Below are 111,390 nucleotides of genomic sequence, written 5' to 3' on the forward strand. Positions count from 1 at the left end.
GCGTTGCTGAGGTACGACCGGGTCCGGGCGACGACGTCGCGGGCACGGGTCGCCTCGGCGACCACGTCATCGAGCGCTAACGAGGCCTCGGCCACGTCCGGCTCGGGACGCCTGAGCCAGCGCAGGGCCGCCTGGGCGTTGGCGAGTATCGCGGCCAGAGGCGAGTTGACCTCGTGAGCGATGGAGGCGCTGAGCGCCCCGACCGTGGTGATCCGCGAGGTTCGAGCGAGTTCCGTGTCGGCTGCCGCGAGATGGGCCTGGGTCCGCTTGAAGGCGGTGACGTCGAGGGAGGTAACGATCACGTCGGAGAAGCCCGCGCGATCCTGCGGCAGCGTCGCGGTGAACAGCGTATCGCGTTCACGCCCATCGGCGCCCATGATGTGGGCTTCCGAGCGGAAGTAGCGGTCCCCCCGCGCGAACGCGACGAGCCATTGCACGAAAGTCTGGTCGGTGTCGGGCAGCAGCCGGTCAAGGGAGCCGAGATAGGCGTCCTTGCCGGGCGCACCGGTCTCCTCGAGGGTGAAGGCGTTCACATCCGTGATGAGGACCTTGGCGCGCAGTGCACGGAGTTCATCGGGACAATTGGCGAAGTGGCGTTCGATGTCGTCGATGCCGGCCCGCCGCAGGGCGATGATGACCTCGGTCACGGCCGTCCAGTCCTCGCGCCAGATCGAGATGCCGGATCGCTCGTAGATCGCGTCGAAGCTGTCCCGCGCCCGTCGGTTTTCCCGCCGGAGCGCTACGAGTTGGCGGACGGCCGCGACCGCCGCGAGTGCCGCGAGGCCGACGCCGAGGGCCGGGATGGCGCCGCCGCCGGAGGCCATCGCCGATCCCGCCAGGAAGGCCGTGGCGCACGGGACGCCGACCCACAGGCCGGCCGGGGCGAAATCCTCGTTCGGGATCGCGGACGCCCGGGGCGGGATGGCCTGCATCCAGGCTGGCAGGTCGTCCGCCCCGGCGTCCGGGGGCACCGTCTGGACCAAACCCGGCCAGCGAGAGAAAACCTGCCGCATTACACTGATCCAAAACGGTCCGACGAGTCAGGGCGCCGCCCCGTGCTGCCCATCCGCGATACGCTTGTATAATGGCGCAATCAGACCGTGCATTGCATGTTGCGAGCATGGATTTGCACCGTCACGGGATCATCAAGTTCCCCAAGGCCGGACTCCTTGCCTCCTCGCGCGACCGGGGCTGGCGCGGCGTGGCGGCCGAATTCCGCTCCCATCCCGCGGGAGACCTGCCGGCGATCGTGCCGACGCAGATGGAGGTCACCCTGGCGACGCGGCGCAGCGCGGGCGCTCGGGTGAGCCGCAAGGGTGCGGGCGTCCGGCAGCAAACCACAGTGGAGGCGGGGACGATCTGGCTATGCCCCACGGGCGTGGGCGAGGATGACATCAACATCTCCGCGCCCCTCAACGAAATCCTGCACATCTACCTGCCGACCGACCGCTTCGACGCCCTGGCGGACTTCTACGGCGACGCCCGGATCCGGGCCGACGCAGTGCGCTACCTCGCCGATGTCCAGGACCCGCTGATCCGCCAGATCGGCCTGTCGATCCTCGGCGAGCTGGTCCAGGAGACCTCGGCCGGGCGTATGATGGTGGAGAGTGCGGCGCTGACGCTCACGGCGCGGATCGCCCAAGCCTACGGGCATGACCGACCGGATACGGCATATTCAGCGCGGGAGGATGGTGCGTGCCCGGACCGCATCCAGCGCGCCATTAGCTTCATCCGCGACAACCTCGACCGCGACCTATCCATCGTCGAACTCGCCGAAGTGGCGTGCCTAAGCCCATTCCACTTCGCCCGTATGTTCAAGCGCGTCACCGGGCAGACGCCCCACGGCTTCGTCAGCGCGGAGCGGCTGGAATGCGCCTGCCGGCTTTTGGTCGACCGGAGGACCTCGGTCCTCGACGTCGCCCTGAAGTCAGGCTTCTCGAGCCAAGCCGCGTTCGGCACGGCTTTCAAGCGAGCCAAGGGCTGCACACCGTCCGAGTATCGCAAGCTTTTTGGTTAGCCGCCTTATGGTAAGAGCAAGATCAACAAAAATTGCAGCAATCCTAAGAAAGATCTCGGCATTGTGAGGGATTAATGTTTTTCCTGTAGTGACAGGAGAGACCGCGATGCTTGAGGTATCTAGCTCACGTCTTGATACAAGGGGAGTTATCCTACAGCTGGCGGAATCGCGCGCGCGCGCGCGTGGAGCCGTGCCGTCCCGCCGCGCGCCCCGGGCAACCGGCAAAAGCTTGCAGGAGTGGACAGAGACGCGGTCCTGCGCGACTGACATCCTTGTCTTCCCAGCCGAGACATCGGCGGTCACGCTAACGAACGCGCAATGCGAGGTGCTCCTCGTGCAGGTGTTGCCGACCGCTTGTGCCATGGAGCGGCGACGCGGTGGGTCCGCCCTGGACGCCGACCGGTCTCCGCGGGGCGACGTTCTGCTCCTGGACCTACGGAAGGCCCTATCCGTCACGCTGCCGCCCCGAGCAATCCACATCGCCCTCCACAGGGCGTTGCTCGAGGATGTCGCCGCCTGCTTTCGAGCCGGCCCGGCCACTCCCCTCGATGCGCTGGCCGAGGCGTGCGGCAGCCGACTGACCGATGACACCATCCGCGAACTGGCGGTGCGCGCGGCTGCGACCCTCGATCGGGCGGATCGAGGGGCGACGGTGTTTCGAAATCAGCTTGGCCGCGCCATGGCGGCTCATCTCCTCGGAACTCATGCAACCCTTGGGAATGAAGTAGAGCCGGCGCGCGGCGGCCTGGCACCATGGCAACTCAAGCGCGCCCAGGAGCGAATGCGCGCCTCACTCACCCAATCCCTGAGCATACCCGTCGTCGCGACGGCGTGCGGCCTCTCGCCCAGCCACTTCGCCCGCGCCTTCCGTTGCTCCACAGGCGTCTCCCCCCATGCCTGGCTCGTGCAGCAACGCGTCGCCCGGGCCAAGGACCTGATGCAATTGCGTGACTTGTCGTTGGGTGACATCGCGTTCGCCTGCGGCTTCGCCGATCAAAGTCATTTCACCCGTGTCTTTGCTCGTGCGGAGCGGATGAGCCCAGGCCGTTGGCGCCGGTCCATCGAGCCGGATCCTGCCGCTGAAATCCGGCCCTAAGAGCAACCGAGAGGGTGGGCAGGGAAGGGATCGGCCGAGCGATGGTCCTGATGGCTCGTTCGCTTCTCCAGAATGATCCCTGGATGGAGATTGCGCCGCCTTTCCCGCCACCCCGCCCACGGCAGGAAGACGGTCGATCGAAAACCAAGCTGCGCCGACCAGCGTCCCATTCCTGCTGCGCTCCAACTTTCACAGGGTGATGCCGCCAAGCGGGATGGGCCGCGGGAGCAGGGTGAGTTACTCGCGGCGGCTACGTGCCGGGCGGGCGGGCGGCGTGTCGGCCCACCTGCGCCAGGTACTGTTGGAGCGCTTGCATGCGGCGGGCGCAACCGACCGGACCCAGGCCAGCCTGGAAGGCACCTTTGTTCCAGTTAAAAACAGGTTTGCCGCCCGCCCCAAGGAGGCGCGGGCGGCTTGACAGTCGCGGTCGACTTGGGCCGCGCGCTCGGCGCGTTGGCTGCCGCGCTCCAACTCCTCGCCATCTGGCATCGCTGAACCACAAGTGCTCGATCGTCCATGCTTACACCTTGGGTCGATCGACCTGATGCGGTGGTGGCTCAGAATGGATAGTACCGTAGCGAGGTCAGCCCAGTGACCAGGTGGTTCGAGGGCTGGATGCCCTGCGCGCCACGGAAGGCGTCCCGCTCGGTATAGGAAACCTGTGCGCCCGCCACGAGGCGCCCGAAATCGCCCTTGTAGAGGTCGTGCCAGAATCCGCCCGTGATCTGGCGGATGTCGCGAGTCTCCGCCTGGCAAGTCCCGCTCGCGGCACCCTCGACATTGCAGCCTGTCACCACCAGGCTCGGCGATCCGTAGCCCGTGGCGTTCAACGCGCCCGCGCGGGCGGCGTGCTCCCATCCGGCATAGACAAAGACGTCCGTGCCAGGCTGTACGTGGGCCACCGCGCCGGCGAGCAACTGGAAGGCCGGGATCGGAGCGACCGAGCCGTCGGTCTTCAGAGCGAAGTCCGGCAACTGCGCCGAGCCGTAGCGGCCGATGCCCTGGCCGACGAGGCCGCTCACCTGGAGGTCCAGGCGCTTGTCGATCACCGGCAAGGTCGCGGCGCCGCCGATGCCGTAGCCGAGCGTCGTGTCGGTGCGGCCTGGAAGGCGCGTCGAGGAGGTAAGGTTGGCGGCAGTGAGCCTGTCGTCGAAGAAGCGTACCAGTCCCTTGAGCTCGAAGTGGCCGAAACCCGGCTCGATGGCGAGCTTGCCGATGATGTCTGGCACGCTGTTGTTCGAGTAGGTGGTAGTGTTGTTGAGCTGCCCGATGGGGTCGCCGGCGTTGCTGAGATTGATGTTGGCCGGAGCCGCAAAAGGTCCCGGCGGCAGCACGCTCTGAGGCGACTCCGCCGACAGGCCGACCCAGAGGCCGGGGGCGATGTCCTTGACCAAGCGCAACTGAGGGTTCCGGGTCCAGTTGAAGCCCGGCACGTATTGCACGTCGATGGTGAGTGGGATCTGCTCCTTGAGCGGCGTGATCCCGGACAGGTCGGTGGTGAGCAGGCTCCAGGCCTGACCCGCCAGAATGTGCCATCCGGAATCGAGCGCGTCGACGGTGGCGAAAACCTGCCGGATGCGCGGCGTATAGCTGTTGCTCTCGCGCGAGTTGGAATTGACACCAGCACCGAGGAAGTCGAACTCGTAATAGCCCGAGACCTGGAGCGTGGGTTCGACTTTCGCGGTGAACAACCCGCTCAGGCGACTCTGCCGGGCGGAGAAGCGGAACTCGTTCTCGCGCGAGCGGGGGTCGTTGCGGAACGGGATGCCGTTGAAGTCCGTACCGACATCCGAAACGACATTGGGATTGCGGAAGATACCCGCAAGCTCGACGAAGCCTCCTGGCGTGAAGCAAACCGCCGGTCCCAGCGCGTAGCTTCCAGCATTGCAGGCGAGGTCGTTGGCGAGGATGATCGGCGTCTGCGCGCTGACGGCCGGCCGCGCGCCGCCGGGACCGCCGACCTGGGCGATGCGCTGCTGATGTTCGGTCCGGACGGCGAGGCGGGCCTGCTCCCGCGACAGGACGCGGCGCTCGCGAGCCTCGCCGGCGATCGCGGCCCGCTGCGCGCCAGACTGGCGACGTAAGGCGGCCAACTCTTGCTGCATAGCCTGCATCTGACGCTGCATGGCATCCATTCGGGCGGCCATCTCGGCGGCGCCTTGAGCATGAGCCGATAGAGGGGCCACGATCGTGATCGAGGCAGCCAGTGTTGCGAGCCCGGAGGTTGGCCGACGAAGCAGCAGCATAGTTAGCGGTCTCCGAGGTGGGGGATCCGGCGACGAAAGCCGCGAGCCAGCACCGGTTCAATCTCAATGACGGCGGACGCCCGCGCGCCGGCTTAAGTTGACTTGGCGTTTGGCGTCCGCACTCGAATATACGATTTGAGAGTCGCGACTGTGTTGTTGAAACACAGACTCTAAACGATCCTAAACCGATTCGTATGGCAAGAGACTAGTTTTTGCAATACAAAAGCCGTTATTGCAGTCCGCAAAACGTGTGGGTACTAGCCTTGAGGTTATTCGACTTGGTGCTCAAGTGGTCTGCGACACGTTCCCAGCTGTCTGCGAGCCGAGCATCAGGCCGCGGCGACGCGGGGCGCGCCGGCACATCAAGGCAACGATTGCGCGGCACGGCGCGCTTGAACCGTGCGGCACAAGCCGAACAGGGAGCGTGATGGGACGACCGACATAAGACGGAAGGACATCATCCTTATAGCCACGATGTTCGAGCCAGCCAGGTCAAGGCAGTTGTTCAGTGGGCGGAAGCACCGCGGCCACGCCGCCTAGAAGCGTCTGGATCTTTGCCCGTATGATGTCACGCACGTCACCTTCCAAGGGTAGGCGGTATATGAACTGCCGTACGCCAAGATAAAATATCGAAGAATGAATAGACCATACCATCTCTATTTCGAGATTAGTTGCTGGCACCTCATTGATTGTCGGGCGTTGAAAATGGAATCTAAGCTCCTCGACGACGCATTCGAAAACATGATGCCGAAGGAATTTAAGATAGCGCGCATTAAAATCTAGGTTTTTAAGTCCGGCAAACATAAATAATCGAACCCATTCTGGTGTGAGAATGACGCCCGCATAACTTGTATAAAATGCCGTAAGGCGGATCTCGATCGGAATGCTTCGGTCTTTTATGCCGTCCTCCCAGAAAGGATCCCAGCGACCGACGAATACATCTTGATAAACTCGTTCGATCAAAGCCTCCTTGCTTGGAAAATAGCGGTAGAGCAGCGGTTGGGTGATGCCCAATACAGCGGCCAGCTCGCGCGTCTGCCCTTCGAATCCGCGTTCGGCGAAAAAGGTGATGGCCGCTGCGGCGATGCTTTTCTCGCGATCCATGGGTGACAGACGCCGGCGCCCTCCCGTTTGATTGGGTGTCACGGTTCCGTGGGAGCTCCGCGAGGCGGTCAGCGGACCGACGATGCCGGTCCTAGATTTGGGCGAGCGTACCATGAATTTTGGTTATCATAGCGAGCGAGGTGATCAAGCGATAAATGATTTTCAGCTATGTATCCCGCATGGCATGCCCGGAGATTGATGACTGGGCTGCAGGGGCAGAGTTTTTTATCGGATGATAAACAGTGTTGACAAGGCGTTGGGACCCATTCATTGTTGATCGATCGATAAGCAGCGGCCCGATGTTGCGCAAGCGACAGGGGTGACGCGGGGCGCATGACCCCATCGAGGAGGAATCGCGGTGGGTACTACCTGGAACAGTCGCTCCTCCGCACGACCGAGCGCCGTGGTGATCGGCGGATCCATGGCAGGTCTCTTCTCAGCCCTGCTCCTGCAGCGGGCCGGCTGGGAGGTCGACGTCTTCGAGCGCGCTGGAAGCGAGCTGTCTGGGCGCGGCGCCGGCATCGTGACCCACGCCGAGCTGTTCAGCATCCTCCAGGCCGCCGGGATCGATCGGCAGGCCGCCGAAGTCGGCGTGTCGGTGGTCGGGCGGCGGGTGCTGGCGCGGGACGGCTCGATCGTCGGCGCGCTGGCGCTTCCCCAGGTCTTGACCTCCTGGGGGCATCTCTACGGGCTGCTCCGCGATGCGCTCCCCGCCGAGCGCTACCATCACGGCCGCACCCTCGCGCGGATCGAGGAGGGCGTCAGGACCGTCACGGCCCATTTCGAGGACGGCTCCTCGGTCGCGGGGGACCTGCTGATCGGAGCGGACGGGATCTTCTCCGCGGTGCGCGCGCAGTTCTCACCGGAGATTGTCCCGAGCTACGTCGGCTACATCGCCTGGCGCGGCCTCGTGGATGAGGCCGCGGTGTCGCCAGAGACGCGTGAGGCGCTCCTCGACCACTTCGCCTTCGCGTTGCCGGACGGCGAGCAGATGCTGGGCTATCCGGTGGCGGGCGCCGACAATGCGATGGCGCGCGGCCGCCGCCGCTACAACTTCGTCTGGTATCGCCCGGCCGCGGCGGACACCGTCTTGCGCGACCTGCTGACCGATCGCGACGGCGTCGCCCATCCGCTGTCGATACCGCCGGGCCGGATCCGCCCCGAGATCGTCGCGGCGATGCGCTCGGACGCGCGCCGGCTCCTGGCGCCGCAATTCGCCGAGGTCGTCGAGAAGGCCGAGCAACCGTTCATCCAGGCGATCCAAGACCTCGAAACACCCCGGATGCGGCTCGGCCGGCGGGTCGTCATCCTGGGCGATGCCGCCTTCGTCGCCCGGCCGCATGTGGGCATGGGCGTCACCAAGGCCGCCTCGGATGCGCAGAGCCTTGTGGATGCGCTGGCGGCGCATCCGGATGACCGCGACGCGGCGCTGGCGGCCTTCGAGGCGAGCCGCCTCCGCTACGGCGCCGCCGTGATCCGCCGGGCCCGGGAACTCGGCGCCTACATGCAGGCCCAGATCCTCACCCCGGAGGAGCGCGCCATGGCCGAGCGCCATCGCCGGCCGGAGGCCGTGATGGCCGAGACCGCCGTCGCCACCGGCATCGCGGCTTGATCCGAGGCTTCCGCAGAGGAGGACGCAGTGAACAGCGCACGCATCTCAAGCCACCCCACCTTCCGTCGGCTGTGCTTCGAGCGGAACTGCCTCGGCATCTCCCTGGCGGTGGTGATGGCGACAGCCTACTTCGCCTACATCCTCACGATCGCCTTCCGGCCCGACCTCCTCGGCACACCCATCCGGGACGAGGACGGCACGATCCTGACCTGGGGGCTTGTCGTCGGGGTGGCGCTCCTCGGTCTGGGGTTCGTGCTCACGCTCATCTACGTGCTCGTGGCCAACACGCGCCTCGACGGCCTCAGCCGGCGCCTGCGGGAGGATCTCCGATGACCGGCGCGCGCTTCCTGCCCGCCGCGGCGGCGATCCTTCTCGCCGACGTCGCCCACGCGGACGCCTTGGCGGGGCCAGTGACACGCCAGCCGCTGAATTCGATGGCGATCGCGATGTTCCTCGCCTTCGTCGCGATCAGCCTCGCGATCACCGTCCGGGCTGCGCGCAGCGGGACCAAGACGGCGAGCGACTATTACGCGGCCGGCGGTGGGCTGAGCGGTTTCCAGAACGGGTTGGCCATCGCGGGCGACTACACCTCCGCGGCTACCTTCCTGGGTGTGACGGCGCTGATCTACACGTCGGGCTATGACGGGATGATCTACGCGGTCGGCTTCCTCGTCGGCTTTCCGATGATCCTGTTCCTGATCGCCGAGCCGCTGCGCAATCTCGGTCGCTTCACATTCGCCGACGTGGCGGCCTACAGGCTGTCTGAAGTTCCGGTGCGCCTCGTGGCAGGCGTGAATACCCTCGTCATCGTGCTGTTCTACCTGATCGCCCAGATGGTCGGGGCCGGCAAGCTGATCGAGCTGCTCTTCGGGCTGCCCTACATCGCCGCGGTGGTGCTCGTCGGCGTGCTGATGATGGCCTACGTCGTGTTCGGCGGCATGCGCGCGACGACCTGGGTCCAGATCATCAAGGCGGTCCTGCTGCTTTCGGGATCCGTCCTGATGTCGACGCTGATCCTGGCCCGCTTCGGTTTCAGCCTGGAGGCGCTGTTCGCCCGCGCGGTGGCCCTTCATCCGAAGAAGCTGGCCATCATGGCGCCGGGGGGGCTGGTCCGGGATCCGGTCTCGGCGATGTCGCTGGGGCTCGCGCTGATCTTCGGCACGGCCGGCCTGCCGCATATCCTGATGCGCTTCTTCACCGTGGCCGATGCCCGCCAGGCGCGGTTCTCGATCCTCGTCGCCACGGGGTTCATCACGGTCTTCTACACGCTGCTGTTCATCCTCGGCTTCGGCGCCATCGCGCTGGTGCGGGGCGATCCGGCTTACCTGGACGCGGCCGGCGGCGTCATCGGCGGCACCAACATGGTCGCCCTCCACCTGGCGGACAAGCTCGGCGGCTCCCTGCTGCTCGGGTTCATCTCGGCGGTGGCCTTCGCGACGATCCTGGCCGTGGTCTCGGGGCTGACGATCGCCGGGGCCTCGGCGGCAAGCCACGATCTCTACGCCCGCGCCCTGCGCCGGGGCCGCGCCACCGAGCAACGGGAGGTTCAGGTGTCGAAGGCCGCCGCGGTCGCCATCAGCCTGGTCGCGATGGGGCTCGGCATCCTCTTCGAGAATCAGAACATCGCCTTCCTGGTCGGGCTCGTATTCGCCATCGCGGCGAGCGCGAACTTCCCCGTGATCCTCCTCTCCGTGGCGTGGCGGGACCTGACCACCCGCGGGGCGGTCACGGGGTCGCTTGCGGGCCTCGTCAGCTCTCTCGTTCTGGTCGCGCTGAGCCCCGGCGTCTGGACCGCGACGCTGAAGCTCGGCGCCGCCCCGTTCCCGTACGACAACCCCGCCCTGTTCTCGGTCCCGCTGGCCTTCCTGACCTCTTGGGCGGTGTCGCGGCTGGACCGGAGCGAGGCCGCCGCATCGGTCCGCGCGGCCTACGCCGCACAGCACGTGACGGCCCATACCGGCTTCGACCGGGCCGCCCCACCGGCCGCCCACTGAACCGACAAGGAGAACGGCCATGACGCAGCAGACGACGTGGAACTGGCCGACGCCCCCGGGCGACTGGCCGCAGGACCTGCGCGCGGATTTCGCCGCCGGTTCGGGGCGCGGACAGGTCGGGAGCCGCCTCGTCTCGGAGACGGACCGCGTCCGGGTGTGGGCGCTCAGCCTGAAGCCGGGCGAGCGGATCGGCTTCCACACCCATGTGCTCGACTACTTCTGGACTGCCGTCACCGGAGGGCGCGCCCGCTCACACTATCCGGACGGCCGGATCAACGAAGTCGCCTACGAGCCGGGTGACACCCAGCACCACACCTTTCCGGCCGGCGCGTTCATGATCCACGATCTCGAGAATATCGGTCCGACCGAACTCACCTTCACGACCGTCGAGTTCCTCGACAGCGCGAACGCACCGCTACCCTTGTCCGACCACTGACGACAAACCGATCGCGGCGTGCCGTCAGTGGTGGACCGAGAACGCCCACCACCGTCGCCACGATCCGACCCGCCTCTTCCTGATCGGGGCGAGATCGGCGGGACCTCGTCGGCCCGGGCAAGGTTCGCCGCAACTGTCGATATTGCACTGCATCATGTATCCCCCAGGTTCGATTGCCCCATTCCGAGGACGATTAGCGCCGCGAGCGACATGCCGGAACCCACAGTCCACATCGTCGACGACGATCCAGCTCTCCGCTCGGCGCTGTCGCGCCTCTGCAGGTCGGCCGGGCTCGCGGCCGTCGCCCACAGCGATCCGGCGCACCTCTTGGTCCCCCGCGTGCGCGAGGCGCCCGAATGCATCCTCCTTGACCTGCGTCTGCCCGGACAGAGCGGCCTGACGGTGCAGGACGCGCTGCGCGATGCCGGCTGCACCGTGCCGATCATCTTCCTCACCGGCTACGGTACGATCCCGATAACCGTGCGTGCGATGCGTGGGGGAGCCGTTGAGTTCCTGACCAAGCCGGTCAGCGACACGGTCGTGCTCGAGGCGATCCATCGGGCGCTCTCAATCGATGCGGCCGCGTTGGAGGCTGGCCGCGCCCGGGACGATCTCTCGAAACGCCTCGCCTCGCTGACGCCGCGGGAACTCGCATTGTTGCGATGCGCGATCGGCGGCTTGATGAACAAGCAGATCGCCGCCGAACTTGGGATCACGGAGATCACCGCCAAGGTCCACAAGCGGCGCGTCATGGAGAAGATGCGCGCCCGCTCGCTCGCCGAGCTCGTCTGGATGACGCATCAACTCGGGATCGAGCCGACGCGGCAGCGTTGATCGCCCGGGTCGGGCCTTCCACGCACCGTAACCTGTCAGGCGAACCCCGATCGCGGCGAGCGGGACGGCGATCCGCCCTTGCGTTAGCGGCCCCGTCGGGGTCGCTGGATCCGTCGGAGGGGATCCGCCTTGGTGGGCGGTCCCGCTCCCGTGCGTCGCGTGTCTCAATGGGATCGATCCCTCGGCCTGGGGACGGCCATCTCGCGCGAGCAGCCTACCCGCGGCCATCACCGCATGTCGGAGCACCGGCAGCAGTTTTATCGTGCCGTCCTCCTCGATAAGGTCGTGGGCCATCAGCAGAAGGTCGGCGACGCGTTCCAGCGTCGTGCCGGGCGGCGTCGCGTGATGCGTCGGTGGCGGGACGAGGCAAGCGAGCGTGCCGTGGGCGGCCATGGGCTCGGGGCAGCCCGGGCCGATCCCCGTCAATGAGCCGAGCTAGCCAAGAAAGGAGCGGCTTGGCGGCCCGAAGGAAGGACGGCGCCCATCATCACCCAGGCGTAGCCATCGGCGCGGTGCACGCGAACACGGATATGGGCGGCCGCGCGACTTAAGCGCCGTGGCCCGCGGGTCGGTCGTCAGGGCGCGCGGGCCGCTCACCGCTCATCGCTCGTTGGCCCAGCGATCGGTGCGGTAATCGAAGTGCCCGCTCATCGACGGGGAGGGCTCGGCTGTTCGTCGGAATCCGCCCGCCGCGTCAAGGTACGTGCCGGCGGTGCCTCCATAAACCTTGGTATGATTTCAAAGTTCGGCGTTCTGCTCCAGGTCTTATGAGGCTTCCAGCGCCGTCAAGATCTCCGGCCCTGCGTGAGGACTTGACTTGTGTTGCAACGAAAGATCGTAGCAATTGTCGATGATGACGCTGCCGTGCTCTCGGCCCTCTCCAGCCTTGTCCGGTCGATCGGCTTCGTCGCGTTGACCTTCAGCTCGGCCGAGGCGTTCCTCGCGCACCCAGATCTGCCGGGCGTGACCATTCTGATCAGCGACATCCAAATGCCTGGGGGCATAAACGGCTTCGAGCTTCAGGAATGGCTGCGATTGCGGCACCTCAGTATTCCCACGGTTTTGATGACCGGCCTGTCCGACGAGGCGACCCGGGAGCGAGCGCTCGGAAGCGGCGCATGGAAGTTCATGCTGAAACCCGTCGACAGCGATGCCCTCATCGAATGCCTGGAGAGGGTCTGAGGCCGTGACGTCCTCGCATCCCATTCGGCCTTTCCATCACGGCAGCGTACACCCGTGATGGCTTGGCAGGGGGCCGCCTCACATCTCGGCCGCGACTGGCAGGGTAAAGATGAAGGTCGTGCCGCCGGTGGATGAGGGAAGGGCACCGAGCGTTCCGCCATGCGCCTCCATTATCGAGCGGCAGATAGCCAGGCCCATTCCCATGCCGCTGCTCTTCGTCGTGAAGAGAGGCTCGAAGATCCGGCCGATCACGTCCGGCGCGATCCCATCGCCGGTGTCATGGACATGGACCGTGACCTTCTCGTCCCGGCAGGACGATCTGACCGTAAGTCGCCGCCCGGCGGGGGCCATCGAGCCCATGGCCTCGATGGCGTTCGTAATCAGGTTGAAGACGACCTGCTGCAGCTGAGTGCGGTCTCCGACCACGTGGTAATCGTCTCCGGCCAGATGAACGTCGAGCGCCACCTGCATCGCTTCGAGTTCAGTCGAGGTTAGGTTCAGCACCTCCCGGATCACGTCGTCGATCCGAACATTGCCAAGCTTCGGGGGCGCCTGTTTGGCCAAGGATCGCAAGGCCCTCACGATGTCGGCCGCGTGGACCGCGTTCTCCTGGATCGCTTCGAGGTTCGCGAGTGCCTCGCCGATCTCGGGAGCTTCGCGCCTCAGCCATCGCAGGCCGGCCGCCGCGTTGGAGCCCACGCCGGTCAAGGGCTGGTTGATCTCGTGTGCGATGGAGGCGGCGAGGCCGCCGAGGACGGTCATGTGGGCCGTCCTCGACAACTCCGCGCGCGCGCTGCGCAGGGCCCTCTCCGTCTCCCGTCGCCGGGAGTTCTCCTCCAGTAGTTCGGCATAGAGCCGCGCGGCCTCAAGGGAGATGGCCGCTTGGGGAGCGAGCAGCTCAAGGGCCGCGGTACGACCGGGTGTGAACACGCCGGTCGCGAGATCGTTCTCCAAATACAGTATACCGATAAGGCGCCCTTGTTTGAGAAGCGGCAGGCACATGACCGCCCGCAACTGCCGGCCGCCCAGGTCGAGCGCGCCGGCGTGACGGCTCTCGCCATCCGCATCGTCAAGGACGATCGTCTTCTTGGTCCTGATCACCGTATTGACGATGGCTAGGGGAATCGCGTCGGCGGTTGGCTCGGCCTGATATATGTCTACGGCGATCGCGCCATCGATCACACGGCCCGTTGCCTGGACCACGGGCACATCCTCCTCCATCAGGAGCAAGATGCCGTAACGTGCGCCGGCATGGACAATCATACTCTCCATCAGCTTCCTGATCAGCTGATCGAGCGCGATCTCCTCAGAGAAGGCGCGCGCCGCCGCCGCCCAGACCGCGATGTCGAGGGAGGCTTGGCCGCTCCGCGATGGGCCCGGCTCCTCGCGTCGTTCCGCCCCTAGAAAGGGCTGCTCGGTCTCGAGGCGGCGGACCTTCTCCTCCGCCCCCCATCGACGGTAGCACTCAAGCGCCGCTCGAAAATGCTGGCGTGCGGCGGTGCGTAGCTCGTTGGCCTCGCAATGCGCCGCCGCCAACTCATGGGCGAGGGCCTGCTCCTGGACGAAGCCCGCGGCCGCCGCCGCAGAGGCCGAACGCTCGTAGAGTTGCATGGCCTCCAAGTCGACGCCGCGCAGGCGTGCGATCTCGGCGTCGATCATCAGCAGCTTGTTCGAGAAGGATGCGGGGTTGAGTGCGGCCCAGAAAGCCAGCCGCTCCCGGTGCGGACCCAATTTCTCGATCCGTTCGGAGATCCCTATGGGCGAATCCTCGTTGTGCGCGGCGGCCAGGGCCGAGAAGAAATGATAATCAGCAAGGTTGATGTGGGCGGGAATCGCCCATTCGAGTTGCTTCAGGCGCGCGAAATTCAGTGCCGCCTCGCGGTAGTCTTTGAGGTAGACCGCCGACATGCCGGCGTACAGCCATTCCCAGAAGAGAGTAGGCTGAGAGACTGGCGTCGCGCCGATCTCCTCGAAACCAGCCTGTCCGGGATCCGCCAGGGCGGGCTGCGGGGAGCCCTCGCCGCGCCAGAGACGCTCGGCGAAGCGAATCTGCGAACTCAGCAGGCGCTCGATGTCCCTGAAGCCGATCTGGCGCGTCAGGTTGAGGCGGCCATCGGCCTCGTCGATGACGCGCGCCAGATGTTCACCCATGAAGATGAGGTTCGAGACGATGTGGTTGCCGGCATAGCAAGCCATGCCGAGGTCACCGCTCATCACGCCGGCGGATGCGGCTGCACGGGCGTTGGCGAGGGCGAACGGGAGTGGTTGCGTCCAGACACTGACTTGGTCCATCGCCACCAGGGTCGCCGCGCGGCCGTACTCCCAGCCGTGGCGATCGATGAGTTCAACGGCGACATTCGCGAATGCCAGACCGTCAACGTAAGCATCGTAATGATGCGCGATGTAGACCCCGAACCAGGACAGGCCGTACGGAGAGGCCGCCGTCGGGCCATTCTCGAGCGTCAGCTCGACGATCTTTGCCAGGTGAAGGAAGCTGATGCCATCGTCGACGAAGAACGATGCCTGACATGTGACCAGAAGCCCCATCGCGGCCTCCAGCTTCGGATCCGTAGCGACCTGCAGCACCGCTAAGCCAGCGATCTCCCGACCGTGTAACTTGCTCCGGATGGCTTGGTATGTGTGGGACAGGTCTTCCGGGGACGGGTAGCGCTTCAGGTTGATCCCGAGGGCGTCCAGCCCGGTCAGGACCGACGTGATCGCCGATTCGTAGTCCGACCCCAGCGTCTGCAACGCCGCCTTCAACCGGAAGGCGCCGGCGCGGTCGATGGCGGAGCTTGAGTTCTCAAGGAGGTGATCGATTTCCTTCGCGGCCAAAGCCAGCTCGGCCTTAATGATCAGGCACTCGCATCGCAGGGCGGTCGCTTGGTACGTGAGCGAGTATTGGTCGGTCCAGCTCATCTCCGCCAGAAGCCGTTTCGTGGTCTCCAGGTAGCCCAACGCCTGATCGAGGGCCGCCGTGCTCTTGGCGCGGCGGGCCGCAACGAGCAGCAAGTGGGCGAATGAGGTCTTGATACCGATCGGCAGGCCGTCGATCCTGGCCCGCTCGATCTGATTCGCGATTGCGAACGGCGAGTCGTCTGGCGCGGCCTGCCACATCTCGATCATCGTGACCGCGATGCGGGCATGGGCAGCGGTTCGCTCGGCCGGTGCGGATGTTGCGTACGCGGCCTCCAACACGCGATCGTGTGAAAACCCGTAGGTGGTGGCCTCACGGGTGAGCAGGCCCGCAGCAATCAGGCCCTCCGCATGCCGCCGGATCCGCGCCGGCGTAGCTCCCAGGACGCGCGCTAGAAGCACCTCGTCGCAACTTGATCCGACGCATGCTAGGCAGCGGAGGATCTCGCGTCCTTCCACCGGCAACCGGTCGAGGCGTCGGACCATCAGGTCGACCACGTTATCGGTCGGATGGTGCCGGGCGATCGCCGTCAGGTCCCACGACCATCCGCCGCCGTGTTCGTCGAAGCGGAACACGTGCTCGTCGACCAACGTCCGGAGAAGCTGTCCGACGAAGAATGGATTGCCGGCCGTCTTTTCATGAACGGCACGCGCCAGGGGCTCGACGAGTTCCTCAGGGCATTTCGCCGCCACCGCTATGAGCGTTCCGACGTCGCCTATCGTCAGGGGAAGCAGCTTGAGTTCGGAGATTGGGACGGACCTCGCCGACATGTGTGAGCAAAGTGCATGGAGTTCGGCGCTGCGCGCCGTCTCGCCGTCGCGATAGGACCCGATCAGCAGGATGTTCCTGGCGCTTTCCGTGAGCAAGGACGTGAAGAAAGCCCAGGTCGAGTCATCGGCCCAATGAAGATCGTCGAGGAAGACGACCAATGTCTCGTCGTTCTGCGCGAATGCCTGCAACGTGTTCAGGATGGCGGCGTTGACGCGCCGTTGGGCCTGATCTGCTTGAAGATCGGCGATCGGGGGCTGCCGACCGAGGACGAGCTCCAACTCCGGAACGAGTTCAAGTACCAGCTGCCCATGCCCGGCGAGCGTGGCCAGGAGAAGGTCTCGCCTGCGTTGAAGCTCGTCCCGGGTAGCGCTCAGGAGGCGGTCGACCAGGGAGCGCACGATTTGCGCGACGACGGCGTACGGTATGTCGCTCTGATGCTGGCCGCTTTTTCCCAAGGCGAAGATCGTGTCCGCCCATTCGGACTTCGCCTGCGCCGCGCCAACCAGCGCCGACTTGCCGGCGCCTGCGGGGCCGGAAATCAGGATCAACTCCGAGCGGCCGGTCCGCCTCACGCGTTCGACGGCCGCGAGCAGCGCGTTCGTCTCGGCATCCCTTCCGAAGACGCGCTCGGACAGGGCCAGCTTCGGCCGCGTCTCCCGCCCCAGCCGAAACGGCTTGATCGTTCCGCTCTCGGCCCATTCGGTCCTGCACCGCACGAGATCGGCAAGAAGCAGGGAGACGCTTTCGTACCGATCGACCGGCCCCTTGGAAACGAGCTTCAGGATGATGTCTTCCAAGGCGATCGGGACGTCGCGCGAATGGCTCGGGCGAGGAGGTTGCACGGCCACATGGACGTGGAGCCATTCGGCCACGGTGCGCGCGGTGAATGGCAGCCGTCCGGTCAGCAGTTCGTAGAACGTGATGCCAAGGGAGTAGAGGTCGCTCCGAGCGTCGGCATAAGGCTCCGCGCGACGTGCCGCCTCGGGTGCGGCATAGGGCAGTGCGTCGTCGGTGACCGGCAACTCGGGCCAACGGTCGCCCGGTTCGTCGAGCGCGATGCCCCTGCCGAATCCAGCGAGCCGGACGACACCGTCGGCCTGGACGAGCAGGTGCGCCGGACGGAGGTCGCGATGGAGGATGCTACGCTCGTGAGCATGCGCGAGGGCGGAGGCCGCGCCGATGGCGATCTCGAGGAAGAGTTCGATCGACATGGCACTGCCCGCCGCAGGCGGGGATGACCCGGCAGTGGTGTCCTCGAACACGAGTACCGGCCCCTCCTGGGCCGGGATGAGGGCCAACGGCGCGACGCTCCAGGAAGGCTCCAGGCGCGAGGAGAGGCGCTGCTGAGTTTCGAACTCGCGGCATAAGCTCGGAGCCTGCCAACGTGTGGTCTCGATCAGCCAGTCCGTATTGCTTCCCGGATCGCGCACGCGGTATCTCGTGCGATCGCCATCTCGACCCAGTAATGTAGCATGAACCCGTTCAAGAAACGCTTGATTGAAATAATCGGCAGACTGTAGCTGGGAGCGGTTTTCGGCGCTCATTGCTCTATTAGCCTCAATCCTAAGCTTTCAAAAAACATAAGCCGCGAGTCGGCATCCAGCGCTGGAGTCTAGCGATCCGTTCCTTATCCAATCACCCGAATGGGATGCGGTGCGAACTTTAAATGCTGCACACATGCCTCTCACGAATTATTTTTCTTGATTGCTTTGATCCGTCGCCATAAAGACTTTCGATTCAGGACTTGCGGATTGCCTGCGGGTGGATGTGCTAACACTCTACCCGACAAAAATTTTGTACGAATCGATCATGTCTTTGCAGGGTCCAGGAATTTTTCGTGACACGACGCTTGAATGCCGGCCGGCGCGTCCGGGCACCCAGGGATTCACCTCGGACCGTGGTCGAACGACCATCGTTCCAGCCGCCCCTCTCTAGTCAATCCCAACTGCCAAGCCGATCCTCAACTGAAAGGCCCGCGCCATGGCCGCGTCGGCTTTTAGCCGCTGCGGCGGCGATCTGCAGGATGACAGCTCGACGGCGGCGGTCAGCCAGCCTCGGGCGCTCGCGACCTGGCCTTCGTGACGGCGGTGCTTGATTAACCGGGTTCGGCGGACGGAAATCCCGCGCGGGCAGGAGCGGGCCGAGGAGCGACATGCCGTCTGCCCGATCGCGGCAGGATTCCAGAGATTGGCCGAAGTGTCTCGCCAGGCGACCGCCGGTTCCCGCGCGTTGGCCGGGGGAGATCGCCGATGCACCACCGATGAAGCTCATCCCTGCGAAATATACGAAGGTTTGATTTCACGACCTTGGGGCTTCTGACAGTCTTCGCGGCATGACCGCTCGGGTGGCGGCGGTCGATGGGCCGATGAAGTCGTGGGAGATTCCTGCATGCCGTTCCCGTCCACGGGGGTTCACTCCGCCTCCGGGTCGCTCGCCCTCATCCCCTTGCTCTGCTTCGGAGACGCGGTCGCGTTCGCCTGCACCGTGGGCCGGCTGCTGTCGGATCGCCTCAAGCCGATGAGGCTCGTCGACGTCCTCGTGCCGCTGACCGGCCACTGGCGCAACCATGCCAAGGGCATCTGCTTCACGGGCGTGTTCCAGTCGAACGGGAACAGCACCGCGATCTCGCCCGCCCAGACCTTTGAACCCGGGCCGCACGACGTCCTCGGACGGTTCAACCTCGGCACGCTGAAGCCGGGCGCGGCGGATGTGAGCGTCCGCATGAGGGGCAGGGGACTGCAGATCTCGACGGGCGGCTGCGAGGTGTGGCGCGCTGCCATGATCAACGCCCCCGCCTTTCCCGTGTCCACGCCTGAAGCTTTCCACGAACTGGTGCGGATCCCGGCCAGCAGGGAGCCGAACGCGATGGCGACCTTCGTCGCCGGGCATCCGGACTTCGCCGCGTTCGGCGCCTGGGCCCAAAGCCCGGACTGGACCGATAGGTGCGCACAGGAGCCCTATAACGGCCTCGACGCCTTCATTTTCGTCATCGGCACCGGGACCGGGCACGCCGTGCGCTGGTCGTTCCGTCCGGAGGCACCGGCCGAGCGGATCATCCCCGAGGAGCTCGGCAAGAGCGGCGAGGACTACCTGGAACAGGGGATCACGGAGCAGGTCGCGGCCGCCCCGCAACGCTGGACCCTGGTTCTGACCCTCGCCGATCCCGGCGACCAGACCGCGGTTTCGAGCCTAGCCTGGCCGGAGGGACGGCGCAGCTTCGAGGCCGGAGCCTTGATCGTCCAGCGCATCGAGGCGGATGGCTCACGCCACGAAATCAACTTCGACCCGACGATCCGTTCCGGGCCGCGCGGTCGGCCGCATACGCCAGATCCTACGATCTCCCCACCGCGGAGGTGAAGGATTACTCCTATCGTACCACGGAGGCGCGGCGATGACGACGCAAGGCAATTACTTCACGTTCGTCCAGCGGCTCCTGCACTGGTCGATAGCGGTTTGCATCGCCGCGATGTTCTTCACCGGCGTCGGCATAGTCTCGACGATCATGCCTCGATATGTGCCGCTGCTCGCGACCGATAAGACGCTCGGCATGGCAACCTTCGTCCTCGCCGTCGTCCGCCTGGCGGTGGGCGAGAGGAGCGGGGCGCCGGCGCTTCCTGCCGACCTGCCGGAGCCGATCAAGCTCGCCGCGCACCTGTCCCACTACGGGCTCTACGCGTTGATGTTCGCTCTGCCGCTGCTCGGATGGGGGATGCTGTCGGCCGGCGCCTACCCGGTCGTACTCTACGGGGGCATCCGGCTGCCGGGTATCCTTCCGCAGAACGACGCCCTCCACACCCTGCTGTGGAACGCGCACTCCTACCTGGCATTCGCGTTCTTTACCCTGATCCTGGCGCACGTCGCGGCTGTCCTCTTCCACGCCCTGGTTCGCAGGGACCGCGTGTTCGAGGCGATGGCACCGCTCCGTTCCCGGGCTGCCGGCACTCCATCGCGCTGGGTGGGCAACCCTGCGGGCCCGGCCTCCTCCGGCAGGGGCTGACTGTCTCCGAACCGAGTAATCGAGAGCGAAGGAACAATCGTGATGAGGCTTCTGGTTGCCGGCACGTCCGTTGCCATCTCCATCGCTTCCGGGGCGCTGGCCCAGGAGCCGGGGGACGTTCCGATCCGGCGCGACCTTAAGCGTGTGGAACGCCTTGAACGGCGTCTCGACCGGGACGGGCCGCCGAGGATCAATCCGAACGTGACGCCCGACAACCCGGATGGCGTCGTCGGTTGGGATGGGCCGCCCTTCGATTACGGCGATCCCGGCGTCGTCGACGGCGGACCCCTTCCGCCCGGCTCGCCGGCGGACATCGACGAGGATTGATCCCGCTCCAAGTCCGCCCGCCCCTTCACTCCAGGCGGGACGACCTGCGCAGGCACGCGCCCAAGCTGCTGCCAAAGCTGTCCTGCGCGCGATGGCGTCCCGGTCCGGCGTGCCGAGACCGGCGATGCACGACTTCAATGCCTGTAGCGTTCGGCCAGGGCCATGAGGGCCTGGGCGAGTTCGGTGAGGTTGGCCGAGGCCGCCTCGACCTCGCGGGTGCCGGCCGCCGTCTGCTGGCTGGCTTGGCGGATGTTCTGCAGCGCGCCCATCACCTGCTCGATCCCGAGCTGCTGCTGGTTGGTCGAGGCCACGATCTGCTGGAACGTCTGCACGTTCTCCTCCACCCGCGCCGTGATCTCCTCGATCGTCCGCTGGGTCGTGTCCGAGCGCGTCTTGCCGGCCGCCGCGCGCTTGACCGCCTCCTCGGTGAGCATCACCGACGTGTTGATGCCCCGCTGGATCTCGCCCAGGATCCCCCGGACCTGACCGGTGGCCGCCTTGGCCTGGTCGGCCAGCAGCTTCATCTCGGAGGCCACCACGGCGAAGCTGCGCCCGCTCTCGCCGGCCGCCGCCGCCTCGATCGCGGCGTTCAGCGCCAGCAGGTGCGTGCGCTCCGAGATGTCGTTGACCGTCTCGATGATGTCGCCGATCGTCTGGGTCTTCTCCGACAGGCTGACGATGTTGCCGGCCACCGCCTCGGCCTGCTCGCGGATCGCGTCCATCGCCTTGGCGGTGTCGGAGACCGCGCGCAGGCCCTGCCGGGAGGTCTGGGCCGTGGCCTGGGCGGTGGCGATCACCTCGGTGGCGCGCTTGCCGATCTGGGCGCCGGAATGGGTGATCTCGTCCACCGTGGCCGCAGTCTCCTGCACGGCGGCGAACTGCTCCTCGACCGACGCCGCCTGCTGCTGCGCCGAGGCGCGGATCTCGGCCGCCGCGGCGTTGAGGTCGGCGGTGGCGGCGCGGTTGGTCCGGGCCAGATCCGACAATCCGTCCACCATCGCGTTCAGGGTCGTGCCGAGACGGCCGACCTCTCCGCCCACGCCCGCCTCAAGCCTGCCCGACAGGTTTCCGGCGCCGATCCGCTGCACGAAGGCCATAACGCGTACGAGAGGGCGGACGACCAGACGGTTGACGGCGATCCATATGCCCGCGCACATCAGGAGCGTGAGCAGGGTCCCGCCCCATAGGGCCACGCCCTCATCCCGTTGTGCCTGCGCAACATGTCCGATCAGTGCCGCGCGGGTCGCTTCCTCAAGGGTCTCGATCGCGGCGAGCTTCTCGCGCAAGGTGTCGAAGAACTGCTTGCCTTTGCCGTCAGCCTCAATGCGGACCGCGTCCGACCGCGTCACCGGATCGGTCGCGCTTCGGATGGCGGCTTCGCCGATATCGGACTGCCAACCCCGCGCGGCCGTCACGGCGTCGGCCAGGAGACGCGTGCGCTCCGCATCGTTGCCGACCATGGCTTTGAGGCGGCTGATGACCTCGTCCAGAACCGAGCGTCCGGCGCGATACGGCTCCAGGCTACCCTCTTGCCCGGTAAGCAGGTATCCCCGCAGCCCGGTCTCTTGGTTGAGCATGGCCGCGCGAAAACCCTCCAGATTGCGGATCACCTGGCTCGACCGGCTCCGGGCGTCGGTCGCATCCCGAAGCTGGTCGCGCGTGATCAGGACCGCCCCGCTGCTCAAAATCGAGACCAAGGCGATGACGCCTATCGCGCCACCCAGCGTGCGGTTGAGACCCAGCGACTTAGGCATGGTCGATCTATCTCCGGCGTGAATTCGCGGTTGGCGCCGGGTGGCCGCCGCGACAAAGGGCGATGTCAGGCAAGGGTGCTCAAGCTAAGCGGATGAGAGTTGTAGAAAGACGATGGCGCTCGTCTTGTAGGTTTCATGCCTTATCGTTCACCGCGCATCATGCGATCGCATCGTCCGGGGAGCCCGCGCGCAGTCGATCGTTGAAGGTGAGCGCATTCCATCACGGGGTCATTCGCGACGGCCTGTCGAAGTCGGGCGCTAGATCGGAACGCGTTCGCTCGCCTCACGCGCGTAGCCGGCAAGCTACCCACGGGGGCCGCGAGGAGCCGGCATCGGGCGCCTGCGCATCGTCATGCCGAATATTGGCCGGTGACCCGTTCGCGGATACGCTTCTTCCAGGATCAGCAACGTGGATTTCATGAAACGATGAACTCGGAGCCGTCCGCGGCATGCCGCTGGGCCGCCGCTTCGTCATGCGGGGTCGCCTGTCGGCGCCAGACCTCTGCAACGGCCGTTCCAAGGGAGCCACGAGGGGATGCGCGCCCGTCGCGCCACCTCCGGCCGCAGCAGGCGAGCGCCGCCCTGGCGGTAGTGTCACGTGGCGGGGATGGCTGGCTTGCAAGCCGCGGATGCGCTCGCGCGGCGCGACGACCAAGATGCGGGGGCTACCTTACGCCACCGACCCAATGGGCTGGCAGCACTTCCGCAACTTATGCGACTCCGCGTTGGGCCGTGCCCCAGCCGCCTTGCGGCGAGCATTGCACAGACAAAGGCTTGAACAGCCGGGCGGCGGCTTGGGCACTCTGCAGACCCCGTAGCCGCTTCACTTCGGCGAGGCCATACATACCTTCGGCATGGAGGCCGTATGGCTTTGACGATCGGCATGCTAAGCTGTTGCGATCAGGCGACATACAGCTCATCTGGTCAGGGAACTCACCTGAAAATGTGACGCCTCGCGTTCGCACCAGGATCTATAATCCGTGAGATCGCTATCGGGCCAAGTGCCCCGGTTGATCGATCCTCGGGGTAGCGTCGGTTCCGGTACATGGAAGGTGCGCCGCCAATTCGCGATCGCCTCCCGATCGGCTGCCGGCGCACTCGTGCTTGTTGGTCGGCGCGGAAGCCTGCCGAGTTGCGCTATCACTTCGGCCGCGCCCAGCAGCGGAAGTTTGGGGATCTCGTAAGTGGGCAGTAGCCCGATCTGCCACAGGGCGAATCGCGGCCAGTAGTTTCCATACGAGCGTGACGCGCCGTTCGGCGCGTGGCCCATGGCCAGCTCAGCGAAATCCTCGCGCATCCCGATCACGCGACCTTGACTTGCGAAGCGGTGCCGCCATGCGTGGTTGGGCGCGATCCGCCGGTCCTGAATGCAGTTTTCCCGAACCCAGGCAGCGAGCCATTCGCCAGCTTTGGTGGCAAGTTTGACTGCATCCGGTTCGCCTCGTGCTCGGGCTGGGTCGTAGAAGAGCGGTCGGTCGCCGCATGCCAGCACATAGTCCAAAAAGCCTTGAGCCAGCAGGTGGGGATGGATGGCGACGTCTCGGTAGCTGCCAGTCTTCTGCCGCCCCGCTTCCGGTGTGATCCGCATCATCGCCGCGTCTCGTCCCGAGCGGTATATGTCGCCGGGACGCATCTGAGCGATTTCTCCGATTCGAGCACCTGTGTAGGCGCAAATCCAGGGTACCCAGCGTAGCGTCGCCGCACGATCCCTGCTCGCGACGGGCGTCTTGGGATGCCAACAACTGTCCAGTAAGAAGAACGCCTCGTCGCGATCGTATCCTTGTTCCCGGGTGCGCGGCTTTTTCCGATACGAGACGCCGATCCGCTCGGCGGGATTGGAATCGATCAGGCCATTTCGGTGTGCATGGCCGAATATCGCCTTTACGGCGGCGAGGTGTACGTCCGCGACCGTTCTCGGATCGAGATCCGTTTCGAGGAGATGCGCCTTCCAGGCGAGGATGTTCCGACGGGAGATACGCGCGAGGTCGTCGGAACCTGCGAAAGCGGCGAACTTTGTGAGGATCGGGAGCCAGCGCTTCTGCGTCGAAGCTCCGATCCCCCGTTCGTTCACGTATTCGCGCCACACTTTCAATAGCGGAGCGCCGGTTTGCGTCGCTCCTAGGATCGAGAGGGATGGAAACTGTAGTTCATCGGAATTGCCATAGATGCCTCTGGCCGCCTTTTCGAGATATGCGGCCGCCTGTGCGAACGCCTCGGTTGTCACATTGAGAAGTATCAGACGCGTTCTGGGACTCTCGGCGATGCCATTGGTCGCCAGGAACGCATCGATCGCCGATGCGCAGAGCAACCGATCCAGGACTTCCCGAGAGGGCAGGGGAGCCGCCGTCAGCAGGAGCCTTTCGCCGTCGAGCCTGAGAAGCTCCTGCCGCCAAGGGGCCGGATCGTCGACGTGGTCCTCGAACCGCCCGATGCGCTCGCGGCAGAGTTCGCCAGCGATCGCCCGGCATTGCTTGACCGTCAGATCTACGACGCCCGCTTCGAGGCTCCGCCAGCGCGCGAGGCATTTCTGTTTGGCGATGGCATATCGGATTTCGGCTTCCTTCCGATCCCGGGTGCCGAGGCTTTGCTTCTCCTCCAGCTTGCCGACGATCGCACGCAGTCGCTCGGGCACGCGCATGCGGAATTGGTAGATCCCGGTCTTCGGATGTTTCGTCGGCTTCGACACGGGAGCGTCCGGCGGAAGGAACCGGTCTTCTATCCCACCGCTCCTTGAGCCATCGTTGATCCGCGCGATCGGAATTTAGCCTTTGCGACTGGTCCGCTAGAGTGGTACACAGAAACGGCGATCGCGCGCCGTAAGCATCTATGGATTAATGCTTTTACGGAGCAGGGCTTAGAGTCCCCCCCTCTCCACCACTTAAAGCTCTTCTGACTTGATCAACTAGACCCTCTGACAGAGGGAGACCGCGCTGAGCCGACGCCCAATAGAGGCGTCATTTTCGTGCGTGTATCAACAAATGTACCAGCCGGTTCGCGGTGTCCCAGGTCGCTTCGATACCTAACGGCATCTGGTTCAGGTTGGTGCTTTCAGATGCGCGTCCCGGCCTTCTTTCGCACCGATTTTGGCTTTGCGAGACCGCTTCCTATTCTCCGTCCCTCTCCCGGTCCGCTTGCGAGACGCGACGCTGAGCGATTGGCCTGTCGGCTCGTGGCGCCCTGCCTCTATCGCCTAACGTGCGCTTGCGGGCGGTCGGTCAATATCCGCATCTCACCCCGAGCCGAAGTCGCCGGCCGTTTGACGAACGACCGCTTTGGGGGGAGCGGCCGCAGAGCTCCCGACGGCTGGGTTGGGTCCGGTAGCAGACCCTTCCTACAGGTGCCGAGCGTCAGATCTCGCCCCTAGTAGGCACCCTCGTCGGGGATGTTGAGGAGGGTGCCGCAGGCCTTGCAGTGCACGGCGTCCGGCTCATGGCGCTGCAGCCCGCATGCGTTGCAGGGGAAGCGAACCTTGTAGGGGCGGAACACCACCTGCGCGAGGCGGAAGAACAGCGTCACGCCGCAGATCATCACGAAGACCGACAACAGCCGGCCGGTCGGCCCCGGCAGGGTAATGTCGCCGTAGCCCGTCGTCGTCAGCGAGGTCACCGTGAAGTACAGCGCGTCGACCGGCGTCTGGATGGCCGGGTTGGAGCCGTGCTGCGTGGCGTAGACGATGCCGGTCATCGTGAACACGAAGACCACCAGGTTGGTCGCGGCCAGGATCGCGTCCTCGTTGCGGCGGAACAGGTCGCTGTCCTGCCGCAGCCGCTCCAAGAGGTGGTAGGTCCGCAGCAGGCGCAAGGTCCGCAGGATGCGCAGGAAGCCGACGCCCTCGACCAGCACGGGGGCGAGGAACGAGGCCACCGCCACCACGTCCGTCCAGGTGCTGAGGTGCCGGAACTCGCGCAGCGGCGCTGGGCTGATGAACAGACGGGCCGCGAAGTCCAGCAGTACGCACAGGCCAAGCGCCACGTCGCTGGCAACGATCCAGGGGCTTAGCGGCAGGAACGAGGTGACGACCACGAAGACGATGGTCGCGACGTCGAAGACGAGCAGGCCGTAGCGGAAGCGATGTGCGCGTCCGGTGTCCTCCTCGTAGAGCTCGCGCAGCGTCGCGGTGAACGTCGTCATTGGTTGAAGGGCCGTAAGGGGTGGATCTCAGAAATCCCGCGTGATGCCGTACCCGGCCACGGCGCCCGCTTCATCCCCCAAAAGCCACGACAGCACCATCACGGCACCCATCCCGAGGAGTAGAACCCCCGTTGGGGCGAGGATGATATCGGACAGACGGCCGTCGATGGCGCCGGGACGGCGCCCTGGGAACTGAGGCGGCACGATGCTTCATGCAGTTCTGGGAGGTCGAGGAAGGCTGATGCGGCCGGGTGCAGCGGCTGGGCGCTGGCTGAGGTCCGGGCCGGGCCGGCCGGGGCGAACCGCAGCACCAGCGCCCCGGGGGCCATGCAGGCCAGCAAGCCGATCAGCACGCCGACCTGGGTCTCGGCCTCAAGCCCGGGCGCCTTTGCGCAGGCGCGCAGACCGATGAACAGGCTCACGGTGAAGCCGACGCCGCAGAGGAGCGTAACGCCGTAGACCCCCCACCATCCGGTATGGGCGGGGCGCTGCGCCAGCCCGAGCCTCACGGCAGCGGGGGCGAGCCCGCCCCCCGGCCTGCTTGCCCACAAACAGGCCGAGCGCAACGCCGAGCCGTTCGTCTTCAACTCCGGTCGCCGGGTCGAGGAGCACCCGCGGCGTGTTTCCCGCCAGCGATACGCCCGCGTCGGCGCAGCCGAAGGCCGGCAGGATCAGGTCAGCTGACCCGGGATGGACCGCGTGCTCCAGGATGTGCAGTGGCGAATTCGGATCGTCCGCCGACCGGCATACCCTCTGGCCCTGTCGGCGAAGGCTTGCAGGCCAATCGGTGACGGGAGGGCGATGTCGGTTCTCACGGCTGGGTTTCCTCGACGAGCGGCTCGCCTTCGTCGAGCGCCGTGACGATCCGGGTCCGCACGAGCTTCAATGCGGCTTGTACCGGATCGGCCCAGTCAGGCCGTTGGGCCTTCTGGATGGCCTCAGACGGCACGACGACGAAGAACCGCGTCCGACCCCGTGAACGGGCATGCCAGAAGCCGCGAACCTCGATGCCGTCCGCGACCGGCCGCGCCTTGACGATGAAGTCCTGCCCGGCGTGTGAGAATGAGAGGCGAGGAGGCGTTGATGGCATGTAGTCTTCTGAGGTCCTAAAATGGATTTTTATCGGAAAGTAGACCGTCGCGCAGGAGGTGACAACGTTATCGCGCTGCCACGTTGTAACGTGGTCACGTGGCGACGGGATCTCGACGATATCATGTGGCGCGCACCAGCCGCGGACGCGCTGGGAGCGTGCGCGCGGGCCGGGCGAGCCGTGATGTTATGGCCGCCCGGCCGACGTAGTCGCTGTTCAGGTGTTCGTCGGGGGCTTGCTGGGTTTGAAGCTTCTACCCCTTGGCTCAGCCTTCTGCGGGTCGGGCTTGTTTGCGAGCAGGCGCTTCACCCGCTCGTTGAAGTCCTCTGCCGTGACGCTCTGCGCTTTGCCGGTCTTGAGTTCGAGCGCCATCTCGGCCTCCGTGTCGTGGCCCAGGGCACGGGATTGCGCTGAGGGATGAGACCCTATGCGCCCTATCGGGGCTGAAACCTAATACGGCCAAGCTGGCGTCGAGTGGCGGCCTGATGGACGCCCCGGGCAGGGCGCTGTAGCTCTACCGCATGGCCAAAGAAATCCCCAGCGTCGGCGACCTGCGCCGCAAGTCCGAGGTGACGGACGACGAGATCGCAGCGGCTACGACCGCCTACCTGACGGATGCCAACGCCGAGCCGTTCGTCTTCAAGTCCGGTCACCGGGTCGACGTAGCCAAGGCGATCGAGATGCACCCCCAGGCCAAGAAACTGCTGGCGGAAGAGGCCACCACCCCGGGGCTGAGGCGCACGATGGTGATGACCGCTGTCCTCATGGGCTTTCCGGTCCAGGGATGAGCGATGAGCCGTCCCCGCCCGATCGGACTGCAACGCAGCATATGATGCGCCGCCTCGATGGGTTCGCCCGCGGCCTTGGGTTGGACGAGGCGATGACGCGCGAGATCGTCGAGAAGGTCGCGGCCGACATGCCCGATGTAGCGGACGACGAGCGCCTTGCTGAAGCGCGCCGCCGGATGACCGTGGCGTCGGCATAGCGCATGCTCGAGGATTCGGACCCGATCGCCGAGGCCGTGGCCGTCATCACGTCCCGCGGCCACACCGTCGAGGCCGATGACGATTTCGAACATTGGCGCGTGGATGGCGGTGTGTGGCTCACCGCCGGCGATCTGCTCGCGCTGGCCATCTGCCTGGGCCTGAACGCCGGGACCGGGAGGTTGCAGTAGCGGCGTGCGTGGAACGCACCGGCACGCGGCTGCGCAAGAACACACGCGCCAGGATCCTGGTGTTGCTGACGTGCGAGCCTCCGATTGCCGCCCAGATCGCGAGCGCGCCGGCATGCCGGCCGGGAACGGGGATGCGAGGCCAGCCTGGCCCTTGCTCGCGCCGGCGTGCTTGGGCGTGCAGGCAGGAAGAGGTGTCTGCGGGTTATTCGGTCAGCATTCGGCAATCTCCCCAGCTTTCGTTCTGAGGGCACGCATCGCTTTCTGGTTCTCGTGCGTTTCTGATTGGCAATCGCTGAGAACCGAGCGAGTTGGACGAACGAGCGGAGGCGGACATGCTACGCGGTGGGTTGCTATGGCTGATCGGAATACCGTTGCCGATCATTTTATTGCTATGGTTTTTTGGTGTTTTTCACTGAACCAGGGGGCGTACGGGCATGTCTTACACGATCGAAGTCACGATTGCCGAGCCTGCCTCATCCGATGAGGAGGTAGAGACGCGCATGTATCAACTGCCGGATCCCTACGAGACGGTAGCGAGCGCTAGAGAGGCCGCTGTCGCACATATCGCCAGCCTCGACGTCGCGCCGGCGGTGGTGATCTACACTGTATTCGATCGTGAAGGCTTCACCGTCGCCTCCAGTGTCGATGAATTGGCCGAGGCCGGGTGACGACGACGCTCTAAATCCCGGCGACCGCCTCGACCACGCTTAGATACGAAAAGGCCACGCCCGAAGGGGCGGCCCGAAGACTTGAGAGGAAACGCCCTTGGGAGGAAACGCCCTTGGGAGGAAACGCCCTTGGGAGGGCTGCAGGACAGCGACGCCATCGCGATCCGACGTGATCGACGTATGCCGACCGACCTCAGCAAACAATCGCCGGCAGGCTCCGTTTTACGCAGCCGTGAAGCTGACGTCCTTCCCAGGCTGCATTCACACCATCGCTTCGGGCCATAGTCAGGTGTGGGCTATCGGCAGGTCGCCCACCTGGGTGGTGTAGCGCTGGGTGCGCATCTCGAACGTCGCGTTCCCTTCCCGCTTGGCCACCAGTCCCGCACGGGCCGGCACCATTGAGCCACGCCCCCAGCGTGCATTGCAGGCGTCCATGGCTGCCATCAGCGGCTCGGATCGCCGTGGGCGTCGGCGCCGAAGCAAAAGTCGAGCGCCGATTCGCGCACCGTCGCCCATCGCGCCGGGGTCCGGTGGCGGCACGGCGAGGCACGTTCGGAGATGTTCTCGCTGGCCCCGTGCCACATCGCGGCGGGGTTCGGGATCAACGTGGAGGCGAGACCGGATGACATCCGGTCGAGCTACGCCGAGGCAGCCACTGAGCCATGCGACCAGAAGCGGGGTTGCCCAGCAAGGGGTTGCCGCGGTCAGGCGCCCCCTTTGTAGCCGCCCCGCCTGGCCTCCTGCCGAGCTATCTCCAAGACACAAGCACGGCCTCGGCTTGCGAGGATGCAACCTGATGGCTCCGGCTGACCGCGGCATGGTCGAGGCGTCGAGAGCCGGATACCGCTTCCGCTACCGGGAGCCCTGCTCGTTGCCGGTTCACGAGATCATCACCTTCTGGCGTCGTACTCATGCAATGGAATGGGCCAGGGACTGTCACCGGATGACGCTCTGGTTCATGCGTCGCGTCGATACAGGGTTCGAGGTATAGCGGCATGCTGTTTTGGGCCTGGTTCGACTCCCTGTCGCTGTTCGACCAGATCGTGATCGGGACCTGCATCGCCGCGATCCTGTCTGGCATCTACAAGGTCGGCTACAAGCATGGGTTTGCGGCCGGTGAAGCCTCGACCAGGACCCGATGGAAGATCCCATGGCCCTGATTCGACTCCGACGAGTTCCGGTTCCGCATAACGCGACCAACACGTCCGCGATTGGGGCCGCGCCGATGGTCTTGGTGCGGGTGGGCGCCGGCCGCTGGTGGACGCTCAGATAGCCCGGAAGCGAGCAAGGGCTGCCCATCCGGAACGCTGACCGATTGAGGTAGGCCAGGAACGTCGAAGACGCCGCTACGCTTGACCGCTCGACATGCGTGGGAGGTGTGGTGATGAAGGTGTTTCAGATCCGTCAGGGCGCGACCGGCACGATCCTCTGGACCGGCTCGGCCGCCGACCCGATCGCCGCGTTGGACGCCATGGCCCACGAGGCCGGATACTACGATCACGCCGACATCCCCGATCACCTGCGGGCTGGTGGCCTGCATGCTGAAGAGATCCGGGTCTGACGACATCGAGCCTCACGCCGGCGATCGATCGGCTGACATCCGAGGTGGAGGTCGATGGCGTGGGGAGCGCTGTCAGCCTGCTGGACGCGCGGCCCGATCCGATCACGGGCTGGCGGGGGAGGTCGTCTATCGCACCGGCGCCCGTGTAGGGTGCCGGGATCCGGTTAGCGCACTGTGAGCTGGGCTGGCACTGGGTCGGAACAGACGGTGCGGGTCTGCGGGAGTCCGGCATGGCGAACGCAGAACGAGCGCTCGGACTTATTCAGCTACGACGTTCTGAACCGGCTCGATGGCGCGAGGTCCAGTTCGAACCAGGGCAGCCATAAGCCTCATCGCGGCTGCTGCGGCATCAGCGAGCTCGACCTCAACCCCCATACGGTCGAGCAGCGCCCCGGCGACAGCGTCCGGCACGAGGTAGGTCATCGCACCGTTGCCAAAGCCCGGCTCCAGCACCGGACCGCACTCGATGACCTTGAGACTGGTATGGCGCAGGTCGCAGCAGATCCGATCGAAGATCGCCTCCACAGCCGCAGGCGACCCCTCCAGGGCCTGTACGAAGAACAGCCCGGTGAACATCAGCGTACCCGTGACGCCGGCCTGGACGTTGCGGCGCTGCGAGGTGGCGACCGCCGCGTCGATGGTTTGCTGCACCGCCTCGGCGTCCCCGGCGATCGTACTGCGGCTCCGATAGACCAAGCGGAACAGGTCGGTATCGTCGGGCGGTGTCATGCAGCCTCGCGCGCATCAACGAACGACAGGAACTCGCCGAGCGGCAGCGGGCGGCTGACGTGGTAGCCCTGCACCTGATCGCAGCCTTCCGCGGTCGTGAAGGCGAACTGCTCTGCCGTTTCGACCCCCTCCACCGTGATGCTCATCCCAAGGCACGTCCCCATGGTGATGATCGCCCGCACGATTGCGGCGCTCTCCGGATCGGACGGGAGCTGGCGCACGAACGACTGGTCGACCTTGATCTTGTCGAACGGGAAGCGGCGGAGATAGCTGAGCGAGGAATAGCCTGTCCCGAAATCGTCCATCGAGATGCTCACGCCGGCTGCCCGCAACCGGGTCAGCGTGGCGAGCGTGCGTTCCTCGTCCGACAGCAGCACGCCCTCGGTGATCTCGAGTTCCAGCCGGTCGGCGCTCAGGCCTCCGGCTGAAAGCGCAGCCTTCACGGTGTCGGCGAGCCGCACGTCCCGGAACTGGGCCGGCGAGAGGTTCACGGCCACGCGGATATGCGTCGGCCAACGCGCCGCCTGGGCACAGGCGGTGCGCAGCACCCATTGCCCCAACGGTCCGATCAGACCGGTTTCCTCGGCCAGCGGGATAAAGTCGGCCGGCGAGACCAAGCCACGATCCGGATGATGCCAGCGCACCAGCGCCTCGGCGGCGTTGATACGGCCGGTGCGCGCGTCGACGAGCGGTTGGTAGTACAGCTCGAACTCCTGAACGGCGATGGCGCGCCGCAGATCGGCCTCCAACCCGCGGCGGGCCTGCATTCGCGCGTCCAGTGCGGGCTCGAACCTCCGGAACGTACCCTTGCCGTCCGCCTTGGCCTTGTAGAGCGCGAGGTCGGCATTGCGCAGAAGCTGATCGGGATCGATGCCATCCATCGGGGCGAGCGCAGCGCCCACCGATGCGCCGACGTTGACGAGCATGCCGTCGATCAGGAACGGCCGGCCCATCAGATCGATGATGCGAGTCGCCAGCGCGTGCGTGGCCTCGGAGCCCGCAACGTCGACCTGAAGGACCGCGAACTCATCGCCGCCAAGGCGTGCGACGATGTCATGCGCGCCGAGCGCTGATTTCAGGCGCTCGGCGGTCTTTCGCAGGAGCGTATCGCCAAGGCCGTGACCGAGCGTGTCGTTGACCAACTTGAACCGGTCGAGGTCGAGCATGAGGATCGCGAAAGCACGCCCGTGCTCATGGTACGACGCCGCGTGCTGCGCGACCAATTCGTGGAAACGGGTCCGGTTGGGCAGATTGGTCAGCGCATCAGAAAAGGCCAGCAGGCGCATCCGGGACTCGGTTTGCAGGCGCTCCCGCTGGTCGCGGACGGCCAGCACGGTCTGCGGCTTGCCGCCCAGTCGGACGTCGCTGCGCAGGACGCGCACCGGGACGCGCTGCCCGTCGGCGCCGATCAGCTCCGCCTCCCGCTCCTCGCGCTCAGGCATCGTGGTGACGTCGAGCCCGGGGAACAGCTCGGACAGGTGGCGGCCGTTCAGCGCGCCTGCGCCCAGGCCCGAAAGACGCTCGAGGCTGCGGTTCGCGGTCGTGATCACCATCCCGTCACAGACCGCTAGCCCCTCGACCGCGAGGCTGGCCAATTCGCGCAAGCGTTCCTGGTCTCGCCGAACCTGGGCGCGGAAATTCAGGGTCAGGCGCAGCCCGACCAAGGCCAGAGCCAGCAAGCCGAGCGATACGCCCGCCACCACGGGCGCCATCAGCTCCGGCGGGACGGCCTCGGGGGGCAGCAGGCGCGCCGGATCGAAGGTGAGCGTCATCGCGGCCATCCCGCAGAAATGCAGGATGGCGATGGCAGCGATCAGGAGTGGCGCCCCAGCGCGTCGGAGGTCGCGGCGCCGCTCGCCCGTAACGACCATGGCGGTGCCGAATACGAGCAGGCTCGTGGGGATGGACAGGGATAATAGGTGAGGATCCCAGGCGACTGTGCCGGCGACGACGTAGGATGCCTCGCCGAGGTAGTGCAGAGCGGCGACGCTGGCGCCGAGGAGGATGCCGATCAGGAAGCGATAGGCACGACTGCGCTGGCCGATCGCCAGGGCGACGCTGATCCCGATCCCCGCTATGGCGACCATCAGCGACAGGGTGGTCAGATAGGGATCGAACGCCGCGGGCATGCCTGGCTGAAAAGCCAGCAGGCCGATCATGTGAGTGGCCCAGGCGGTGCAGCCCGAGGCGATGATGCTAGCGCACGCCCAAACCGCAGCCGCGCGCCCTTCGGAACGCGCCGCATGGGTCGCGACGGAAAACGAGCTGTAGACGCCAACGATGCAGACGCCTGCAGCGAGCAGGATCAGCCCGTGATCGTGCGCCTGGGTGAGACACGTATAAACTGATCGCATACCAAGCTCCGGGGCCTAAAACCTAAGCTTGGTCAGTTAATAAATGCTGCAGAATTCGAGGTGCTAGAAGATGCATCACAGTTATTGGGCGACGTGGACCATGACTTCGAGTCGCCAATAACATAAGTTACAATGCCACTGGTCCTTGGCTGGCTGTGCGGGAGGCGGTCGCGACATTGGCCTGCCCTCATTCGGTGGCCCAACCTCGACGTTAGTGCATCGTCGGGGCGCGACAATTGCGGGGTGAGCGATCGGCCCTGAACTGCTCGGTTCCGTTGGCCAAATGACGACCTCCGGGGGAGGCGGGTGGTAGCCGAGCGACGCGTGCAATCGGATGCCGTTGTAGTGCCTCCGCCATTGCTCGATCACGACGCTGGCCTCCTTGAGGATGTCGAACATCTCGCCGTTGAGGAGTCCATCCCGCAGCTTCGCGTTGAAGCTCTCGTAGTACCCGTTCTCCCATGGACTGCTCGGCTCGATGTAGGCGGTCGTCGATCCGACCGTTGCGATCCAGTCCTGAACGGCTTTGGCGATGAACTCCGTTGGCCTGCCCCCTGAAAAGTGGTCCTCCCTGAGGTATGGCTTTGCGCCATGTTGGAGTTGACCCCGTTTGTGGTCCACGGCCTATGCAGGTTCTCGGGCTGTGACAGCTTGGTTGGCGAAGGCTCGGGGCGTCAAGCCGCCCAGGGCCGTATGGGGGCGATCTTCGTTGTAGTGGCACCTCCAGTCCTCGATGCGTTCGCGGGCATCGGCCAGTGACAGGAACCACGAGGCGTTCAGGCACTCCACTCGGAGGCGGCCGTTGAACGACTCGATGTAGGCGTTGTCGGTCGGCTTGCCCGGTCGGGAGAACTCGATCTCGACCCCGTTCAGGTAGGCCCACTGGTCGAGCATGCGCCCGGCGAACTCCGGCCCATTGTCGACCCGCAAGCTCTTGGGCCGTCCCCTCACCTTGACCAAGGCGTCCAGAGCCTCGGTCACCTGGAAGGCGCGGAAGTTGGCTCTCGGCGTGAGTGAGAGCGCCTCTCGCGTGTGGCAATCGACGACCGTCAGGATCCGGAACGGACGCCCGTCGAACAGGCGGTCGGACATGAAGTCTATCGCCCAGACCTCGTTGGGTCCACCGATTGCCAGTCGCCCCTGGCGATAGCGCCAGGTACGTTTGCGCTTGGGCAGTTTGGACCGGATCGACAGCCCCTCGTCGCGGTGGATCCGGTAGGTGCGCTTGTGGTTCACCTTCCAGCCCTCCCGTCGCAGTAGGATATGCAGCCGTCGGTAGCCGTAGCGCACCCGCGCGGCGGCCAACTCCTTCAGCCGCATGCGCAGCGCTACTTGAGGGTCCGAGCGCTTCCTGTAGCGCTGCGACGAGCGACTGAGTCCGGTGGCCTGGCAGGCCCGACGCTCGCTGATGTCGTAGGCCACCTGCAGGTGGCCGGCGACCTCACGGCGAGCGGCGGGCCTCACCACTTTCGCTTGAGCACATCCTGCAACATGGAGCGGTCCAGCGTCAGATCGGCGACCAGCCTCTTCAGCTTACTGTTCTCGTCCTCTAATTGCTTGAGCCGGCGGATCTCCGGCACGCCCATGCCGACGAACTGCTTCTTCCAGCGGTAAAACGTCGGCTCGGACACGCCCATCTTCCGGGAGACCTCATCCACCGTCGCACCATTCTCCGCCTGCCGCAGGGCGAAGGCGATCTGTTCGTTCGTGAAGCGTTTGCGAGGCATGGCATCCACCCTCCTTCAGGGTTCAGGATGCCCGAAAAACTTGCGCTCAGCGCGGACCAGTTTGGTGGGTCAGGGTCAAGAACCGTCCCCAAAGAGTTAACGATCCGCCGGGGCTCTTCGGCCGATGTTCCTGACCGTCACCAACGATAGCGCAGCGTCGCGAGGATCGTCTGCCTATTACCGTAGAAACACCCGGTGGCAGCGATGCACGTCGTCACGTAGGTTTTGTCGAAGAGATTCGTCGCGTTGAGCGCGAGATCGATGCCCTTCAGGGCGGGGTAGCGATACCCGAAATCATACCGCAAGGCCGCGTCGACGAGCGTGACGACCGGTGTCCGATAGAGATTGGCGTTGTCGCCCACCGAAACACCGATGTAGCGAACGCCCGCTCCCAGGCCGAGGCCCGCCCAGTCGCCCGTCCGGATCGTATAGTCGAGCCAGACGGACGCCTGATGGCGCGGAACGAACGGCAGTTCGTTCCCGACGATGCTGGCTCCCGTCGCATCGGCGTTCGCCTTGGTGAATCGACTGGTCATGGCCGCATAGGAGGCGACGAGGTCGAGACTGTCGGTCAGGCTCGCCTTGGCCTCGAGTTCCAGCCCGCGGACCCGTGCCGCGCCGGCCTGGGTATTGAAGCGGAAGTCGATGGCATCCGGCGTCAGCACGTTCTGCTGCCTCAGGTCGAAGACCGCCCCGGTCAGCAGGAGGTTCGTTCCTGTCGGCTGCACCTTGATGCCGCCCTCGATCTGATCCCCGGTGGTGGGCGCGAACGGTGAGCCGTGCCGGTTCGTGCCGGAGGTCGGCTGGAACGAGGTCGCGTAGCTCACATAGGGGGCGAAGCCGCCGTCGAAGAGATAGCTCAGTCCGACCCGACCGGTGAAGGCGGCATCGTCCTGCTTCACCCGCGCCAATGCACCGGTCGCTGCCGTCCGGGTGCGGGTGACGGCGTCGGCCCAGTCCTGCCGCCCGCTCAGCGTGAGGCTGAAGCCGCCGAAGCGGATCTCGTCCTGCGTGTAGAGGCCGACTTGGTTGCGGCCTTGCGTGATCCGCGTGCCCAGCGGCGGCCGGGTGACCGTACCCGCGTAGACCGGCGCGAAGATGTTGACCGAGGGGACGACCCGCAATTGCGATTCGTCGTAGCGCGCATCTTCGCGCAGGTAATCGGCGCCGAGGAGCAGGGTATGGTCGAAGGGCCCGGTGGAGAAGCGCGCCTCCGCCTGATTGTCGACGTTGAACAGGTTCGAGTGCTCTGGGAAGGCCCAGGCGTAGCGGGAGAGCGTGCGGCCGTCGGCCCCGAGCCCGATGGCCTGAACCCGCTGGGTGTCGGCTTCGACATGGGCGAAGCGCAGGTTCTGGCGCACGGTCCAGACGTCGTTGGACCGATGTTCGAAGGCGTAGCCGATGAAGCCCTGGTCGAGCTTGAAGCGATCGTAGTTCGGCTCACCGATGAACCGGCTGGTGGGAATGCGCCCGCGCGGGTTCGTGTACAGGGTGCCGAGCGTCGGCAGGCCTTGTGGCGCGCCGCCTCCGGGCGAATCGATGTGCAGGTATTGCGAGAGAATCGTGAGCGACGTGTCGGAATCCGGCCGGAACGTGACGCTCGGTGCGATGAAGACCCGGTCCTCCTCCAGATCGTCGACCTGGGTGCCGGTGGTGCGCGCGAGGCCGGTGAGCCGGTACAGGATTCTGCCGTCCGGATCGATCGGACCCGACAGATCGAATGCGGCCTGTGCGCGTCCGAAGCTGCCGGTCTGGAGCTGGATCTCACGCACGGGAACCGCGCTCGGCCGCTTGCTGACGAGGTTGAGCAGACCGCCCGGCGAGTTCTGCCCGTAGAGCCCCGAGGCCGGGCCCTTCAGCAATTCGATGCGCTCCAGGCCGTAGGATTCGATGCGCGGCTGCGAGTATCCGCGAGCACCGAACGGCAGGCGCAACCCGTCGAGGTAGCGCCCGGGCACGAAGCCGCGGACGTAGAGCCAATCGTAGCGCACGTCCGTGCCGTACTGGGTGAGAACCCCCGGCGTGTAGAGAAGCGCTTGGCTGACGCTCTGCGCCTGCCGATCCTCGATCTCCTTTCGGCCGATGACGTTGACCGCCTGGGGCGTTTCGAGAAGCGACGTGCCGGTCTTGGTCGCGGTCGTGCTGCCGCGGGCGACGTAGCCATGTGTGGGTCCGACGGCGGTTTCGCTGGTCACCTCCAGCGCATCCAAGACGACGCCGCCGTCCTGGATGCCGGCGGGCTCGACCTCGGCGACGATGCCCACGAGGGTCGCCGAGCGCTGCGCCGTGAATTGCGGCACCAGCCCCGTACCCGCGAGCAATCGGCGGAGCGCTTCCACCCGGTCGTAGCGTCCGGTGATCGGTGTCGCGCGGAGCCGGCGAGTCGCGTGACTGTCGTAGATCAACTGGACGCCGCTGATCGCTCCGTAGGCCGCCAGGGCCTCGTCCAGGGGCTGAGCCGCGATGGCGAAATCCAGGGTCTCGTCCGCGTCCGGGTCCGCGACGATCGCGGCAATGCGGGTGATCCGCGCGCCGATGGCCGTCCCGTCCCGCGCCGCATGGTCGATGGCTGCCGAGGTCGGCGTCGGAATGGCGAGCACCAACGCCGCGACACCACTCAATCCGATGACCATGCGACAGCCATTCCCCGTCCGGTTCGCCCCGCGTTCTTGAACCGTCATTCGCCCCACCGTCCCCGCGCGGTTTGCAACCGCGGCCCGGCGGGTCATGATCGCCCGCCTGACTCTTCAGACGTGCCCCGGGTGACGAGCCCGCAAAAAAACCCAATGGCTCCCGCGCCGGCCTCGCCGACCTCAGCGGAGAATGACGAGCCGGTCGCCGAGCCGCACCTCCGAGAGGGCGAGCGCGGTGCGGATGCTGCTGAGGGCCTCTTCCGGACGTGCCAGATGAAAAATTCCTGTCACGCGTCTCGCGGCGGCCGCCGAACCGGCCAGGACGATCCGACCGGGGCGGTATCGGTTGAGATCGTCCACGACCTCCGACAGGGGCGTGTCGCGGAAGACGAGAAGGCCACGCCGCCATGCCGCCACATGGGCGACGTCGATGGGGTGAACGCCGCGCGCATCCGGCCCGATCCTGATCTCCTGTCCCGCCATGAGGCGCGTCGTCGGCGCTCCCGCGGCGGGAACGACCGTGACGGCGCCGGACAGGCAGGACATGTCGGCGTCCAGGCCGCCGACCCAACCGGAGAGGCCTTCGCTCGGCCTGCAGCGCACGATGAACTCCGCGGGCCGACCCAGCTCGGTGACGAGGCGCCCCCGGCCTGCGCCCAGGATGAGCGCCGTACCGCTGGCCGGGACCGTGACAGCGACCGAGCCCGCCTGCAGGGCCATGTCGTGTCCCTCGTCGTCGAGGCGGGCGTCCAGGGCGGTTTCGGCATCCAGCTCGATGCGGATGCCGCCCGACAGGACCACCGTTCGGATCTCACCGGTTCCTGTCCGATAGGCCGCATTCAGCACCGGCCATCGCAACGCGAGCGTCGCGCCGGCGGCGATCGAGGCCGATGCGATGCCTCCCGCGGCCACCCGGCGGAGCATGCGGCGCCGGGTCATCGCCAGCAGGTCACCGCGGCTGGCAGGCGCGCGCGCTGGGCCGGCAAGGGCGTGGCCCGCCTGCTTCCAGAGTCCTGCTGCAGCCCGGAAGGCGGCGTCCTGCTCCGGATCGGAGCGCCAGGCGGCAAGCGCCTGTGCGTCGTCCTGCGTCGCGGTGCCTGACGTCAGGCGAACCACCCAGGCGCGCGCGTCCTGCGCGATGCATCGGTCCCTGTCGGCGGACGGTCCGCCATGATCATCCGGCGCGCTCATTCGTCTCTCGCCGTTTGCCGCGAGCGTTTCAAGCGATCTCCTGAAGGGCATTCCATGCCGGGGACCATTGTCATCAGGAGGATGCCGCGATCAATCCGGCGATCGTCCGGATCGCAGACGGTCGGCACAATGATCGAGAGCCATCCTGACCTCTGCCTCCACGGTGCGGAGCGATACGCCAAGACGGGCGGCGATGGATGCGTGACTTAGACCTTCGATCCGGCTGAGCCGGAAGGCCTCGGCGCGCCGGAGAGGCAATTCGTGCAGTGCCGCGTCGAGAGCCTGCACCTCACCACGCGACTGAGCGAACTGCTCCGGGCCCGGCGTCTCGTCGGCAACCATCAAGAGCTCGTCTATCTCAATGGCCGTGAGGATGCGAGAATGGCGCAACTGCGCACGCTTGTGGTCGAGGACCAGGTTCGCTGCGATCTGAAACAGGAAGGCGCGCTCGTTGTGGAGACGTGTCTGGCTATGTCCCGAATGTGCGATCCGGAGGAATGCCTCGTGCGCCAAATCCGACGCATCGTTTTGGCCGACCTTCCGATCCAGAAAGCGCAGCAAGGCTTTACAATGGGTACGATAAAGTCTCGCTAAATGACTTGCGCGCGCCTCGCGCGAAGGAGTGACGACAGCCATCGACCTCTGCCAGCGACAAATCGCCGGAGCAATTAAGCAACGTCATCGCGTATCCTGGAGACACGCCATTTGGCAAGAACATAAAAGCTACACGCTAGAGCGTAGCATCAGTTTATATTTATTCTACGTTCAAGTTGATCAATCGGCGGCGGTACTTCGATCGCGAAGAAGCTTTCATGTGAGGTCGCCAGTGAGCGTGATCGGCCCCCACAGGGTGCTCCAAGGTTCAAGTTAGTGCGCGGTAGGCCGCTCCACCACGGGTAGTTTGGCCGGCGGAGCGGGTCGGGCGAGCGCGGCCGGCCAAGCGGAGAAGGCTGGACATGAACACTTCCGGTGCAGGCGGCTGGTATCCCAGTGAGGCGTGGGGGTGCACGGTGTTGTAATGACATCTCCAATTTTCGATGACGATCCGCGCCTCCCTGAGTGTGTATAAGATCTCGCCGTTGAGCAGTTCATCGCGAAGCCGCACGTTGAAGCTTTCGACGTAGCCATTCTCCCGCGGTGAGCCCGGAGTGATGTAGGCGGTTTTGCTGCCGACGCCGGTGATCCAAGATTGTACGATCTTCGCAACGAACTCCGGGACGTTATCCGAACGGATATGGCTAGGTACGCCACGGAGGATGAACAGGTCCGAGAGCACGTCGATGATATCGGTTGCCTTCAGCTTGCGGGCGACTCGGATCGCCAGGCATTCATGCGTGAACTCGTCGACGACGTCGAGCATCCGGATCTTGCGTCCATCATGTGCGCGCGCCCCGTCGGGACTGTCAGGAATTTCGTGTGCGGGCGGCCATAGTGGATCCGATGGAGGTTCCCGATGGCACGACGCAAAGCACCCCGTATTCCTGACACGCTCCTGGATCAGCTTCTGGCCGGGGCCGATCCGAAGACGGCCTTCGAGGCCGACGGCCTGTTGAACGAGCTGAAGAAAGCCCTGGCCGAGCGAGCGCTCAACGCCGAGATGGACCACCATCTGGCGGGCGAGGATGCTGGCAACACGCGCAACGGCTATGGCGGCAAGACAGTCACGACCGAGACTGGCCGGATCGAGCTGGCGATCCCGCGCGACCGGCAGGCGACGTTCGATCCGCAACTGATCGCCCGGTATCAGCGCCGCTTTCCCGGCTTCGACGACAAGATCGTGTCGATGTACGCCCGCGGCATGAGCACCCGGGAGATCGTCTCCCACCTGCGCGAGCTCTACGGCATCGAGGTCTCGCCCGACCTGATCAGCGCGGTGACCGACGCGGTCCTGGAGGAGGTCGCCGCCTGGCAGGCCCGGCCGCTGGAGCCGGTCTACCCGATCGTGTTCTTCGACGCCCTGCGGATCAAGGTGCGCGATGAGGGTGTGGTCCGGAACAAGGCGGTCCACATCGCGCTGGGCGTGCGCGCCGACGGCTCCAAGGAGATCCTCGGCCTGTGGCTGGAGCAGAACGAGGGCGCCAAGTTCTGGCTACGGGTCATGAACGAGCTCAGGAACCGCGGCGTCGAGGACGTGCTCCTGGCCGTGGTCGATGGCCTGAAGGGCTTCCCCGATGCGATCCGGGCGGTGTTCCCCGAGGCGCTGGTCCAGACCTGCATCGTTCACCTGCTGCGCCACAGCCTCGACTTCGTCTCCTACAAGGACCGCAAGCTCGTGGCGGCCGCGCTGAAGGACATCTACCGCGCGCTCGATGCCACAGCTGGCGAGGCGGCCTTGGCGGCCTTCGAGGCGGGCGAGTGGGGCAAGCGCTACCCGGCCATCGCCCAGAGCTGGCGACGGGCCTGGGGCGAGGTGATCCCGTTCTACGCGTTCCCGGGCGAGGTTCGCCGGATCCTGTACACGACGAACGCCATCGAGGCTCTGAACGCCACCCTGCGCCGGGCCGTGCGCGCCCGCGGTCACTTCCCGACCGACGAGGCCGCGCTGAAGCTGCTCTACCTGGTCTTGAACCGCTTCGAGAAGGCGTGGAAGATGGGCCCGCGTGAGTGGGTCATGGCCAAGGCGCAGTTCGCCGTCATCTTCGGCGAGCGCTTCACCCGGGCCATGGCGGCCTGATGTTCAACACGCCGCCCGCACACGAAATTCCTGACAGTCCCCGGCAGCGCCACGACGACGGAGCGGCTGTGTTGAAGGTCAAGCGGTGATCGACCGCCAGGGCGTGCGGTCGCGAACGATGGCGTTGAGCGTCACCAGGAGCTTTCGCATCACGGCGACGAGGGCGACCTTCTTCGGCCGACCTCGCTGGGTCAGCTGCTCGTAGAAGGACCGAAAAGGAGAGCCTCGCCGGATCGCGGTCAGAGCGGCCATGTAGAGCACGCCCCGCACCGAGGTTCGTCCACCCGCGATGGATCTTCGACCTCGCATCAGACCGGAGTCGCGGTTGATGGGAGCGATGCCGACGAGGGCCGCAATTTGGTGGCGCCCGATGGTGCCGAGCTCGGGCAACTGGGCCAGAAGCGTGCGTGCGGTCACGTCACCGATCCCGGGCACGGACTTGAGCAGCGCCTCGGTCTCGCACCAGACCGGACAGGCCTTGATGGCTTGTCCAATGTCGCTGTCGAGTTCTACGAGTTCTTTCTCCAGGAAGCCGATGTGTCGGTCGAGCCGCCGGGTCAGCTGCTTGTCCACGGCTTGATCGCGACGGTTGGTCTCCATGCAGATCATCCCGATGATCTGCCGCCGCCGGCTCACGAACTCGGCGAAGTGCCGTCTCTCCGGCTCCGGCAAGGGCCTGGCCGGTGGTCTGATGCGTTCGGCGAAGAGGGCAATGACCTCGGCGTCGAGCGTGTCGGTCTTCGCCAACCGGCCCATCGCTCTGGCGAAGTCGCGGATCTGACGCGGGTTGACGATACAAAGCGGCAGCCCGACAGCGGCCAGTGCTGCAGCGACGCTCGCCTCGAAGCCACCGGTAGCCTCCAGGACGATGAGGGCCACAGGTAAGCCACTGAGCCGACGCGCGAGAGCATCCAGCTCTTTGGTGTTACGCGGGACATGGAATGCCTCGTCCGACGGTCTGAGGTGAACGTCGAGACGATCCTTCGACACGTCGATGCCGACGAAGATGGTGGGTTGTTCGTCCATGACCCTACCTTGCAAATGCGGGCTCTGGCCCGAGCGGCTGTCCGGGTTCGGGACTGTGGCGGTGAGGGCCGCACCTTGCTCTGTCGCGGGCTTAGAAAACCCTAGGCAAACACGGGCTGACCCTCACCTTGTAGCCTCACTGGCTTCACTCCAGCGGGCAACTCAAAGATACAAGGCAGTCCGTCGCGCGATCCAGCATAGTCAAGCGAGCCTGAGGGCGCTCTCGAAGCGCTACGGGATCAACCCAAAGACGGTCGCTAAGTGGAGGCAGCGAACCTCGGTCGCCGACCAGCGCACGGGGCCGAAGGATCCGCGTTCGACGGTGCTGTCACCCGAGGACGAAGCGGTCGTTGTCGCCTTTCCCCGTCACACGCTTCTGCCGCTCGAAGACTGCCTCTACGCGCTGAAGGCCACGATCCCGCACCTGACCCGCTCGTCCCTGTACCGCTGCCTGCAACGCCACGGTATCAGCCGATTGCTGGAGGTCGACGGCGACAAGCCCAAGCGGTCGCGCTTCAAGGCCTACCCTCTCGGCTACTTCCACATCGATCTGGCTGAAATACACACGGCCGAGGGTCGGCTCTACCTATTCGTCGCCATCGATCGCACGACCAAGTTCGCCTTCGTCGAACTCCATGAGAAGGCAACGCGGCGGGTCGCAGGCGACTTTCTCCGCCATCTTATTGAGGCCGTGCCTTACAAGGCGCACACGGTGCTCGCCGACAACGGCGCCCACTTCACCACGCCCGGCAACATCGCCTCGGCCGCTTCCATCATCAAGGAGGCGATGGCAGCCGGCGAGACATTCCGAGCCGGCAGCTTCGAGTCCGCCTGCGCCCGAAACGATATCGACCATCGTCTAACCAAGCCGCGTCACCCCTGGACCAACGGTCAGGTCGAGCGAATGAACCGCACGATCAAGGACCTGACGGTCAAGCGCTACCACTCCGACAGCCACGCGCAACTCCGCACTCACCTGGCCGACTTCGTCAGCGCCTACAACTTCGCACGCCGCCTCAAGACCTTCCGTGGGCTCACCCTCTATGAGGCCATCTGCAAAGCATGGTCCGCCGAGCCCAGCCGCTTCAGGTCAAGCCCGATCCACCAAATGCCGGGACCAAACACCTAGATCCAGCGTTGGCCCTGATCCATCGCGGCGAGAGAATGTCGCCGTTCTCCGTGATGATCCAGGGCTGCGCGTCTTCTGCGTCTATGGCTCTAGCGGCTGCCGCGAGAGCCTGGCGCAGCGTTGGGAACTCGTGACCCTGCGCGACGTGCGCTGGGCCATGGCCAGGCCACACGGTCAGCGTGGTGCGCTTGTCGAGGTCGGCGCGCGTCATGCTCTGCTCTCGGCCGTTGCGGGAGCGAGAGTGCCTACCGCCGACATGCGGCGAGCGAGGGACAATCTGGTTAACGGTCGGTGTCTACAGGACCGTATCGCGACCAGGCGGATGCGACCGCACGCTCCATTGGAAGCGCTAAGCCGTGAATGGGGAGGCGGTGAGGCCGCCCCATTCGAGGGACGTTCAGCGGTTGCCAGGCGTTCCGCTGGTCCCGCTTGGCTTCGAGCCTGACCCAGCGTCGTTGGCCCCCGTGCTGTTCGTCGTGCCGGAGCGGCTCATCCCGCCAGTTGAAGGGCCGCTGCCGGCCGCACCCGGGGATGAGCCTGAGCCCGCATCGTTCGGGCCGGTACTGTTCGCGGTTCCTGAACGGCTTGAGCCGCCAGCTCCACTTTCAGCAGCGAAGGCTGTGCTTCCGAGGGCGAGAATGGCTGCAACAACAAGCAGTGATGCCTTCATTAGCGTTCTCCCGTTGACCCGCCTCCCGAGTGCTTCGGGACCCTTGGGCGGTACTAGGGTAATCGTGCTCCCGTGAAGCTGTTCCTCGACGGGATGGTAGCTGCCGGAAGGCTTCGTCAACCCTTCGTGGCTCCCGACGAGAAGCCTTCGTGAAAGCTCGGATCGTTCCCGCCGCCGGGCTGAACGGCATCCGTAAAGTCACGGTTAGCTATCCCGGGAGAGCAAGCGGAACGGCAAGCTTGGCCGTCGGTTCCACCGACATGGAACACTACAGATCCACCCTCGCCACCACCGCGATTGCTGCCTTTGGGCTGCTCGCCGCCGCCCATGTCCTACATCCGGGCAACGACGAGAGGCCGGAGCGCACGGTGCGGGTTGTCATGGTCGCCAATGAAACGGCGGCCGGGCCGACGATCTGGGCCGATCCTCCGCGTAGGCTACACGGCAGTGAGCCTGCTGCGTTGATGGCGGACAGCGGCGCGCTGTTGGCCCGTCGCCCAACGATGCCCCTGCCGCCGGGGGTGGGGACATTGCCCAGGCTTTCGAGCACCTTGATACATCCAGCTGCCCAAAGCGGGACCGCCGACGGCGATCCGATCGGTGACCTGATCCGCAATCTCGACCGCGATCAGGATAGCTGACGGCTTTCTCGACCGTATCTCGGGCGTAGGGTCCACCGAATGGATCCCCCATCGCCTTCCGCTGGAACAGCGTGCGTCGGCGTCGGCGTTGGTGCTCCGGTCTGTCGCGGATCATGTGGCCGCGATGGCAGGAGGCTGCGCGGTTGGCGTCCGCGTTGTCGGCCGTGTCGTGATCCCGGTGGGCGGCTGCCGGGACGACACGGGTTCGGCGGTCGCGGCCGAGGATACCAGCGCCAGACCTGACCCGGATCCTACGGCTCCAGTCATCGCGCCGGCGGTCGGGTCTAGCATCCCGCCGACGCCCATCGCCGAGGTGGTAGACTATCTGCCCGTGCGGTCGCCCGCAGCGCTCACAGCGGCCCTGCGCCCGACCAAAGCGGATTGCCATCGACAGCTCGCGCCAGTCGAGCGGGTAGAGTGAGCGGTGCTCGGGCCGGATCGGCCTGGTGGCGGCATTGTGCCACCAGGTGTGAAGGAAGCGTCGCGGTAGGAAAGCCCCTACCTACCGCTCATGAACCTGTCCGACGTCGAAGTCTGGGCGTTCCTCACCATCGCCATCCTCGGCCTGTTCGTGCCGGTGATCATCGTGTGGTGGAAGGACCGCCCGATCCTGCCGGTCGCGGTGCTGAGCCTCGCGTTTTGGCCCGGCGCTCTGATCCTGGCGCTGCGGTTGCGACGGCGTCAGGATCTGTAACGTCAATCAGCGTCGGTGCCTGAACGATACCGACCGCGGGGATGTTTGCTCCTGGGCTGATCGAACCGATCGGTCTGGAGGAACGTCCATGTCGATCAAGACAATCGCTCTCGCTGCCGCGCTCACCGTCGCGATGGCAGGAGCAGCGATGGCGCAGACACCCGCCGGGGGCGGTAGCGCCGAAGGCAACATGAATAACCCGGGCAGCGTGAAGAGCTCGTCCCAGAAGCGGATGGGTGGCCAGACCGGCATGATGGGGCGGCGACACATGACCCGTCACCGGCATCATCACATGCGCCGCGCCCGCATGTAATTCCATGGTTCAGCCCCGCGGCTGCAAAACTGCGGGGCTCCTTCCCATCAGACGGGGCGACCGGCCACCTTCGCGGCTGACCCGTCTGCGATCTGTGCCTCGAGCTGTGCCCGGAAGTCGGCGATCCCCAGCACCTGCATCGTGCGCCCGTCCTTGTCGAGGAACTCGTAGAGCGCGTCTTCGATGTTGCGGTTGCTGAAGAAGACGATCGCATCCCGATCTCCGCCGCCCTCCTCGTGAGGTTCGCCATGGGCGGGCCCGGAGACGAAGCTGCCGCTGGGGCGGATCTCCTTCAGCGCACCGTTCGGGCGGTAGAACCGCAGTTCGCCCTGCATGACCAGCGTGACGTAAGGGCAGTGATGCCGGTGCAGCATCACCCGCTGGTTGGCGGCAAACTTGAAGAGCACGTCGACGATCCGGTTCTCCTCGTCGACCTTGTAGACGAAGAAGGCGATGTGATCGAGCCAATCCAGGGTGCGCCACGTGATGTTGGTTTGGTCGAAGCTGTGCCGATCCACGTATTTTCCTCCGTATTGTTTTATACGGAGCGATAAACGTAGCTATATCGCTTATGAGCCCCGCTAAATGCGGAGACTGGGACTTCCGTATCGCTGGGTCAAACTCGTCCGGTGCAGGTCTGCTACCCAGGGCGATACTCGCCACCGACCGGATCCACGAAAGCCTTCCTCAGGAACAGCAGCGGCCGCATCTGGAGGCGAGGACCGGAATTGTTGGCCGTATCATGCTCCCGAGGTGCAGCGGCCGGCATGACATGTGTCCGGCGGGCGCGGCCGGATCGGCATGGTGTGGCGTGAAGCCCCCGAGAGAAGTGCCACCTTGCAGTGAGCCTCACACTCCAAGCTGTGACTTGCGGGTCACAGTTCGCGGGCGCCGCCGCTGCATGATGCAACCAAATCGCAACCTAGTAGTTACGACGCATGACGCAGTACATTGCGAAATACTTAGCGCGCACAAAGCCGCTTCATAAATGGTTTACTACGCCGTCTTGCTTCATCGGCGACAGGTGTGTCCGTAAAACTACAGCTATTTGGCCCATGGGCCGGTAGCCTTACCGTCAGATAGAAATCCCGGACCCAGCACGATGACCAAGCTTCTCGCCTCCCTGGCCGCCTTCACCGCCCTGACCGGCGCCGCTGCCGCCGCCGACCTGCCGCGTCGCGCCGCCCCGCCGCCCGTGTTCACCCCGGTGCCGGTGTTCACCTGGACCGGCTTCTACGCGGGTTTCAACGCCGGCTACGCCTTCGACGCCAGCAGCCGCTCGAACAACTCCACCTTCGGCGTCCCGGCCCCGTTCGCCGTTCCCGGCACCACCGCCACCTTCCGCAACCGCAGCCAGGACGGCTTCTCCGGCGGCGCGCAGATCGGCTACAACGTCCAGTTCACCCCGGGTTCGGGCGTGGTCGTCGGCATCGAGGCCGACGCCCAGTACCTCGACTTCGGCCGTAGCCGGAACAACGCCTTCGTGAACGGCGCCGTCGCCCCGGGCTACTACGTCACCGACCCGCGCGGCCTGTCGAGCCTCGACTACTTCGGCACCGTGCGCGGCCGCCTCGGCTACGCCTTCGACCGCACCCTCGTGTACGGCACCGGCGGCTTCGCCTACGGCTCGGGCAGCGCCGACCGCTCGTTCGGCGGCTACGCCGGCAACGACAGCTTCCGCACCGGCTACGCCGTCGGCGGCGGTGTCGAGTTCGCCCTCCCCACCGAGTCGTTCCTGAACTTCTTCCGCTCCTCGGCCGTGACGTTCAAGATCGAAGGTCTGTACGTCAACCTGGAGCGCGGCAACCGCAACCAGGGCGCCCTGGTCGTCAACGCCGCCAACCTCGTCCCGGTGGCCTACAGCGCCATCGGTCGTCGCGACGACGAGTTCGCCGTCGTCCGCGCCGGCCTGAACTACAAGTTCGGCTCGTACTAGTATCGGATCGCGCTCCTCCCGGCCTCAACGCCGGGAGATGTGGCCGGCGGGCGAGAGGTGTTGGTCCTCCTCCTCGCTCCCCGCCGCGGAAGGCGCCGGCAACTTGTCGGCCTCCGGATCCCCAGCCCGATCAATCTGGCCGTGAGGTCGGCAACACCCTGGGAGCACCCGCTCCCGGGGTGTTTTTCATTTCTGTTTCGGCCTGGCGCGCTGATCCCGACGCTGCGTTTGCAACGCTGTCACGATCCGTCACTTCAATCCGTGTGGGAGCCTGAACCGCGATGGGGACGGGCCCCCGGGCTGACTGGATCAGACGTCTTCACAGTGTGGTCATGCTCACGCCTTTCCCGGGCTCATCGCCGGTCACGATTTCGGCTCCTGGGTCGCGGGCTTCTGCTCCCTGGCCCGGCCCGACGTGTTCGGATCGGTCGTCCTGATGAGCGCGCCGTTTGCGAGGGCGCCCACCCGCGACGCCCTCGCGGACAGTCCGCGACCGCCCGCGCAGGATCCGATCCACGCCGCTTTGACCGGTCTGCCGCGCCCGCGCGAGCACCATCACCGGGACTTCGCCTCCCCCGCCGCGGCGCCCGACATGGCCGGCAGCCCGACACAGGGCGCCGCGTTCCTGCGCGCCGACTTCCATCACAAGAGCGCCGACCGGCCGGGCAACCCGCCGCATCGGTGCGCTGCGTGGCCCCATGGGTCTGGGCATCGCTGCGATTCCCCCGCATGTCTCGCGCCCGAGAGGTTCGTCGCGCGCCTCCTCCTAACCCGCAGTCACCAACACAACAGGATTTCCCATGGCTGGCCTCAAGGACAAGCGTGGCTTCATCGATAAGGACCGGCTCGATCTGTCGGAACGCAAGGCCGTCGAGTTCTGGATGAAGCGCTGGGGCGTCACCCAGGACCAGCTGACGGCGGCGCATCGGAAGGTCGGCCGGATGACGAAGGACATCGCCGCGGAGCTGGGCAAGAAGCGGTAGGCGCATCTGCGCCCCGACGGGGCAGCGCGTCAGGTCGGGGCGCCGATCGTGAGTTGGAGGCAGCATCCGGCGTCGTAAGCGCGATCCCGCGGGACAAGCGCGACGGCGGCCTACAGGTTCGGGTGCAGCCCACGCACCGGGCTCGCCGCCTCCAGCAGCGCGGCGACGTGCAGGATCGTCGATTCGGCCTGCCAGCTGGCAACGACCTGGACGTTGATCGGCAGTCCCTCGCCGCTCGTCCCGAACCGCATCGACAGGCCGGGCAGGCCGGTGACGTTCAGCGGCACGGTCGCGCCCTGGAGGTAGGTGGCGTCGACGGTCTGCCCGTTGATGACGAAGTGCGTGACGCCGTGCTTGTGGGCCGGGATCGGCAGGACCGGGGTGATCAGCGCGTCGTAGCGCCGGAAGTAGTCGGCGTAGCCGTCCCGCAGCCGCTCCGCCGCCTGCTCGGCCGCGATGTAGTCGTCCATCGACGAGTCCGGGAGCGCCAGCATGGTCCTGGCCATGGTGTAGATCTCGTCCCGGCTCCGGCCCTCCGTCGCCTCCCTGAAGGCCGGCTTCATCTCCATGACGTGCAGCGTGTTGAAGACGTCGAGGGCGAAGTCACGCTCCAGCGCCGGGATGCGCACGGCCTCCACGACGCAGCCCGCGGCCTTGAGGGCCTCGGCCGCCGCCCGGACGGTGGCGGCGACCTCGGGATCGATCGGGCCGAAGCCCGGCTCGACCAGCCAGCCCACCCGGAGCGGACGGCCGGGCGCGGAGCCCAGGCCGGCATCGGCGGCGACGGTGCGGGACGCGTAGCCGTCCTCGCCGTCGGGACCGGACAGGAGCGAGAAGGCCAGCGCGAGGTCCCGGATGGAGCGGGCCATCGGGCCGACATGCCAGAAGCGCCGCGGCGCGCGCGGCCAGATCCCCGTCATCGGCACCCGCCCGTGGGTCGGCTTCAGCGAGACGATCCCGGTCTGCGCGGCCGGGCCCCGGACCGAGATGGCGAGGTCGGTGCCGAGGCCCAGCGGCGACATACCCGCCGCGATGGCCGCCGACTCGCCCCCGCTCGACCCGCCGGGCGTCCGCTCGAGGTCCCAGGGGTTGTTCGAGCGACCGGAGAGCAGGTTGTCGCTCTCGATCCAGTAGGAGAATTCCGGCAGGTTGGTCTTGGCCAGCAGGATCGCCCCGGCGGCCTTGAGGCGGGCGACGCTCGTGGCGTCCGCGGTGGGGATGCGGCCCCGGAAGATCGGCGACCCGCGCTGGGTCGGGACGCCGGCGGTGTCGATCGAATCCTTGACGGTGAACGGCACCCCGTGCAGGGGCCCGATCTCGCCCCCGGCTAGGATCGCGGCTTCGGCCGCGCGGGCGCCGTCGAGCGCCCGCTCCGCCACGGTGACGATGGCGTTGACCTTGGGATCGACGGCCGCGATGCGGTCGAGGTGGGCCTGCATGACCTCCACCGGCGAGACCTGGCGGGTGCGGATCAGCGCGGCGAGCTGGGTCGCGTCCGAGAAGACGATATCGTTTGTCATGGGCCGGTGTCCTTCGCGATGGATGTCGAGGGGGGAGGCTTCTGCCGACGTGCGGGCCTCTGTCGGGCCGGCGGCGTCGCCCCGGGGCCGGTCGCCGCCCGCGCGGATGCGCGGGCGGACGGTGTCCGGGGACGGAGGGCGGTGTCGTCAGCCGTTCGCGAGATGCGCGAGGAGACGCTCGGCGGCCGGCCCGGACGAGGCCGGGTTCTGGCCGGTGATGAGCAGGCCGTCGGCCACCACGTACGGCGCCCAGTCGCCGGCCTTGGAGAACCGGCCGCCGTTCCGGCGCAGCGCGTCCTCGACCAGGAAGGGAACGACCTCGGTGAGGCCGACCGCCTCCTCCTCGGTGTTCGTGAACCCGGTGACGGCCTTGCCCTGGACGAGCGGCGTCCCGTCGAGGGCCTTCGCGTGGCGCAGGACGCCGGGGGCATGGCAGACGAGGGTGACGGGCTTGCCGGCCGCCAGCGTCGTCTCGATCAGCCTGATCGAGACCGGGTCCTCGGCGAGGTCCCAAAGCGGACCGTGGCCGCCCGGATAGAACACGGCGTCGAACCCGTCATGGGAGACGGCATCGAGCCGGGTCGTGGTCTCGAGCGCCGCCAGCGCTTCCTCGTCCGCCTCGAACCGGCGCGTCGCGTCGGTCTGGAACCCGGCTCGCTGCTCTTCGGGTCCAGCGGCGGCCGTCCGCCCCGGGGCGAAGCCAGCACGATCTCGGCGCCGGCATCCTTGAACACGTAGTAGGGCGCGGCGAGCTCTTCCAGCCAGAAACCGGTTTTGCGGCCGGTGTCGCCGAGCTGATCGTGGGAGGTCAGCACCATCAGGATCTTCATTGTCGTTCTCCGTGATCGTTCAGGTCGAAGGGAAGCTTCCGGCAGCCGATCGATCGATCGGCCGGGATTTCACATGGCATGGGGGACGCCGAGGCGGCGTCAGTGCGCCTTCGACGGATCGTCCGCGCGCTGCTCTTGCGCGGATCCCGTCTCCGCCGGCCGAACCTGCGGGTTCACGCGGCGGCCGTCGTCGAGCCTGCTGCCGGCCATGCGGACTGCGCCGATGGTCTCCAGGGTGATCCGCTCCTGCGCCGTGGCCGCGGAGGTGCCGAGCAGGGCGGCGCTCATCAACCCGGCGGTGACGAGGGCGGGGACGGCTGCAGTCTTCGTTCCGTGGGGCATGAGCTCGCTCCTTGCGTGGTGTCCTCGCCTCCGCCAGTTCGGGGAGGCTTCATTGCTCGTTTGAGTAGACCAGTCGTCTAATAGTTTGGCACGAGCAGGCACGGTTCGGCCGCCCGCGCCGTACCTCGGGCTCGCGTCAGGCGAGTCCGAGGATCTGTCGCGTCGTCGTCATCGCGGCCTCGAACGGCGCGTCGGTCCGCACGATCTTCGCCATCAGGCTCGCGCCGAGCCACACGTGATAGAGCGCCTCGGCGGTGGCGTGGGGCGTGCCCTTCACCTTCAAGGAGCCCTCCGCGGCCCCCGCCTCGATCGCCCGCGCCAGCCGTTCGATGATCCCGGCGGTCCCGCCCTTGAGGGCGAGCCGCATGGCCTCGGACAGGTCCGAGACTTCCGCGGCGAGCTTCACCGCCAGGCACTTGCGCTGATAATCGACGCTGCCCTGCGTCGCCTGCCATTTGCGCCAGTAGTTCATCAGGCGCTCGGCGTGGTCCAAGCCGGGCTCGGCGAGCGTCGCATCCAGAGCGGCGAGATACCCCTCGAAGTAATCGGCCAGGAGCGCCTCGCCGAAAGCCTCCTTCGAGCCGAAGTAGTGGTAGAACGATCCCTTCGGGACTCCGGCCGAAGCCAGGATCTCGTTGAGCCCGACCCCGGAAAACCCCTTCGCGCCCACCAGGCCGTAGGCGGTGTCGAGAATCTCCTGCCGGGTGTCGGTATGCGTGTTGAGGCGTGCCATGACGCTGAGATAGCCCTGATTAGACCGGTCGTCTAGTACCTGGGCCCTACTTTTTTAGCCGAGGCTTCGAAAGCCTCCCGGCGAAGCGAATCCGTGGCGGGGCCGCGCTGGCGCAGCACCACGGACATCCGGTCGGCGCTGGTCCGTCTGCACGAGCCGGCCTCAACCTGTGCGACCAAGGCCGCCGGGCAAGGGGGAGGCGGGTCGAAAGACGTGCGCCTCACGCGCCGCGACGGCCCGCCTAGCGGCTCCCGCCCCGTACCCGGCGACCCACGACGATCGCCGCGGTCGCGATGCCGACGAGCAGGAGCATCGGGTGGAGCCCGGTTCGTGCCGAGGCCCGGTTCAAAGCAACTTCCACACCGCCGGCGATATTGACGACGGCCGGCACCACGCGCGTATCCAGGAACATCTTCGGGGCACTGGGTCCCGAAGGTTTCCTCAGCATGTAGTCGTATCCAACGGTCATATTAACCTCTGTTATAAACATAAGATATGGGTGGGTATTATTCGCAAGTGTGTGCGGTTTTCGGGAAACACGGATCGACGGCAGGTGTTTCCTTGTCATTCAGGTTCGGAGTGCGCCTCTTGGAAAAGCCGACGTTCAAGCCCTACCGACGTCCCTCCGGCGGATGGGGATCGGCGTTCTCGGTCGGCAACATCCTGAGGCGTGAGGGCGTCCTGGCGAGTGTCCCGGTCGCGTTGACGCGTCACAACAAGGTCGACGGCTACCAGTGCAACAGCTGCGCCTGGGTGAAGCCGGCAAGCCCGCTCCCGTTCGAGTTCTGTGAGAACGGGGTCAAGGCCGTCGCCTGGGAGCTGACATCCCACCGGTGCACGCCGGACTTCTTCGCCGCCCACACGGTGACCGAACTCCGCGACTGGGACGATTACCATCTCGAACAGACCGGCCGCCTGACGCATCCGCTGCGCTACGATGCGACCAGCGACACCTACGTGCCGGTGTCATGGGGCCATGCGGTCGAGGAGATCGCCCGCGAATTGCGCGCGGTCGAGGACCGCAAGAAGGGAACGGTGTTCTACAGCTCCGGCCGCCTGTCCAACGAGGGAAGCTACCTCTACCAGCTCTTCGCCCGGATCTACGGCAACAACAACCTGCCGGACAGTTCCAACATGTGCCACGAGACGACCTCGGTCGCCTTGCCGGCGAGCATCGGGCAGGCCATCGGCACCGTGGCGCTCGACGACTTCGCCAAGGCCGACTGCCTGCTCTTCTTCGGCCAGAACCCGGGCAGCAACTCGCCGCGCATGCTCCACCCGTTGCAGGAGGCGAGTCGGCGCGGCGTGCCGATCATCACATACAACCCCCTGCGCGAACGCGGGCTCGAGCGCTTCCTGAACCCGCAATCGCCGACGGAAATGCTGACCCGCAAGGACACCCGGATCAGCTCGCAATACCATCAGGTCAAGGCGGGCGGCGACCTCGCGGCGCTCACCGGGATCTGCAAGGCGGTGGTGGCCCTGCACGACGAGGCGCTGACGGCCGGCGGGGCGGCGGTGCTCGATGAAGCCTTCATCAAGGACCACACGCACGGCTTCGAGACCTTCGTGGCCTGGTTGCGGGCACAAGACTGGGACGTGCTCGAGCGCCGCTCGGGGCTGCACCGGGCGGACATGGAATCGACCGCGATGGTCTACAGCCGGTCGCGGACCGTGATCGGCGTCTACGGCATGGGGCTGACCCAGCACCGGGCCGGGGTCGAAACCGTGCAGATGCTGGTGAACCTCTTGATGCTGCGCGGCAATATGGGTCGCGATGGCGCCGGGATCTGCCCGGTGCGCGGGCATTCCAACGTCCAGGGGCAGCGCACGGTCGGGATCACCGAGAAGCCCGAGCTGTTCCCGCTCACGCGGCTCGGCGAGCAGTTCGATTTCGAGCCGCCCCGCGAGCCCGGATACAACACGGTCGAGGCCTGCGAGGCCGTCCTCAAAGGCGATGTCCGGGCCTTCGTGATGCTCGGCGGCAACTTCGTGCGCGCCATCCCCGATCACGGTCAGATGGAGCCGGCCTGGCGCCGGTTGCGCCTGACCGTCAACGTGATCACCAAGCTCAACCGAAGCGCGCTGCTTCCGGGGGAGATCAGCTACATCCTGCCGGTGATCGGGCGACTGGAGATCGATGAGACCGCGGCCGGCCAGCAGGTCCTCTCCATGGAGGACACCTCGGCCTGCGTCCACGGCAACCGCGGCCTGCGCAAGCCCGCCTCGCCGCACCTGATCAGCGAGATCCGCCTGATCTGCGAACTCGCCCTCAAGGTGCTCGATCCGAACCCGCGGGTGCGGTGGACGGATTACATGACCGACTACGCCGAGATCCGCCGGGAGATCAGCGCGACGCTGCCGGATTCGTTCTGGGACTACGAGCGGCGCATGTGGGAGCCCGGCGGCTTCCAGCGCGACCTGCCGGTGAAGCGGCGCGAGTGGCGCACCGATACGGGCCGGGCCAATTTCGTCACGCCGGGCGGGCTAGACGAGGATGCGGACATGCCCGATGTCGGGCACGACGTGCTGCGCCTGATGACGCTGCGCAGCAACGACCAGTTCAACACCACGGTCTACGGCTACGATGACCGGTTCCGCGGCATCAACAACACCCGCAAGGTGGTGCTGATGAACCGCTCGGACATCGACCGCCTGGGTTTGAAGGTCGGGCAGGCCGTGACGCTGAAGACATGCGCCGACGACGGCGTCGACCGTCGGCTCGCCGGCATGCTCGTCGTCGCCTACGACGTCCCGATCGGGTGCATCGGCGGGTACTACCCGGAATGCAACGTCCTGATGCCGATCTGGCACTATGCCGTCGGCAGCAAGACGCCCGCGGCCAAGACCGTCCCGGTCACCGTGCACCCGGAAGGCGACCGCGTGCTGGAACCGCAGCTGGCGGACGCCGCAGGCTAGCGCATCGTCCCGAAAGGTGGCCACCGGCTTTCGGAAAGAGACGATGCGGATCGGGAAGGTCGCGCATCGTCCTGGACGACAGGAACCGCGCCCCGGCGGCCTCACCCACGCTCTCATGGCGAGATCCGACCGGCGCGCCCGGCCCGATCCCGCCCGGCGCGGGTCGCACTCAGACGACTTGAAGGCCGAGCCGTCCGCAGATCCAGTCCTGCGCCGCCTCAATGTCGGCGAATGTCGGCGGGCACGGATCGTCCACCACGCCGAACCCGGCCTCGAGGAACCACTTGCCGGCATCGGCCTCGTGCAGGTCCGAGAGCCGCACGAGGACCGCGACGAGGAAGCCTTCGTGAAAGACGAGCTGGCTCTCCTGATCCTCGCTCCCGGTGCCGACCTGCACGGGTTGAAGGCGTAGGCTCATGCCGCGTCCCTCCCCCCGAGATGCAGATAGTTCGGCTTGAACTCGGCGAACGCCTCCAGGCCCGCGAGATCCGAGATCGTCACCTGCTGCCCCGAGAACGCGATCAGGCCGCGCCGCTGCAGGTTGATCAGGACGCGGTTGACGTGCACGGCGGCCAGCCCGGTGGTGTCGGCCAGGTCATCCTGGGTGACCGGAAGCGCGTAGCTCTGGCCCTGGCCGGCCGTGCGGCCGACGGCGCGCAGCCGCAACAGCAATTCGCAGAGCAGATGCGCGATGCGCTCGTCCGCGGAGCGGCGGCCGATGTTGACCAGCCATTCGCGCAGGGTCGCCTCGTCCACCAGGGTCGCCAGCCGCAGGGCGTGAGTGATGCCGGGATGGCGTTCGAGCAGGGCCTGGATGGTGAGGAGGTCGATCCGCACCACGTGACACGTGGAGAGCGTGCCGATCGCATGGTCCATGGCCTTCAGCAGCGCCACGTCGAGGTCGCAGTAATCGCCCGGAACCAGGTAGGCCATGATCTGGCGCGCGCCGCTCGCCCGGAGCTTGTAGCGGCAGGCGATGCCGTCGAGGATCAGGTAGACGCCGTCCGGTTTGTCGCCCTCCCGGATCAGGGCGGTCCCGGGCTCGATGACCTGCGGGTTCGCGCTGATCCGCTGCAGCACGTCCTTGTCCTCCGCCGAGAGCTTGGCCAGGCTCTCGAGCTTCGCGATCAGAGGATTGTTCGTTGCCCCGGCGGGAGGCTTCGCACCGCCACCGGTATTCGTCCTATCGTCGTCCTGCATCGCCTCTCACCTGGGTCACGCACGGGGAATACGATCCCGTATTCGCCATCCGGCGGGGGCTGTTTAGATCAGCGCTTCGTGCATCGATACCCTGTCCAACGGTCGCAATACAAAGCGTCGGATATCGCACACGGGGTGCGGGCCGAGCGGCCCTGTCCGCCGCAGATCGCCTGATCCGCGACGGATGCATGCGGGCATGCGCCCGCTCGACTCTGCGACCCCTTGCACGGCCATTCCACCCCTGCATCGCCTGCTTCAGCGCCACGGGCGGACATGTCGGCGCCACGGAGCCGATGTGCAGAATAGGCGCCAATTCGCCGGCCGAATCTAAACCAGGATATTTTTCGGTTCGATTTTCAGAGGTAAGTTGAACAAATCGAAGGCTCTTTCAGCAGCATAGCGCCTGCTGTGTCAGGTTGTCGACTGCAGCCGATTGCCGGTCCCGCGGGTGTGGGGCGCGATCTACTGTAACCGGGGCTTCTTCTGCGAAGCTTCGATCCACCGAATTGGACCTGTGCCGGACCGCATCCCCGCTTGGGCGTGCGAGCATGGAGGCAGCGCGTTTGAGAGAGACCGTCCTCATCACCGGCGGCGCCGGTTTCATCGGATCCCATCTGGCGCGCGCGCTGCTGACCCGCAACTACAGGGTCCGTGTCCTCGACAGCCTGATCGAGCAGGTTCACGGGACGGAAGCAGAACCGAAACGGTTGCCGCACGAGGTCGAGTTCATCGAGGGCGACGTCCGCGACGCAGCCGCTTTGATACGAGCCCTGGACGGTGTGGGCGCGATCGTACACCTCGCCGCCGAGGTCGGCGTCGGCCAGAGCATGTACGCGGTCGAGCGGTACGTCTCGGTCAACGATTGCGGCACCGCCGCACTGTTCCAGCAGCTCATCGACCGGCCGGTGCGACGCGTGGTCGTCGCCTCCTCGATGAGCATCTACGGCGAGGGTCTCTACCGGGCCGGGGACGGCAGCATCGTCCAGGACGCGGTGCGCGGGCCGAGGCGCCCGGGCGAGCCCTGGGACCCGGTGGATGCGCAAGGGCATCCGCTCGTGCCCGTGCCGACCCCCGAGTGGAAGGCCCCGACCCTGGCGTCGGTCTACGCCCTGACCAAGTACGTGCAGGAGCGCCTGACCCTGACGCTCAGCCCGGTCTACGGCATGGAAGGCGTCGCCCTGCGGCTCTGGAACGTCTACGGGCCGGGGCAGGCGCTCTCGAACCCCTACACGGGCGTCCTCGCGATCTTCGCCGCGCGGCTGCACAACGGGCAGCCGCCGATGATCTTCGAGGACGGCGAGCAGCGCCGCGACTTCGTCCATGTCGAGGACGTGGCCGAGGCCTTCGTGCTGGCGCTCGAGCACCCGCGGGCACCCGGGAACGTCTACAATGTCGGGAGCGGCCGGGACCGGTCGGTCCGCGAGGTCGCCGAGATCCTCGCGCGGGCCATGGGCAAGCCGCATCTCGCGCCGGAGATCATCGCCCAGGCCCGGACGGGCGACATCCGGCACTGCATCGCCGACATCGGTCGAATCCAGCGGGACCTGGGCTTCGCCCCGCAGCGCGATTTCGCCGACGGGGTCGCCGAACTGGCGGCCTGGGTCGCCGAGCAGCAGGCCGTCGACCGCGTGACCGAGGCCCGCCGGGAACTCGAAGCCCGGGGGCTCGTCGCGTGACGGCGGCCCGCCCCCGCCCGCCGGGCGACCCGGCCGGCTGCAGCGTCCTGATCACCGGCGGCGCCGGCTTCATCGGTGCGAACCTCGCCGACAGCCTGGCCTCGGCCGGACACCGCGTCGTCGTCCTCGACACCCTGGCGCGCCCGGGCGTCGCGGCGAACCTGGCCTGGCTGGTAGAGCGCCATCCCGCCGCTCTGACGGCGGTGACCGGCGACGTTCGCGATGCGGACCTGGTCGCGGATTGCGTGGCCGAGGCGGATGTCGTCTTCCACCTCGCGGCCCAGGTCGCCGTGACCACGAGCCTCGTCGCGCCGCGAGAGGATTTCACGGTCAATCTCGGCGGCACGATCACGGTGCTCGAAGCCGCGCGCGCGCGGCGGGTGCCTTTCGTCTTCGCGTCGACCAACAAGGTCTACGGCAACCTGCCCGATCTGCCGCTGACCGCCGCGAACGACGCCTACGTCCCCGCCGATCCCGAGATCAGGCGCTGGGGCATCGCGGAGCGCCAGCCCCTCGATTTCCACACGCCCTACGGCTGCTCGAAGGGTGGCGCCGACCAGTACGTCCTCGACTACGCCCGCAGCTTCGGCATCCCGACCGCGGTCCTGCGGATGAGCTGCATCTATGGCCCGCGCCAGATGGGCACCGAGGACCAGGGCTGGGTCGCACATTTCCTGATCAGCGCCCTCGCGGGCCGGCCCATCAGCATCTACGGGGACGGGCGGCAGGTCCGCGACATCCTGCACGTCTCGGACGCGGTCGCGGCCTACCGGGCGGCCTGGGCGCGGATCGAGAGCATCGCCGGCCAGGCCTTCAACCTCGGCGGCGGTCCGGACAATGCCGTGAGCCTGCGCCAGGTCCTCGCCCATATCGAGACGCTCGTGGGGCGCCCGGTCGATCACCGCTTCTCGGAGTGGCGCGCCGGCGACCAGCGCTACTATGTGTCCGACACGCGCCGCGCCGCCGCGATCCTCGGCCTTCCGGCCCCGATGCCGTGGCGGCAGGGCGTGGCCGATCTCGCTGCCTGGCTCACCCATGAACGGGACGGCGGCGCGACCCACGGCCTGCGCGATCGGGACAGGCCTCTGATGGGAGCGGCCGGATGAAGGTCGCCCTCGTCAATCCCGCCTGGGATTACCGCAACAGCATCTATTTCGGCTGCCGCGAGCCCCATCTCGCGCTCGAACTCGGCTACAGCGCCGCGCTCCTGACCGCCGCGGGCCACGACGTGCTGATGCTCGATGCGCACCTCTGCCGGCTCACGCACGCGCAGGCCGCCGAGAAGGTCGCGGCGTTCGGCGCCGACATGACCGTGGTGACGACCGCGCCGACCTACCTGTTCTGGCGCTGCGCCCCACCGGAATTGCGGGTGCCGCGCGCCTTCCTGGACGCCCTCGCCGGGCGCGGAGGCCGCACGGTCGCGGTCGGACCGCACGGCTCGGCGACCCCGCGCCCGACCCTGGAGAAGCTCGACGTCGACGCGGTCGTGCGCGGAGAGTGCGAGGAGATCGTCCTGCGTCTCGCACAGGCGCAGGAGCTCCGGAGCGTGCCGTCGATCGCCTACCGCGACGACGACGGCGTGCGGATTACCGGGGGCCCGCACGCGGCCCGGTTCAGCGATGCCCCGGCACTGCGCTGGCCGGCGGAGTGGATCGCGCGCCACACCCACCACCACCACCGCTTCGACCGGGAGCCCGACGGTCCCGGCGCCGAGGTCGAGGCCTCGCGAGGCTGCCCGTATACCTGCAGTTTCTGCGCGAAGATCGACTTTCGCGACGCGTATCGCCGGCGCGATCTCGAACCCGTCCTCGCCGAGATCGACGGGCTGATCGCCCAGGGCGTCACCTACGTCTACTTCATCGACGAGATCTTCCTGCCCCAGAAGCCGCTCCTCGAAGCCCTGGTCGCGCGCGACCTGCGCTTCGGCATCCAGACCCGGATCGACCTGTGGAAGCCGGACATGCTGGATCTGCTCGGGGCGGCCGGATGCGTCTCGATCGAGGCCGGCATCGAGAGCCTGACGGTCGAGGGCCGGGCCGCCCTCGACAAGAAGTGCCGCGCCACCACCGACGAACTCGCAGAGCGGCTGATCCACGCCCGCAGGACCGTGCCGTTCGTGCAGGCGAACCTGATCAAGGTCGCGGGCGACGACCCCGCGATGGTGGCGCAGTGGCGCGATCGCCTGCGCGGGCGGGGCGTCTGGGCGAACGATCCCGTGCCGCTCTACCCCTATCCCAGCTCCCCCGATTACCGGCGCCTCTGGGGCGAGCCGGACGATGCGGCCTGGGAGCGGGCGCACGCCCATTACCTCGGCCTCTTCGACGCGTTCAGCGACATCCAGGACGAGCGGCCGCTGACGCTTCGCGAACTGGAGGCGGCATGCGGACGGACCTGACGCGGCAGCGCTTCCACGTCCTGATGACCGCCGACGCCGTCGGCGGCGTCTGGTCCTACGCGGTCGACCTCGCCGGGGGGCTCGTCGAAGCCGGTGTCGGCGTGACGCTCGCCGTGCTCGGTCCGGACCCGTCCGCGGCGCAGGCCGCACGTGCCGAAGCCGCCGGGTGCCGCCTCGTCAGGACCGGGCTGCCCCTCGACTGGATGGCGACGGATCCCGGCGCGGTGACGGGGGCCGGCGAAGCGTTGGCGCGGACGGCCCGCGCGGTCGGGGCCGATCTCGTCCACCTGCACAGCCCCGCCTTCGCGGCGGCTGCGGACTTCCCGGTGCCCGTCGTCGCGGTCTGCCATTCCTGCGTAGCGACCTGGTGGGCGGCGGCCGGGACCGGGCCGCTCCCCGGGGATCTGGCGTGGCGGGCGGAACTCGTCGCTCGCGGGTGCCGCCGCGCCGACGCGCTCCTGGCTCCGAGCCGGGCGTTCGCCGACGCGACGGCCCGCGCCTACGGTCTGTCCCGGCCGCCGAGGGCCGTCCACAACGGTCGGCGGCAGCTGGCCCCTGTCCTGGCTTCCGTCGCTTCCCCCGGCACCGATCCGGTGCCCTTCGCCTTCACGGCCGGCCGGTTGTGGGACCGGGCCAAGAACTGCGCCGGTCTCGACCGCGTCGCGGCCAGGACCGCCCTGCCGGTGCGGGCGGCCGGTCCGGTGACGGGCCCCAACGGCGAGCGCGTCCGGCCGGTCCACCTCACGGTTCTGGGCGAACTCGACGAGGCCGGCATCGCGGCGGAACTCTCCGGGCGACCGATCTTCGTCTCGCTGGCCCGCTACGAGCCGTTCGGCCTCGCCGTCCTGGAGGCGGCCCAGGCCGGCTGTGCCCTCGTGCTGTCGGACCTGCCGACCTTCCGGGAAGTGTGGGCGGATGCCGCCCTGTTCGTCGAGGCCGACGACGCGGACGCGGTCGCCGGCCTGCTGGATGGCCTCGCGGCCGACCCGGACCGGCGTGCGCGCCTCGGGCGGGCGGCGCAGGAACGGGCGGGTCGCTACACGGTCGCCGCCGCGACGGCTTCCGTCCTCGACGTGTTCGAGGCGCTCCGCGCCGGCCCCGGGATTCGCGCCGCCCGACAGGGAGCGGCCGCATGAGGATCGCCTACTTCACCCACTCGCTCGCCGCGTGCTGGAACCACGGCAACGCCCATTTCCTGCGCGGCGTCCTCCGCGAGCTGATCCGGCGCGGGCACGAGGTCCAGTCGTTCGAGCCCCGCGGGGCCTGGAGCCTGGCGAACCTCATGCGCGACCACGGCGAGGCGGGGCTTGCGCCGTTCCGGGCCGCCTACCCGGAGCTGCAGGCCGAGATCTACGACGCGATCGAGCCGGCGGTGGAGCGTGCCGCGCGGGCCGACCTCGTCATCGTGCACGAGTGGAACGCGCCCGCCCTCGTCGCGGCGCTCGGCGCGGCCCGCAAGCGCGGCGCGTTCGACACGCTTCTGTTCCACGACACGCATCACCGGGCGGTCAGCGAGCCGGAGACGATGCGGCGCTTCGATCTGTCGGGCTACGACGGCGTGCTGGCCTTCGGCGAAGCCCTGGCCGCGGTGTATCGCGATTGGGGCTGGGGCGACCGGGTCTTCGTCTGGCACGAGGCCGCCGATATCCGGCTGTTCCATCCGCCGATCGTGGAGGGCCCGCGGCAGGGTCTGGTCTGGATCGGCAACTGGGGCGACGACGAGCGCGGCGCCGAGCTGGAGAGCTTCCTGTTCGGGCCCGCGCAGGCGGTGGGCCTGCCCCTCGACGTCTACGGCGTTCGCTATCCCGAGGCCGCCCTGGCGACTCTCGCCCGCTACGGCGCGCGCTATCACGGCTGGGCCGCCAACGCGGCCGCCCCGGCGCTGTTCGCCCGTCACAGCGCCACCGTGCACGTGCCGCGCCGCTTCTACGTGGAGCGGCTGCCCGGCATTCCGACCATCCGGGTGTTCGAGGCGCTGGCCTGCGGCATCCCCCTGGTCTGTTCGCCCTGGGAGGATGCCGAGCGCCTGTTCCGGCCGGGCATGGATTACCTCGTCGCCCGCAGCGGCGCGGAGATGGAGCGCGCCCTGCGCGCCCTGCGCGACGATGCCGAACTGCGGCGCAGCCTCGTCCAGAACGGGCTCGCGGTGATCCGAGCCCGTCATACCTGCGGCCACCGGGCCGAGGAGCTTCTGCGTGTCGTCCAGCGGCTGCGCGCCCCAACCCTGCAGGAGAGGTGCGCATGAGGATCGCTTTCTACGGATCGAGCCTGCTCTCCTCCTACTGGAACGGCGCGGCCACGTATTACCGCGGCCTGCTGCGGGACCTCGCGGCGCGCGGCCACCGCATCACCTTCTACGAGCCGGACGCCTACGACCGGCAGAAGCACCGCGACATCGACCCGCCGCCCTACGCCGACGTGCGCGTGTATGCCGCGACGCCGGAGGCGATGCGCGCCGTCGTGGCGGAGGCGGCCCAGGCGGACGTGGTCGTGAAGGCGAGCGGCGTCGGCGTGTTCGACGACGCGTTGCTGGCCGGCCTCGTCGCGGCCTCCCGTCCCGACGCGATCCGCATCTTCTGGGATGTCGACGCCCCCGCGACCCTCGCCGAGATCGCGCAGGATCCGGGGCACGCCCTGCGCCGCGCGATGCCGGCGCTGGACCTTGTCCTCACCTATGGCGGCGGTCCGCCGGTGATCGCCGCGTACGAGGGCCTCGGCGCGGCGCGCTGCATCCCGATCTACAACGCGCTCGATCCCGACACCCATCACCCGGTTCCGGCCGATCCGCGCTTCGCGGCCGACCTCGCCTTCCTGGGCAACCGCCTGCCGGACCGGGAGGCGCGCGTGGAGACGTTCTTCCTCGGCGCCGCGGCGCGGCTGCCGGATCGGTCCTTCCTGATCGGCGGCAACGGCTGGGACGGCAAGGCCATGCCGGCCAACGTCCGCGCGCTCGGGCACGTCTACACGCGCGAGCACAACGCCTTCAACACGACGCCGCGCGCGGTGCTCAACATCGCCCGCGACAGCATGGCGGCGGTGGGCTTCTCGCCCGCGACCCGCGTGTTCGAGGCGGCGGGCGCCGGCGCCTGCCTGATCACCGACGCCTGGACCGGGCTCGAGCTGTTCCTCCGGGACGGCGCGGAGGTTCTGGTCGCCCGCGACGGCCAGGACGTCGCCGACCACGTGGCCGGGCTGACCCCCGAGCGCGCGCGTTCGATCGGAGCCGCCGCCCGCGCCCGGATCACCCGCGAACACACCTACGCGCATCGGGGCGCGGAGGTCGACGCGATCCTGCGCGCGGTCTGCGCGCGCAAGCGCGAACGGAGCGTCGCGTGACCGGCGCCCCGCTCCGTCTCGTCGTCCTCGGGCTCAGCCTGTCCTCGTCCTGGGGCAACGGCCACGCCACCACCTACCGGGCGCTCCTGAAGGCCTTCGCCCGGCGCGGGCACGCGATCCTGTTCCTGGAGCGCGAGTTGCCCTGGTACGCCGAGCACCGCGATCTGACGGCCCCGGATTATTGCGACCTCGCCTTCTACCGCGATCTCGCGGATCTCGAACGGTTCCGCGACCGGATCGCCGCCGCCGACGCGGTGATCGTGGGCTCCTACGTGCCGGAGGGCGCCGCGGTCGGCCGGCGCGTCCGCGCCTGGACCCGATCGGTCTGCGCCTTCTACGACATCGACACGCCCGTCACCCTGGCGAAGCTCGAGGCCCGTGACCACGGGTATCTCACGCCCGACCTGATCCGCGCCTACGACCTCTACCTATCCTTCACCGGCGGTCCGACCCTGCGCCGGATCGAGGCGCGCTACGGCTCGCCCGCGGCGCGCCAGCTCTATTGCTCGGTCGATCCCGAAGCATATCCGGCGCTGGCGCGGGACGCGCGCTGGGACCTCTCCTATCTCGGGACCTACAGCCCGGATCGGCAGCCGACCCTGACGCGGCTCCTCGTGGACGCGGCCCGGCAGGCCCCGCACCTGCGCTTCGTGGTGGCGGGCCCGCAATATCCCGACGCCGTGGACTGGCCGCGCAACGTCGAGCGGATCGAACACGTCGCGCCGCAGGATCACCCGGCCTTCTACGCGGCGAGCCGTTACACGCTGAACGTGACCCGGGCCGACATGATCCGAGCCGGTTACAGCCCGAGCGTCCGCCTGTTCGAAGCCGCCGCCTGCGGCACGCCGATCCTCACCGACCGCTGGGACGGCCTGGAGACCGTGCTGGCTCCGGGGCGCGAGATCCTGCCGGTCGAGACCGCCGGGGAGGTCCTGGGCCTGCTCGAAGGGCAGCCCGAGACCGAGCGCCGGAGGCTCGCGGACGCCGCGCGCGCCCGGGTTCTCGCGCGCCACAGCGCCGGGCACCGGGCCGCGGAACTCGAGGCCCACCTGCGCGAAGCCGCCGGCCGCCGCGGGAACATCGCAGCGCGACCAGTACTTGGCGAAATGTCGCCGATGGTCTGATCAATAGAGATTGGTCTCAGAAAAGGATAGCGTCATGCCGGGAGAGAGGGAACTCAAAGTTCTTGTGGCAGGAGGAGCCGGTTTTATCGGCTCTCACCTGACCGATGCTCTGATCGCCGACGGCGCACGCGTGACCTGCCTCGACAACCTTCTGACCGGGCGCCAGGCTAATCTCGATCATCTTCGGCGCGAGCCCCGCTTCGACTTCCTGGAGGCGGACCTCGTCGATCCGCTGCCGCACCTGCCGCGGTTCGACCGGATCTTCAATTTCGCCTGTGCGGCCTCGCCGCCGCACTACCAGGCGAACCCGGTCCACACGATGATGACCAGCGTGCTGGGGACCAACCGCCTGCTGGAACGGGCCCGGGCGGACGGAGCCCGCTTCCTCCAGGCCTCGACCAGCGAGGTCTACGGCGATCCCGATGTCCACCCGCAGCGGGAATCCTACTGGGGCAACGTGAACCCGACCGGCCCACGGGCCTGTTACGACGAAGGCAAGCGGGCGGCGGAGACCCTGGTCTTCGACTTCGAGCGCGGCCACGGCACGGACGTGCGGGTGGCCCGCATCTTCAACACCTACGGGCCGCGCATGCGCGCGGATGACGGGCGCGTCGTCTCGAACGTCATCTGCCAAGCCCTCGCGGGCTCGGACATCACGATCTACGGCGACGGCAGCCAGACCCGTTCGTTCTGCTACGTCAGCGACCTGGTCGACGGCCTGATGCGCCTGATGGCGCGGGACACGGTGCCGGGCGGCCCGGTGAACCTCGGAAACCCGAGCGAGCTGACGATCGGCGACTTGGTCGAGCGCGTCGTCGGCCTGACGGGGACCGCCTCGCGGGTGGTCGAGCGGCCGCTCCCGATCGACGATCCGCGCCGCCGCAAGCCCGATATCACGCGGGCGCGGGACCTGCTCGGCTGGTCCCCCACCGTGGCCCTCCAGGACGGACTCACGGCCACGATCGCCTGGTTCGCGCAGGAGGTCGCGCCCCAGGAGGTCGCGCCGCCGGAGGTCGCAACACCGGCGCAGCCGCCGCGGGACCGCATCCTTGCCGCGGAGTGACGGCGCCCCCGCGGGAGAACATCGATCGCCGTCCGCAACCCGAATGCCAGTGCGCCCGTGGAGGTCGTGATGGGTGGACCGAAAGTACGCGTCGGCCTCGTCGGCGTCGGCAACTGCGCCTCATCGTTCGTGCAGGGCCTGCACTACTACCGTGCCGCGAGCCCCGAAGAGACCGTGCCGGGGCTGATGAACGTCGCGCTCGGCGGCTATCACGTCGCCGATATCGAGGTGGTCTGCGCCTTCGACATCAACGCCGGAAAAGTCGGGCGCGACCTCGCGGATGCGATCCTCGCGCCGCCGAACAACACGCAGCGTTTCGCCGACGTGCCGGCGAGCGGGGTCGTGGTGCGGCGCGGGCCGACGCTTGACGGGCTCGGGACCTACCTGCGGGCCGACGTGCCGGAATCGGACGAGACGCCCATCGACGTCGCGGCGGAACTCGAGCGGACCCGCACCGACGTCCTCGTCTGCTACCTGCCGGTCGGCTCCGAGCGCGCCGCCGAATACTACGCCGACTGCGCCCTGCGGGCGGGCTGCGCACTGGTCAATTGCATCCCGGTCTTCATCGCCTCGAACCCGGCATGGCGGGCGCGGTTCGAGGCGCGCGGGCTGCCGCTGATCGGCGACGACATCAAGAGCCAGGTCGGCGCCACGATCGTGCACCGGATGCTCGCCAACCTCCTGCGCGAGCGCGGCGTCCGCCTCGATCGGACCTACCAGCTCAACTTCGGCGGCAACGCCGATTTCAAGAACATGCTGGAGCGGGAGCGGCTGGAATCGAAGAAGCTCTCGAAGACCCGCGCCGTCACCAGCCAGCTCGACGTGCCCCTCGCCCCTCACGACATCCATGTCGGTCCAAGCGACCACGTGCCGTGGCTCACCGATCGCAAATGGGCGCATATCCGGCTCGAGGGCACGGCCTTCGGCGGAACGCCGCTCAACATCGAGCTGAAGCTCGAAGTCTGGGATTCGCCGAACTCGGCCGGCATCGTGATCGATGCCGTGCGCTGCGCCAAGCTCGCCCGGGACCGTGGCACCGGAGGCGCCCTGATCGGCCCGTCGAGCTACTTCATGAAGGCGCCGCCGCGCCAGTTCACCGATCACGAGGCGCGGGAGCGGGCGCTCCGATTCATCGCCGGCCTGCCCGATCCGGAGCCGTCCGGGTCGCCGGAGCCGACGTGACCCGGGTCTACCTCGTGCGCCACGCGTCGCACGACCGCGTGCACGGGGTCCTGTGCGGGCGGATGCCCGGTGTTGCGCTCGGTGCACGCGGCCACGCCGAGGCGGCGGCGCTGGCCGGCCGGCTCGCGGGCTCCGGCGCCACCGAAATCCTGTCCAGCCCGCAGCGGCGCGCCCTGGAGACCGCCGAGCCCATCGCGGCTCGCCTGGGCCGGCCGATCGCCGTCGCGCCGGAACTCAACGAGATCGCGTTCGGCGACTGGACCGGCCGCAGCTTCGCGGACCTCGCGGACGACCCGCTCTGGCGGTGCTGGAACGAGGCGCGTGCGACGGCCCGTACGCCGGGCGGGGAGAGCATGGCGGAGGCGCAGGGCCGCATCCTCGGGCTCCTCGAGCGGCTCAGCGGGACCTGCGTGCTGGTGAGCCACTGCGACGTGATCCGGGCGGCCCTCGTGACGGTCCTCGGGCTGTCCCTCGACGCCTACGACCGGATCGCGGTCGATCCCGGCTCGCTGAGCCTCGTGGAACTCTGGCCGGGGGGCGGGCGCCTCCTCGGCCTGAACGAGCAACCGGCCATCGCATGAGGCCACGATGAAGCTGATCGTCTTCGGACTCACCGTCAGCTCCGCCTGGGGCAACGGTCATGCGACCCTGTGGCGGGGCCTCTGCCGCGCCATGGCGGAACGCGGGCATCACGTCGTCTTCTTCGAGCGCGACGTGCCGTATTACCGCGCGCATCGCGACCTCGCCGCGCTGCCAGGCGGCCAGCTCGTCCTGTTCGAGGCCTGGAGTGCGGTCGAGGCCCGCGCGGCGCGCGAGCTGGCCGACGCGGATGTCGCCATGGTGACGTCCTATTGCCCGGACGCGGGTGCGGCCACCGATCTCGTGCTCAACGCCTCTCGGGCGAAGCGGGTCTTCTACGACCTCGACACGCCCGTGACGCTGGCGCGCCTGCGGCGCGGCGAGGCGGTCTCGTATATCGGGCCCGACGGTCTGGCCGGCTTCGACCTCGTGCTGAGCTACACCGGCGGCCGCGCCTTGACCGCCCTGCGGGACGAGCTCGGGGCAGGCCGGGTGGCGCCGCTCTACGGGCATGTCGACCCCGCCGTGCACCGCCCCGCGGCCGCCATCGTGCGCTACCGTTCGGACCTCTCCTATCTCGGGACCTACGCGGCCGACCGGCAGGCCGGCGTCGCGGACCTCCTCGTCGAGCCGGCCCGGCGCCGTCCGGAGCGCCGCTTCCTGATCGGCGGGGCGCAATACCCCGCGGACTTCCCCTGGGGGCCGAACATCCACTTCGTGCATCACGTCGTCCCCGAGGAGCACGCCGCCTTCTTCTCCTCCTCGCGGCTCACGCTCAACGTGACGCGGGCCGCCATGGCCGAGACGGGGTGGTGCCCGTCCGGCCGGGTGTTCGAGGCCGCGGCCTGCGGCGCCGCCGTGCTGAGCGACGACTGGGCCGGGCTCGATGCCTTCTACCGGCCCGGCGCGGAGATCCTGATCGCGCGCGACGCGGACGACGTCTGCGCCGCCATGGACCTCACCGATACCGAACTCCGGCGGGTCGCGGAGGCGGGCCGCGACCGGACCCTGACCGATCACACCGCGGCCCGGCGGGTCGATGCCCTCGAGCGGATCCTCGCGGACCTGCCCGGATGCGCATCCGCCGTCGATGCGCGCCAGCCCGAACTCAGCGCGGAGCCTTGAGCATGTGGGGAATCGTGCCGGCGGCGGGCCTGGGCAGCCGCATCCAGCCCCTTGCCTTCTCGAAGGAGCTGCTGCCGGTCGGAAGCCGCCTGCGCGAGGGCGCGGCACGCCCCTGCGCCGTGAGCGAATACCTGGTGGAGCGGATGCTGCGCGCGGGGGTCACGCGGATCTGCTTCGTGATCGCACCGGGCAAGTCCGACATCGTCGAGTATTACGGCGCCGGCTACGGCAGCGTTCCGATCGCCTACGTGGTTCAGCCGCGGGCGAGCGGGCTGTGCGACGCGGTGTTCCGCGCCCTTCCGCTGATCGGCCCCGACGAGCCGGTGATCGTGGGGCTTCCCGACACGATCTGGTTTCCGGAAGACGCCCTGACGACGCTTCCGGACGCGATCCTCTCGTTCCTGCTCTTCCCCGTGGATCGGCCTGAACGCTTCGACGCGGTCGTCCTGGATGCGCAGGACCGGATCACGGAGATCCAGGTGAAGCGCAGCGATGCCACCTCCCGCTGGATCTGGGGGGCCTTCAAGATGCCGGGGCGAACCCTCGGCGCGCTGCACGCGCTCTGGCAGTCGCGGGGCTGCGCCGACGACTATGTCGGCACCCTGGTCAACGCCTACCTGGCCGGGGGCGGGCAGGCGCGGGGGATCCGGGCCGGACGATCCTACGTCGATGCCGGTACCCTCGACGGGTATCGCGCCGCCATCGCGCTCCTCGGCGAGGCCGAGCGGACCGGAGGACCCGGACGCCTCTCCCTCGGCGAGCCCGCCGCGAAAGCCTGCGCGCTGTCCATCCCCTGACGCCCGGAGGAAGCCTGATGATGAGCCTGGCCGAGGAGAACGCCACCCTGCGCCGCGAGATCGACGCGCTGGGGGACTGGTTCCACAACATCGAGCTCGACGGCGTGCCGACCGCGCCGAACCATTTCCTGGGGGATTACCCGCGGGTGAAATGGCGGCGCTTCGCCGACGCGATCCCGGCCGATCTCACCGGCAAGAGCGTGCTGGACATCGGCTGCAACGGCGGCTTCTACGCCATCGAGATGAAGCGCCGCGGCGCCGCGCGGGTGCTCGGTCTGGATTCCGACGCGCGCTACCTGGAACAGGCCCGCTTCGCCGCCGCGCGGACCGGCCAGGACATCGAGTTCCGCAACCTCTCGGTCTACGATGTCGGGGCGCTCGGCGAACGCTTCGACGTCGTGCTGTTCATGGGCGTGCTCTACCACCTGCGCCACCCGCTCCTGGCCCTGGACCTGATCCGCACGCACGCGGCCCGCGACCTGCTCGTGTTCCAGTCCATGCAGCGCGGGGCGCCGGACATCGCTCCGGTCGCCGAGAATTACGATTTCTGGGATGTCGGCCATTTCGCCGAGCCCGGCTACCCGAAGCTGCACTTCATCGAGCATCGCTACGCGAACGACTGGACCAACTGGTGGGTCCCCAACCGGGCCTGCACCGAGGCGATGCTGCGCGCGAGCGGCTTCGCGATCGCCGCCCACCCGGAGGAGGAGGTCTACGTCTGCCGCTGCGCGCCCCTTCCGCCGGGCGCCGGTGCCGTCCACCCGGCGCCGGCACCCGGCCCGCGGCCCGATTTCCCGACAGCCGAGGATTCCCACCTGTGATCGAAGCGGTGATGCTCTGGAACGAGCCGAACAACAAATCGCACTGGGACCCCGAGATCGATCCCGACTGGTTGCGCTTCGGCGCCATGGCGAAGGCGGCCGGCGAGGCGATCCACGCCGTCAATCCGAGCGTGCCGCGGGTCCTCGGCGGCATCTCGCCGATCGACCCGCTCTTCATCCGCCGCATGGAGAGCCAGGGCGTCCTCGATGCGGTGGACGCGGTCGCGGTGCACGGCTTCCCGCTCGACTGGAACCTCTGGCAGATCCACGAATGGCCGCAGAAGATCGCGGAGATCCGCGCCGTCACGCCGCTGCCGATCTGGGTCTCGGAAGTCGGCGTCTCGACCTTCGGAGCCGAGGAGGTGCAGGCCTGGGGGCTCGCCCGCACCGCCGAACTGCTGATCGGGCGCGCGCCGCGCATCCACTGGTACAGCCTCTACGATCTGCCCCGCGAGTGGGAGGCGACCACCCGCCACCGGGAGGCGGAGGGCTCGTCCTACTACCGGCACTTCCACATGGGCCTGCTGCGCCAGGACGGCACGCCGAAGCTCGCGCTCGCGGCTTTCGCCAAGCACACCCCGGCCCTCGGGCTCTGCCAGTGGTTCCACTTCGAGGATCACCGCCTGGACGATGCGGTGGCCTGGATGAAGCGCCTCGGCGTGACCTATCTGCGCACGGGCCTGTCCTGGGCCGACAGCTTCCGGCCGAACGCCCTCGACTGGTTCGACCGGCAGATGGACGCGCTGCGCGATTTCGACGTCACCGTGACCTTCTGCTTCACCCCGGAGCATCGCGGCATCGCACCCCATCACACCAGCGCGCCGCAGGAGCCCGCGGAGTTCGCCGCGTTCTGCGCCGACATGGTGCGCCGCTACGCACCGGCGGGCGCCGGATGAGCGGCAGCCGTGCTGGTCTACGGTAAGGCGAGCCGGACCGGCGATCCCCGCGACCGGCTCGCCACGCTGGCGACCCTGCTGCGCGCCGTGGCGGAGGAGCCGCCCGGCATCCGCCGGCACGGCGCCCGGGTCGCCGCCCTGATCGAGGCAGGGGAACTCGCGCAGGGGATCGCCGACGCGACGTTCCACGATCACGGCCGGGACCTGGCCTGCCCCGCCCGGGACGCCACGACCGCGCTGCTGTTGGACCTTGCCCGATCGGTCTGGGACTCGTGGCGGACGGGGTTCGGAACGCCGCCCGGCACCCCGGACCTGTCCGCCCTGGCCGCGACGCGGCTGCCCGCGCGCATCATCACGCGCTGGGCCGAAGGCTTCGCCTTCTACGCGCTCTATCCGGAGAGCTACGCGATGGCCGCGGCGCGGGCCGCCCTGGCCGCGACCACCCGCGTCGTCGGCATCCGCAGCATCGGGGTCCCCCTCGGCGCCATGGTGGCGGCCGGCCTCGGATCGTCCGACCTGCGGACGGTACGCCCCGTCGGCCACCCGTTCCGGCGTGCGTTGGCCCTGGACGGTGCCTTCGCGGCAGCCTTGACCGCGGGCGACCCGGCGGGATTCGCGATCGTCGACGAGGGACCGGGCCTGTCCGGAAGTTCGTTCGGCGCGGTCATGGACACCCTCGCGCATCTCGGGATCGCCGAGGATCGGCTCACCCTGTTCCCGAGCCACACGGGGACGCCGGGACCGCAAGCGACCGAACGGGACCAGGCACGCTGGCGGCGCGCGACGCGCCACACCGTTCCGTTCGGGGATGTGGTGCTGGCCAATGGCGGGCTCGCGTCCTGGGTGGCCGATCTGGTCGGCCCCGTGCAGGCGCCCCCGATCGAGATCTCGGGCGGGCGCTGGCGCGCGTTCCAGGGCCGCGGCGCGGATGCGTGGCCGCCCGTCAATGCGCAACAGGAGAAGCGGAAATTCCTGCTCCGGGCGGGCGGCACGCTCTGGCACCTCAAGTTCGCCGGTCTCGGCCCCGCCGGCCGCGCGAAGCTCGACCGCGCCCGCGCCCTGCACGCGGCCGGGTTCACGCCGCCGGTCGCAGGGTATCGCCACGGCTTCCTCGTCGAGCGCTGGGTCGCGGATGGCCGGCCCCTCGATCTCGGCCCCGTGGCGCCAGGCGCGCTCATCGACTGGGTCGGTCGCTACCTCGGCTTCCGGGCCCGACATTTCCCGAGCGGGCCGGAACGCGGCGCACGCCTGAGCGAACTCGTCGCGATGGCGCGACACAACGTCGGCGAGGCCCTCGGGCCGGACTGGGCCGAACGGCTCGACGCCTGGGTCGGACCCCGCATGGCCGGATCCCGCATGGCCTTGCTCGCCGACCGCGCGCGTCCGGTCGAGATCGATGGCCGGATGCAACCCTGGGAATTCCTGGTCCGACGCGATGGCGGCCTGCTGAAATGCGACGCCCTCGACCACCATGCCGCCCACGATCTCGTGGGGTGCCAGGACATCGCCTGGGACATCGTCGGAGCGGCCGTCGAACTCCCGCTTCCGGAGGACGCGCAAGGGCACCTCGCCACGATCGTGGAACGCGTGGGCGGGTACCCGGTCGACCCCGAACTCCTTGCCGTCCTGACGCCCTGTTACCTCGCCTTCCAACTCGGCGCCGCGGACATGGCGGGGGAGGGCGCGCACGATCCGCTCGAAGCCGGTCGTCATCGACGATCGTGCGCGCGCTACACGCAGCAGCTGCGGCACGTGCTCGGGGGCTGACGCGGGTGGCCGACAAAAGGGCCACCCGCGATCCCGCTCAGTGCGAGCGGCTCGCGGCCTTGCCGGCGGCGGTGTGGGTATGATGGCTGTCACGCTCCCCGCCGCCCCCGGAGACGTGCGACCGGGAATCGCTGGTCGGGCTGCCCGGGGCGGGGCCGCGATGCGCCTCCGGCTGCGGCTTCGAGGCATCCTGATGGCTGCTGCCGGGGCCGCCGTGGTGGCGGTCGGCCGCGGGCGTCTTCTGCGAGCTGCTCATTAGCGGTCCTGCTGATAGCCCTGGTTCGTGGTGTTGATCTTCGAATTGCCGGACTGACCCACCGAATCGGGATTCTTGGTCTGGCCGGATCCCTTCGGACCGGTGGCCACCGGCGTCTCGGGTGCGCTTCCGGGCCCCTTGTCGGACTGGTTGGCCGGTGGAACGGGCGGTGGCTTCGCCGTCATGCTGGGCTCCTCTCGTCACGAGACCGATACATCGATGGCAATCGCTGTCACGGCGCACCTGTTCCCGTGATCGGCGATGGCGCATGGAAGATCTTTCGTCTTACGCTAAAGCTTGCGGATGTTCTGCGCGATACGCTTCGCCTCCGCCTCGTCGACTTGAACCGGACGGCCGCTGTCGTCGGGAATACCTTCGCCGGTCTGGGCGATCGTGCTCTTGCGCGGTCGCGCGTTGGGCCCCGTGGAATCCGGTTTCCCGGACACCGGCTCACGGGTTTCGCGGGTCATGCCAGCCTCCTGGAATGCGTATCCGGCGCGAGCGCGGACGCTCGACAGGGATGCCCGCGCGCCTCCGGCATCTCCCTCGCGCGCAGGCTCCGCCTGCGGTCGGCAGCCATCGGGATCAGAGGATCGGCTTGCCGCCCGTCACGGCGATGGTCGCGCCCGAGACGTAACTCGATTCCGCGCTCGCCAGCAGGACGTAGACGGGGGCGAGCTCGCACGGCTGGCCGGGGCGCTGCATCGGCACCTGCGAGCCGAAGGTCCGCACCTTCTCGGGCGGCATCGTGGAGGGGATCAGAGGCGTCCAGACGGGCCCGGGCGCGACGCAGTTCACCCGGATCTCCTGCTCGGCCAACATCTGCGCGAGGCCGCCGGTGAAGTTCTGGATGGCGCCCTTGGTGGTCGCGTAGGCGAGCAATTGCGGGCTCGGCGTATCGGCGTTGACCGAGGTTGTGTTGATGATCGCGGCGCCCGCCTTCATGTGCGGCAGCGCCGCCTTCACCAGGTAGAACATCGCGTGGATGTTCGTGGCGAAGGTGATCTCCCATTCCGTATCGGAGATGTCTTCCGGCGACGCGAAGGTCTTCTGGTGCGCCGCGTTGTTGACGAGCACGTCCACCTGCCCGAACTCGGCCACCGCCCGATCGATGATCGCGCGACAATGCGCGGCGTCCTTGACGTCGCCCGGCACCGCCACGGCCTTGCGACCGGCCTCCTCGACGAGGCGGCAGGTCTCCTGCGCGTCATCGTGCTCGTCGTAGTAGCTGACCAGCACATCGGCGCCCTCGCGGGCAAAGGCGAGGGCCACCGCGCGGCCGATGCCGCTGTCGGCGCCGGTGATCACGGTCTTGCGCCCGGTGAGACGTCCCGACCCCCGGTAATGCGCCTCGCCATAATCGGGCCGGGGATCCATGTCGGCGTCGCGGGCCGGGGGCGTCAGCGGGCGTTGCCGCTCGAAGGGGGGTTTTGGGAAATTCGTCATCCGCGGATCTCCATTCTCTGACGCGGGTGGGTCGGGGCGCGGACGCATCCGGTGTCGCGAAGACGGCGCAGCCATCCGGGCACGGCGGCCGGATGCGAGGCGGTCCCGTTGTCGAGCCGTGCGGCGGCCCGAGGTGGACTTAGGTTTTCCAGGTCGCCGTCGCGCACAACGTCGCCGTCCTCTCGGTCGTCCGGCACGAAGCGTGATCCGCGCGCCGGATCGGCCCGCCGCCGACCGTTGGCCGCCCGAGCGACGCGGACGAGCCGTCCCGCTCTCCGCACGCGGAGCACAGTCTTCGTCTCGTCCCGGACGAGCCCGCGCAGCAGCGGCGCGCTGGAAAGGAAACAGAGCGCCCGTCTCGTCCGACATGACAGGCCCAGCGGACGTTCTTGGTAAGACGGTTCAGCTGCATAACGCGACGATGATGCCGGTTCTTGAAGCGATAATCTTCGAGGGAAATATTTGTTTCGATGATTTTCTATTGACGCATGTTAAGTGTTCAAACGATCGGCGCTGCTTCATAGGCGCCTCCTCACCTGCGCGTCGTGCCTTGGCCGTGACCCGGCAAACCGGTTCCCGCCGCCCGCAGGCCATGCCGCGGGGCGGATCGAACCCGTGAGGCCGGCTCGCACATCGGGTTCTCGCGCACGGCTTCCGGCGGCCCGCGACGCGTCGCCCGTCTTCGGCGCCCATTCTCCCCGGCCGGTCGCGCCCCGGCGGATCGGGGCGCTCGCTCCGCGCCTGAACCCGGTGGCTCCTTGACTTATGCGCAATCTGCGTCTTAGTTATGCTCAAGTTGAGCATAGTTGGCGCCATGACCGAACCCGAGTTCCTCGCCGGATACGACCCCGCCGCCTACGAGCGGCCGGCGCTCGCCGTCGATCTCGTCCTGCTCGGCCTGCGTCAGGGGCGCCTGACGGCGCTCCTGACGGAGCGCACGCAGCATCCCCATGCCGGGCGCTGGGCGCTGCCGGGCGGCTTCGTCGGCATCGCCGAGACCCTGGACGCGGCGGCCTGGCGGGTCCTGCGGGAGAAGGCCGGGATCCCGCAAGCGCGCCTCGAACAGCTCTACACCTTCGGCGCCCTGGACCGCGATCCGCGCATGCGCATCGTCTCCGTGGCCTACTTGGCGCTGCTGCCGGAGCGGACCTTCGCGGAAGCGCTCGCGGGTAAACGAGGCCTGACGGCCGCGAGCGTCGCGGTGCCCTGGGAGGGCGAGGCCGGCGGCCCCGTCTCGGCCCTGCCGGAGGACGGGGACCCGCTCGCGCTGGCCTTCGACCATGCCGACATCCTGGCGCTGGCCGTGCTGCGGCTGCGCGGCAAGCTCGACTATTCGGACGTCGCCTTCGCGCTGCTGCCGGAGCACTTCACGCTCCGGCAGCTGCAGGACGTGCACGCGGCGATCCTCGGTACGTCGCTCAACAAGCCCGCCTTCCGCCGCCGCATGCTCGACCGCGGCTGGCTGGAGCCGACCGGCGCGCGCGAGGCCGGCACGGCGTTCCGCCCCGCCGAACTCTACCGGTTCCGACCGTCCCGTTGACCCGCAAGGAGGACATCATGGCTACGATCCGCAACATCGGCCTGATCGCCCAGCTGAGGAGCGAGGCGAGCCGCCACGTCATCCGCTACAGCAGCGGCCGCGTCCGGCAGAGCGGCCGGGGACTGGTCTTCTGGTTCAGGCCCGAGACCGCCAGCATCAGCGAGGTGCCGGTGGACGACCGCGAGATGACGCTGTTCGTGCGCGGCCGCAGCCGGGACTTCCAGACGGTCGCGGTGCAGGGGACGGTCGGCTGGCACGTGGTCGATCCCGAACTGCTGGCACGCCGGGTCGATTTCTCGATCAACCTCGCCACCGGCCGCCTGCAGGGCGAGCCGATCGAGCAGATCGAGGCGCGCCTCAGCGGCATCGCCGGCCAGGCGGTCCTGCAATATCTCGGCGCCGCGCCGATCGGTGCCCTGCTCGATGCAGGCCCCGAGCCGCTGCGGGTGATCCTCGAGGCGGTCCTGGCATCGGCCCCGGCGCTCGCCGAGATCGGGGTCGCGGCGGTGTCGGTGCGGCTCACCAACCTCGCACCCACCAGCGAGCTGGAACGCGCCCTGCAGACGCCGACCTACGAGGCGCTGCAGCAGAAGGCCGACGAGGCGACCTTCGCCCGTCGCGCCCTCGCGGTCGAGAAGGAGCGGGCCATCGCGGAGAACGAACTCGCGACCAAGACCGAGCTGGCCCGGCGCGAGACGCTCCTGATCGTGCAGGAGACGCAGAACGCCCGCGACCGGGCGGCCGGCCTCGCTGAGGCCCAGGGGCTCGAGGCGGCGGCCGAGGCCGAGCGGATCCGGCTCGTCGAGGGCGCCCGCGCCGAGGCCGAGCAGCAGCGCGCCGCTATCTACCGCGACATGCCGCCGGCCGTGCTGCTCGGGCTCGCCGCACGGGAATTCGCCGGCAAGCTCGACACGATCGAGCACCTCAACGTTACGCCCGACCTGCTCGCGGCGGCCCTGGGCGAATTCCGCCGGGCCGTGCCGCTGCCGGCCGCGACGCGCTGAGGGGGGCGGGCCATGGCAGGGGTCACGCCCCGGGTGGTCTTCGTGATCCGCGACACCGATTACGAACTGCTGCTGATCCGGCACGCGACCCGCGGCCAGGTCCGGTTCTTCCTGGAGAGCCGCGGGCAGTCGATCGCGGAGATCGAGGAGCGCCACGCGCGCGCCCACGCGGTCCTCGCGCAGGCCCGCGCTTGCGTGCCGACGGAGTGGCGCCAGGCGCTGGTGCGCCGCCCCGACCTCGATCGCTTCCTGTTCGCCCCCGAGGACGTCGTGGTCGCGGTGGGCCAGGACGGGCTCGTGGCCAACGTCGCGAAGTATCTCGACGGGCAGCCGGTGGTCGGCGTCAATCCGGCGCCCGACCTCTACGACGGCATCCTGGCGCGCGCCCCGGTGGAGCGGCTGGGGGCGCTGCTGCCGGCCAGCGTCGCCGGAGCCGCGCGGATCGAGCGCCGCACCATGGTGCAGGCGGTGCTCGACGGCGGCGAGCGGCTGCTGGCGTTGAACGAGATCTTCGTCGGCCACCGCAGCCACCAATCCGCGCGCTACCGGATCGAGGATCGCGGCCGGGCGGAGGACCAGTCGTCGAGCGGCCTGATCGTGGCGTCCGGGACCGGCCTGACCGGCTGGGCCCGGTCGATCAGCGACGCGACCCACATCGCCCTCGCTGTCGGCGTCGAGGAGGCGGCGGTCGGCTACTGGGTGCGCGAGCCGTTTCCGAGCGTCGCCACCGCGACGGGCCTGCGCGCGGGCAAGCTCGCCGACGCGGCCCTGGCCGTGACCTCCCGGATGAACGAGGGCGGCGTCGTGTTCGCCGACGGGATCGAGCAGGATTTCCTCGCCTTCGACTGGGGGCGGCGCGTGGACATCGCCCCCGCCGCCCGGACCCTCAACCTCGTCGTCGATTGAGACCGCGGGCCGCGTTCGGGGCGGGCGGCGTCACCGGCCCAGTGCACGCGGCCCTCGTCGAGACGCCGGCAACCGGGCGGGGCAACGCGTCGGCGCGCGCCGCCGTCGCGTCATGCGGCGACGGGCCTGACCACCACGTCCTCGGCGTCGACGAGGGTCGCCATGACGCCGGACTGGATCCGCGCGAAGACCGCGTCGGGATCGCCCATGCTCTGCATCAAGACGGCGCACGAGAGGGCGATGACGTGCGGGGTGCGGTCAGGCCCTTCGGCGAGGAACGCGCGGATCGCCTCGACCAGGGAGTCGTTCGGATCCTCCTCCGGCAGCGTGCTCAGGACATGCGCGCAATCCTGCCGCAGCGACGCCAACGCGGTGTCCACCACCGAGACCCAGTGCCGGGCCTGGTCGTGGATGAGCCAGCGCACCGACCCTTCAGCGACCGGGGCCAGTCCCGCGAGATAGCGTCGAGCGGCTGCGTCATCGAACATGGCGTGGGCTTTAGCGCCCGCCCTTCGAAACGCCAACGCGTCGGATGACCGGTTCGGACCGCCGCCCTGTTGCCGGCGCGGGACCCGGCCGGCATGGTGTCGGCCCCGGAACAGGCGAAGCGAGCATTCGAGCCATGGGTCTGCTGGACGGATTGCTGGGCCACGGCGCCGAAGTCGACGCCGCCTCCCTCGAGCGGCGGCTCGCGGGCATCCTGATCGACGGCGAGACGGCGCGCCTGGCGTTCAAGATCATCCGGGACGTGTTCGTGTTCACGGAACGCCGGATCATCCTGATCGACGTGCAGGGCGTCACCGGCAGCAAGGTCGAATTCACCTCGATTCCCTACCGGGCGGTGGTCCGCTTCTCGGTGGAGACGGCCGGCACCTTCGATCTCGATGCCGAGCTCAAGATCTGGGTCTCGGGCACGCCGCAGCCGATCGAGCGCACCCTGAAGAAGGGCGCCGACGTGCGCGGCATCCAGCGCGCCCTGGCCGAGGGCGTGCTGCGCTAGAGCCGTGCCCGAGCGCCGGACGCCGGCTCACCGGGGCGCCGCGCCGCTCCGCGACCCGACCGGGGCCATCGCCTCGAACACGCCGTCCCGGCGGACCAGCGCGTGGAACAGCGCCGCCGCCACATGGGTCAGCACCAGGGCGAAGAACGCGAAGGCGAGGTAGAAATGCGCGTTCCACAGCAGCGTATGGAGCGCGGCGTTCTGCGGTAGAATCGCGGGCAGGCGGATGTCTCCGTAGAGCACGACCGGGTAGGCCCCGGCCGACAGCATCGCCCAGCCCAGAAGCGGCATGGCGAACATCAGCGCGTAGAGCCCGTAATGGGACAGGTGCGCGGCGAGCTTCATCGGCGCCGGCAGGTCGGCCGGCAGGGGCGGGCTCCCGCTTCGCGCCCGCACCGCCAGCCGGATCAGGGCGAGGACGAAGATCGCCACGCCCAGCGTCTTATGGGTCGCCAGCAACGGCACGTATGTGGGCATGATCGTCGAGACCATGCCGACCCCGATGAAGAACATCGCGATGATGCACGCCGCCATCGACCAGTGCAGCAGCCGCTGGCCGCCCGTGAAGCGCGTCCTGTCTGTCGTCATCGCCGCGCCTCCGCCGTGCGCCCAGGATAATCCTTCTCCTCCGCGGTGCGGAGGTCGTAGGATCGCGCGTAGGCCGCCGAGCGCGCCGCCGGGAACGGGTCGTCGGAGACCCGGATGCCGTCCGGCAGGATCGTCGGATCGAAGTTGATGTCGCGGCAGGGGCCGTCCGCCTCGGGTTCGATGCGCCGAACCACCAGGGTGCCCGCCTCCACGCTGCGCCGTCCCTCCGGCCAGGCCCGGCTCGGATCGGCGGTCGGGTCGCCGGGCTCGGCGACGGTGAGGACCAGGGTCCAGCGTTGCGGCGCGGCCGCGACCCGGTCCGCGATCTCCTGCTCCAGGTAGGCGGGGCCGCGCTTGGCCAGATCCTCGGGCGTGATCCGCACCGCCTGCGCTTCGGGACGGAACGACCAGCGCACGGCCCGCTCGGCGCCGGACGCGTCGGTCACCAGGAAGGCGTTGAGGCTGTTGTAGGGCTCCTGCGCGTAGCTCGCGGTCCAGTCGGGGCTCTTGGCCCAGGCGCCGAACGGGGCGAACCCCGGATGCGCGGCGACGAAGGCCGCCATCGCGTTCGGCTCCTTGCTCGCCGGGACCCGCAGCAGGGCGTAGAACGCCTCCGGGGTGGAAACCGGGAAGACCGGCGCGTTGATCATGGCGGTGCGCCACACCGCGCCGTCGTCCGACGTGATCTGCAGCCCGAGGCCCCGCACCCGGACGGTGGCATCCGGCGCGCCCGGATTGGGGGTGCCGAGGTTGAACCGCCCCAGCGCCGGATGGTGCCCGGCCTCAAAGATGCGTGCCCGCGAGAGCGCGCTGCCCTGGCCGTTGGCCTCGAACGTTCCGGTGAAGCAGATGCCCTTGGCGTGGTTGCGGCGATACCCGGGAACCGGGCCGGTCGGCGGCGCGAGCGCGTCGACGAGCTTCGTGGGCGTCAGGCGGTCGGGCGAGAGCCAGCCCGCCGTGTAGGCGAGCGCCCCGGTCGCGCCGACGCAGACGGCCGCGATGACCGCGAGCGAGGTCAGGGTCGAGCGCGGCCCCGATGATGGAAGCGGCATGCGAGGGTCTCCCTTGGACGTCGCGCGGCGCCGGCCGCCGACGGCCCCGGCGCGGCGACGAACGATCCCGGACGCCGGCGGAGACCGGCTCCGCCCGCGTTCGAGGACTCACAAGCTGCCAGAAATTTTGAATGCAGGAAAGCAAAGCTTCGGAGCGGCGACGAATACGGGCGGCGTTCGTGGAAAGACGGGTTTCTGCCCGGGCCGTACTGCTCCACGCCGGTACCGCTCACGCGGCCCGGGGCACCAGGCGCCGGGCGCGCACGGTGCCGTCGATGCTCCGGAGCGCCTGGAGAACCGCATCCGCCTCCGTCCGCTCCACCGACGCATCCACGACCACGTAGCCGAAATCGCCATCGGTCTGCAGATACTGCGCGTCGATGTTGAGCGCGCGGCCCGAGAAGACCGTATTGATCTTGCCCAGGACGCCGGGCACGTTCCGGTGCACGTGGAGGAAGCGTGCGCCGGACAGGCGCGGTGGCAATTGCACCTGCGGGAAGTTGACGGCGCCCAGCGTCGAGCCGGTCTGGGCATACTCCACCAGCTTGCGGGCGACCTCCGCGCCGATGCGGTCCTGCGCTTCTTCCGTCGATCCGCCGATGTGCGGGGTCAGGATCACGTTCGCGAGGCCCTGGAGCGGCGAGACGAAGCGCTCCGCGTTGGAGGTCGGCTCGACCGGGAAGACGTCGATCGCCGCGCCGCCGAGACGGCCCTCCCGCAGCGCCGCGGCCAGGGCCTCCAGGTCCACCACCGTGCCGCGGCTGTTGTTGATCAGGTAGGCGCCGGGCTTCATGGCGCGGATCCGTGCCGCGTTCATGAGCCCGTGCGTCGCCGGGGTCTCGGGAACGTGGAGGCTGACCACGTCGCTCAGGGCGAGCAGGGTCTCCAGGCTGTCCACCGGCTCGGTGTTGCCGTGGCGCAGCTTGTCGGTCAGGTCGTGGAAGATGACGCGCATGCCCATCGCCTCGGCGAGATTGGACAGCTGCGAGCCGATATTGCCGTAGCCGACGATCCCCAGTGTCTTGCCGCGGACCTCGAAGGCGCCCGTCGCGGATTTGTCCCATCCGCCCGCATGCGCGGAGGCCGAGCGCGGCAGGATGCGCCGCAGCAGCATCACGATCTCGCCGATCGTGAGTTCGGCGACGCTGCGCGTGTTCGAGAACGGCGCGTTGAAGACGGGCACGCCCCGCGCCCGGGCGCTCTCGAGATCGACCTGATTGGTCCCGACGCTGAAGCACCCGATGACGGTCAGGTCGGGCAGCGCGTCGAGCAGCTCCGCCGTGACCGTGGTCCGCGAGCGGATCCCGAGCACGTTGGTGTCCGCGAGGCGCGCCGCCTCGGCGAGGCCGAAGGCGTGGGACAGCGGTTGGACCGCGCCGAATCCCGCCTGCGCGAAGATCGCGTGGGCCGTGGCGGCGATGTTCTCGCTCAGGACGATGCGTTCCGTAGGCAAAACCGGCACCTCTGCGGAAGGGATGTTGCAGAGTATCACGATCTGCGCGGCGCTGTTCGTCGTCAATCGTCTTCGATCGGCGAACAGGACAAGACGGAAGAATCGTCGTGGTGTTGTGCAATACGATGGGAAGAATGTATCGTTCGCGGCTGGCGTCCTGCTTCATTGCGATCTTGAGGGATCGGTGCTTCCGATTCGCCCTTCGCTGAGCCCGGCGGGCGTCGAGATTGCGCGGCCGGCCCGAAGGATCCGCGGCGCCTGCGTCGGTCATGCGCTCCGTCCGCCCGGCGGTTGACCCGTATCCGGTGAGAAAACCGCGTCGCGCACGTCGGGATGTGCTTCTACCGTTCGCCCTCTCTCGAAAGGAATGCTACTACAAAAGCCGATACCGGGGTGGAACGGGACGGTTCTTCATGGCAGCGACGCGTCGCATCGGCCTCGTCCTCTGTCCCGATTTCGACTTCATGGGTCTGGCCGTCACCTCGCCGTTCGAGATGGCGAATTGGTATGCGGGCGAGAAGCTCTACGACGTCCGCCTGCATTCCGAGTTGGGCGGCCGGCTCCGGGCCGGCCTGGGCGCCGACGTCGCCACCGAGCCGCTGGCCGAGCCGGACGCCTTCGACACGATCCTGGTCGCGGCCGGCGTCGGCATCCCGACGACTGCGCCGGGGCTCGCCGCCTATATCCGCGCCGCCGCGCAGGGGACACGCAGGCTCGCCGGCCTGTGCCTGGGGGCCTTCACCCTGGCCGATGCAGGGATACTCGACGGGCGGCGCGCGACCACGCACTGGCATTTCGCGCCCCATTTCCGCGCGCGCTACCCCGCCTGCAAGCTCGACGTCGACAAGATCTACATCGCCGACGACAACATCTGGACCTCGGCCGGCATGTCGGCGGCCATCGACCTCGCGGTCGGCATGGTCGAGCGCGACCACGGCCGGGACCTCGCCACCTCGGTCGCCCGGGGGCTGGTGATGGAGCGGCGCCGGTCCGGCGGCCAGGCGCAGCGCTCGGCCCTGCTCGATGTCGATCCCCCCACCGATCGGATCCAGAGGGTCCTGGACTACGCCCGGCGCAACCCGGGCAAGCCGCTGACGGCCGAGGACCTGGCGGCGGTGGCTTGCCTGAGCCCGCGCCAGCTGACGCGCCTGTTCCGCGCCGAGACCGGGACCTCCCCGGCCAAGGCCGTCGAGACGATCCGGGTCGATGCGGCCAAGCTGATGCTGGAGGAGAGCCGGCTGCCGCTGGAGGCCATCGCCCAGGCGGTCGGGTTCGCCAACCGGGAGCGGATGCGCCGGTCGTTCCTCCGGGTCTACGGCGAGGTCCCCCGGCGAATCCGCCAGGCTGCCGGGCCGCTCGCCGTGATGTGACGCGGACCATGTCCGCGGGCGGTGCCGGCGGGCTGCGGCCGTGGGCGATGTCCGAAAACGTGGCCTTTATGGCGTAGGCCGCGGGCAGGGCCACGCTTAAGCATGGTGCAGGCCCTGCTGATATTCGGACGGACACGATCATGGTGAACCTGTCGATCAATGGTCGCCAGCATGCAGTCGATGCCGAGCCCGACACGCCATTACTGTTCGTCCTGCGTGATACGCTGGGCCTGACCGGCACCAAGTACGGGTGCGGTATCGGCCAATGCGGCGCCTGCACGGTGCTGCTGGACGGCCAGGCGACGCGCTCCTGCCAGATCCCGATCGAGAGCGTCGGCACGCAGCCCGTCGCCACGATCGAGGCGGTGGAGCAGGACGCGGTCGGCCAAAAGGTCGTGGCGGCCTGGGTGGCGCTTCAGGTGCCCCAATGCGGCTATTGCCAGTCGGGTCAGGTCATGGCCGCGACCGCCCTGCTCAAGCAGACGCCGCGCCCCACCGACGCCGACATCGCCGACGCGATGACCAACCTGTGCCGCTGCGGAACCTACAACGCCATCGCCGCCGCCGTGCGGCAGGCCTCGGCCTGAGGAGAGCGGCATGGAACAGTTTCTCGCTCCGGCCCCGGCGGACGCCGTGACCGTGGTCGAACCGATGCCGCGCGAGGCATCGCGGCGCGGCTTCCTGACGGCCGCCGGCAGCGCGCTGGTGCTCAGCGTGGCGCTCCCCGGCCGCAGTGCCCGCGCCCAGGCGCAGGGGCCCGCGGAGGGAGCGGGCGCGATCGCGCCCAAGCCCGGCACCCGGGTCGCCGCCTTCCTGGAGATCCACCCGGACGGCACCGTCAAGCTGCTCAGCCCCTTCGTCGAGGGCGGTCAGGGCATCGCCACCGGCATCGCGCAGATCGTCGGCGAGGAGCTCGACGTGCCGCCCGCGCGGTTCGTCGTGGAATGCGCGCCGCCCGGTCCCGACTATGCCGTGGTGAACGGGCTGCGCATGACCGGCGGCAGCTTCTCGACCCGCTCCAGCTACGCGGTGATGCGCCGGCTCGGCGCGACCGCCCGCGACATGCTGATCCGCGCCGCCGCGGCCCGGCTCAAGGTCCCGGAGGCCGAACTCACCACCCGCGACGGGGTCGTGCTGCACGCGGCGACCAACCGGTCGCTGCCCTACGGTGACCTGGCGGCCGACGCCCTGCTGCTGAAGCCGAACGAGGCCGTACAACTGCGCGACCCGGCGACCTTCCGGTATATCCGCCAGCCGGTCCCGCGGCTCGACGTGCACGACAAGGCGACCGGGCGGGCGGTCTACGCGATCGACCAGAAACTCGACGGCATGCTGTACGCGGCCGTGCAGCACGCCCCGCATCTCGGCACCGAGCCGGAGGCGCTCACCAACGAGGCGGACATCCGGGCGATGCCGGGGGTCCATTCGGTGCATCGCCTGCCGGGCGCCGTCGCGGTCGCGGCCGACAGCTGGTGGCGGGCCCGCAAGGCGGTCGAGGCGCTCACCGTGCGCTGGTCGGCGCCCAAGCCCGGCGGGCTCGACACGGTCGCGGCCGACTTCTCGTCCGACGGGATGGTGGCGGCGCTCAAGGCTTCCACCGATCCGGGCCTCGCGGCCGAGGCGGTGGGCGACACCGCCGACGCCTTCGCCAAGGCGGCCAAGGTCATTGAGGCGGAGTACGAGGCACCCTATCTCGCTCATGCCCAGCTCGAGCCGCCCTCGGCGCTCGCGCGCTTTGCCGAGGATGGGACGCTCGACCTCTGGCTGCCCAACCAGATGCCGGAGCTGTTCCAGGCGATCTCCGCCCAGGCCGCGGGCCTGCAGCCGGCGCAGGTGCGGATCCATTCGCCGATGCTCGGCGGCTTCTTCGGCCGCCACTTCGCCTACGGGCCCGGCAACCCGTTCCCGCAGGCGATCCGCCTCGCGCAGGCGACCAAGCGTCCGGTGAAGGTGCTGTGGTCGCGCGAGGAGGAGTTCCGCTCCGACGCCCTGCGCCCGCTCAGCTACAGCCGCTTCCGGGCCGCCCTCGACGCAGAGGGCCGGCCGAGCGCCATCGAGGTCCGCACCGTCGGCGAGGGGCCGATCGGGCGCTATTTCGGGGCGCTGTTCAAGAACCCGATCGATTCCTCCGCCGTGGAGGGGATCGTCGAGAAGCCCTACGCCATCCCGAACCGGCGGATGACCTTCACCAAGCTCGCCCACCCGGTGACCATCGCGTTCTGGCGCTCCGTCGGCCACTCGATGAACGACGCGTTCTACGAGAGCTTCCTCGACGAGATCGCGCAAGGGGGCGGGCAGGACCCGTTCGCGCTGCGCCAGGCGCTCCTGAAGGACAGCCCGCGCCACCTGGCGCTGCTCGCGGCGGTGGCCGAGATGTCCGGCGGCTGGCGGCGCGGGCCCTACGCGGCCGAGGGCGGCATGCGCGCCCGCGGCCTCGCGATGGCCTCGCCGTTCGGGTCGGAGACGGCCACGATCGCCGAGGTGTCGGTCGAGGGCGGCGAGGCGCGGGTCCACACCCTGTGGATCGCGTTCGATCCCGGCAGCGTGGTCAACCCGGCGATCGTGCGGGCCCAGGTCGAGTCGGCCGCGGCCCTGGGCCTCTCGTCGGTGCTGTTCGAGCAGATCGTCTACCGCGACGGCGTGCGCCAGTCGCAGAATTACGACACCTACCCGATCCTGCGCCGGGAGCACATGCCGGCGGTCCACGTGCGCATCGTCGAGAGCGGCGCGCCCATGGGCGGCGTCGGCGAGCCGGGGCTTCCGGGGGTGCCGCCGGCCGTGCTGAACGCGGTCGCGGCCCTCACCGGGCAGCGCATCCGCGCCCTCCCGATCGCCAACACCAGGCTCACCGCGGCCTGACGAGTTTTGGGGACGCGTCCGGCAGGCCGGCGACGGGGGCCGGGCTCGCCGGGGCCATCTTGGAGGCAGCCGATGCTGGATATGGTCGCGCCGGGCGTGCGGATCGCGGATCCGCCCGAGACCGCCCTGACCGCGCACAAGGCCCCCGACACGCCGCCGGCCGCCCTGGCGGGCTGGCGGCAGCTCGCGGCGCTGCCGGTCGGCCTGTTCGCCGCGGTGATGGGCCTGACCGGCCTCAGCGTCGCCTGGAGCCTGGCCCAGGCCCGCTATGCCGCGCCGGCCTGGATCGCGGATGCCCTGGGATTGGCCGCGCTCGCCGCCTTCGTGGCGATCGCGGCGGGCTACGCCGTGAAGGCTGCCATCGCCCCGCAGGCGGTGCGCGCCGAGTTTCTCCATCCGATCGCCGGAAACCTGTTCGGGACGCCGCTGATCAGCCTGCTGCTGCTGCCGATCCCGCTGGCGCGAGCGAACCTGCTCGTCGCGCAGGTCCTGTGGGTTCTGGGCGCCGTGGGCATGACCCTGTTCGCGTGGCTGATCGTGACCCGCTGGCTGAGCGAGCGCCAGCAGGCGGCGCACGCGACGCCGGCCTGGATCGTCCCGGTGGTGGGCCTCCTCGACGTGCCGCTCGCCCTGCCGGGGCTGGGCCTTCCGCCGATGCACGCGGTCATGATGTTCGGGCTCGCGGTCGGCCTGTTCTTCGCGGTGCCGCTGTTCACGCTGATCCTGTCGCGCCTGCTGTTCGAGGCGCCGCTTCCGGTGGCGCTGCAGCCGGCGCTGCTGATCCTGATCGCCCCGTTCGCGGTCGGGTTCTCGACCTACGTGGCGACCACCGGGACGATCGACCTGTTCGCGGAGGCGCTCTACACCGTCGCGCTGTTCCTGCTGGCGGTGCTGCTGCCCAAGCTCGCCCGCCTCGTCCAGGCCTGCCCGTTCCGGGTCGCCTGGTGGGCGGTGAGCTTCCCGCTCGCCGCCGCCGCGGTGGCGTCCCTGCGCGTCGCGACCGCGATGCCGGGCGCGCTCGCCGACGGCACCGCCCTGGCGCTCCTGGCCCTGGCGACGCTGGTGATCCTGTGGCTGCTCGGCCGGACCCTGGTCGGCCTCGCCCGCGGCGAGCTGCGCACCCTGTCCCAGTGATCCGATCGTGGCGGGGATCCGACCGAGGACCGGGTCCGCAACGCCGTGAGGAACGGCGCCGTTACGAAGATCGTCGGCCACCGTTCAGGACGATGGACGGGCACAGGCGCCGCGCGGTAAGAATCGAGCGCTTCTGAAAACCGTCTTCAAGCGCGTTGCCGGCCTGTGATGCAGTCTTCGCGCTATCGAAGATCCGTCAAAACGGAGGCCGCCCATGCAAGCCGCCACGCATCCTGAACATCCCCCCGAGACCATCGACCGGAGCCGCCGCCGGCTCCTCGGCGCCACGGCCGCGGCCCTGGCATTCGCGGAGTTCGGCCGCATCGGCGGCGCGCGGGCCGAGACCGGAGCCCCCGCGGACGGTTCCATCCCTCGCCCCGTCCCTCGCCCCGTCCCTCGCCCCGTCCCTCGCCCCATGCCCGGCACGCTGAAGCAGGTCGAGGCCGGGATGCTCGATGTCGGCTATGCCGAGGCCGGCCCCGCCGACGGTCCGGCGGTCATCCTGCTGCACGGCTGGCCCTACGACATCCACGCCTTCGCGGAGGTCGTCCCGATGCTCGCCGCAGCGGGCCATCGGGTGATCGTTCCGCATCTGCGCGGCTACGGGACGACCCGCTTCCTGGCCACGGACGCGGTCCGCAACGGCGAGCAGGCGGCGCTGGCGGTGGACGTCATCGCCCTCATGGACGCCCTCGGCATCCCCCGCGCCGTGCTCGGCGGCTTCGACTGGGGCGCCCGGACGGCCTGCATCGTCGCGGCGCTCTGGCCGGACAGGTGCCGCGCCCTCGTCTCGGTGAGCGGCTACCTGATCGGCAGCCAGGAGGCCGGCAAGGCGCCGCTGCCGCCGAAGGCCGAGCTGTCCTGGTGGTACCAGTTCTACTTCGCCACCAGCCGGGGGCGGGCCGGCTACGAGGCGTATCGCGACGCCTTCGCCCGGCTGATCTGGCAGAGCGCCTCGCCGCGCTGGGCGTTCGACGACGCGACCTTCGCCCGCAGCGCCCAGTCCTTCGACAACCCCGACCATGTCGGCATCGTCGTCCACAATTACCGCTGGCGGCTCGGGCTCGCCGAGGGCGAGCGGCGCTACGAGGCCCTGGAGGACCGGCTGGCCCGGGCGCCGGAGATCGCCGTGCCGACGATCACGCTCGAGGGCGACGCCAACGGCGCCCCGCATCCGGAGCCTGCGACCTATGCCGGGAAATTCACCGGCCGCTACGCGCACCGGCTGATCACCGGCGGGATCGGCCACAACCTGCCGCAGGAGGCGCCGGGCGCCTTCGCGCAGGCCGTCATCGATGCGGCCTCGGGTTGAGGTCCCGGCGCCCGGATCGTCGCGAGACGGCACAGGAGCTGGCGATGGGCGCCATCACGGTTGCTGCGTCCAGCCTGCTCGCGGCCGCCCTGCTGGGCGCCGCCGCCCTCCGTGCCGGGACCGCGCCCGACGCGTCGCCGCTCTACGGCGTGACCGTTCCGGACGGTTTTCGCGACTGGCCGCTCATCGGGGTCGCGCAGGAGACCGGCGCCCTCGACGAGCTGCGCGCGGTGGTGGGCAACGCCCCGGCGCTGCAGGCCTACCGGGCGGGCACGCTGCCCTTCCCGGACGGGACGATCCTGGTAAAGCGCGCCTGGAAACGCACCCCCTCCCGGGAATTCGAGCCCGCCTTCGTCCCCGGGGCGGCGACCACGATCCAGGTCATGGTCAAGGATTCGAAGCGCTACCCGGAAACCGGCGGCTGGGGGTTCGGCCGCTTCATCGACGGCAAGCCCACGGACGCGGCCCAGCACGAGACCTGCTTCGCCTGCCATCAGGCCAACGTCCGGGACCACGACTACGTGTTCACCCGGCTCGCGCCCTGAGGGACCGCGGGCACGGCGACTTCGACGCGGACCCGCTGGGAGCTACGCCACCACGAAGCCGTGCGCGAACGGATCGCGGTCGTCGATGAAGATGGTGTTAATGCCGGTCTGGCGCGCCCAGCCCGCCACCGAGGGCACGATCGCGGGCTTGCCGGCCACCGTGGTCGCGGCCTCGACCCGGCCGCGGAACAGCGAGCCGATGATCGATTCGTGCACGAAATCGTCGCCGACCCCGAGGCGTCCCTTGGCGGCGAGCTGCGCCATGCGGGCCGAGGTGCCGGTGCCGCAGGGCGAGCGATCAATCGCCTTGTCGCCGTAGAACACGGCGTTGCGGGCCTGGGCCTCGGGGTGGCGCGGCGCGCCGGTCCACAGGATGTGGGACAGGCCCCGGATCTCCGGATGCTCGGGATGGACGAAGTCGTACGTGGCATTGAGCGCCGCGCGCAGCTTCGGCGACCGGGCGATGAGGTCCCCGGCGGTGTGATCGGCCATGTCCCGGAAGTTTTTTTGGGGCTCGACGATCGCATAGAAGTTGCCCCCGTAGGCGACGTCCACCACGATCTCGCCGACCCCATCGAGATGCGCGGTCAGCCCTTCGGCGTGCAGGAAGCCCGGCACGTTGCGCAGCCGCACCTCCTCCACGAAACGGCCCTCCTGCCGGTAGGTGATGTCCACCTTGCCGGCCGGCGCGTCGATCGAGAGCCGCCCCGGCGCGCGCGGCGTGACCAGGCCGTTCTCGATCGCCATGGTGACCGTGCCGATGGTGCCGTGGCCGCACATCGGCAGGCAGCCGCTGGTCTCGATGAACAGCACCGCGACGTCGCAATCGGGCCGCGTCGGCGGATACAGGATCGCGCCCGACATCATGTCGTGGCCGCGCGGCTCGAACATCAGCCCGGTGCGGATCCAGTCGTAGGCGCGCAGGAAATGGGCGCGCTTCTCCAGCATGGTGCCGCCTTCGAGGATCGGGCCCCCGCCCGAGACGAGGCGGACCGGGTTGCCGCAGGTATGGCCGTCGAGGCACGAGAAGGTGTGGTTGGCCATGGTCGAAGCCCTATCGGAAGCGCTGGGGCGAGAACGGCGCGAGGTCGATGGACGGCGGCGCGCCGGTGACGAGGTCGGCGACGAGGCGCGCGGTGCCCGCCGACTGGGTCAGCCCCAGATGACCGTGCCCGAAGGCGTAGACGACCCGGCGGGTGGACGCGGCCCGACCGATGGCGGGCAACGAGTCGGGCAGCGACGGTCGGAAGCCCATCCAGGGCTGGCCGCCCTCGGTTTTGAGGCCCGGCAGGAAGGTCTTGGCCTTGCGCAGCATCGCCTCCGAGCGCCGGAAATCCGGCGGCCGGTCGAGGCCGCCGAGTTCCACCGCGCCGCCGACCCGGATCCCGCAGGAGAGCCGCGTCACCACGAAGCCGTGGCCCCCGAAGGTGACCTGCGTGCGCAGGTCGAGGGCGCCCTCGGGCAGGGTCGTGTTGTAGCCCCGCTCCGTCTCCAGCGGGATCCGCTCGCCCAAGGTGCGGGCAAGGCGGTGCGAGAAGGCCCCGGCCGCGACCACGACCTGCCCGGCCATGCGGGTGCCGGCGGATGTCACCACGGCGACGCCGTCGGCCGTGGGGCGCAGCGCCGTGACCTCGGCCCGCGCGATCGCGCCGCCTTCGTCCCGCAGGCGCTCGGCCAGGGCGAGCACGTAGGTTTTCGGTTCGGCGATCGAGTACCAGCCGGGGGTGAACGTCCCGTGCGTGAAGCGGGGCGCCAGGCCCGGCTGGATCGCCGCCATCGCGGCGGCGTCGAGGTGCTGGAAGGCGATGCCGTGATCGGCGCGGACGTCCCAGCCGGGGAGGGCGGCCTCGAATTCCGGCTTTCCCTCGTAGACCTGGAGGTTGCCGTCCTTGCGCAGCATCCCCCGCGTGCCGGTGGCCTCGAGGAATGGCTCCAGCGTGTCCCGCGACAGGTCCATGAGCGCGGTCTGGGCGGCGGTCGCCCGGCGGACGCGATCCGGCGCGCAGGCTCGCCAGAAGCGCAGCATCCAGGGCAGGATCCGGGGCGCGTAGGCCGGCGGCACCGAGAGCGGCCCGAGCGGATCGAGCAGCCAGCGCGGCGCCCTCCTGAGGATGCCGGGCGAGGCTAGCGGCAGGATGTCGGAGAACGCGAAGGCGCCGGCATTGCCCGCGCTCGCCCCGGCCGCCGGGCCCTCCCGATCGAGCACCGTGACCGACAGGCCGCGCGCGCGCAGGGCCAGGGCGGCGGACAGCCCGATGACGCCCGCTCCGACGACGATGACGTCCGGTGGCTCCGCGGCCGCCATCCTAGCGCGCCACCGCCCGGTGCGGACGCGTCGCGCTCCCGGACGTGACGCCCCTTGGACAGCAAGAAATGGCGTCCTTCATGCCGGTCGACAGGCCTCCGAAGATGAGCGGGCCCGGCATCGGGCCCCGCGCAGACATCCGGAACCGATGCCTCTATCGAGATGCATAGTTCCGGCGTCTGCATCCAAGCACGTTCTGGGCCGGTCGGCAAAATGAGCCCGGACGGACTATCGCGGGCAAGCCTGACGCCCCGGAGATCTCGCCATTGCCGTCTCCGCGATCGCTTCGTCTTGCGCTCCGGTCCCGGTGCTCGCCGGCGTAGGCACCGGTCGTCCCACGTCTGGCGCGCGTGTGCCGCCTCTCCCTACCGGGGCCGATGGTCCCCGATCGCTGCCGGATGCGGGCAAAGGCCCGCTTGCGGCCCATCAGCCCGACCGGGCCATGCCCAAGGTGCGGATGTTCGACACGACAGGCCTCCAACTCCCGGTCAGACGCGCCTCCAGGATCGATCGGACCGTCCGGCGCGGCAGGATTGTGCAGGCCAGCAGGAACAGCACGACGGATACGCGCCTGAGCGGGCTGTACCAGGTCGGGAACGATCGGATCGTGACGACGACGCCCGCCCAGGTGATGCGGCGCATCTCCAGTATATCGCAGTAATTATTGTACCGAGCATGCATGTACATACGGGTCGGCGAGGCGATTTTGCAGGATCCATCCCTGTCGGGCAGTGCGGTTCTAAGATGTTCCAGCCGATCGACGAACCGTTTCTGGTGCTTTCTGATCAGGGCCACCGTCGGTGTCCGGTTGGTGCCGGACTTGTTCTTGTTGTGCAATCTGTAGCGGCCGAGCGGTTCGGACAGGCTCACGACGTCACCGTGGAACGGCGCGGCGAGCAGCATCACGCCGTCGACGGCCGAATCGTAATGGGCGTCCTCCAGGAGCGCGCACAGGTCCCTGCGAAACACGTTGCCCGAGGTCGGTGGCGAGATGTAGGTCCCCGCCCTCTCGATGGCCTTGACGAACGTGGCGCGCGCCCGGCCTTTCGCCAGATTCGGAAAAGACGTGCCGAGCGGCGTGCCGTTGCTGTCGATGCGAAGCAATGGGAACTGTAGCTTCGCAACGTCCGCATCGAGATGCTGGATGATCGTCTGTATCGAGCCCGGAACGAGTTCGTCGTCGGCATCCAAGAACAGGATGAACGGGGCATCCGTTTTCGACACGCCGTATCGGCAGGCGCTGACTTGACCGCCGTTCTCTTTCCTGAACGCGCGAACCTTGAACTGCTCGATTACCTCCCACGAACGATCAGTCGATCCATCATCGACGACGATGACATCGCAGTGGGTCGTGTCCTGAGAGAGTACGCTTGCGATCGCATTTCGAACGTAATCTTCATAATTATGACAATTTATTATGATCGCAAGCTTTAGTTCTCTGTCTTCCATGTTATTTTCCCACGTAGAGATTGCGCAATATTTCTTGAGGGCATCTTGAATAGGTTTTGATGTTGCTATTATCCACGTATTAAGGCTTTCGGTAAATACCCTGATCCATAAATAAGGCCGGGATTAAAATCATCGCTCGGCGATAGGCCGTCCGGATTGCAGAGATCCCTGCGTGGGACGCGATCATCACCCCGCCGCACGTCCGCAACCGGGAAGGGGGCGACTGGCAGCGCCGACGATCGGACGCTTGGCCCTCGCCCGGCACGACCGGCTCACCGATCGGGACACGGAACCCGCACCCATCGACCTGGATCGGCGGCGTCACGCCGGCCGGGGCGCGGACCGGCCGGCCGCGTCCGCCCCACGTGCGAAGGTCTTCGCGTTGAGTCAGCGTTCCGCGGCCGCAGGTCGTACACTTCGCAGTGACTGCGCGGGATCGCGCGGCCACGGCCCGAGTTAACGCGCGGTCTGACCGACGATCGGGCTGTCGGACACCCGGTGTCTTCGCTGGGACTACACCGATGCGCATACCGGTTATCAATCCGTCCCGCGCATACCGTCCCGGGATTGGACGCGGCGCGAGGAGGGACGATCGGTGGGCCTGCCCGGTGTGAAGGACGGGGAGAAATCCCGTCACATCCTCCCGACCGCCAGCACGATGATCGGAATCAGCACCACGCTGATTGGTCTGGTGAAGCTGCTGGAGCACTATTCCGGTCCCAGCCAGGTCGACGTCTACAGCGGCATCGTCGCCGTCCTGTTCCTGCTGAGCGCGATCCTGTCCTACCTGTCGACGCGGCTCGAGGCCCGGCCGCGCATCAGCCGCTTCGCCGAGCAGGTGGCGGACAACTTCTTCCTGCTCGGGCTCATGGGCATCACCGGCGTCGCCTTCCTGTTCGCCTACGAGGTGATCTGAGGCCGGTCCGTATCCCGCTCAGGGTGCGCAGGCGAGGTCGCCGCCCGGGCACTTGATCTGTGCGGTCAGGTCCTGGATGCGCTGGCGGGTCAACTCGGTCTTGCAGGTGCCGTCGAGCAGGGGCGCGATCGTTCCGTTGGAATCGGGCGCGGAGGCGTCGTAGCCGGTGCGCAGGTTGCACTCGAGGTCGCGGAAGGCGATCCAGGCCCGCTGCGCCGCCACCAGGTTGTGCCGCCCGTTGCTGTCGAGCTTGTCGCGCAGGGCGGTGTAGCGCCGGTTCAGTTCCGCATCGGCCTGCGCGAAATTCTGGGCCGCACAGAGATTCGCCGCCGTCTGATCGGGCGCCTGCGTGCAGTCCGCCCCCACGGCGGAGCCGACGGCCGGCAGGGCGATCAGGACTCCGATGAGGACGGTTCGCAGCATGGCAGGCTCCAGGACCGAGGCGGGCTTCAGGGCTCATCATCCGTCTGCCGGGCGCGGAAGGCGTAGAAGCCGCCGTCGGCGTCGTACAGGACGTCGAAGCCGTTGAGCAGGCGCAGGCCGGTATTGACGAAGGGCAGCGGACGCGTGGTGTTGAGGACGATGCGCTCCGGCGCCAGGAGCGAGGCGGTATCGCCGCTCGTGATCGCGTAGCCGGCCGCGTCGCCGAAGCGGAAGCGCAGCCGCGTCCCGGGGGCGAGCGCGCGGTGGCCGGCGCCATCGGTACGGAGGCTCTCAGTGACTTGCTCGGGCGGGAGCGTCAGGAACATGTCGGTCACGCCGGTATCGATCAGCGCGCGACCGCAGGCGCCCGGCTCCCGGGCATTCACCCCGATACACACCGGTACGCCGAGCCAGTCGCCCGAGACCCGCGGATGCGGATCGAGCTTCACGAAGCGGAAGCGTCCCCGGGTGTTGGCGCGTGTCAGCCCGACATGCACCCCCGACTTGGTCACGACGTAGCCGCGATGGACCGGACCGGGACCCGGCGGCTCGGCGTTGAGCAGCGGATTGGTGTCCGGCGTGCTCTGGGTCTGGCTGTCGTCCTCGCGCCCGAAGCCGATCCCCAGCATGGCCACGTGCCCGGGGGCATCCTCCGGGGTGCAGGAGCGGGCCTTCTCTGTGCAGTCGATCCGGTCGACCGCCAGCACGGGAAGCGGCCGCGTCGAGACCCTGGCGCCGTCGCGGCCCGACAGGGTCACCGGCACCGTCACCCAGCGGCCGATCATGATCCGGCCGGAACTCGTGTAGGTCAGGCGACCGGGCCGGCTCGGCAGGGCGTCGACATCCGGGATGCGCCCGGCCGACACGACGATGCCGGTGGAGCCGGTATCGACGAGCACCGGGCGGGCCTCGCCTCCGAAGGACAGGCCGAAACGCGGTGAGCGGGCGATCGCTTCGCCGGGACCGGGTGCGTTGAGGAAGGTCAGGAAGACGCCGCGCCGGTCGCTCTCGTAGTTCGGGCGCTCATCCGCCCTCGCGGCGGCAGCGCGCGCGATCAGCCCGGCTCCGAGCAGCGCCGTCCAGGCAAGCCCGCGCGTTCCGACGTGTAGCGTGTTGATGAGACGCATCGTGGGACCCGGAGATGGGAAGCCCGAGCCTAGCATCCGGTCGAACCGCCGGCACGCTGGAGTCCCTCCCGCCAATGTGGAGACGAAACGGAATCGGCCGGTACGGTGAATCTCGCCGCGCCGGACCTGCCTGACGGCGGCACGACCGGGAGAAGCGCTATCGCCGGGGGGGCGCCCGCTCCTCCAACCCGCCCAGGAGGACCAGGATCCGGCCCAGCAGCACGCGTGTGTGCAGCGCCGCACCGGTGACGGCGCGATCGTCGGCCTGTCTGGCACAGGCCTCGTAGGCAGCCCGCAGAGCGGCAAGCTGGCGCGCACGCAGTTCGGGAACATCGGAGCCCATGGGCCACCCCCGACAGGCTCGTGTCCGCGGTACGTCCCCGCAGACAAGCCTCCTGAACCATCCATAGTCGGGGAGTTGGAAAACCGTGCTCGAACGGTCCCTACGACCTTTAGTGCCGGAACACCTGGACATACGCCGCAGGCTCCCCGACCCACGCGGTCAAGGATTCGGGTGCCATCGCGGCCGGCACCAAACCGTCGAGCAAGAGGTTTCCACGCCCCAGGGCGGCACGTACCGCCCCGGGCAGGCAGGTAACCTATTCTAGGAAGCGAATCCAGACCGATAACGCTTCCGCCCCGATGCGTTTTCGGGATGCCTGGTGGCGCATGCAGGACAGCATTTGGTAGATAAAATGCTCGAATTTGTCTTAAAAAGCATTAACCTTGTTGCTCGGCGATGTTGAACAAATGCCTCGCCTTCGACATCTGCTTCCGTCCAGCAGGTTGTCTCAGGTGTGATGAAGATGAAATCGTATTCCATCTTTCTTCGCGATCGGGCGCAGGCCGACGCGGATCATCCGCGCTTGCTCGCGTACGAGATTTCAGATCGGGATGTGGCGCAGGCGCTCGTCTCGTCGATCGCCGCGTCTCATGAGGATCACGGCTTCAATCCAGCGACGGGCGTGCATTGGTTCAGGTACGGCGGCAGCCTTCACGAGATCTACGCTTGGCCGCAACGCTGAGTGCCGGGTCGGCTCAGGTACCGCAGAACGTGCGGTATCCGACCCCGCCGCCCTCGGGTGGCTCGGCATAAGGGGCGGCCGCGGGCTGGTCCTCGTAGGGGCGCGACAGCACCGCCAGAAAGGCTTCGAAGGGAGCGAAGTCGTCACGCTCCACTGCCGCCTCGATCATCTGCTCGACCCGGTGGTTGCGCGGGATGTAGGCGGGGTTGACCTGCCGCATCGCCGCCGCGACCGCCGCAGGGCTGCGGCCGTCCTGGGCCAGGCGGGCGCGCCAGCGCGACGCCCAGTCGTCATAGGCCGTCGGATCGACGAACAGGTCGCGCGGATTGGCGCCGGTCTCCGGTCGTTCCGCGACCGCGCACAAGGCCCGGAACGTGCGGGTGAAGTCCGCCTGATTCTCTGCCATACGCTTCAGGAGGTCGCCTGCCAGCGCGGGGTCGCCGTCCCGGATGTCGGACAGGCCGAGCTTGGCATTGAGACCGCCCTGATAGGCGGCCTCGAAGCGCGGCGCGTAGCCGGCCAGCGCCGCTTCGGCCTGCGCGACCGCCTCGGTCTCGTCCGGATCGAGCAGCGGCAGCAGCGTCTCAGCCAGGCGCGTCAGGTTCCAAAGCGCGATCCGGGGCTGCTCGCCATAGGCATAGCGGCCGTTCCGGTCGATGGAGCTGAACACCGTCCGGGGATCGTAGGCGTCCAGGAAGGCGCAGGGGCCGTAATCGATGGTCTCGCCCGCCACCGACATGTTGTCGGTGTTCATCACCCCGTGGACGAAGCCGACCAAGAGCCAGCGGGCCACCAGTTCGGCTTGGCGGGCGACGACGCCTTCCAGCAGTGCCCGGTAAGGTTTCTCCGCACCGGCCGCATCGGGATAGTGCCGGGCGATCACGTGGTCGGCGAGTGCCCGCAGACCCTCGACGTCGCTCCGCGCGGCGAAGAATTGGAACGTGCCAACCCGGATATGGCTCGCCGCCACGCGGGTCAGGATTGCGCCGGGCAGGACCGTCTCGCGCGCCACCGGCTCGCCGGTCGCGACGGCGGCGAGTGCCCGGGTGGTCGGAATGCCGAGCGCCGCCATGGCTTCGCTGACGAGGTACTCGCGCAGCACGGGCCCCAGCGCTGCGCGGCCGTCGCCCCGTCGGGAGAACGGTGTCGGGCCGGACCCCTTCAACTGGATGTCGCGGCGCTGTCCCGCCCGGTCGATCACCTCGCCGAGCAGGACCGCACGGCCGTCGCCGAGCTGCGGTACGAACTGGCCGAACTGGTGCCCGGCATAGGCCGCTGCGAGCGGTGCCGCGCCCTCCGGGACACGGTTGCCCGCCAAAGCCGCGACGCCCTCGGAACCGGCCAGCCAGTCCGGATCGAGGCCGAGGTCCTGGGCCAACGCTCGGTTCAGCCGGATCAGGCGCGGTGCCGCCACCGGCGTCGGCGCGCGGGACGCATAGAAGCGCTCCGGGAGGCGGGCGTAGCTGTTGTCGAATGGGATCGGGGTCATCGACGCCATCTATGAATGCGCCCGGCGGCCAGCAAGCGCGGCCGAGGTCGGTTCTCATGGGCCGCCGTTGGTCCAAGACCGTTCGCGCGTGCCCGGTTCCGTACGTCGCAGCCGTGGCGCTGCGGATCCGGCTGGATTGCGACCGAACCGCCGGGATGCGCGTTCGCTCCAGACGCCGATCAATCCCGGCTCCGTCGTGCCCGGCCCCGTCGTGAGCCGTCGAGCGGCGTGTGGCGGGCGGGTCTCAGGACGTTTCCTCTGGACGAAAATACGCGGTGACGGCCAACCGGATGCTTGTAAGCCTTCCCCCCACGGGCGATGCCGCTGCCATGGCTGTGTGCGAACCCGTATCAATCTTGCCGAAGCCCGAACCGGGGGCTGCGATGCACGTGCATGACACCGCCAACCGAGCCTGCGCGACCGATCGCGAGCCCGGTCTGGCGGTGCGAGGGGCTGCCGCAGGACCGCGCAGTTCGAGCGAGCCATGAGCGCCACGGCCGCATTTCTGCCTGGAGGCGGCGAACTGGGCGCGATCGTCCGGGCCTACGACTGGGCGACGACGCCGCTGGGTCCAATCGCCCGCTGGTCTCAGAGCCTGCGCTCCGCGGTCAGCACCGTGCTGCTGTCGCCGGTGCCGATCGTGCTGCTCTGGGGCGCGGACGGCATCATGATCTACAACGATGCCTACTCGGCTTTCGCGGGCGGCCGGCACCCGCAGCTCCTCGGCTCGAAGGTCCGCGAGGGCTGGCCTGAGGTCGCCGACTTCAACGACAACGTGATGCGGGTGGGGCTCGCCGGCGGCACGCTGTCCTACAAGGATCAGGAACTCACTCTGCACCGCTACGGCCGACCCGAGCAGGTCTGGATGAATCTCGACTACTCGCCGGTGCTCGACGAGGCCGGGCAGCCGGCCGGGGTGATCGCAGTCGTGGTCGAGACCACCGAGCGCGTGCTCGCGGAGCAGCGGCTGAAGGCGAGCCAGGCGCTGGCTCAGCTCTATGCCGACCGCATCCAGCTCGCCCTGTCGGCCGGCGCGATCATCGGCACCTGGGTGTGGGATCTGCCCGCCGACGCGTTCACCGTGGACGAGGCCTTCGCCCGCAGCTTCGGCCTCGATCCGGCCCTCGGCCGGGTCGGGCTCAGCCTCGAGCAGGTAATCGCTACGGTCCATCCCGAAGACCGGCAGGGGCTGATCGCGGCGATCAACGAGGTCATCGCCCGCGGGGGGGCGTACGCGCACCAGTACCGGGTGCGGCGCACCGACGGGAAGTACTACTGGATCGAGGCGAACGGCCGGGTCGACCGCGCTCCGGACGGGACGCCGCTGAGCTTCCCGGGGGTGCTGATCAATGTCGAGGACCGCCGGGCCATCGAGGCCGAGCGCGACCGCGCCATCATGATGCTGCGCACCCTTACCGACACGCTGGAGCAGCGTGTTGCCGAGCGGACCAGCGAACTGATGCGCGCCGAAGACGCCCTGCGTCAGTCGCAGAAGATGGAGGCGGTTGGCCAGCTCACAGGCGGTGTCGCACACGACTTCAACAACCTGCTGACGATCATCCGTTCCTCGGTGGACTTCCTGCGCCGGCCCGATCTGCCGGAGGCGCGCAAGACCCGCTACCTCGACGCGGTCTCCGACACGGTGGACCGCGCCGCCAAGCTCACCGGCCAGCTCCTCGCCTTCGCCCGGCGGCAGGCGCTCAAGCCCGAGGTGTTCCATGTCGGGCAGAAGGTCCGCGGGATCGCCGACATGCTCGACACCGTGATCGGCGCCCGCGTCCGGGTGATCGCCGAGGTCCCGGACGAGCCCTGCCATATCCGGGCCGACGTCAGCCAGTTCGAGACCGCCCTGGTGAACATGGCGGTCAACGCCCGGGACGCCATGAACGGGGAGGGCACGCTGACCCTGCGGCTCGCCGGCGGTCGGACTATGCCGGCGATCCGCGGGCATGCCGGGGCCGACACCGCCTTCGTGGCGGTGTCGCTGACCGATACCGGCTCAGGGATCTCGGGGGCCGACCTGGGTCGTCTGTTCGAGCCGTTCTTCACCACCAAGGAGGTCGGCAAGGGCACCGGCCTCGGCCTCAGCCAGGTGTTCGGATTCGCCAAGCAGTCGGGCGGCAACGTCGACGTCACCAGCGCGCCGGGGCAGGGGGCGACCTTCACCCTGTATCTCCCGCAGGTCGAGGTCGATCGCGGGATCGACGAGGCGGAGGGCGTCCCGGCGACAATCTCGCCGCTCGGCACCGGGCAGCGGGTCCTGGTGGTCGAGGACAATGTCGAGGTCGGTCAGTTCGCCACCCAGATCCTGCAGGATCTCGGCTACGAAACCGTCTGGGCGGCCAACGCCGAGGCGGCGCTCGAGCGGCTCGGCCGGGACGGCGGCGGGTTCGAGGTGGTGTTCTCGGACGTGGTCATGCCCGGGATGGGCGGCCTGGCGCTCGCCCAGGAGCTGGCGCGCCGCCTTCCGGACCTGCCGGTGCTGCTGACCTCGGGCTACAGCCACGTCCTGGCCCAGGAAGGCACCCACGGCTTCGAGTTGCTACACAAGCCCTATTCCGCCGACCAGCTCGGGCGCGTGCTGAGCCGGGTCGTCGGACGGCCGACACCAGCCTCGGTGGAGTGAAGGCGACGCCTTAAGCCGCCGGCAGGACCGCACCGGCCCCCGGGGTGCCGCAGGCGTGGCAGAACCGCTCGAAGGTGCTCTTGCGCTGCGTGCAGGCTTGGCAATCCTCGAACAGGCCGAGCCCGCAATGGGGGCAGAAATTCGTGTTCGGATCGCCGAGCGCGACCGGCCGCTCGCAGCCCGGGCAGACCTTCTTGGCAAGTCGGGCCAGAGCCTGATCGGTGGCGATCTCGGTGCGGCGCTCCTCGTTGGGCCGTGTCTCGACCAGCGCCTGACGTGCGCGGTAGGCATGCAGGGCGTTGATCGCCGCCCGACCGCCGACCAGCGTCACGACCACGCCGACACCGTACTGCACGTAGCCGCCGTAGCTCGGCATGTACGGGACCAGCTCGACGAAGAACGCGAAGGCGGCGGCGAACGCGAAGCCCCAGACGAACGGCCAGTTGCGCGTGTTCCGCCGCTTCAGCAGCAGCCATCCGGCGAGCACCAGCAGCGGCAGGGTCAGAGCGAGCCGGTAGCCGAACACCCGGAGTTCCTGGCCACGCTCCGCCGAGTCGAGCTTCTGCTGAGCCGCCGCGCGGAGTTCGCCGTCCACCCGGCTCTGGTCCTGCTCCCGCTCGGACAGCGTGCGCTGCGTTTCGGCAAGCCCGGCCAGCCGCTCCTCGATCGTCCGCTCGGCGTCCTTGAGTGCGTCGAGCTGCCGGGTGCGTGCGATGAGTCCCGGATCCTGATCGACGCGCTGGGTCGCATCCCTGGTCTTTAGCCAATTGGCGAAGGTCTCGCGGGCGCCTTCCGAGGCCGCCTGGGCGGCATCGAGGGCGAGTTGGTCCCGCTCCGTCCGGCGCCGGCTGTCGTCCATCTCGCGGCGGATTTGCTTCAGCGCGTCGGTCGAGGCCCGGGCTTGGTCGGATCCGAGGAACTGCTCGAGGGTGTAGTGCTGCTCCACCTGCGGCAGGTCGCCAACGACCAGGGAGCCCAGCCCGATCAGGAACCAGGCGAACAGCAGTGCGACGAGCCAGAGGGCGACGTTGAACCAGCGCTCGGACAATCGGGAACCAGCACGCACGCCGTCGACTCCACAGATCCCATTATCGCCCGCCGCACACGCGTCGGACCGACGACCGTGAGCCGTGCTCGACCGCTATTCGGTCGGGCACGGCTCCGGTGTCGGCAAGCTCTAGCATAGGTCGGCCTCCGCCCAACTCGGTCGGCTGACGGAGCCGATAGTCAGCGGGCCGACGCTGTTCGCGAGGCGCCCGGCGCGGCGCGTGCCCGGCCAGGAACGAGCGACAGTCCGGCCGAAATCAGCGCGAACAGGATCAGCGGCGTCAGGCTCAGAGTGAAGCTGCCGGTGGCATCCTTGATCGCGCCGATCAGGTAGGGGCCTAGGAATCCGCCGAGATTGCCCACAGCGTTGATCGCCGCGATGCTGGCAGCCGCCGCAGCCGGCGGCAGCTCCTCGGTCGCCAGGGCCCAGAACGGCCCCTTCAGCATGTAGACGCCGACCGCCGCGACGGTCAGCGCCCCGACCAGCGGCAGGATCCCATTCAGGACGGTCCCGCCTGCCAGCCCTGCGGCCAGGACCAGGAACGGGATGGCGAGGTGCCAGCGCCGCTCGCCGACCTGGTCGCTGTGCCGCCCCCACAGGATCATCGCCACGGAGGCGACGCCGTAGGGAACGCTGTTCAGCAGGCCGGTCTCGAAATTGCCCAGGCCGTAGCTCTTGACGATCTGCGGGGTCCAGAAGGTCAGGCCGTAACTGCTGGCGGTCGAGCCGAAATAGATGGCGGCGAACAGGATCAGCCGCCGATCACGCAGCATCGTTCCAAGCGACGGCGAGGCGGCACCGCCGCTGCGCGCGGCGTTCCGGGCGGATTCTTCCTTCAGACGTCCCTCCAGCCAGTCCCGCTCGGCCGGCGGGAGCCATTTCGCGTGGCGCGGCCCATCGGGCAGGAACCACAGCACGGCCCCGGCCATCAGGACGGCGGGCAGACCTTCCAGGATGAACAACCACTGCCAGCCGCGCAGACCCCATCCGTTCAGGCCGAGCAGCGCCCCGGAGATCGGCGAGCCCAGGAACGACGAGATCGGGATCGAGATCATGAAGATGCCGACGATCCGAGCCCGGTACGCCGAGGGGAACCAGTAGGTCAGGTACAGGATCACGCCCGGGAAGAACCCGGCCTCGGCAACGCCCAGCAGGAAACGCAGGGCAATGAACGACCAGGGACCCTGCACCATCGCCATCGCCATGGAGATCACACCCCAGGTCGCCATGATCCGGGCGATCCAGAGCCGCGCCCCGAACCGCTCCAGCATCAGGTTGCTGGGGACCTCCATCAGGAAGTAGCCGAGGAAGAAGATCCCGGCGCCCCAGCCGAACAGCGTGGCGGTCAATCCGACATCGTGGTTCATCTGGATGGCCGCGAAGCCGACATTCACCCGGTCCAGGAAGGACACGAAGTAGGCGAGGATCAGGAACGGCACCAGCCGCCACCCGATCCGCCGCATCGCCGACCGTTCGAGTTCAGACTCAGCCATGATGATCCTCCTCGGCGGCGGCTGTCTTCGAGCCGCTCACGGGTGCAGGCGCAGGCTCCGGGCGCGCCGGTTCGGCGCTCCGGCGTCGGAGTTTTCGACATCGAAAAGGCAGGCGGCCGTGCGCATCCACTCGAACGGCGCGCCCCGGTCGTCCGGGCCGGAGTCGATCGTGGACGCCATCAGAGCGCCGCCGCAGCGCAGCGCGTGCGGATCATCTCGGGTTTCCTCGCGGCCCGTCGGTTCGATTGCCGATCTTGGTCAGCCGATCTAACGCGAAAGCCCGGTGACCGGAAGTCGTCGCCCGATGAAGACCTCCGATTTGTCGCGGGTTTACCGGATCGCAGCCGACGCCGGGGTGCCCCGGAGCGGGCGCAACCTCACGCCGGCTTGCGTGCGCGGGCGGGCTTTGCCGCCGGAGCCTCGACCGTCTCAGCGGCCTCGGAGGCGTGCGCGGCAGGCTTCCGGCGCTTGTGGCCGAGGCCTGCGGTGCGGGCGAACTCGGCGCGCATGGCCGAGTAGTTGGCAGCGGTGGCCGGGTAGTCGCGCGGCAGCCCGAAACGCTCTCGATAGGCCTCGATGGTAAGGCCATGGCCGCTCAGGTGCCGCTTCAGGGTCTTGTACGGCTTGCCGTCGATGAAACTGATCAGCGCGTCGGGGGTGATCGACTTCCGGATCTGGCCGGGCGTGGTCTTCTTGGCGTCCGGCTCGGCGGGTGTGCCGGCCTGACCAAGCCCCGTGAGGGCTTCATGGACACGCGACAGCAGGGTCGCCAGTTCGGGCATCGGGACGGAATTGTTGGATACGTATGCCGACACGATGTCGGCGGTCAGAGCAATGACATCGGTCTGATCGTCTTGCGGTAATGCGGTGTCGTCTTCCATGGGCAGCTCTCGCGAGGACAGTACGCGATGAACATCGCTGTATCTGTCAACAGTCAAGCGCTAAATCGCACAAAACAGATGACGCCGTGGGTTATCGACTGTTGTATCGAATGAATACCAACATAGATTTGCAACGGTGTAAGCGTGGGACTGCGTCCCGCTGGCTCAGGCCTAACGGCGAGGCGCGTCGAGCCGCCGGGCGCCCGCCGCGTGATGGCCCGTTCGGGATGTCTTAACGATCCTGTGGTCTCTCGAGGCGTCGCTGCGGCCTCGAGGGGTACGAAGCCGAACGACAGGCGGGCCGAGCCCTGCCCTTCATGCTCGGCCCGCGCCCTTCTACCTGGCAGCGCTCAGGCGTTGGCTGCGTGCCCGATCGGCGCTGGTATCGTTCCGCGATTGACCGACGGCGCGGCGGCCGGAAGCGTCGCGCTGGATCCGTATTCGGCGCGGTAGGCGCGCTCCAGGGTCATCAGTGTACGCATCGGCGCCTCGGCTAGATCGAGCAGCCGTGCGTCTCGCCAGCGCGGCTTAGTCAGCTTCTTGCGGCTGAACCAGCGCGGCCTTTCTTCCTCGACGAGCAGAATCAGCTTGCCCGACCACGTTTTCCGAAACCAGAACCGCCCCGTGAGCTTGCCTGCGCCGAACATGGCAGCACCTCGCATGAGAGTCCGGAACGACAACGCCCCCGAAACTCGGCGGTTTCCCTGTCACCCGCTGGTGCGGGCCTGGAGGCGCCGGTCCACCCAGGATGCCAACCCGAGGCCCACAATGCCGCCCACCAGCGCCGCTGCCGCCTTCACGAGGAAGTCGTCAAACCGGCCGTGACGCGTACCCGTGAGGGACTGCCCGGCTTCCAGCCCGCCGGCCAGCAGCACGGCTCCGAGCAGGATCCACGGCCAGCGCCGCGGGTAGCCCAGGGTCAGAAGAAGGCCGGCCAACGCGTAGGCGGCCGCCCGCTCGAAGCTGGGATTGGCCGTCACCACCGGACGGAGGCCGATCGGCACCAGCGTGATGGCGACGATCGCCGCCACCAGGATCCAGGCCGCGACCCGCACGAGACCCAGTACCCACTTCTCCATCATGCGCCGCATATCCCGTAACCCTTTGCCGAGCCTCCGGCTTACAGGGCCTTAGGGTTGGAAACTGTTGCAGTTCGGCGGCCAGGACCGGGAAAGCCGATGCCGCAAGTTCAACCGACGGTCCGAGCGGCGTCGCAGGCTTGGCGCCTCATCCGAGTGGGCAGCTTCTGATCGCGAGGTGTTGCTTGTTCGTTCTAGGCACCAGGTCGTCGAATCGGGCATAGAGGCGTCATGCGCCCGCCCGTGCTCAGCCTCCTCGCGATGCTCGTCCTGATCGACGCTGGGTCGACAGCGATGGCGGCGGCGACCGATCCGCGCGCGCTCGAACGGGCGTGGCATCGCTGCTTGCGGGAATCCTACGCCCATCAGCCGCCCGGTCAGAGCCGGGCTGGGGACGAACGCAACGCCCTCGACGAATGCAAGGTGCAGGAAGATGCGTTCGTGGCGTCGCTCATGGCAGCCGGGCCTGCGCAGGATGGCAGAACCGGGACCGTCTGGGCCCGGACCTGGGCGGCCTTCGTGGAGCCGCTCACCGCCTGGATCGGCGGTCTTCGGCGTTGAACCTGCGCCGATGCGTGCCGATCAGGAGGTCGACCACTCGCGCTTCACCTCGTCGGCCGGCCGGTCGAGATGGACTTTGCCGCCCTCGACGGCCCGAACGAAGTCGAGCGGGATGTAGTGGTGGAGGCCACCCGCCGCCGCGTCGCGCTTGGTCAGTTTGATCTCGCCTTTGTCGATGTGATCGACGGTTCCAACATGGGCCCCGTCCGAGTCGACGACCTCGGCGTGTTCCTGGATCTGCGCAGCGTCCACCATCTTCATCCTCCCTGTGAAGTCGTCAAACCGTGCCCTGCTCACAGCGGTTCCTGGCTGCGCCATTCCAGCTCAGGCCTGGGTTTCAGGGATGCAGCGTTCGGGATGCGTGCCGCAGGGTCGCACCGTGCGGACGTGACTGAACCGGCATCTGCCCGGACCGTTGGACCGCCATGACCGAGCCAACATCCGCCTCACTGGAACACGTTGCCGACGCCCGGCGACACGAGATGGCCACCGAACACCTGCTGTTCGGCACGATCCGCTTCCTGGCTCACCGCCACCCGGAACTGCTGGACGAACTTGACGCCAGCTTGGCGCGCCTATGGGACCGCGCGGAGGGCGAGGCGCGGGACGACGAGGCCGTGCGCAAGATCGCCAGCCGCATCATCAAGAGCCTCCGGGCGGAGAGCTAGCGATGCCGGGTCGGCCCCCTATCCGTGGCCGACCCGCTAGATGCTGTCTTTCGGGGACATGTGATTGGCGTCTGTCAGCGCGTACAGCCGATGCAGATCCCGCGTGTGATCGCGTCGTTGCGCTGTTCGCCCGGGCTCCGCCGTTCGATGCTGCCGGTCTCGCTCGGTCCGAGTGCGTTCGGATTGGGCACCGTCTGCCCGGTAGCCGCGGTATGTGGGGCCTTCGCAGCCGTGGTCGGACCGCCCCCCGTCCCCGTCTGGCTGATGGATTGTGCCCAGCCTGGCTGAATGCCGACGACGAGGAAGGCGACGGTGGCGATCTTCAAGGGCGCGCGCATGATAACCTCCCGGCGCTTTGCTCTGCGTGGAACTGACGCACTTGCCGAGCGAAAGTTCCGTTGACGCGCAGATTCGGACTTTCAGCTCCAACCGTTGATGCTGCCGCATTCAGATTTCGTACGCCCCATTCAGGACTTCGCCATCCGGCGTATCGGCTAAGTCCTATTGAGGCTTGCCGGCTGCGCGGGATTACTAGTCCCTGACACGGTCGCGCTTAATGGGGCTCCAGATGAACCCGACCGTCAAGGCTGTGTTGCTGAACGAGCGGGCGACCGTCCTCTCGGCCATCGCGGCCCGTGAAGGGACCGTCTCAGACCTTCTTGTCCAGTTGAATGGCGTAGAAAATGACATCTGGCGGTTGCGTCACCGCTTGATCGACCTGGAAGCCTATCTGGTCGGCCAGCGGATCGACCTGCCGGCGGATCCGAGCGACCCGGAAGCGGCTGCCCCATGCCTGGATGCAGTGGCGACCCCGGCATCAGGCCTGCCGGCTTGCAAGCCCCTCGACGATTTTGTGCGCCACAGGTCCGGCAAGCGAAAGGTCCTCGCCAGCACCGCACCGCGCCGCATCGAGGATGCGAGCCGCTCGGCCTGAGCCTTCCATGCGGATCGGCGCGGCTTGGTTGAGGCGGAGCCGGGTCAGGCTTCCCGCAGGTCGGAGCCAATTACCGGAAAGCCTGACCCGGCTCATCGGCGACCGCCGCGTAGAGTCGATGCCCGTATGGGCTATCGATCGCAAGCGCGATATCCTGCTTGCCGCGATCGCCCTGGCGATCTTGGCATCGGTTGGAGGACCTAGTGTTCCGGCATGGTGAGCTGTCTTGGCCCCGGGGCAGGGCGTGAGCGCCATGTAGACCCGGCTCGCGGTCGTTCGGATCGCTGATGCGGCTTCCGCCGGGATTGCCGAGACCCCCATCCTGAGGCCTATCTGAGGCCTGCGAGGATCCGAAAGGGGTGAGGGATGGGCAACCGGGATGGTGCCGGCGCGTCGAATGCACGGATCGCCGAGGTCCAGCGCCTCGCGACCGCCCTGGCTGCCCGGGTGCGATACGCCCAGCTGGTTCAGCGGCCGATCTTCGAGGAGCAGGTCAATGCCCTGGTCGGCGCGGCGCGGCTGTTGGACGAGGAGCGGGTACCCTGGCCGCCCATGGTGGAAGAGGTGCTGATGGAGCTGGCCAAGTCGCTGGACAGCTCTGGGGATACCGACACGCCAGCGGAGCCCTGAGGCTGGGACGGCCGGCCGACCGGTCTGCGGTCAGCTGAAGTCGCCGAGCCAGCGCAGCGAGCGGCGCAGGCGTGCGGTGCCCTCCCGTGCGAACCAGAGCCCGTGCGCGAAGACGACCGCTTCGGGCTTGAGGGCCACGAGATCCGCCGCGCCCCGGGCCGCGTCGCGCCGACGCAGCTTGATCACGAGGCGCAGATAGGGCGGCGGCTTCCCCTCCGGCGCGGTCATTCCGGCCAGCCGCAGCAGCGGGCGCAGGAGCGCCGGCATCTTCGCCGGTTCCAGGTTCAGGACGAGGTCGGTGAGCACCAGCGTCCGGCTGCGCTTGTGGAAGAAGGCGACCTCGCGGAAGCCGAGGCCGCCCGGCACCACCTGCTGGCGCAGGTCCGCCTGCCACTCGGGTGGCGCAGCGTCCCCGAGCACGCGGTCGATCCGCAGGCCGGAGCGGCTAACCTGTCTGCGCTGGCGCAGGTTGGGCGCCGCCCAGGTCAGCGCCTCCGGACACTGGCTCTGCCAGTCCTTCAGGAAGGTCCAGTGCGCGATGTTCGGCGCGACGAGGTGGCGGATCGGTCCCAGCGCCTCGATCGCCCGATGCAGCGCCGCGTCGTAGCGGGTTGGCGAATGCAGCCACAGGCCACCATCGCCGAGCCGGACCACGGTCATCCGCACCGGGAGCGGGAAGCCCAGGATCCGCAACGGGCCGCTGTCGACGATCCAGACGCCCTCGGCGACCGGCTTGAGCACGTCGAGGGGTGGATAGGTTGCTTCAGGCAAGGCCTGGTTCTCTCGGCTGCCTCCGGCTGTGCGGCCGGAAAGTGAGGCAACCGCCGCGGCGCATCGGGTTTCCCGGATGGATCGCCGCAGCCCGCTGCCTCAGGTCAGGCCTGAAGATAGGTGGGCGCCGCGATGGGCCGGGCCGGGAGGGCGCGCCACAGGGCGATCCCGAGGCCCAGGAGGGTCAGGAGATCGCAGGTCAGCCCGAACACGGAGCCGACGAGGAGGTTGTGGCCGGCCCAGCACAGGGACGCGCTCAGGAACAGCAGGCGCATCGTCTGGGGCGCGGCCTGCAGGCGTGCGGCCGTCGCCAGCAGGGTGCCGATCGCCGCGCAGGCGGAGGGCGTCCCGTTCCAGGTGGCGATCGTCAGCCAGGCCGCTAGCAGGGTGGTGGCGGCGAACAGGGGATGGACCCATCCGTTCCGGTTCGGTGCGCCGAGGCAGGTCAGGGAGACCAGGCTCTGCACCACCGCGATGGCGCACATCGCGGCGCCGGTGAGCGCTCCGAGCGTCAGGTAGTGGGCGCCGAAGCAGGCGGCGCAGGCCGCCGACCCGGCAAGCATCCACGGGCGGCGCGGCATCAGGCCGGCAATGAATCCCAGGGTCAGGCCCAGGGATCCGAAGATGTCGAGATGGGTCCCGGCGAGATCATACCAGGTCAATACGGTGTCGGCGGCAATCATCGGTCGCGCTCAGCCGGCGCGGATGCGCCGTTTCCGCCGAATGCGCTAGGTTCGCATGGTAATCAGATGGTTAACGATAAATCGCCCGGTGATCACGTCCCTGCGAGGGTGGCGAAACGGCCGCACGGGCGACGCGCTCAGATCTACCGCGTACATCAAGTATTGGATCAGCGATAACCCGAGAATAACATAGGTTATCGCTCGGTTGTCCGGAGATAAATCCGGGAACAAGGCCTGAGAATTCCGGTTTTCGGGGTATTCATTCGGACGTGTCCGGGGCCGATCGAGGCCGCGGGGCGTCCGCTCCTGCCGTCCTGCGGCGACCCGACCCGACGCGCCCATGCAGCTTTCCAACCCGGATATCCGTCGCCCGATCGCCGTCCCGGCCTGGCTCCGCGCGCCCGGCGGCACCGGTCCCTTCGCGGTCCCGGCCCGCGCGCAGCGCCGGACGACGCGAAGAATCGACGAAGTCTGGGGCCACCACCCGCCCGGGTCCCGCCAGACTTCGCGTAGCCGGCAGGCGGGGTCCGGCCGATGACCCGATCCGCAGCGTTTCCCGAAAACCAGGACGCCCTGCTGGCCCTGGGGCGCACCCTGCGCGACAGCGGCTACACCTTTACGACGGTGACCCCCGCGACCCATGCCATCGTCAACGCACGGTCGTGCAACGCCGAGGCGCGCACGCTGCGCGACGTGATCGGCTGGAGCCGCCCGTTCCGGCCCGAGATCCTGTCCGGAGAGATCTTGAGCCGGCTTCGGGATGCCGGGGCCGTGGTCGAGGACGGCGCGCTGCTGCGCCCGACCGTCCGGTTCTCCAGCCTCGACGGCGAATTGCTCGCGCATTCCTCCTACCCGCCGACCGCCACCGATGCGGTGTTCTTCGGGCCGGACACGATGCGCT

Annotated in this window: 104 protein-coding genes and 7 pseudogenes (2 of these 111 running past the window's edge); 58 read left to right on the forward strand and 53 right to left on the reverse strand. The window is 68.2% G+C overall.

Annotated features, from left to right (window positions below; genetic code table 11):
* Nucleotides 1-1,013 carry the 5' portion of a sensor histidine kinase gene (locus AC0IY0_RS15350; RefSeq protein WP_471764432.1) on the reverse strand. It extends 466 nt beyond the left edge of the window, so only the first 1,013 of its 1,479 coding nucleotides appear in the window; it begins with the start codon at nt 1,011-1,013; the stop codon falls past the left edge of the window.
* Nucleotides 1,014-1,120: 107 nt separating this feature from the next.
* Here AC0IY0_RS15350 and AC0IY0_RS15355 point away from each other — a divergent pair, with 107 nt between their 5' ends.
* Together AC0IY0_RS15355 and AC0IY0_RS15360 are read left to right on the forward strand one after the other, a co-directional pair.
* A complete protein-coding gene (locus tag AC0IY0_RS15355) occupies nt 1,121-2,017 on the forward strand; it encodes a helix-turn-helix domain-containing protein (RefSeq protein WP_471764434.1) in 897 nt (298 codons plus the stop codon).
* Nucleotides 2,018-2,513: 496 nt separating this feature from the next.
* Entirely contained in the window at nt 2,514-3,113 is a 600-nt protein-coding gene (locus AC0IY0_RS15360) for a helix-turn-helix domain-containing protein (protein ID WP_471764436.1), read from the forward strand.
* Nucleotides 3,114-3,670: 557 nt separating this feature from the next.
* Here AC0IY0_RS15360 and AC0IY0_RS15365 read toward each other — a convergent pair.
* A complete protein-coding gene (locus tag AC0IY0_RS15365) occupies nt 3,671-5,218 on the reverse strand; it encodes a hypothetical protein (protein ID WP_471764438.1) in 1,548 nt (515 codons plus the stop codon).
* A gap of 633 nt (nt 5,219-5,851) precedes the next feature.
* Nucleotides 5,852-6,463, reverse strand: coding sequence for a TetR/AcrR family transcriptional regulator (locus AC0IY0_RS15370; protein WP_471764440.1), 612 nt, complete (start codon nt 6,461-6,463; stop codon nt 5,852-5,854).
* Nucleotides 6,464-6,821: 358 nt separating this feature from the next.
* Between AC0IY0_RS15370 and AC0IY0_RS15375 the strand changes: the two genes are divergently transcribed.
* The 6 genes from AC0IY0_RS15375 (at nt 6,822) to AC0IY0_RS15400 (ending at nt 12,521) form a co-directional block, all read left to right on the forward strand.
* Entirely contained in the window at nt 6,822-8,075 is a 1,254-nt protein-coding gene (locus AC0IY0_RS15375) for an FAD binding domain-containing protein (RefSeq protein WP_471764442.1), read from the forward strand.
* Between the two features lie 27 nt (nt 8,076-8,102).
* The gene (locus AC0IY0_RS15380; protein ID WP_147939661.1) at nt 8,103-8,408 is read left to right on the forward strand and encodes a DUF485 domain-containing protein; all 306 of its coding nucleotides are present in this window, start codon (nt 8,103-8,105) and stop codon (nt 8,406-8,408) included.
* Nucleotides 8,405-10,069: a cation/acetate symporter ActP gene (actP, locus tag AC0IY0_RS15385; protein WP_471764444.1), complete on the forward strand. Its 1,665-nt coding sequence runs from the start codon at nt 8,405-8,407 to the stop codon at nt 10,067-10,069. The genes AC0IY0_RS15380 and actP overlap by 4 nt, the downstream gene beginning before the upstream one ends.
* 19 nt (nt 10,070-10,088) lie before the next feature.
* Complete coding sequence (locus tag AC0IY0_RS15390) at nt 10,089-10,505, forward strand: cupin domain-containing protein (RefSeq protein WP_471764446.1); 417 nt, start codon at nt 10,089-10,091, stop codon at nt 10,503-10,505.
* Between the two features lie 18 nt (nt 10,506-10,523).
* On the forward strand, nt 10,524-11,339 hold the full coding sequence (locus AC0IY0_RS15395; RefSeq protein WP_471764448.1) for a response regulator transcription factor: 816 nt from the start codon (nt 10,524-10,526) through the stop codon (nt 11,337-11,339).
* A gap of 822 nt (nt 11,340-12,161) precedes the next feature.
* Nucleotides 12,162-12,521, forward strand: a complete 360-nt coding sequence (locus AC0IY0_RS15400; RefSeq protein ID WP_471764450.1) for a response regulator transcription factor — start codon at nt 12,162-12,164, stop codon at nt 12,519-12,521.
* Between the two features lie 78 nt (nt 12,522-12,599).
* On the opposite strand, the gene AC0IY0_RS15405 is transcribed toward AC0IY0_RS15400, so the two are convergent.
* On the reverse strand, nt 12,600-17,753 hold the full coding sequence (locus AC0IY0_RS15405; RefSeq protein ID WP_471764452.1) for a trifunctional serine/threonine-protein kinase/ATP-binding protein/sensor histidine kinase: 5,154 nt from the start codon (nt 17,751-17,753) through the stop codon (nt 12,600-12,602).
* 844 nt (nt 17,754-18,597) lie between these two features.
* Here AC0IY0_RS15405 and AC0IY0_RS15410 point away from each other — a divergent pair.
* Genes AC0IY0_RS15410 through AC0IY0_RS15420 form a run of 3 tightly spaced genes read left to right on the forward strand, consistent with a single transcriptional unit; the run spans nt 18,598 to nt 20,533 of the window.
* A complete protein-coding gene (locus AC0IY0_RS15410) occupies nt 18,598-19,566 on the forward strand; it encodes a catalase family protein (RefSeq protein ID WP_471764454.1) in 969 nt (322 codons plus the stop codon).
* Nucleotides 19,567-19,600: 34 nt separating this feature from the next.
* Nucleotides 19,601-20,206, forward strand: coding sequence for a cytochrome b (locus tag AC0IY0_RS15415; protein ID WP_471764456.1), 606 nt, complete (start codon nt 19,601-19,603; stop codon nt 20,204-20,206).
* 42 nt (nt 20,207-20,248) lie between these two features.
* Nucleotides 20,249-20,533, forward strand: a complete 285-nt coding sequence (locus AC0IY0_RS15420) for a hypothetical protein (protein ID WP_471764615.1) — start codon at nt 20,249-20,251, stop codon at nt 20,531-20,533.
* Nucleotides 20,534-20,667: 134 nt separating this feature from the next.
* Here AC0IY0_RS15420 and AC0IY0_RS15425 read toward each other — a convergent pair whose 3' ends face one another.
* From AC0IY0_RS15425 to AC0IY0_RS15450, 6 genes and pseudogenes are all read right to left on the reverse strand, one after another.
* A complete protein-coding gene (locus AC0IY0_RS15425) occupies nt 20,668-22,287 on the reverse strand; it encodes a methyl-accepting chemotaxis protein (protein WP_471764458.1) in 1,620 nt (539 codons plus the stop codon).
* Nucleotides 22,288-23,203: 916 nt separating this feature from the next.
* Nucleotides 23,204-24,973 (reverse strand): DUF6538 domain-containing protein, encoded by a 1,770-nt coding sequence (locus AC0IY0_RS15430; protein WP_471764460.1) that lies wholly within the window; start codon nt 24,971-24,973, stop codon nt 23,204-23,206.
* Between the two features lie 674 nt (nt 24,974-25,647).
* Nucleotides 25,648-26,418, reverse strand: coding sequence for a potassium channel family protein (locus AC0IY0_RS15435; protein ID WP_147909899.1), 771 nt, complete (start codon nt 26,416-26,418; stop codon nt 25,648-25,650).
* Nucleotides 26,419-26,516: 98 nt separating this feature from the next.
* Nucleotides 26,517-27,153: pseudogene (locus tag AC0IY0_RS15440) on the reverse strand (Na+/H+ antiporter NhaA); the annotation flags it as partial.
* 76 nt (nt 27,154-27,229) lie between these two features.
* Nucleotides 27,230-27,508 (reverse strand): hypothetical protein, encoded by a 279-nt coding sequence (locus tag AC0IY0_RS15445; protein ID WP_147909900.1) that lies wholly within the window; start codon nt 27,506-27,508, stop codon nt 27,230-27,232.
* A gap of 216 nt (nt 27,509-27,724) precedes the next feature.
* The gene (locus tag AC0IY0_RS15450; RefSeq protein ID WP_187193444.1) at nt 27,725-27,880 is read right to left on the reverse strand and encodes a hypothetical protein; all 156 of its coding nucleotides are present in this window, start codon (nt 27,878-27,880) and stop codon (nt 27,725-27,727) included.
* A 149-nt stretch (nt 27,881-28,029) separates the two neighbouring features.
* On the opposite strand from AC0IY0_RS15450, the gene AC0IY0_RS15455 reads away from it, so the two are divergent.
* The 3 genes from AC0IY0_RS15455 to AC0IY0_RS15465 all read left to right on the forward strand — a co-directional run bounded on the left by AC0IY0_RS15455 (nt 28,030) and on the right by AC0IY0_RS15465 (nt 29,350).
* On the forward strand, nt 28,030-28,296 hold the full coding sequence (locus AC0IY0_RS15455) for a hypothetical protein (RefSeq protein ID WP_147941623.1): 267 nt from the start codon (nt 28,030-28,032) through the stop codon (nt 28,294-28,296).
* 200 nt (nt 28,297-28,496) lie between these two features.
* Nucleotides 28,497-28,682: a hypothetical protein gene (locus AC0IY0_RS15460; protein ID WP_147909903.1), complete on the forward strand. Its 186-nt coding sequence runs from the start codon at nt 28,497-28,499 to the stop codon at nt 28,680-28,682.
* A gap of 434 nt (nt 28,683-29,116) precedes the next feature.
* The gene (locus tag AC0IY0_RS15465; RefSeq protein WP_147941622.1) at nt 29,117-29,350 is read left to right on the forward strand and encodes a hypothetical protein; all 234 of its coding nucleotides are present in this window, start codon (nt 29,117-29,119) and stop codon (nt 29,348-29,350) included.
* Between the two features lie 285 nt (nt 29,351-29,635).
* On the opposite strand, the pseudogene AC0IY0_RS15470 reads toward AC0IY0_RS15465, so the two are convergent.
* Nucleotides 29,636-29,809, reverse strand: a pseudogene (locus AC0IY0_RS15470) (DUF4113 domain-containing protein); the annotation flags it as partial.
* A 536-nt stretch (nt 29,810-30,345) separates the two neighbouring features.
* Between AC0IY0_RS15470 and AC0IY0_RS15475 the strand changes: the two are divergent.
* Both AC0IY0_RS15475 and AC0IY0_RS15480 read left to right on the forward strand, forming a co-directional pair.
* Nucleotides 30,346-30,510 (forward strand): hypothetical protein, encoded by a 165-nt coding sequence (locus tag AC0IY0_RS15475; protein ID WP_187193443.1) that lies wholly within the window; start codon nt 30,346-30,348, stop codon nt 30,508-30,510.
* Nucleotides 30,511-30,734: 224 nt separating this feature from the next.
* Complete coding sequence (locus AC0IY0_RS15480) at nt 30,735-30,911, forward strand: hypothetical protein (RefSeq protein ID WP_187193442.1); 177 nt, start codon at nt 30,735-30,737, stop codon at nt 30,909-30,911.
* A gap of 258 nt (nt 30,912-31,169) precedes the next feature.
* Here AC0IY0_RS15480 and AC0IY0_RS15485 read toward each other — a convergent pair whose 3' ends face one another.
* From AC0IY0_RS15485 to AC0IY0_RS15520, 8 genes and pseudogenes are all read right to left on the reverse strand, one after another.
* Nucleotides 31,170-31,640: a BLUF domain-containing protein gene (locus tag AC0IY0_RS15485; protein WP_471764464.1), complete on the reverse strand. Its 471-nt coding sequence runs from the start codon at nt 31,638-31,640 to the stop codon at nt 31,170-31,172.
* On the reverse strand, nt 31,637-33,994 hold the full coding sequence (locus tag AC0IY0_RS15490; RefSeq protein ID WP_471764466.1) for a bifunctional diguanylate cyclase/phosphodiesterase: 2,358 nt from the start codon (nt 33,992-33,994) through the stop codon (nt 31,637-31,639). Before AC0IY0_RS15490 ends, AC0IY0_RS15485 begins: the two co-directional genes overlap by 4 nt.
* 211 nt (nt 33,995-34,205) lie before the next feature.
* A pseudogene (locus AC0IY0_RS15495) lies at nt 34,206-34,537 on the reverse strand (integrase core domain-containing protein); the annotation flags it as partial.
* A gap of 81 nt (nt 34,538-34,618) precedes the next feature.
* A protein-coding gene (locus AC0IY0_RS15500) for an IS3 family transposase (RefSeq protein ID WP_471764468.1) occupies nt 34,619-35,721 on the reverse strand; the annotation gives its coding sequence in 2 pieces (ribosomal slippage) (nt 34,619-35,460 and nt 35,460-35,721; 1,104 coding nt in all).
* A gap of 137 nt (nt 35,722-35,858) precedes the next feature.
* Complete coding sequence (locus tag AC0IY0_RS15505; RefSeq protein WP_471764470.1) at nt 35,859-38,354, reverse strand: TonB-dependent siderophore receptor; 2,496 nt, start codon at nt 38,352-38,354, stop codon at nt 35,859-35,861.
* A 180-nt stretch (nt 38,355-38,534) separates the two neighbouring features.
* Nucleotides 38,535-39,545 carry a FecR family protein gene (locus AC0IY0_RS15510; protein WP_471764472.1) on the reverse strand — a complete coding sequence of 337 codons (1,011 nt, stop codon included), beginning with the start codon at nt 39,543-39,545 and terminating at the stop codon, nt 38,535-38,537.
* Nucleotides 39,546-39,635: 90 nt separating this feature from the next.
* Nucleotides 39,636-40,181, reverse strand: coding sequence for an RNA polymerase sigma factor (locus tag AC0IY0_RS15515; RefSeq protein ID WP_471764474.1), 546 nt, complete (start codon nt 40,179-40,181; stop codon nt 39,636-39,638).
* 231 nt (nt 40,182-40,412) lie between these two features.
* Nucleotides 40,413-40,935 (reverse strand): annotated as a pseudogene (locus AC0IY0_RS15520) (integrase core domain-containing protein); the annotation flags it as partial.
* Between the two features lie 63 nt (nt 40,936-40,998).
* Between AC0IY0_RS15520 and AC0IY0_RS15525 the strand changes: the two are divergent.
* Complete coding sequence (locus tag AC0IY0_RS15525) at nt 40,999-42,219, forward strand: IS256 family transposase (RefSeq protein ID WP_471764476.1); 1,221 nt, start codon at nt 40,999-41,001, stop codon at nt 42,217-42,219.
* A 78-nt stretch (nt 42,220-42,297) separates the two neighbouring features.
* Here the strand turns inward: AC0IY0_RS15525 and AC0IY0_RS15530 are convergent, their stop codons facing one another.
* Nucleotides 42,298-43,245, reverse strand: coding sequence for an IS110 family RNA-guided transposase (locus AC0IY0_RS15530; RefSeq protein ID WP_471764478.1), 948 nt, complete (start codon nt 43,243-43,245; stop codon nt 42,298-42,300).
* A gap of 139 nt (nt 43,246-43,384) precedes the next feature.
* Here AC0IY0_RS15530 and AC0IY0_RS15535 point away from each other — a divergent pair, with 139 nt between their 5' ends.
* Both AC0IY0_RS15535 and AC0IY0_RS15540 read left to right on the forward strand, forming a co-directional pair.
* Nucleotides 43,385-44,374, forward strand: a complete 990-nt coding sequence (locus tag AC0IY0_RS15535; protein WP_471764616.1) for an IS481 family transposase — start codon at nt 43,385-43,387, stop codon at nt 44,372-44,374.
* A gap of 819 nt (nt 44,375-45,193) precedes the next feature.
* Nucleotides 45,194-45,685, forward strand: coding sequence for a hypothetical protein (locus tag AC0IY0_RS15540; protein ID WP_419831109.1), 492 nt, complete (start codon nt 45,194-45,196; stop codon nt 45,683-45,685).
* Between the two features lie 22 nt (nt 45,686-45,707).
* On the opposite strand, the pseudogene AC0IY0_RS15545 reads toward AC0IY0_RS15540, so the two are convergent.
* Nucleotides 45,708-46,073, reverse strand: a pseudogene (locus AC0IY0_RS15545) (hypothetical protein); the annotation flags it as partial.
* Nucleotides 46,074-46,196: 123 nt separating this feature from the next.
* Here AC0IY0_RS15545 and AC0IY0_RS15550 point away from each other — a divergent pair.
* Both AC0IY0_RS15550 and AC0IY0_RS15555 read left to right on the forward strand, forming a co-directional pair.
* Nucleotides 46,197-46,379, forward strand: coding sequence for a hypothetical protein (locus AC0IY0_RS15550; protein WP_147909917.1), 183 nt, complete (start codon nt 46,197-46,199; stop codon nt 46,377-46,379).
* Between the two features lie 88 nt (nt 46,380-46,467).
* Nucleotides 46,468-46,692 (forward strand): hypothetical protein, encoded by a 225-nt coding sequence (locus AC0IY0_RS15555; protein WP_147909918.1) that lies wholly within the window; start codon nt 46,468-46,470, stop codon nt 46,690-46,692.
* A gap of 47 nt (nt 46,693-46,739) precedes the next feature.
* Here the strand turns inward: AC0IY0_RS15555 and AC0IY0_RS15560 are convergent, their stop codons facing one another.
* Nucleotides 46,740-47,210 carry a cupin domain-containing protein gene (locus AC0IY0_RS15560; RefSeq protein WP_461230061.1) on the reverse strand — a complete coding sequence of 157 codons (471 nt, stop codon included), beginning with the start codon at nt 47,208-47,210 and terminating at the stop codon, nt 46,740-46,742.
* 584 nt (nt 47,211-47,794) lie between these two features.
* Between AC0IY0_RS15560 and AC0IY0_RS15565 the strand changes: the two genes are divergently transcribed.
* Nucleotides 47,795-48,628, forward strand: coding sequence for an outer membrane protein (locus AC0IY0_RS15565; protein ID WP_147957816.1), 834 nt, complete (start codon nt 47,795-47,797; stop codon nt 48,626-48,628).
* Nucleotides 48,629-49,428: 800 nt separating this feature from the next.
* Nucleotides 49,429-49,611: a DUF3606 domain-containing protein gene (locus AC0IY0_RS15570; protein ID WP_003600567.1), complete on the forward strand. Its 183-nt coding sequence runs from the start codon at nt 49,429-49,431 to the stop codon at nt 49,609-49,611.
* A gap of 110 nt (nt 49,612-49,721) precedes the next feature.
* On the opposite strand, the gene AC0IY0_RS15575 is transcribed toward AC0IY0_RS15570, so the two are convergent.
* The 5 genes and pseudogenes from AC0IY0_RS15575 to AC0IY0_RS15595 all read right to left on the reverse strand — a co-directional run bounded on the left by AC0IY0_RS15575 (nt 49,722) and on the right by AC0IY0_RS15595 (nt 53,448).
* The gene (locus AC0IY0_RS15575; protein ID WP_147910856.1) at nt 49,722-51,131 is read right to left on the reverse strand and encodes an amidase; all 1,410 of its coding nucleotides are present in this window, start codon (nt 51,129-51,131) and stop codon (nt 49,722-49,724) included.
* Nucleotides 51,132-51,278: 147 nt separating this feature from the next.
* Nucleotides 51,279-51,961, reverse strand: a pseudogene (locus tag AC0IY0_RS15580) (type 1 glutamine amidotransferase domain-containing protein).
* 99 nt (nt 51,962-52,060) lie between these two features.
* Entirely contained in the window at nt 52,061-52,303 is a 243-nt protein-coding gene (locus AC0IY0_RS15585) for a hypothetical protein (protein ID WP_471764481.1), read from the reverse strand.
* Nucleotides 52,304-52,439: 136 nt separating this feature from the next.
* Entirely contained in the window at nt 52,440-53,036 is a 597-nt protein-coding gene (locus AC0IY0_RS15590) for a TetR/AcrR family transcriptional regulator (RefSeq protein ID WP_471764483.1), read from the reverse strand.
* A 241-nt stretch (nt 53,037-53,277) separates the two neighbouring features.
* Nucleotides 53,278-53,448 carry a hypothetical protein gene (locus AC0IY0_RS15595; RefSeq protein ID WP_246692700.1) on the reverse strand — a complete coding sequence of 57 codons (171 nt, stop codon included), beginning with the start codon at nt 53,446-53,448 and terminating at the stop codon, nt 53,278-53,280.
* A gap of 176 nt (nt 53,449-53,624) precedes the next feature.
* On the opposite strand from AC0IY0_RS15595, the gene AC0IY0_RS15600 reads away from it, so the two are divergent.
* Complete coding sequence (locus tag AC0IY0_RS15600) at nt 53,625-55,955, forward strand: FdhF/YdeP family oxidoreductase (protein WP_246692046.1); 2,331 nt, start codon at nt 53,625-53,627, stop codon at nt 55,953-55,955.
* 169 nt (nt 55,956-56,124) lie between these two features.
* Here the strand turns inward: AC0IY0_RS15600 and AC0IY0_RS15605 are convergent, their stop codons facing one another.
* Both AC0IY0_RS15605 and AC0IY0_RS15610 read right to left on the reverse strand, forming a co-directional pair.
* Complete coding sequence (locus AC0IY0_RS15605) at nt 56,125-56,373, reverse strand: hypothetical protein (protein ID WP_147908051.1); 249 nt, start codon at nt 56,371-56,373, stop codon at nt 56,125-56,127.
* The gene (locus tag AC0IY0_RS15610; RefSeq protein WP_471764486.1) at nt 56,370-57,155 is read right to left on the reverse strand and encodes a Crp/Fnr family transcriptional regulator; all 786 of its coding nucleotides are present in this window, start codon (nt 57,153-57,155) and stop codon (nt 56,370-56,372) included. The genes AC0IY0_RS15605 and AC0IY0_RS15610 overlap by 4 nt, the downstream gene beginning before the upstream one ends.
* Before the next feature lie 548 nt (nt 57,156-57,703).
* Between AC0IY0_RS15610 and AC0IY0_RS15615 the strand changes: the two genes are divergently transcribed.
* From AC0IY0_RS15615 to AC0IY0_RS15685, 15 genes are all read left to right on the forward strand, one after another.
* Entirely contained in the window at nt 57,704-58,831 is a 1,128-nt protein-coding gene (locus tag AC0IY0_RS15615) for an SDR family NAD(P)-dependent oxidoreductase (protein WP_419830972.1), read from the forward strand.
* A complete protein-coding gene (locus AC0IY0_RS15620; protein ID WP_471764488.1) occupies nt 58,828-59,937 on the forward strand; it encodes an SDR family NAD(P)-dependent oxidoreductase in 1,110 nt (369 codons plus the stop codon). Before AC0IY0_RS15615 ends, AC0IY0_RS15620 begins: the two co-directional genes overlap by 4 nt.
* Nucleotides 59,934-61,226 (forward strand): TIGR04295 family B12-binding domain-containing radical SAM protein, encoded by a 1,293-nt coding sequence (locus AC0IY0_RS15625; RefSeq protein WP_147908054.1) that lies wholly within the window; start codon nt 59,934-59,936, stop codon nt 61,224-61,226. Before AC0IY0_RS15620 ends, AC0IY0_RS15625 begins: the two co-directional genes overlap by 4 nt.
* Nucleotides 61,211-62,362, forward strand: coding sequence for a glycosyltransferase family 4 protein (locus AC0IY0_RS15630; RefSeq protein ID WP_471764490.1), 1,152 nt, complete (start codon nt 61,211-61,213; stop codon nt 62,360-62,362). The genes AC0IY0_RS15625 and AC0IY0_RS15630 overlap by 16 nt, the downstream gene beginning before the upstream one ends.
* The gene (locus AC0IY0_RS15635; RefSeq protein WP_471764492.1) at nt 62,359-63,471 is read left to right on the forward strand and encodes a CgeB family protein; all 1,113 of its coding nucleotides are present in this window, start codon (nt 62,359-62,361) and stop codon (nt 63,469-63,471) included. The genes AC0IY0_RS15630 and AC0IY0_RS15635 overlap by 4 nt, the downstream gene beginning before the upstream one ends.
* Entirely contained in the window at nt 63,468-64,562 is a 1,095-nt protein-coding gene (locus AC0IY0_RS15640; protein ID WP_471764494.1) for a CgeB family protein, read from the forward strand. Before AC0IY0_RS15635 ends, AC0IY0_RS15640 begins: the two co-directional genes overlap by 4 nt.
* Nucleotides 64,559-65,686 (forward strand): CgeB family protein, encoded by a 1,128-nt coding sequence (locus AC0IY0_RS15645; RefSeq protein ID WP_471764496.1) that lies wholly within the window; start codon nt 64,559-64,561, stop codon nt 65,684-65,686. Before AC0IY0_RS15640 ends, AC0IY0_RS15645 begins: the two co-directional genes overlap by 4 nt.
* Before the next feature lie 34 nt (nt 65,687-65,720).
* Nucleotides 65,721-66,749: a UDP-glucuronic acid decarboxylase family protein gene (locus AC0IY0_RS15650; RefSeq protein ID WP_147939319.1), complete on the forward strand. Its 1,029-nt coding sequence runs from the start codon at nt 65,721-65,723 to the stop codon at nt 66,747-66,749.
* Nucleotides 66,750-66,818: 69 nt separating this feature from the next.
* Nucleotides 66,819-67,931, forward strand: coding sequence for an inositol-3-phosphate synthase (locus AC0IY0_RS15655; RefSeq protein ID WP_147908059.1), 1,113 nt, complete (start codon nt 66,819-66,821; stop codon nt 67,929-67,931).
* The gene (locus tag AC0IY0_RS15660; protein WP_147939317.1) at nt 67,928-68,512 is read left to right on the forward strand and encodes a histidine phosphatase family protein; all 585 of its coding nucleotides are present in this window, start codon (nt 67,928-67,930) and stop codon (nt 68,510-68,512) included. The genes AC0IY0_RS15655 and AC0IY0_RS15660 overlap by 4 nt, the downstream gene beginning before the upstream one ends.
* A gap of 7 nt (nt 68,513-68,519) precedes the next feature.
* On the forward strand, nt 68,520-69,635 hold the full coding sequence (locus AC0IY0_RS15665) for a CgeB family protein (RefSeq protein ID WP_147908060.1): 1,116 nt from the start codon (nt 68,520-68,522) through the stop codon (nt 69,633-69,635).
* Between the two features lie 2 nt (nt 69,636-69,637).
* Complete coding sequence (locus tag AC0IY0_RS15670; RefSeq protein WP_147908061.1) at nt 69,638-70,432, forward strand: nucleotidyltransferase family protein; 795 nt, start codon at nt 69,638-69,640, stop codon at nt 70,430-70,432.
* A 17-nt stretch (nt 70,433-70,449) separates the two neighbouring features.
* Nucleotides 70,450-71,253, forward strand: a complete 804-nt coding sequence (locus AC0IY0_RS15675) for a TIGR04290 family methyltransferase (RefSeq protein ID WP_471764499.1) — start codon at nt 70,450-70,452, stop codon at nt 71,251-71,253.
* Nucleotides 71,250-72,149, forward strand: a complete 900-nt coding sequence (locus AC0IY0_RS15680; protein WP_461230055.1) for a glycoside hydrolase 5 family protein — start codon at nt 71,250-71,252, stop codon at nt 72,147-72,149. The genes AC0IY0_RS15675 and AC0IY0_RS15680 overlap by 4 nt, the downstream gene beginning before the upstream one ends.
* 9 nt (nt 72,150-72,158) lie before the next feature.
* Nucleotides 72,159-73,916, forward strand: coding sequence for a hypothetical protein (locus AC0IY0_RS15685; protein ID WP_471764501.1), 1,758 nt, complete (start codon nt 72,159-72,161; stop codon nt 73,914-73,916).
* A 37-nt stretch (nt 73,917-73,953) separates the two neighbouring features.
* Here AC0IY0_RS15685 and AC0IY0_RS15690 read toward each other — a convergent pair whose 3' ends face one another.
* The 4 genes from AC0IY0_RS15690 to AC0IY0_RS15705 form a co-directional block, all read right to left on the reverse strand.
* A complete protein-coding gene (locus AC0IY0_RS15690) occupies nt 73,954-74,172 on the reverse strand; it encodes a hypothetical protein (protein ID WP_147908064.1) in 219 nt (72 codons plus the stop codon).
* Nucleotides 74,172-74,357 carry a hypothetical protein gene (locus AC0IY0_RS15695; RefSeq protein ID WP_147908065.1) on the reverse strand — a complete coding sequence of 62 codons (186 nt, stop codon included), beginning with the start codon at nt 74,355-74,357 and terminating at the stop codon, nt 74,172-74,174. The genes AC0IY0_RS15690 and AC0IY0_RS15695 overlap by 1 nt, the downstream gene beginning before the upstream one ends.
* A 105-nt stretch (nt 74,358-74,462) precedes the next feature.
* A complete protein-coding gene (locus AC0IY0_RS15700) occupies nt 74,463-74,642 on the reverse strand; it encodes a hypothetical protein (protein ID WP_147908066.1) in 180 nt (59 codons plus the stop codon).
* Nucleotides 74,643-74,757: 115 nt separating this feature from the next.
* Nucleotides 74,758-75,618 (reverse strand): SDR family oxidoreductase, encoded by an 861-nt coding sequence (locus AC0IY0_RS15705; protein WP_471764503.1) that lies wholly within the window; start codon nt 75,616-75,618, stop codon nt 74,758-74,760.
* Between the two features lie 814 nt (nt 75,619-76,432).
* Here AC0IY0_RS15705 and AC0IY0_RS15710 point away from each other — a divergent pair.
* From AC0IY0_RS15710 to AC0IY0_RS15720, 3 genes are read left to right on the forward strand one after another with little or no spacing between them, the layout of a single operon-like run.
* The gene (locus AC0IY0_RS15710; protein WP_147939312.1) at nt 76,433-77,158 is read left to right on the forward strand and encodes an NUDIX hydrolase; all 726 of its coding nucleotides are present in this window, start codon (nt 76,433-76,435) and stop codon (nt 77,156-77,158) included.
* A 17-nt stretch (nt 77,159-77,175) separates the two neighbouring features.
* Nucleotides 77,176-78,162: an SPFH domain-containing protein gene (locus AC0IY0_RS15715; RefSeq protein ID WP_147939311.1), complete on the forward strand. Its 987-nt coding sequence runs from the start codon at nt 77,176-77,178 to the stop codon at nt 78,160-78,162.
* Between the two features lie 12 nt (nt 78,163-78,174).
* Nucleotides 78,175-79,068, forward strand: a complete 894-nt coding sequence (locus tag AC0IY0_RS15720; RefSeq protein ID WP_461230051.1) for an NAD(+)/NADH kinase — start codon at nt 78,175-78,177, stop codon at nt 79,066-79,068.
* A gap of 110 nt (nt 79,069-79,178) precedes the next feature.
* On the opposite strand, the gene AC0IY0_RS15725 is transcribed toward AC0IY0_RS15720, so the two are convergent.
* Complete coding sequence (locus AC0IY0_RS15725; RefSeq protein WP_471764506.1) at nt 79,179-79,556, reverse strand: hypothetical protein; 378 nt, start codon at nt 79,554-79,556, stop codon at nt 79,179-79,181.
* Between the two features lie 134 nt (nt 79,557-79,690).
* On the opposite strand from AC0IY0_RS15725, the gene AC0IY0_RS15730 reads away from it, so the two are divergent.
* Nucleotides 79,691-80,068, forward strand: a complete 378-nt coding sequence (locus tag AC0IY0_RS15730; RefSeq protein WP_147857259.1) for a PH domain-containing protein — start codon at nt 79,691-79,693, stop codon at nt 80,066-80,068.
* Between the two features lie 27 nt (nt 80,069-80,095).
* On the opposite strand, the gene AC0IY0_RS15735 is transcribed toward AC0IY0_RS15730, so the two are convergent.
* From AC0IY0_RS15735 to serA, 3 genes are all read right to left on the reverse strand, one after another.
* Entirely contained in the window at nt 80,096-80,656 is a 561-nt protein-coding gene (locus AC0IY0_RS15735; RefSeq protein ID WP_471764508.1) for a cytochrome b, read from the reverse strand.
* A complete protein-coding gene (locus AC0IY0_RS15740; protein ID WP_419830962.1) occupies nt 80,653-81,708 on the reverse strand; it encodes a catalase family peroxidase in 1,056 nt (351 codons plus the stop codon). The genes AC0IY0_RS15735 and AC0IY0_RS15740 overlap by 4 nt, the downstream gene beginning before the upstream one ends.
* Before the next feature lie 229 nt (nt 81,709-81,937).
* Nucleotides 81,938-83,161: a phosphoglycerate dehydrogenase gene (gene serA / locus AC0IY0_RS15745; protein ID WP_147939306.1), complete on the reverse strand. Its 1,224-nt coding sequence runs from the start codon at nt 83,159-83,161 to the stop codon at nt 81,938-81,940.
* A gap of 413 nt (nt 83,162-83,574) precedes the next feature.
* On the opposite strand from serA, the gene AC0IY0_RS15750 reads away from it, so the two are divergent.
* From AC0IY0_RS15750 to AC0IY0_RS15775, 6 genes are all read left to right on the forward strand, one after another.
* Complete coding sequence (locus AC0IY0_RS15750) at nt 83,575-84,531, forward strand: GlxA family transcriptional regulator (protein ID WP_471764510.1); 957 nt, start codon at nt 83,575-83,577, stop codon at nt 84,529-84,531.
* Between the two features lie 140 nt (nt 84,532-84,671).
* On the forward strand, nt 84,672-85,118 hold the full coding sequence (locus AC0IY0_RS15755; RefSeq protein WP_147908076.1) for a (2Fe-2S)-binding protein: 447 nt from the start codon (nt 84,672-84,674) through the stop codon (nt 85,116-85,118).
* Nucleotides 85,119-85,128: 10 nt separating this feature from the next.
* Nucleotides 85,129-87,390 (forward strand): xanthine dehydrogenase family protein molybdopterin-binding subunit, encoded by a 2,262-nt coding sequence (locus AC0IY0_RS15760; protein WP_419830960.1) that lies wholly within the window; start codon nt 85,129-85,131, stop codon nt 87,388-87,390.
* A 72-nt stretch (nt 87,391-87,462) separates the two neighbouring features.
* A complete protein-coding gene (locus AC0IY0_RS15765) occupies nt 87,463-88,524 on the forward strand; it encodes an SLAC1 anion channel family protein (protein ID WP_471764512.1) in 1,062 nt (353 codons plus the stop codon).
* Nucleotides 88,525-88,738: 214 nt separating this feature from the next.
* Nucleotides 88,739-89,836 carry an alpha/beta fold hydrolase gene (locus AC0IY0_RS15770; RefSeq protein ID WP_471764514.1) on the forward strand — a complete coding sequence of 366 codons (1,098 nt, stop codon included), beginning with the start codon at nt 88,739-88,741 and terminating at the stop codon, nt 89,834-89,836.
* 44 nt (nt 89,837-89,880) lie between these two features.
* Nucleotides 89,881-90,381, forward strand: coding sequence for a cytochrome P460 family protein (locus tag AC0IY0_RS15775; RefSeq protein WP_471764516.1), 501 nt, complete (start codon nt 89,881-89,883; stop codon nt 90,379-90,381).
* A 42-nt stretch (nt 90,382-90,423) separates the two neighbouring features.
* On the opposite strand, the gene AC0IY0_RS15780 is transcribed toward AC0IY0_RS15775, so the two are convergent.
* From AC0IY0_RS15780 to AC0IY0_RS15790, 3 genes are all read right to left on the reverse strand, one after another.
* Nucleotides 90,424-91,425 carry a 4-hydroxyproline epimerase gene (locus AC0IY0_RS15780; protein WP_471764518.1) on the reverse strand — a complete coding sequence of 334 codons (1,002 nt, stop codon included), beginning with the start codon at nt 91,423-91,425 and terminating at the stop codon, nt 90,424-90,426.
* Nucleotides 91,426-91,435: 10 nt separating this feature from the next.
* Complete coding sequence (locus AC0IY0_RS15785) at nt 91,436-92,686, reverse strand: NAD(P)/FAD-dependent oxidoreductase (protein ID WP_147939302.1); 1,251 nt, start codon at nt 92,684-92,686, stop codon at nt 91,436-91,438.
* A gap of 426 nt (nt 92,687-93,112) precedes the next feature.
* Nucleotides 93,113-94,135: a glycosyltransferase family 2 protein gene (locus AC0IY0_RS15790; RefSeq protein WP_419830954.1), complete on the reverse strand. Its 1,023-nt coding sequence runs from the start codon at nt 94,133-94,135 to the stop codon at nt 93,113-93,115.
* A 595-nt stretch (nt 94,136-94,730) separates the two neighbouring features.
* Between AC0IY0_RS15790 and AC0IY0_RS15795 the strand changes: the two genes are divergently transcribed.
* The gene (locus tag AC0IY0_RS15795; protein WP_147939300.1) at nt 94,731-95,051 is read left to right on the forward strand and encodes a hypothetical protein; all 321 of its coding nucleotides are present in this window, start codon (nt 94,731-94,733) and stop codon (nt 95,049-95,051) included.
* Nucleotides 95,052-95,069: 18 nt separating this feature from the next.
* Here the strand turns inward: AC0IY0_RS15795 and AC0IY0_RS15800 are convergent, their stop codons facing one another.
* A complete protein-coding gene (locus tag AC0IY0_RS15800; RefSeq protein ID WP_471764521.1) occupies nt 95,070-95,474 on the reverse strand; it encodes a lysozyme inhibitor LprI family protein in 405 nt (134 codons plus the stop codon).
* 26 nt (nt 95,475-95,500) lie between these two features.
* Complete coding sequence (locus AC0IY0_RS15805; RefSeq protein WP_471764523.1) at nt 95,501-96,601, reverse strand: hypothetical protein; 1,101 nt, start codon at nt 96,599-96,601, stop codon at nt 95,501-95,503.
* A gap of 800 nt (nt 96,602-97,401) precedes the next feature.
* On the opposite strand from AC0IY0_RS15805, the gene AC0IY0_RS15810 reads away from it, so the two are divergent.
* Nucleotides 97,402-97,626: a hypothetical protein gene (locus tag AC0IY0_RS15810; protein WP_147939296.1), complete on the forward strand. Its 225-nt coding sequence runs from the start codon at nt 97,402-97,404 to the stop codon at nt 97,624-97,626.
* A 13-nt stretch (nt 97,627-97,639) separates the two neighbouring features.
* Here AC0IY0_RS15810 and AC0IY0_RS15815 read toward each other — a convergent pair whose 3' ends face one another.
* Nucleotides 97,640-99,115: a protein adenylyltransferase SelO gene (locus AC0IY0_RS15815; protein ID WP_471764525.1), complete on the reverse strand. Its 1,476-nt coding sequence runs from the start codon at nt 99,113-99,115 to the stop codon at nt 97,640-97,642.
* 484 nt (nt 99,116-99,599) lie between these two features.
* On the opposite strand from AC0IY0_RS15815, the pseudogene AC0IY0_RS15820 reads away from it, so the two are divergent.
* Nucleotides 99,600-100,073 (forward strand): annotated as a pseudogene (locus AC0IY0_RS15820) (PAS domain-containing protein); the annotation flags it as partial.
* 123 nt (nt 100,074-100,196) lie between these two features.
* Nucleotides 100,197-101,741: an ATP-binding protein gene (locus AC0IY0_RS15825; RefSeq protein WP_471764617.1), complete on the forward strand. Its 1,545-nt coding sequence runs from the start codon at nt 100,197-100,199 to the stop codon at nt 101,739-101,741.
* Between the two features lie 10 nt (nt 101,742-101,751).
* Here AC0IY0_RS15825 and AC0IY0_RS15830 read toward each other — a convergent pair whose 3' ends face one another.
* The 6 genes from AC0IY0_RS15830 to AC0IY0_RS15855 all read right to left on the reverse strand — a co-directional run bounded on the left by AC0IY0_RS15830 (nt 101,752) and on the right by AC0IY0_RS15855 (nt 106,242).
* Nucleotides 101,752-102,807 carry a zinc ribbon domain-containing protein gene (locus AC0IY0_RS15830; protein ID WP_147908089.1) on the reverse strand — a complete coding sequence of 352 codons (1,056 nt, stop codon included), beginning with the start codon at nt 102,805-102,807 and terminating at the stop codon, nt 101,752-101,754.
* A gap of 161 nt (nt 102,808-102,968) precedes the next feature.
* Nucleotides 102,969-104,282 carry an MFS transporter gene (locus AC0IY0_RS15835; RefSeq protein WP_147908090.1) on the reverse strand — a complete coding sequence of 438 codons (1,314 nt, stop codon included), beginning with the start codon at nt 104,280-104,282 and terminating at the stop codon, nt 102,969-102,971.
* A gap of 36 nt (nt 104,283-104,318) precedes the next feature.
* Nucleotides 104,319-104,462, reverse strand: a complete 144-nt coding sequence (locus AC0IY0_RS15840; protein WP_187278418.1) for a hypothetical protein — start codon at nt 104,460-104,462, stop codon at nt 104,319-104,321.
* 197 nt (nt 104,463-104,659) lie between these two features.
* Nucleotides 104,660-105,163 carry a Ros/MucR family transcriptional regulator gene (locus tag AC0IY0_RS15845; protein WP_147908091.1) on the reverse strand — a complete coding sequence of 168 codons (504 nt, stop codon included), beginning with the start codon at nt 105,161-105,163 and terminating at the stop codon, nt 104,660-104,662.
* Between the two features lie 350 nt (nt 105,164-105,513).
* Nucleotides 105,514-105,810 carry a hypothetical protein gene (locus AC0IY0_RS15850; protein WP_147939292.1) on the reverse strand — a complete coding sequence of 99 codons (297 nt, stop codon included), beginning with the start codon at nt 105,808-105,810 and terminating at the stop codon, nt 105,514-105,516.
* 60 nt (nt 105,811-105,870) lie between these two features.
* Entirely contained in the window at nt 105,871-106,242 is a 372-nt protein-coding gene (locus tag AC0IY0_RS15855; protein WP_147939326.1) for a hypothetical protein, read from the reverse strand.
* 231 nt (nt 106,243-106,473) lie between these two features.
* Between AC0IY0_RS15855 and AC0IY0_RS15860 the strand changes: the two genes are divergently transcribed.
* A complete protein-coding gene (locus tag AC0IY0_RS15860; RefSeq protein WP_419830947.1) occupies nt 106,474-106,803 on the forward strand; it encodes a hypothetical protein in 330 nt (109 codons plus the stop codon).
* Nucleotides 106,804-106,824: 21 nt separating this feature from the next.
* On the opposite strand, the gene AC0IY0_RS15865 is transcribed toward AC0IY0_RS15860, so the two are convergent.
* The gene (locus tag AC0IY0_RS15865) at nt 106,825-107,058 is read right to left on the reverse strand and encodes a DUF2171 domain-containing protein (RefSeq protein ID WP_471764529.1); all 234 of its coding nucleotides are present in this window, start codon (nt 107,056-107,058) and stop codon (nt 106,825-106,827) included.
* A 227-nt stretch (nt 107,059-107,285) separates the two neighbouring features.
* On the opposite strand from AC0IY0_RS15865, the gene AC0IY0_RS15870 reads away from it, so the two are divergent.
* Nucleotides 107,286-107,471 (forward strand): hypothetical protein, encoded by a 186-nt coding sequence (locus tag AC0IY0_RS15870; protein ID WP_471764531.1) that lies wholly within the window; start codon nt 107,286-107,288, stop codon nt 107,469-107,471.
* A 74-nt stretch (nt 107,472-107,545) separates the two neighbouring features.
* Here the strand turns inward: AC0IY0_RS15870 and AC0IY0_RS15875 are convergent, their stop codons facing one another.
* Entirely contained in the window at nt 107,546-107,809 is a 264-nt protein-coding gene (locus AC0IY0_RS15875) for a hypothetical protein (RefSeq protein ID WP_147939290.1), read from the reverse strand.
* A gap of 230 nt (nt 107,810-108,039) precedes the next feature.
* On the opposite strand from AC0IY0_RS15875, the gene AC0IY0_RS15880 reads away from it, so the two are divergent.
* Both AC0IY0_RS15880 and AC0IY0_RS15885 read left to right on the forward strand, forming a co-directional pair.
* Nucleotides 108,040-108,405, forward strand: coding sequence for a hypothetical protein (locus tag AC0IY0_RS15880; protein ID WP_471764533.1), 366 nt, complete (start codon nt 108,040-108,042; stop codon nt 108,403-108,405).
* Between the two features lie 366 nt (nt 108,406-108,771).
* Nucleotides 108,772-109,035 (forward strand): hypothetical protein, encoded by a 264-nt coding sequence (locus AC0IY0_RS15885; protein ID WP_147853809.1) that lies wholly within the window; start codon nt 108,772-108,774, stop codon nt 109,033-109,035.
* A gap of 30 nt (nt 109,036-109,065) precedes the next feature.
* Here AC0IY0_RS15885 and AC0IY0_RS15890 read toward each other — a convergent pair whose 3' ends face one another.
* Both AC0IY0_RS15890 and AC0IY0_RS15895 read right to left on the reverse strand, forming a co-directional pair.
* Nucleotides 109,066-109,806: a DUF4336 domain-containing protein gene (locus tag AC0IY0_RS15890; RefSeq protein ID WP_471764535.1), complete on the reverse strand. Its 741-nt coding sequence runs from the start codon at nt 109,804-109,806 to the stop codon at nt 109,066-109,068.
* Nucleotides 109,807-109,910: 104 nt separating this feature from the next.
* Nucleotides 109,911-110,489, reverse strand: a complete 579-nt coding sequence (locus AC0IY0_RS15895) for a YgjV family protein (protein ID WP_419830943.1) — start codon at nt 110,487-110,489, stop codon at nt 109,911-109,913.
* A gap of 534 nt (nt 110,490-111,023) precedes the next feature.
* Between AC0IY0_RS15895 and AC0IY0_RS15900 the strand changes: the two genes are divergently transcribed.
* Nucleotides 111,024-111,390: the 5' end (the start) of a methyltransferase gene (locus AC0IY0_RS15900; protein ID WP_147939287.1), read on the forward strand. 608 nt of this gene lie beyond the right edge of the window; only the first 367 of its 975 coding nucleotides appear in the window; its start codon is at nt 111,024-111,026; the stop codon falls past the right edge of the window.

The sequence above is a fragment of the Methylobacterium sp. AC315 genome, assembly GCF_979253755.1.

Excerpts from the sequence above, each read along its gene's own strand:
- AC0IY0_RS15865 (WP_471764529.1), bottom strand. The coding sequence starts at position 107,058 with ATGGTGGACGCTGCGCAGATCCAGGAACACGCCGAGGTCGTCGACTCG.
- AC0IY0_RS15585 (WP_471764481.1), bottom strand. The coding sequence starts at position 52,303 with ATGCCCCACGGAACGAAGACTGCAGCCGTCCCCGCCCTCGTCACCGCC.
- AC0IY0_RS15355 (WP_471764434.1), top strand. The coding sequence starts at position 1,121 with ATGGATTTGCACCGTCACGGGATCATCAAGTTCCCCAAGGCCGGACTC.
- AC0IY0_RS15505 (WP_471764470.1), bottom strand. The coding sequence starts at position 38,354 with ATGGTCATCGGATTGAGTGGTGTCGCGGCGTTGGTGCTCGCCATTCCG.
- AC0IY0_RS15840 (WP_187278418.1), bottom strand. The coding sequence starts at position 104,462 with ATGGCGTCCACGATCGACTCCGGCCCGGACGACCGGGGCGCGCCGTTC.
- AC0IY0_RS15640 (WP_471764494.1), top strand. The coding sequence starts at position 63,468 with ATGAGGATCGCTTTCTACGGATCGAGCCTGCTCTCCTCCTACTGGAAC.
- AC0IY0_RS15710 (WP_147939312.1), top strand. The coding sequence starts at position 76,433 with ATGACCGAACCCGAGTTCCTCGCCGGATACGACCCCGCCGCCTACGAG.
- AC0IY0_RS15800 (WP_471764521.1), bottom strand. The coding sequence starts at position 95,474 with ATGCTGCGAACCGTCCTCATCGGAGTCCTGATCGCCCTGCCGGCCGTC.
- AC0IY0_RS15555 (WP_147909918.1), top strand. The coding sequence starts at position 46,468 with ATGTCGATCAAGACAATCGCTCTCGCTGCCGCGCTCACCGTCGCGATG.
- AC0IY0_RS15590 (WP_471764483.1), bottom strand. The coding sequence starts at position 53,036 with ATGGCACGCCTCAACACGCATACCGACACCCGGCAGGAGATTCTCGAC.
- AC0IY0_RS15655 (WP_147908059.1), top strand. The coding sequence starts at position 66,819 with ATGGGTGGACCGAAAGTACGCGTCGGCCTCGTCGGCGTCGGCAACTGC.
- AC0IY0_RS15670 (WP_147908061.1), top strand. The coding sequence starts at position 69,638 with ATGTGGGGAATCGTGCCGGCGGCGGGCCTGGGCAGCCGCATCCAGCCC.
- AC0IY0_RS15625 (WP_147908054.1), top strand. The coding sequence starts at position 59,934 with ATGAAGGTCGCCCTCGTCAATCCCGCCTGGGATTACCGCAACAGCATC.
- AC0IY0_RS15715 (WP_147939311.1), top strand. The coding sequence starts at position 77,176 with ATGGCTACGATCCGCAACATCGGCCTGATCGCCCAGCTGAGGAGCGAG.
- AC0IY0_RS15770 (WP_471764514.1), top strand. The coding sequence starts at position 88,739 with ATGCAAGCCGCCACGCATCCTGAACATCCCCCCGAGACCATCGACCGG.
- AC0IY0_RS15480 (WP_187193442.1), top strand. The coding sequence starts at position 30,735 with ATGAAGGTGTTTCAGATCCGTCAGGGCGCGACCGGCACGATCCTCTGG.
- AC0IY0_RS15420 (WP_471764615.1), top strand. The coding sequence starts at position 20,249 with ATGAGGCTTCTGGTTGCCGGCACGTCCGTTGCCATCTCCATCGCTTCC.
- AC0IY0_RS15750 (WP_471764510.1), top strand. The coding sequence starts at position 83,575 with ATGGCAGCGACGCGTCGCATCGGCCTCGTCCTCTGTCCCGATTTCGAC.
- AC0IY0_RS15605 (WP_147908051.1), bottom strand. The coding sequence starts at position 56,373 with ATGAGCCTACGCCTTCAACCCGTGCAGGTCGGCACCGGGAGCGAGGAT.
- AC0IY0_RS15885 (WP_147853809.1), top strand. The coding sequence starts at position 108,772 with ATGGGCAACCGGGATGGTGCCGGCGCGTCGAATGCACGGATCGCCGAG.
- AC0IY0_RS15855 (WP_147939326.1), bottom strand. The coding sequence starts at position 106,242 with ATGGAGAAGTGGGTACTGGGTCTCGTGCGGGTCGCGGCCTGGATCCTG.
- AC0IY0_RS15860 (WP_419830947.1), top strand. The coding sequence starts at position 106,474 with ATGCGCCCGCCCGTGCTCAGCCTCCTCGCGATGCTCGTCCTGATCGAC.
- AC0IY0_RS15675 (WP_471764499.1), top strand. The coding sequence starts at position 70,450 with ATGATGAGCCTGGCCGAGGAGAACGCCACCCTGCGCCGCGAGATCGAC.
- AC0IY0_RS15785 (WP_147939302.1), bottom strand. The coding sequence starts at position 92,686 with ATGGCGGCCGCGGAGCCACCGGACGTCATCGTCGTCGGAGCGGGCGTC.
- AC0IY0_RS15510 (WP_471764472.1), bottom strand. The coding sequence starts at position 39,545 with ATGAGCGCGCCGGATGATCATGGCGGACCGTCCGCCGACAGGGACCGA.
- AC0IY0_RS15530 (WP_471764478.1), bottom strand. The coding sequence starts at position 43,245 with ATGGACGAACAACCCACCATCTTCGTCGGCATCGACGTGTCGAAGGAT.
- AC0IY0_RS15815 (WP_471764525.1), bottom strand. The coding sequence starts at position 99,115 with ATGACCCCGATCCCATTCGACAACAGCTACGCCCGCCTCCCGGAGCGC.
- AC0IY0_RS15425 (WP_471764458.1), bottom strand. The coding sequence starts at position 22,287 with ATGCCTAAGTCGCTGGGTCTCAACCGCACGCTGGGTGGCGCGATAGGC.
- AC0IY0_RS15390 (WP_471764446.1), top strand. The coding sequence starts at position 10,089 with ATGACGCAGCAGACGACGTGGAACTGGCCGACGCCCCCGGGCGACTGG.
- AC0IY0_RS15515 (WP_471764474.1), bottom strand. The coding sequence starts at position 40,181 with ATGGCTGTCGTCACTCCTTCGCGCGAGGCGCGCGCAAGTCATTTAGCG.
- AC0IY0_RS15415 (WP_471764456.1), top strand. The coding sequence starts at position 19,601 with ATGACGACGCAAGGCAATTACTTCACGTTCGTCCAGCGGCTCCTGCAC.
- AC0IY0_RS15725 (WP_471764506.1), bottom strand. The coding sequence starts at position 79,556 with ATGTTCGATGACGCAGCCGCTCGACGCTATCTCGCGGGACTGGCCCCG.
- AC0IY0_RS15790 (WP_419830954.1), bottom strand. The coding sequence starts at position 94,135 with ATGGAAGACAGAGAACTAAAGCTTGCGATCATAATAAATTGTCATAAT.
- AC0IY0_RS15365 (WP_471764438.1), bottom strand. The coding sequence starts at position 5,218 with ATGCAGCAAGAGTTGGCCGCCTTACGTCGCCAGTCTGGCGCGCAGCGG.
- AC0IY0_RS15595 (WP_246692700.1), bottom strand. The coding sequence starts at position 53,448 with ATGTTCCTGGATACGCGCGTGGTGCCGGCCGTCGTCAATATCGCCGGC.
- AC0IY0_RS15705 (WP_471764503.1), bottom strand. The coding sequence starts at position 75,618 with ATGACGAATTTCCCAAAACCCCCCTTCGAGCGGCAACGCCCGCTGACG.
- AC0IY0_RS15435 (WP_147909899.1), bottom strand. The coding sequence starts at position 26,418 with ATGACGACGTTCACCGCGACGCTGCGCGAGCTCTACGAGGAGGACACC.
- AC0IY0_RS15755 (WP_147908076.1), top strand. The coding sequence starts at position 84,672 with ATGGTGAACCTGTCGATCAATGGTCGCCAGCATGCAGTCGATGCCGAG.
- AC0IY0_RS15765 (WP_471764512.1), top strand. The coding sequence starts at position 87,463 with ATGCTGGATATGGTCGCGCCGGGCGTGCGGATCGCGGATCCGCCCGAG.
- AC0IY0_RS15610 (WP_471764486.1), bottom strand. The coding sequence starts at position 57,155 with ATGCAGGACGACGATAGGACGAATACCGGTGGCGGTGCGAAGCCTCCC.
- AC0IY0_RS15805 (WP_471764523.1), bottom strand. The coding sequence starts at position 96,601 with ATGCGTCTCATCAACACGCTACACGTCGGAACGCGCGGGCTTGCCTGG.
- AC0IY0_RS15405 (WP_471764452.1), bottom strand. The coding sequence starts at position 17,753 with ATGAGCGCCGAAAACCGCTCCCAGCTACAGTCTGCCGATTATTTCAAT.
- AC0IY0_RS15760 (WP_419830960.1), top strand. The coding sequence starts at position 85,129 with ATGGAACAGTTTCTCGCTCCGGCCCCGGCGGACGCCGTGACCGTGGTC.
- AC0IY0_RS15445 (WP_147909900.1), bottom strand. The coding sequence starts at position 27,508 with ATGCCATCAACGCCTCCTCGCCTCTCATTCTCACACGCCGGGCAGGAC.
- AC0IY0_RS15850 (WP_147939292.1), bottom strand. The coding sequence starts at position 105,810 with ATGTTCGGCGCAGGCAAGCTCACGGGGCGGTTCTGGTTTCGGAAAACG.
- AC0IY0_RS15810 (WP_147939296.1), top strand. The coding sequence starts at position 97,402 with ATGAAGATGAAATCGTATTCCATCTTTCTTCGCGATCGGGCGCAGGCC.
- AC0IY0_RS15565 (WP_147957816.1), top strand. The coding sequence starts at position 47,795 with ATGACCAAGCTTCTCGCCTCCCTGGCCGCCTTCACCGCCCTGACCGGC.
- AC0IY0_RS15550 (WP_147909917.1), top strand. The coding sequence starts at position 46,197 with ATGAACCTGTCCGACGTCGAAGTCTGGGCGTTCCTCACCATCGCCATC.
- AC0IY0_RS15780 (WP_471764518.1), bottom strand. The coding sequence starts at position 91,425 with ATGGCCAACCACACCTTCTCGTGCCTCGACGGCCATACCTGCGGCAAC.
- AC0IY0_RS15695 (WP_147908065.1), bottom strand. The coding sequence starts at position 74,357 with ATGACGGCGAAGCCACCGCCCGTTCCACCGGCCAACCAGTCCGACAAG.
- AC0IY0_RS15615 (WP_419830972.1), top strand. The coding sequence starts at position 57,704 with ATGGAGGCAGCGCGTTTGAGAGAGACCGTCCTCATCACCGGCGGCGCC.
- AC0IY0_RS15370 (WP_471764440.1), bottom strand. The coding sequence starts at position 6,463 with ATGGATCGCGAGAAAAGCATCGCCGCAGCGGCCATCACCTTTTTCGCC.
- AC0IY0_RS15735 (WP_471764508.1), bottom strand. The coding sequence starts at position 80,656 with ATGACGACAGACAGGACGCGCTTCACGGGCGGCCAGCGGCTGCTGCAC.
- AC0IY0_RS15575 (WP_147910856.1), bottom strand. The coding sequence starts at position 51,131 with ATGACAAACGATATCGTCTTCTCGGACGCGACCCAGCTCGCCGCGCTG.
- AC0IY0_RS15570 (WP_003600567.1), top strand. The coding sequence starts at position 49,429 with ATGGCTGGCCTCAAGGACAAGCGTGGCTTCATCGATAAGGACCGGCTC.
- AC0IY0_RS15845 (WP_147908091.1), bottom strand. The coding sequence starts at position 105,163 with ATGGAAGACGACACCGCATTACCGCAAGACGATCAGACCGATGTCATT.
- AC0IY0_RS15450 (WP_187193444.1), bottom strand. The coding sequence starts at position 27,880 with ATGGCGCTCGAACTCAAGACCGGCAAAGCGCAGAGCGTCACGGCAGAG.
- AC0IY0_RS15635 (WP_471764492.1), top strand. The coding sequence starts at position 62,359 with ATGAGGATCGCCTACTTCACCCACTCGCTCGCCGCGTGCTGGAACCAC.
- AC0IY0_RS15880 (WP_471764533.1), top strand. The coding sequence starts at position 108,040 with ATGAACCCGACCGTCAAGGCTGTGTTGCTGAACGAGCGGGCGACCGTC.
- AC0IY0_RS15700 (WP_147908066.1), bottom strand. The coding sequence starts at position 74,642 with ATGACCCGCGAAACCCGTGAGCCGGTGTCCGGGAAACCGGATTCCACG.
- actP (WP_471764444.1), top strand. The coding sequence starts at position 8,405 with ATGACCGGCGCGCGCTTCCTGCCCGCCGCGGCGGCGATCCTTCTCGCC.
- AC0IY0_RS15525 (WP_471764476.1), top strand. The coding sequence starts at position 40,999 with ATGGCACGACGCAAAGCACCCCGTATTCCTGACACGCTCCTGGATCAG.
- AC0IY0_RS15485 (WP_471764464.1), bottom strand. The coding sequence starts at position 31,640 with ATGACACCGCCCGACGATACCGACCTGTTCCGCTTGGTCTATCGGAGC.
- AC0IY0_RS15630 (WP_471764490.1), top strand. The coding sequence starts at position 61,211 with ATGCGGACGGACCTGACGCGGCAGCGCTTCCACGTCCTGATGACCGCC.
- AC0IY0_RS15720 (WP_461230051.1), top strand. The coding sequence starts at position 78,175 with ATGGCAGGGGTCACGCCCCGGGTGGTCTTCGTGATCCGCGACACCGAT.
- AC0IY0_RS15665 (WP_147908060.1), top strand. The coding sequence starts at position 68,520 with ATGAAGCTGATCGTCTTCGGACTCACCGTCAGCTCCGCCTGGGGCAAC.
- AC0IY0_RS15835 (WP_147908090.1), bottom strand. The coding sequence starts at position 104,282 with ATGGCTGAGTCTGAACTCGAACGGTCGGCGATGCGGCGGATCGGGTGG.
- AC0IY0_RS15740 (WP_419830962.1), bottom strand. The coding sequence starts at position 81,708 with ATGCCGCTTCCATCATCGGGGCCGCGCTCGACCCTGACCTCGCTCGCG.
- AC0IY0_RS15410 (WP_471764454.1), top strand. The coding sequence starts at position 18,598 with ATGCCGTTCCCGTCCACGGGGGTTCACTCCGCCTCCGGGTCGCTCGCC.
- AC0IY0_RS15475 (WP_187193443.1), top strand. The coding sequence starts at position 30,346 with ATGCTGTTTTGGGCCTGGTTCGACTCCCTGTCGCTGTTCGACCAGATC.
- AC0IY0_RS15455 (WP_147941623.1), top strand. The coding sequence starts at position 28,030 with ATGGCCAAAGAAATCCCCAGCGTCGGCGACCTGCGCCGCAAGTCCGAG.
- AC0IY0_RS15460 (WP_147909903.1), top strand. The coding sequence starts at position 28,497 with ATGCTCGAGGATTCGGACCCGATCGCCGAGGCCGTGGCCGTCATCACG.
- AC0IY0_RS15690 (WP_147908064.1), bottom strand. The coding sequence starts at position 74,172 with ATGAGCAGCTCGCAGAAGACGCCCGCGGCCGACCGCCACCACGGCGGC.
- AC0IY0_RS15650 (WP_147939319.1), top strand. The coding sequence starts at position 65,721 with ATGCCGGGAGAGAGGGAACTCAAAGTTCTTGTGGCAGGAGGAGCCGGT.
- AC0IY0_RS15895 (WP_419830943.1), bottom strand. The coding sequence starts at position 110,489 with ATGATTGCCGCCGACACCGTATTGACCTGGTATGATCTCGCCGGGACC.
- AC0IY0_RS15490 (WP_471764466.1), bottom strand. The coding sequence starts at position 33,994 with ATGCGATCAGTTTATACGTGTCTCACCCAGGCGCACGATCACGGGCTG.
- AC0IY0_RS15730 (WP_147857259.1), top strand. The coding sequence starts at position 79,691 with ATGGGTCTGCTGGACGGATTGCTGGGCCACGGCGCCGAAGTCGACGCC.
- AC0IY0_RS15875 (WP_147939290.1), bottom strand. The coding sequence starts at position 107,809 with ATGCGCGCGCCCTTGAAGATCGCCACCGTCGCCTTCCTCGTCGTCGGC.
- AC0IY0_RS15870 (WP_471764531.1), top strand. The coding sequence starts at position 107,286 with ATGGCCACCGAACACCTGCTGTTCGGCACGATCCGCTTCCTGGCTCAC.
- AC0IY0_RS15465 (WP_147941622.1), top strand. The coding sequence starts at position 29,117 with ATGTCTTACACGATCGAAGTCACGATTGCCGAGCCTGCCTCATCCGAT.
- AC0IY0_RS15775 (WP_471764516.1), top strand. The coding sequence starts at position 89,881 with ATGGGCGCCATCACGGTTGCTGCGTCCAGCCTGCTCGCGGCCGCCCTG.